This window comes from Streptomyces sp. CB01373, assembly GCF_002803075.1.
Lineage (GTDB): Bacteria > Actinomycetota > Actinomycetes > Streptomycetales > Streptomycetaceae > Streptomyces.
The window spans coordinates 113809-228676 of sequence record NZ_NNBK01000001.1; the positions used below are offsets into that span (position 1 = coordinate 113809).

The window sequence follows — 114868 nt, forward strand, 5'->3', positions numbered from 1 at the left end:
GTAGCGGCCCTGGATCGTGGTCGTTCCGTAGGCGTCGCAGATCTGGGTGTCGGCGTGCGCCGCCGGAGCGGCCGCCAGGAAGGCGGCGACCAGGGCGAGAGCGGTGAGCAGCGCGCACAGCACGCCGCGCGCGGTATCGAGTCGATGGGGCAGCAGTCGCATAGGGGGGCCTCTTCGAGGGGCGACGTCATAGGGGAGGAGGAGTGCTCCCGTTCGCGCTTCTGTGGGAGCGCTCCCATCGTTTAGAACCGGACTATAGAAGCGATACATGTCCCTGACAAGGCTGTGGGCGAGACAAAAAGAGGGTGCGGGAGCGGGCTGTTTCAGCCCTCCACGCCTGTGCGGCCGGCCCCCAGCGCCTCCGCGAGGCGACCCGCGAACGCCTCGGGGCTGCTATTTCCTTGGTCGGATGGCTGGCCCTCTTCTGCGAGCCCGACATCGAGGGCCTGCGTCGAGCGCCAGGCTGACCGTGTGCGCCGGCTCGCTGAGCCGTCACCAGATGGCGCGCCGGGCGGCCCATGCCTTGGCCGCTCTGCTGCGTCAGCCCCTGATCGACATGCCCGGCAACCACGTGGCCGCAAGCGCGGAGCCGGCAGAGTTCGCTCGCGCTCTCGTACCGCTACTCGCCCCCTGAGCACACGTCCCCGCACGACCAGTCGGTCGTCCTGCACTCGAACGAGCGGTGCAGGTGCCGGTCCAGCAGTGCAGCAGGTCCTGGAGTGTGTCCAGGACCTGGTGGAGGGGCAGACCGGCGTGTGAGCTTTTGGGCCTCCTTGCCCGACGGCCGCCCTCCGGGGAAATGGACGGCAGAGTCCCAAGTCCCCTTGGTACGGTGCTCCGATGTCAGCGATCAAGAAGTTCCAAGTCACCTTTGACTGCGCAGAACCTGAGCGTCTCGCTCGTTTCTGGTGCGAGGTGTTGGGGTATGTCGTACCGCCGCCGCCAGAGGGGTTTGCCACTTGGGATGATTTCAAGGGTTCGCAACCACCTGAGCAGCGGGATTCATGGTTCGCCTGCATAGATCCCTCAGGTGTGGGCCCGCGACTGTACTTCCAGCGCGTCCCCGAAGGCAAGATCGTTAAGAATCGGGTGCATCTCGACGTCCGGGTCGGCACCGGTCTCGTCGGGGACGAGCGCCTCGCTACGCTCGAAGCTGAGTGCGCACGACTGGTTGCGCTCGGTGCGACCCACGTGCAAACGCTGTACGCCGATGAGGAGAACGAGTCGTGCATCCCGATGCTGGACATCGAGGGCAACGAGTTCTGTATCGACTGAGCGTATGGGGCGGCAGTCATCCCGTGAGGGCGAGGTTGTGCAGCCGGGCGATGCCGAGCAGGCCGGTACCCCGGCAGCCGCCGTCCGCCTCTTCGAGGAAGACGAGCAGCACGGGCCCGCTGCCGGACACGTCGCAGCAGAGGTCACTCATGCGCGGCGAAGCCTATGAACTCCGACCAGACGGTGGGGGAGAGGGCGAGCTGAGGGCCGCTGGTGTTCTTGGAGTCACGGACGTGGATGGCGGAGGCGCAGGTGGCCACCTCGACGCAGTCGCCTGAACTGTCACCGCTGTACGTGGACTTGCTCCAGGCGAGGGCTACTTCGACACAGTCGTCGCCGTCGGTCCCGCTGTAACTGCTCTTGAACCAGGCGAGCGCCACCTCGACGCAGTCGCCGTCGGTGCCGCTGCTGTAGCTGCTCTTGAACCAGGCCAGTTCATCGGTGCTCATAGCGCTCCTCGCATCTGCTCCAGCAGGCTCCGGGAATCCTCCGGAGTGAGGGCCTGCGAACGCAGTTTCGCATAGCGCATGTGGAGAACACTGATCGTTTTCGGATCGACGGCGAACCGGCCTCCCCGTTGCGCCTCGCAGTATGCGAACCACTCGTTCTCGGGACTTTCCGCGAGACGGATGGGTCCGTCGAGGCAGGCGTGAGCGCCGTGGCTCATCGGCATCACTTGGAATTCCAGGTTGCGCGGTGCGGTGGCTTCCAGGATGTGGTCGATCTGCTGGCGCATCACCCGTCCTCCGCCGGCTGCCCGCCGAAGGACGTGCTCCTCCACGATGAAGCTGAACACCGTGTTGGGCCGCTCGGCGAACAATGACTGTCGCTCCAGGCGGGCTGTGGTCATCGCTTCGATCTCCGGGTCGGCGAGCACGGGCAGCCGTACGCTGAACAACCCGCGTGCGTACGCCTCTGTCTGCAGAAGCCCTGGTACGACCCGGTTCTCGAAGGTGTACAAGCTGATCGCCTGCTCCTCCAGCTCCGCCCACTGGCGGAACCAGGACGCCAGCCCCTTCTCCCGGCCGACGTGCTTGTACACGCCCTTCAGCGCGCCGAAGGCGTCCAGGACCTCCTCCGCGCGCTCGACGAAGACGCGGGGTGGGAAGCGTCGGCCCTGTTCGATCGACGCCACGGTTCCCGGCTGGTAGCCGACGAGCGGGGCGTAGTCCTCCAGGGTGTAGCCCGCTCGTTTACGGAAGGCCTTGTGCGCCGCGCCGAACGCCTTCATGCTGTCCGACGGTTCGGGCTCGCCGGTGGTCGTGGTCGTGGCCGTGTTGGTGCTGGTGGTTTCGGTCATGGCAGGTACCCCCCGAGTCCGCTGAAGTTTCCAACCTCGCGAGGGCTCCCAGGGTCACGCCCCGTGACGCTCACAGTCCATGCCGTGAACTCCTACAGTGCGCAGCGTACGAGCGCCGTGACTGGTTCGGCCCGGGTGACCTGCGGAACCTTTCGGGCCATGCACGTAGACCCCCGGCTCCAGGAGCCCGTCACCGTACGTATGTTCAGCCAGTTGTTCAGCTGCACCCCGCGAGGTGCCCGGCTCGCGCGGCGGCTCGTGGCGCATCGGATGGACGCCTGGGGATTCCCGTACGGAAGCGAGGCGGGCGAGAACGTGACCCTGGTGGTCGCCGAACTCGCCGCCAACGCCGTCCGGCACGGCCGCGTCGCCGGGCGGGACTTCCGCGTGCGGCTGCTGTGGGAGGGCGCGGTCGTCCGGGTGGAGGTGGCCGACGCGCGGACCGAACGGCTCCCGGTGGTGCGGGAGCCGGACGGCGAGGGCGGGCGCGGGCTTGTGCTGGTGGCCGCCGTCTCCGAGCGGTGGGGCGTGGAGCAACGGGCGGGCCGTGCCGACAAAGTGGTGTGGGCGGAGGTACGGGTCAGGGAGCCAGGAGGTCCGCGAGGAAGGCGTTCGTGAACTTTCCGGCGGGGTCCAACTCCCGGGCCAGCGCGCGGAAGTCGTCCAGGCGCGGGTACCGGTCGCGCAGGACGGCCGACGGAGTGGTGAACACCTTGCCCCAGTGCGGGCGGGGGTCGAGGCCGGCCAGCGCCTCCTCGAGGCGGCGTACCACCGGCAGCACCGTGGCCGTGTCCTCGATCCAGGTGAAGTGCGCGGCGACGGTGTCCCGGCCGTAGGAGGGGCTCAGCCACTGCTCGTCGGCGGCGACGGTGCGGATCTCGCACGTCTGGAGCACCGGGGCGACCGTCTCCCGGATCCCGTCGAGCGCGTGCAGGAGGTCGAGGGCGTACCGGCGCGGCAGCAGGTACTCCGACTGCAGCTCGGCGCCGCTGCTCGGGGTGAACTCGGCGCGGAAGTGCGGCAGTCGCTCGTGCCAGGGGCCGGGCACGCCGAACTGCTGCGTGCAGTTCTCCGCCGGCATGCCCGGCACCGGGTGCAGTGCGACCTTGGCCGGTACCGCCCAGGGGAAGGCGGGCAGCGGCTGGTCGGTGCGCCGCTTGAGCCACACCTGGCGGAAGCCCGGGTCGCGCCAGTCGGTGAACAGGCTGACGCTGTACGCGGCGGCGGCCACCGTCTCGTAGTCCAGCCCCTCCAGCGGGAGTTCGGTGAACAGGTGCTGTTCGACCTCGTAGGCGGGCTCCAGGTCGAGGGTGAGGGCGGTGACCACGCCGAGCGCGCCGAGGGAGGTGACGGCCCCGCCGAACCGCGGGTCGCCGCGGCCGATGACAGCCGTCGAGCCGTCCGCGGTGACGATCTCCACCTCCCGCACGGGGGCGGCCAGCGGTCCGTTGCCCACGCCGGAGCCGTGGGTGCCGGTCGCCACCGAGCCGGCCACCGAGATGTGCGGCAGGGAGGCCATGTTGGGCAGGGCGAGGCCGTGCGCGTGCACCCGGCGGGCGAGTTCCGCGTACCGGAGGCCGCCGGCCACCCGGACCGTGCGGGCCGCCGTGTCGACGTCGGCCTCGACGGGCATCGCCTCCAGGGAGAGCAGGGTGCCCCCGGCGCCCGGGTCGGCGATCTCGTTGAAGGAGTGCCCGCTGCCCAGCACCCGCACCCGCGCACTGCGGGCGACCAGCTCCCGCACCGCGTCGAGCGAGCCCGGCCGGTCCACCTCCGCGGCGCTGTAGGTGATGTTCCCCGCCCAGTTGGTCACGGTCGTCCCGGTCATCCCGTTGTTCCTCGCCCTCACACCACGGCCCACAAGGTCACGGGGGAACGTACCCGACGTCCACCGAAGGGCGGTTCACGGCCTCCGTGCGGGGGACCCGGCACGACCTGCGCGCGAGCGTAGGCATACCGTGAGAAGTCGTACACGCGAGTCGGGAGGAGACAACGGGATGGGCAGCCGTACCGAGCTGGTCGAGGATCTGATGGAGCGCTTCCCGCATGTGCCGCGGGAGGCCGTCTTCAAGGAGGATCTGCTCCGCGGCGGCGTGGCCTTCGACCCGTCCGCGCTCAGTGACAACGAGAGCGGTGAGGTCAAGCCGAAGTCGTACTTCATCTTCTCCTTCGACCACGGCACGCTGCCCGAGCTGGGGGAGGCCGCGCTGCGGCGGCCGCCGGAGGAGATCATCCTCACCGGCGGACCGTACGACCTGCGGCGGACCGTCGTCTCCGTACGGGTGAATCCCGCCTCGCCCTACCGCGTCGCCGCCGACGACGAGGGGCTGCTCGGGCTCTACCTGGACGGGAAGCGGATCGCCGACGTCGGTGTGCCGCCCATGCCCGAGTACTACCGGCACACGCTGTCCAACGGGAAGTCCGTGATGGAGGTCGCCCCGACCATCCAGTGGGGCTACCTGATCTACCTCACCGTCTTCCGGGTCTGCCAGTACTTCGGCGCCAAGGAGGAGTGCCAGTACTGCGACATCAACCACAACTGGCGCCAGCACAAGGCGGCCGGCCGGCCCTATACCGGCGTCAAGGACGTCGAGGAGGTCCTGGAGGCGCTGGAGATCATCGACCGGTACGACACCCAGAAGGCGTCCACCGCCTACACCCTTACCGGTGGCGCCGTCACCTCCAAGGTGGCGGGCCGCGACGAGGCCGACTTCTACGGCCACTACGCCAAGGCCATCGAGGAGCGCTTCCCCGGCCGCTGGATCGGCAAGGTCGTCGCGCAGGCGCTGCCGAAGCCGGACGTGCAGCGGTTCAAGGACTACGGCGTGCAGATCTACCACCCCAACTTCGAGGTGTGGGACCGCCGTCTGTTCGAGCTGTACTGCCCGGGCAAGGAGCGCTACGTCGGCCGCGACGAGTGGCACCGCCGCATCCTGGACTCCGCCGAGGTGTTCGGCGCGCGCAACGTGATCCCCAACTTCGTCGCGGGCGTGGAGATGGCCGAGCCGTTCGGCTTCACGACCGTCGACGAGGCCATCGCGTCCACCACCGAGGGCCTGCGCTTCTTCATGTCGCACGGCATCACGCCCCGCTTCACCACGTGGTGCCCGGAGCCCACCACCCCGCTCGGCAAGGCCAACCCGCAGGGCGCGCCGCTGGAGTACCACATCCGGCTCCTGGAGGCCTACCGCGCCACGATGGACGACTTCGGTCTCTCCTCGCCCCCCGGCTACGGGCCGCCCGGCCCCGGCCACGCGGTGTTCTCGGTCAGCTCCTTCATGGACAGCCTGCCGGCGGCGGAGGAGACGCCCCAGGAGACCGAGGGGGCGGCGAAGTAGCCGTCAGCCACGCGTTTTCGGGTCCCGTGAGTCGATTGGGGGCTTCGGTCCGTACTACGGAGCGGAGTTGAGGACCACGGGATCCGTCACGACAATTGCATACGTGGCTTGTCAGTTGTGTCAAAGGCGTGAAAAGCTCGTGCTCTACCCCGAGGTGCCCCCCAACTTCTCCCTGAGCGCAGAGAGTTGACCTCGCCCGTGGATGCAGGAGACCCATGCCCGACCTGCCGAGCTCCAAGGACGCGACCGAGGCCGCGCTGCTTGCCGAGTGCTGGGACGCCGTGCTCTCCTACGCCGACCTGTGCACGGCCGGCTCCGGCGAGGCCGGGCAACTCGCCGCGGAGGCCTTCGCGGCGGGCCTGCGCGAGGTCCGGGCCGCCGAGGCCGACGAGTCCCGGGGCCGCCGTACGCCCCGGCTGCCCGCGATCCCGCTGACGCTGGCCGCCGTGCGCACCACCGCCGCGTCCTGGGAGGCCGACGGACTCGGCGACCGGCTCGTTCCGGACCTGCGCCTGTGGCTCAACTCCGACCAGGCCGCCCGCTGGACCGGCCCGCCGCCGCGTCGCCCGCTCGCCCTGCGCACCCTGCGGGACCTCCAGGAGCCGGACGCCAGGCTCCTGTGGCTGGCCGAGGTGGAGGCGCTGCCGTCGACCGTGGTGGCCCGCCGGCTGGGCCTGGACCCCGCGCGGGTGTCCGAGGAACTCGACCAGGTGCGGACCCTGTTCCGGGACCGCTGCCGCCGCAACCACCTCGACACCCCGATGGACGCGGAGTGCCGCGGCTACGCCGGGCTGCTGGACGCGGTCACCCGCCCCGCGGCCGCCGCCGGGACCCCCGAGGACCTCTCCCGGCACCTCGCCACCTGCGAGGGGTGCGCGCAGGCCGCCGCCTGTCTGCGGCCGCACGGCGGCCAACTGCCCGCCGCGCTGGCCGGCGGAGTCATCGGCTGGGGCGGCCTCGCCTACCTGGAGCGCCGCCGCCGGGCCGCCGAGGTGCGCCTCGGCGCCCGCCGCCCCGCGGCGGCGGACAACGGCGGGGAGCCGCAGCAGGGCGCCGCGCGGGCGCGGATCGTGCGCGGCGGCCTGCTCGCCGCCGCGGTCGCCCTGTCCGGGCTGGCGCTGGCCGTGTCGATGATGCCGTTCGGCGGCTCCGCGAACGACGACGCACACGACGACAACGCCCGCAGGCCGGTCACCGACGGCCGTCCGGCCCTCGACCCGGACGCCGGCCCGCCCGCCGCCGAGCCCCTGCCGTCCGCCTCCGCCTCCGTCGCGGCCTCGGCGTCCGCGGCCCACGAGTCGTCCGCGAGCGGCGCGGCGACCCGGTCAGGACGTGAGAACCCCGACCCGGAACCGCAGGGCACCGCCTCGGCCACCGCCGACGGGGGCGACTCGCCCGACCCGGGGTCCGACGCCTCCGGTACGGGCGGTACGGGCTCCGGCGGTACCGGGTCCGGCGGCACGGGAACCGGCGGGCCGGACAGCGGCGGGACAGGGGTCTGCCGGGTCGACTACGACCAGACGTACCAGTGGACCGACGGCTTCCAGGCCAAGGTCACCGTCACCACCGCACGCTCCCTGGACGCCTGGCGCGTCGCCTGGTCCTTCGCCGACGGGCAGCGGGTCGGCCAGATGTGGGACGCGACCGTCGCCCAGAGCGGCTCCCGCGTCACGGCCACCGCCGCCGAGTACAACAAGTCCGTCCCCGCGAACGGCACCCTGTCCTTCGGCTTCCTCGGCACCTGGCAGGGGCGCAACTCCGCGCCGTACGACTTCACGCTCAACGGGCACAGCTGCGCGACGGGCTGACCCGGGGCCCGCGAACGGCCCGGCGGCCCGGCGCCCGGCGACCTGGCTCGTGGAGTGACCCGAACGGCCCTGTCGGGCACCCGGGAGGGACATGGAGGGTGGGACCGTGTGCCACCGGCACGCGGTATCCCCACCCGCACGCGGTACCCCGACCGCTGTCCCGCCCCGGAAGGAAACCCGATGTCCGTCGAGACGCAGCAGGCAGCCGCCGGACTCACGGACGAGGAGCTCGCCACGCTGGACGCCCACTGGCGTGCCGCGAACTACCTCTCCGTCGGCCAGATCTACCTCATGGGCAACCCGCTGCTGGCCGAACCGCTGCGCCCGGAACACATCAAGCCGCGCCTGCTCGGCCACTGGGGCACCTCGCCCGGCCTCAACCTGGTCCACACCCACCTCAACCGCGTCATCAAGGCCCGCGACCTGAACGCCCTGTGCGTCTGGGGCCCCGGCCACGGCGGGCCCGCCGTACTGGCCAACTCCTGGCTGGAGGGCTCGTACACCGAGACCTACCCGGACATCACCCGGGACGCCTCCGGCATGGCGCGGCTGTTCAAGCAGTTCTCCTTCCCCGGCGGGGTGCCCAGCCACGTCGCCCCCGAGACGCCGGGCTCCATCCACGAGGGCGGCGAACTCGGCTACTCCCTCTCCCACGCCTACGGCGCCGCGCTCGACAACCCGGATCTGGTCGTCGCCTGCGTCGTCGGCGACGGCGAGGCGGAGACCGGCCCGCTGGCCGCGTCCTGGCACTCCAACAAGTTCCTCGACCCGGTCCACGACGGAGCGGTCCTGCCGGTCCTGCACCTCAACGGCTACAAGATCGCCAACCCGACCGTCCTGGCCCGCCTCCCCGAGGCGGAACTCGACGAACTGCTCCGCGGCTACGGCCACGACCCGGTCCACGTCACCGGCGACGACCCGGCCGCCGTGCACCGCGCCATGGCCGCGGCCATGGACGCCGCCCTCGACCGCATCGCCGCCCTCCAGCGCGCCGCCCGTACCGACGGCGCCACCGAGCGGCCCCGCTGGCCCATGATCGTGCTGCGCACCCCCAAGGGCTGGACCGGACCCGCCGAGGTCGACGGGGTGCCCGTGGAGGGCACCTGGCGCGCCCACCAGGTCCCGCTGGCCGGCGTCCGGGACAACCCCGAGCACCTGCGGCAGCTGGAGCGGTGGCTGCGCTCGTACCGCCCCGAGGAGCTGTTCGACGAGCACGGCGCCCCGCGCCCCGCCGTGCTGGACTGCGTCCCGCACGGCACCCGCCGCCTCGGCGCCACCCCGCACGCCAACGGCGGCCTCCTGCTGCGCGAACTGCCGCTGCCCCCGCTGGAGAAGTACGCCGTCGAGGTCGACAAGCCCGGCGCCACCCTGCACGAGCCCACCCGCGTCCTCGGCGACCTGCTCGAGGACGTCATGGCCGCCACCACCGACCGGCGCGACTTCCGGCTCGTCGGCCCCGACGAGACCGCCTCCAACCGCCTGCAGGCCGTCTACGGCGCCAGCGGCAAGGCCTGGCAGGCCCTGACCCTGCCCGTGGACGAGCACCTCGACCCGCACGGCCGGGTGATGGAGATCCTGTCCGAGCACACCTGCCAGGGCTGGCTGGAGGGCTACCTCCTCACCGGCCGGCACGGACTGTTCTCCTGCTACGAGGCCTTCGTGCACATCGTCGACTCGATGGTCAACCAGCACATCAAATGGCTGCGCACCACCCGCCGGCTGCCCTGGCGGGCCCCCATCGCCTCGTTCAACTACCTGCTGACCTCGCACGTGTGGCGCCAGGACCACAACGGCTTCTCCCACCAGGACCCCGGCTTCGTCGACCACATCCTGAACAAGAGCCCCGAAGCGGTCCGGGTCTACTTCCCGCCGGACGCCAACACCCTGCTCTCCGTGGCCGACCACACGTTGCGCAGCCGCGACTACGTCAACGTGATCGTCGCCGGCAAGCAGCCCTGCTTCGACTGGCTCTCCATGGAGCAGGCCACGGTGCACTGCGCGCGCGGCGCCGGCATCTGGGACTGGGCCGGCACCGAGGACGGCACCCGCGAACCGGACGTCGTGCTGGCCTGCGCGGGCGACGTGCCGACCCAGGAGGTGCTGGCCGCCGCCCAGCTGCTGCGCCGGCACCTGCCCGACCTGGCCGTGCGCGTGGTCAACGTCGTCGACATCGCCCGGCTGCTGCCCAGCGAGGAGCACCCGCACGGGATGACCGACTTCGAGTACGACGGCCTGTTCACCCCGGACAAGCCGGTGATCTTCGCCTACCACGGCTACCCGTGGCTGATCCATCGCCTGGCCTACCGGCGGGCAGGCCACTCCCACCTGCACGTACGCGGCTACAAGGAGATCGGCACCACGACCACGCCGTTCGACATGGTGGTCAGCAACGACCTGGACCGCTACCGCCTGGTCATGGACGTCATCGACCGCGTCCCCGGCCTCGCGGTGCGCGCCGCCGCCGTCCGCCAGCGCATGGAGGACACCCGGCTGCGCCACCACGCCTGGATCCGGGAGCACGGCGTGGACCTGCCCGAGGTGGCGGACTGGTCCTGGGACGGCTGACCGGGGACGTTCCCGCCTCCGGCGCGCGGGGCGGCGGACAGGATCCCATCACGGGCGTGCGCGGACCAGGGCCGACCGGCCCTGGTCCGCGCACGTGCTTCGGGGAAGGATTCTTGAGGCAAGCCGACACATCACAAGGAGCGACCGATGGCGGACCGTGAGCAGGCCGGACCGGACACCCCGATCCGGGTCTTCCTCCTCGACGACCACGAGGTGGTACGGCGCGGGGTGCACGACCTGCTGAACGACGAACCGGACATCACGGTGGTGGGCGAGGCCGCCACCGCCGACCAGGCCCTGGTGCGCGTACCCGCCCTGCGCCCGGACGTGGCGGTGCTCGACGTGCGCCTGCCGGACGGCGACGGCGTGACCGTCTGCCGCGAGCTGCGCTCCCGCCTGCCGGAACTGGCCTGTCTGATGCTGACCTCGTTCGACGACGAGGAGGCACTGCTGGACTCGATCATGGCGGGCGCCTCCGGCTATGTGCTGAAGCAGATCCGGGGCTCGGACCTGGTCTCGGCGGTGCGCACCGTGGCGAGCGGCCAGTCGCTGCTCGACCCCAGCGCCACCACGAAGCTGATGGCCCGGCTGCGCGGCGGACAGCAGCCGCGGGAGGAGCCGGACACGCTGCCCGGACTGACCGACCGGGAACGGGAGATCCTGGCCCTGATCGGCGAGGGCCTGACCAACCGCCAGATCGGCCAGCGCCTCTACCTGGCCGAGAAGACGGTGAAGAACCACATCTCCCGCCTGCTCGCCAAGCTCGGCGTGGAGCGGCGCATCCAGGCCGCCGTCATCGCCACCCAGGCCAAGGACCGGCTGCGCGGAACCTCCTGACCTGGGGGAGGAGGACGGGCAGACCCCCGGTCGGCGGCCCGGCCACCCGAATGGACTGGCGCGGCGGCTGCCAGGAGCGGCGCACACCCCCGGCCGGGGCGCGGCGGACAGAAATGGACGGGAAGGACAATCCACTTCTCGCGGATCCTGATTGCGCGGTGCGCGGTTTTTCACCGCTTCCCCGCGTCTTCCGGTCCTTCCCGTCACTCCCATGACACCACACGGGCCGTCGCCGCACCAGGGCCGTCCGGCCCCGGCGGCCGGCCCCGGCCCAGGTCGGGACCTGCGGGCCCTGCCGAGGGCCCGCTGAGCCCTTCCGGCCCGGCCGGCCGGCGACGGAGGGTGGGCGGGGAAGCGACCAGGGAGCCCACGGGAGGAGCCGTCATGCGGACACCGGTAGTCGACGCGACCACCCTGGAGAGCCTGCTGTACTCGGCCGTGGCGGCTCCGTCGATCCACAACACCCAGCCCTGGCGGTTCGGCCTGGACGCCGGCACCCGGTCCATCCACGTCCGCGCGGATCCACGGTCCCTGCCGCTGACCGATCCGGTGCGGCGCGCCCAGCACCTCTCCGTGGGCGCGGCCGTCCTCAACCTGCGGGTCGCCGCGGCCCACCTCGGCTGGGACCCCCTCGTGACGCTCCTGCCCGACCCGGGCGACCCCGGCCTGCTGGCCACCGTCCGGCTGTTCGTGGCGGCACCGGACGCGCAGCCGTCGTACCGCGGCCTGTACGACGCGATCGCGCGCCGGCACACCAGCCGGATGCCGTTCACCGGGCGGCCGGTGCCGGAGCACATCGTGCTGGAGATGGCCAAGGCGGCCCGGATCGAGGGGGCCCACCTGGACGTACCCGACTTCGCCGGCACCCGGCGGCTGCTGAGCCTGACCGCGCAGGCCGAGGCGCGCAACGCCGCCGACCCGGCCCGTACCGCCGAGACCAGGGCCTGGGTCAACGCGCCGGACACCCCCTTCCCGCACGGCATTCCGCTCACCTCGCTGGGCCCGCGGGACACGGCCGGGCGGATGCCCGTGCGGGACTTCACCGGCCCGCTGCCGGGACTGCGTCCGCCCGCGCTGCGTTTCGAACGGCACGCGCAGGTGGCCCTCCTGTGGACCCCGCACGACCGGCGGGAGGACTGGCTGCGCGCGGGGCAGGCGATGGAGCGGGCCCTGCTGGTGGCCACCCGGTACGGGGTGCGCACCTCGATGCTGCACCAGGCGATGGAGTGGCCCGACCTGCGGGCGGCGACGGCCGCCCCGAGGCTCCGCTGCCGCCCCCACCTGCTGATCCGCTTCGGCTACGGCCCGGACGGCGGCCGCACCCCGCGCGCGGCCGGCGCGTGGGCCGAAGGGACAGGATGAACGCATACGACGGGCGGGCCGGGCGGCGTGCGGAACGCCTTCCCCGGCCCGCCAGGGTCGTCGAACCGTCGTCGTGCGACCGCTCAGCCCGGGACGCGCAGATCCGTGAGTTCCCGGCCGGTGACCATGGTGGCCTCGATGCGGACGAAGACGTCCTCGTCGATCGGCATCCAGGAACGCGGCCCGGTGCGCAGGAGACGCTCGTGCTCGACCGGATCGGTGACCACGGTGGCCCGGCCGGTGACGACCACGCTCCAGCCCGACCGGCTCTCCACGTCGAAGGCGTCCGCCTCGAAGGCGACCACGACCCCGTCGACGGCGCGCACGAGGTCCGACCCGGCGGAGGTGCGCAGCAGCACGGACGCGTCCGCCGCCAGGGCGAAGTTGACGGGCAGCACCGCGGGCAGCGCCTGCCGCGTGTAGACGACACGGCCCACCGGTACCTCGGCCATCAGGCGCAGGCACTCCCGCCGGTCCATCGAGCGAAAGCCATCGTTGTCGGACACCCTCCCATGGTCGCCACGCACCCGGCCTGCCGTTAGGGCCTGTTGGCCCACATCTTCGGCGGGTTCCGCCGGGCGTACGTGCCGGGCATGTTCCTGACCGCGGCCGACCTCGGCGGGGAACCGGCCGCCGCCGAGCACGCGGAGTTCCGCACGGTCCTGCTGGACGGCGATGGCAGTCCGGTCGTCCCCGGCGGCACCGTGGGCGACCGGGTCGGCGAGAGCGGGGCCGGACGGTGGAACCTTGACCTGGGAGAGACCGACCCGCTGCTGTCGGCCGAGGGCGGCGGCGAGGCCCCGGTGGCGGTCGAACTGCCGTGCTTCGAAGCCCCCGACGGCGGCGCGGGCGTACTGCGGTGCGGCGTCCCGGTGCGGCGAAGCATCGGAGCTTCGCATTCCGCGCTGCGGCACCTTGGCGCCATGCATCTGAGCGGAGCCATACTCCTGCTCACGTTCTTGGTGCCGCCGTTGTGGATGCTGGACGCCGGCTACGCGACCCCGCCAGGCAATCCCACCGCGGATTCTCCCTTCGTTCTTCTCCTCGCTGTGCCACTGGCATGCGCGAGCTTCCATGTGACGGTGCAGATCCCGGCTGGGCTTTTGGGAGCCTGGCTGGGCAGAAGCCGCACGACACTGGTCAAGTACGGAAGCGCGGTCATGGTGGCGAGCGCCCTGAGTCTGCTCGTGTTCTGGAGCCTGGGGTGGAACGCCTGGGGCAGCATCCTGCCCGTGTGGGCTGACGCCATGGTGCGCGGATGGCTGAGCCTGTCCGTGTGCGCGGATCGCCGACCGGGGTTCCTCGGAGTCACTCTCGGACGCCGGGGCGGGCGACGATGCACCGGAACGAAAATCGGTGGCGCCGCTTCACGACGCTCCCCTACCGTGAGGCGCGCGACCAGCGGAGGGCCATGGCCGTCGCTGCTGGTCGGATTCGGTGTGCTGAGCTCTTGTGAGTTCTTGTTGAGGAAGAGGAGGTGTGACCCATGGCTGTCTCGGTGATGGGCGCTGCCCGCAATCCCAGGATCATCCACTCCACCTCCGCGGCCACCGGCTGACACCACCTGCCACGCCCGCGCACACCCGCGCGGGCCGTCGGGGCCGCCCTCGTGAAGGGTTCCCCCTTGCGTTCCTCCGCTTCATCCGTTTCTTCCCTTCCTTCTTCCGTCTCACCGCACCCTCTCGCCCCCTACGGCTGGGACGAGGGCTGGGAGACGGTCTTCACCCCGTACACCGCCGAAGGCCTGCTGCCGGGCCGGGTGATCCGCGTCGACCGGGGACAGTGCGACGTCGTCACCGCCGGCGGTGTGCTGCGCGCGGACACCGCGTTCGTCACCCCGCACGACCCGATGCGGGTGGTGTGCACCGGTGACTGGGTCGCCGTCGAGCCCGGCGGCAACCCGCGTTACGTCCGTACGACGCTGCCGCGCCGCACCGCCTTCGTGCGCTCCACCTCCTCCAAGCGGTCCGAGGGGCAGATCCTCGCCGCAAACGTCGACCACGCGATCATCGCGGTGTCCCTCGCGGTCGAACTCGACCTCGGCCGTATCGAGCGCTACCTGGCGCTGGCCTGGGAATCGGGCGCGCAGCCGCTGATCGTGCTGACCAAGGCCGACCTCGTGCCCGACGCGACGGGGCTGGGGTACCTCGTCCAGGACGTGGAGACGAGCGCGCCCGGCGTGCCCGTGCTGCCCGTCAGCGCCCTGACCGGGGACGGGCTCGACGTCCTCCTCGCCGTCGTGTCCTCGGGCACGTCCGTGCTGCTCGGCTCGTCCGGAGCGGGCAAGTCCACGCTCGCGAACGTGCTGATCGGCGACGACGTCATGGTCGTACAGGCCGCGCGGGACGTCGACGGCAAGGGCAGGCACACGACCACCACCCGCAACCTCCTCGCGCTGCCCGGCGGCGGGGTGCTGATCGACACCCCGGGGCTGCGCGGAGTGGGCCTGTGGGACGCCGAGAGCGGGGTCGGACAGGTGTTCTCGGAGATCGAGGAGCTGGCCGGGCGGTGCCGGTTCCAGGACTGCGCCCACGACAGCGAGCCCGGGTGCGCGGTGCTGGCCGCCGTCGACGCCGGTGAGCTGCCCCAGCGGCGGCTGGAGAGCTACCGCAAGCTCCTTCGCGAGAACCAGTGGATCGTCGCCAAGACCGACGCGCGGCTGCGCTCGGAGATCCGACGGGACTGGAAGCGCAAGGGCGCCGAGGGCCGGGCGGCGATGGAGGCCAAGCGGGGGCGATGGCGCTAGTGCTGTGACCGGAAAGGTTCACCGGCTCGCGACGCCCGGCACGGCACCTCGCCGCGTTGTCGCATCACCCGAGTACATCCAGTACACGGGCGATGCTCCGCCTTGCGATGCTCCCCCACTGCCCGAAGGGCGTGGGAGGTGCCCCCAGCACCGGACGCCGCGAGCTTTCCGGCAAACCTTTCCGGCCACAGCACTAGGCAGAGTCTTTCCGAACGTCCGATCGTTGCCGCCGCCCGCGGGGCGTGCCCGGGGGCGGTGGCGGGATCACCGCCAGGTGCTGGAAGGCATCGCGTCCGCGTTGTCAGCTGCCCGCCGGAGGGCGACTCGGGTCGATGACGCGGAGGGGCGGGGGGACACGCCGGGGATGGACGGCGTGTCCCAGGTCGTGGCCTGGACGGGGGATGAGGGTGCGGCGGATGGCGATGAGGGCGACGTCGTCGGCGAGGCCGCCGCCGGTGTAGTCGATCAGGTCGCGCTGGATCTTGTGCAGCAGTGCTTCGGGGTTGTGGTCGGTCCACTGGGCGACGCGTTCCGCGAAGGGGTAGAACGCGCCGTGCCGGTCGCGGGCCTCGATGACACCGTCGGTGTACAGGAGCAGGGTGTCGCCCGGGCCGAAGGGCAGGACGTCCAGGTCGTGGTCGTCGGGGTCCGTCAGGCCGACACCGAGTGGCGGCGCGGGGCTGAGGCTGGGCACGGTCACGCCGTTGTCCGGTCCGAACAGTAGGGGTGCCGGGTGGCCGCAGCTGGTGATCCGGATGACGGGCTCGTCGTCGGGGATCTCCAGCAGGAAAGCGGTGACGAAGCGTTCCCCCGTCTCGCCGTCGTGCTCGAAGTCGGCGAGGTAGCGGGCGATGCTGCGCTCCAGGGCGGCGGCGAGCTGGGGCAGGGAGGCGTGCTGGTGAGCGGCCTCCCGGAAGGCGCCGAGCAGGAGGGCGGCCTCACCGACGGCGGGCAGGCCCTTGCCGCGCACGTCACCGATCATCACGCGGGCCGCGCCGTCGGTGCGGGCGGCGGCATAGAGGTCCCCGCCGATCTCGGCCTCCTCCTCGGCGGCCAGATAGAGGCAGGCGAGCTGCAGCGGACCCAGCCGGGTGGGAAGCGGCCACAGCAGGACGTGCTGGGCGGCCTCGGCCACCGTTCTCACCCGGGCCAGCTGACGCCTGTGCCGGTCACGCGCCACGCAGAAGGAGACCACCACCGTCGACAGCACCGCCAGAGCGGCCATCTCGACCAGCACGTTCCGGGACAGCAGCCGGCCGTCACGCCAGCCTACGAACCCCTGGACCATGACCGTCAGGGCCCCGATGCCACTGGTCATCCAGGGGCCTGCGAACCACGCGGTGAGTGCGGGCGCGATCACCAGCATGGGGCCGAGGACGATGTCGGCCGGGGTCACGATGTCCGAGACCGTGATGACCACGATGAGCGCAACCGGTATCAGCAGCAACACGTGGCTCGACTGCCACGGCTGCCGCAGGCCGACGACACGCTGATTCCTCGCGCCCATGACCTCCCCAGTGTGCAACTGCGTGCGCCGGTGTGACGAGTGCCCCCCCACGGCATCGCCGATGATCTTGAGCGGGAGTCGGCGGCCCGGGCGGCAGAGGCTCCGGCACCGACCGGCGCGTGTCAGCGCGCCGGACCGCGGTGCCGCACGGTGCGGCCGATCAGGCGACGGAGTGGGTGACGGTGCCGACGTAGAGGCCGACGGGGGCGTTGGCGGGCACGGTGATGACCACGGTCGGGTTCCAGCTGCAGCTCTCGTTGCCGTTCGACCCCGAGTAGGAGAACGCCGTGCGCGCCGCGTTCAGCGTGACCTGGCTGCCGGCACCGCTCTGTCCTGGACTGCACGTTCCGGGGGACGATTCGGCGGTGGCGGGTCCGGACCAGTACGCGATGTCGCCGGTGGGGATCGTGCCGCCCGTGGTGGTCAGCGCCGTGGCGGTCACGGTGACCGTCCACTCCGGCTCCTGCTGGCCGGTGACGGTGACGGTGCCCAGTTGGGCGCTGTGCGTGCTGCCGGCCGAGGCCGCGCCCAGATTGGCGGTGGCCGGCACGCTGATCGTGAGGTCCGCGGCCGCCAGAGCACGGGTGGGGGGCGGCTCCGCGTCCCGCGAGGACGGGACCGCGTCCGGGGACCTCCGCGCGTGGGTCATGGCGGAGGTTCCCTGCCCCGTCTCTGCCGCGTTCGGCGTGCCGGAGCCTTCCACGGGCGTGATCGGCGCGGAGGCCGAGGGCGACGGGGAAGGCTGGATGACCGCAGTGAGCAGGGCGGTGGTGAGCAGGATGCGAGTGTGCACAAATGTCCATCAGTGCCGTGGTGTGTGGTCAGGACGAGGTGTTCCGGCCGCGTCTGCGTACGGCGAGTACGGCCAGACCGAGGGCCGCGAGGGCGGCGCCACCTGTCGCCCAGAGGCGGCGGTGGGAACCGACGGAGGCGATCATCGCCTGTACCGGCCGCCCGTCTCCGGCGTCGGGGAAGGAGAGGCGCCCGGTGGCGGTGTGCTCGACGAGTCCACTGCGCAGGGTGACGTCCGCCGTCCAGGGCCCGTTGGGAATGCGGCTGCCGAGAGCGAAGGTGATCTCGCCGGTGTCGCCGGGTGCGAGCGTGGGTCCCTGACTGCCGGCGAAGGGCCCTGCCGCCAGACCGTCCGGGCCGTTCCTCAGCATCAGCCTGCCGCTGAGGTCCACGGCCCGCGCCCCGGTGTTGCGCACCCGGGCCCGCAGCCGGGGCAGGCCGCCGTGGTCGCGAGCGGGGACGAGGCCGGTGATCCGGAAGTCGGAGGCCGGTTCGCCGCCGGGACCGATGTCGAGATAGACGCGGACGCCGACCCGCTGGACCATGGCGATGTTGGCGTCCCCGTGCGGGGCCGAGCGGTGCTGGGCCCAGATCACGCCGTAGCGTTCGCCTTCCGAGGCCCTGCGGGGCACGCGGATGGTGGCCCGCACCCGTGCCGTGCTGTGCGGGTGCAGTTCGAGGCGGGCGGGCTCCAGGGAGATCCAGTGGGCGAGTTCGTTGCGCCTGCCGTCCGGGGGGTAGACGAACCGGCCCTTGTGGATGCCCGCCTTCCCGGCGTACATGCCCAACCTGAGCGGTTCGGAACTGTCGTTGACGACCTCGAGTCTTCGGCGGATCGTACTGCCGGGCGCCAGGTGGTCGATGATGTAACTGGAGGCACGCGGGTCGTCCCTGCGCTCGACGGGGGCTTCGAGCAGCTTGATGCCCAGGGTGATCCGGGGGACGTCCGGCGCCGGGTGTGCCGTGGCGGCGGCGGGCAGGATGAACAGCCCGGCCGCCGCCAGGATTGCCAGAACTCGCTTCATGGTGCTGTCAGGCCACCGAGTGTGTGATCGTGCCGGTGTACGCGCCGGAGGCGACGGTGCTGGGGACGTTCACGATCACCGTCGGGTCCCAGGAGGCGCTGTTGGCGCCGCCGCCCGCGGTGTGCGCGAACGCCGTCTGCGCGGAGGAGAGTGCGACGGCCGCGGCGGCGGTGGGCTGGCCCGGAGTGAAGGTCCCACTGCCGTTGGTGCTGGTGGCGGGCCCCGACCAGTACTCGACGTCGCTGTCGGGGATGGACTGGTTGGCACCGCCGGCGCCGGTGGTGAAGGCCGTGGACGTCACCGTCGCCGTCCACGGAGCGGGCACAACACCGCGCAGGTCGTTGACCGTTACCGCGCCGAGCTGGCCGGTCGCCGTCCCACCGAAGGTGGTGTTCGACAACGCCGCGGACGCCGGTGTGCTCACGGCCAGGGCCCCACCCTGCACGGTGAACGTGACCGCTGTGTCCTGGGCTTGAGCCGAAGGCGTCACCGCGGCCAGCACGAGTACGGCGGCTCCGACAGCCACCGCGGGCAAAGTTCTCATCTGCGTTCTCCCAAAGATCAGTTGGCCCACAGAGGTACCAGTGCGGCCGCCGCGGCGCCCGTAGGCTCCGACAGGACGCGTACACGGACACCCGCATGGACCAATCCCGCACCGGCGTGGCGCCGGGCGCGGTGTCCGATTTCCGCCAGCGGCACCCCCGCGCGGAGGCGGACACTGGACGGCGTGATGGACGAGGACAGCAGGTACGAGGCCGTACGCAGCCGGGACGGCCGGTTCGACGGGGAGTTCTTCTTCGCCGTCGAGACGACCGGCATCTACTGCCGTCCCAGCTGCCCGGCCGTCACCCCCAAACGGCACCACGTGCGGTTCTACGCCACGGCAGCCGCCGCGCAGGGCGAGGGCTTCCGCGCCTGCCGGCGCTGCCGGCCGGACGCGGTGCCCGGCTCCGCCGACTGGAACGTCCGGGCCGACGCCGTCGGGCGGGCCATGCGGCTGATCGGCGACGGCGTGATCGACCGGGAGGGCGTCGCCGGACTCGCCGCGCGGCTCGGCTACAGCGAGCGGCAGGTGCGCCGGCAGCTCACCGCCGAGCTGGGCGCCGGACCCGTCGCGCTCGCCCGTACCCAGCGGGCACACAGCGCGCGCGTCCTGCTCCAGACCACGGACCTGCCGGTCACCCGGATCGCGTTCGCGGCCGGGTTCGCCAGCGTGCGGCAGTTCAACGACACGATGCGGTCCGTCTACGCGGCGACCCCCAGCGAGCTGCGCGACACCGCCCGCAGCGCCCGTGGCCGCCGCCCCGCGGCACCCACCGCGGGCATCCCGCTGCGGCTCGCCCACCGGGGCCCCTACCAGTCCGGGCCCGTCTTCGACCTGCTGGAACGCGAGGCCGTGCCCGGCATCGAGGAGATCGGCGGCACGCCCGGCCGGCGGACCTACCGGCGCACCCTGCGCCTGCCGAACGGCACCGGAACCGTCGCCGTGGACGAGCGCTCCGGCGCGCCGCGGGCCGGGTCCGGCGCCCATCCCGGCGGCTGGCTGGAGGCCCGGCTCCACCTGACCGACCCGCGCGATCTGACCACGGCCGTGCAGCGGCTGCGCCGGCTCTTCGACCTGGACGCCGACCCGTACGCCGTCGACGAGCGGCTCGGCGTGGACCCGCGGCTGGCCCCGCTGGTCGCCGCCCGGCCAGGACTGCGCTCGCCGGGCTCGGCGGACCCGCCGGAGACGGCGATCCGCGCGCTGGTGGGTCCGACGGCCGCCGCGGAGCTGGTACAGCGCCACGGCAAGGCCCTGGACGCGCCCAGCGGCACGCTGACCCACCTCTTCCCCGAGCCGGACGTCCTCGCCGGGGCCGAGCCGGACGGCCCCCTGGGCGCCCTGGCCGCCGCCCTCGCCGGCGGCACGGTACGGCTCGACCCCGGCGCCGACCGCGACGACACGCACCGGGCGCTGCTCGACCTGCCCGGCCTGGATCCGGCCACGGCCGCCGCCATCCGCACCCGCGCCCTCGGCGACCCCGACGTGGCCCCGCCCGGCGCGGACACCCCCGAAAGCTGGCGCCCCTGGCGCTCGTACGCCCTGCGGCACCTGTGTGCCGCCGGAGAGCTGGAGACGACCCCATGACCACGCACACCGCCCTTACCGGTACGACGTACTGGACCACCCTCGACAGCCCGCTGTGCCCGCTGCTGCTGACCGCCGACGCCTCCGGCGCGCTGACCTCGCTGTCCGTGCCCGGCCAGAAGGGCGGTCGCGAGGTCCAGTCCGCCTGGCGGCAGGACGCCGGGCCCTTCCGCGAGGCGGAGGAACAGCTGGAGGCCTACTTCGCCGGTGAACTCAAGGAGTTCCGGCTGCCGTTGCGCACCTCCGGCACCGCGTTCCGGGAGCGGGTGTGGGCCGCCCTCGACGACGTTCCGTATGGCTCGACGGCCACGTACGGCGAGATCGCCGCGCGGATCGGCGCTCCCCGCGCCGCTGTTCGGGCCGTCGGCGGAGCCATCGGCGCCAACCCGCTTCTGCTGCTGCGCCCCTGCCACCGCGTGATCGGCGCGGACGGTTCCCTGACCGGGTACGCGGGCGGCCTGGAACGGAAGGTGTGGCTGCTCACCCTGGAGGGCGTGCTGCAATCGCGTCAGCCGTGGCGCTCGCGGGCCACCCAGCCCCGTTCGTAGGCGTGCCAGCCCAGTTGGAGCCGGGTGCTCACCCCGGTCAGCTCCATCAGCCGCTTCACCCGGCGCTGCACGGTCCGCAGGCCCAGGTCGAGCTGCTTGGCGACGCTCGCGTCGGTCAGCCCGGCCAGCAGCAGCGACAGAACCTCCAGGTCGATGGCGTCGGGGCCGTCCGGTCCCTCCTCGGTCACACCCGACTCCCCGAGCCGCAGCGGCAGCGCCTGCCGCCACACCGACTCGAACAGCCCGTACAGCAGCTCCAGCAGGCCGCTGGCGTGCACGACCAGCGCGGTGGGCTCCGGGGTGTGCGCGGTGAGGGGCACCATGGCGAGCGTGCCGTCGGCGATGACCAGTTTGGTCGGCACGGTCTCGACGACCCGCACCTGTTCGTCGCGGCTGAGCGCGGCGGTCAGCTCCGCGACGCCGTTCGGCCGGTCCAGCACGGCGCGTTCAAGGACCACCCGGTAGCGGACCCCGCGGGCGACCGCCTGCTCCTCGGCGTGGTTCTCCAGCGAGGAGACGGCGATCGGGTTGCCCGTGACCAGCGCGCACACCTCCTCGCTCGCCCCGAGCTGGAGCTGGAGGAAGCGCTGCGCGACCGCGGGGGCGCCGGTGACCACCTCGACCAGGTCGTGCACGGCGGGCTCGGAGGCCGCGGCGCGGAACTCCTCGGCGAGCAGCGCGGCGGCCAGTTCCGCCTTCTCCAGCTCGTGGCGGTGCTGGGTGAGCAGTGCGCCCAGTGCCACCCCGGGCGGCGCGGCCACCCAGCGGCCTGGCCGGGCCGGGGACTGGGCCGCGAGTCCGTGCCGTTCCAGGCGGCGCAGGGCGTGCTCGGTGTCCCGCTCGCCGAGCGTCAGCCGGCGCGCGAGATCGGGGACCTCGGCGGCGCCCACGGACACCAGGGCCCGGTACGCCGCCTCGTGTGTCTCGTCCAGGCCTATCGCTGCCAGCATCAGCTGCTGTCCCTCCCCTTTCGGATCCCGGCATCACGTTCCGCGGCGCGTCGGCGGTGGCGGGAAACAGCCACGGCGCAAACCCGCCGCGGCACATCATCGCTGTACCACCGGTCACTCTGACAAGGTGGCGCCACCGAAGCACCGACGGGTGCCCGGTGTCCGGCCACCGGCGTGGCCTGCGCGGATACGCGCCAGGTGCGGTGGCTGGGCTGTTTGGCGGCCCTGCCCGCGGTGCCCGGTCCGGACACGGCGGGCCGCGTCGGGGGTGCTCCGGACGGCGGGGTTTCGGCCGACCGGGCCATGATGCCGCCGGGCGGTTCATCCGTGGGGGGTGGAACCGCCCGGCGACTTCGTCCGGATTTCCCGATGCCCCGTTCCCACAGGGCCCGTGCGGTGGACAATTGGCGGCATGAGCCAGCAGGGGGGAAGTCCCACCGGTCAAGAGGACGACTGGTGGGGCCAGTTGTACAACGACTCCGCCGGGGACACCGGCCCCGCGTCCGAGGCCGACACCCTGGACGACCGCTTCGCCTCAGCGACCGGAACACTGGGCGCCCCCTCCCGGGGCACACCACCACCCACGCCGGACAACGCCCCGGCCCCGGAACGGGACTGGTGGCGCGACACCCCCGACACCGTCCCGGAGGCCCCGCCCCCGGGAACGGGCCGGCCCTCCGCCCCGGCCGACGGCCCGGCTCCGGGGGCTGCCTGGGGGTCCGGGACTGTGACGGCCGGACGGGCGCCGGGCGACGGGGCGGATTCGGGGGTGGCCGGGGACGACGGGCGCGTGGCGCCGGAGTGGGCGGCTCGACCGCCCGCTTCCGCCGAGGGGGTGGACGAGAGCCAGTCGCCGGACTCCGCCGAGTCGACGTCCTGGGGCGTCACCGGCTTTGGTGCGGGCGGCTCCTCGCCCAGGAACGCCGCCGACCCGGCCGGCCCCGCCGCGAGGCGGCCTCCGTCCTCGTCCCCTCCTCCGTCCGCGCCTCCGTGGCCGTCTTCGCTCCCTCCGTCGTCGCCTCCGCCCACGCCCGCTTCTCCGTCCGCGCCGGCTGCTCCGCCTCCGTCCTCGCCTCCGCGCGGGTCCGTGCCCTCGCCCGCTTCTCCGCCTCCGCCCACGCCCGCTTCTCCGTCCGCGCCGGCTGCTCCGCCTCCGTCCTCGCCTGCGCGCGGGTCCGTGCCCTCGCCCGCTTCTCCGCCTCCGTCCGCGCTTGCTTCTCCGTCCGAGCCCGCTTCTCCGCCACCGTCCTCGCCTCCGCGGGCGTCCGTGCCCTCGCCTGCGTCTCCGCCTCCGTACGCGCCCTCCGTCCCGCCCGCTCGTTCGTCCTCGCCCCCTGCCTCGCCCCCTGCCTCACCTCCGCCCTCACCTCCGTCCGCCCGGTCGTTTCCGTCCGCTTCTCCGTCCTCCGCCGTGCCCCCGCCGCCCGCCACGCTTCCCTCGCCGCCGGAACCTCCGGCCGTCGGGGCCGTGGGCGGCTCCGGGCGTGAGGCCCGTGGGGCGGTGGACGCCGCACCGGGTGCCCGGGGCGCCGACCTCACCGTCCGTCATGTCGGAGCCCGGCCGCCCACCTACGCGGCCGAGCCCACCGCGTTGCCGATGGCCGATCCGGAGGGACTGGACGACGTGGTGCCGGACACCGTGCTGGACGGAGCCGCGTACGGGAGCTGCACGTTGCGGGCCGTGTCGGTGCGGGGCGACTCCGCCAGGTTTCGGGGCGAGTCGCGGCGCGACGCGATGCTCACCGCGCGCTTCGGCGCGGGGGACCAGGCACTCGTGCTGGTCGCGATGGCCACCGGCGCCCGCGCCACCCCGGGGGCGCACCGCGCGGCCGCCGAGGTGTGCCGGTGGATCGCCGAGTCCGTGGGCCGCAGCCACGCACGGCTGACCGAGGACATCCGCGCCGCCCGGCGCGGCGACCTGAAGTCCGGCCTGCACCGCCTCACAGACCGCAGCCTCGGCAGACTCCGCGCGGACGCCGCCGAACAGGGCGTCGATCCGGGGCAGTACTCGGCCGGCCTGCGCTGCCTGCTCCTGCCCGCCGACCCCGAATGCCGCGTGCGGGTGTTCTTCGGCGTCGGTCCCGGCGGCCTGTTCCGGCTGCGCGAGGGCGAGTGGCAGGACATCGAACCCGGCGTCGCCGAGACGCCCGGTCACCCCGTGGTCGGCTTCGGCTCGCCGCCGTCCGAGACCCCGGACGGCGACCGGCTCACCATCGACCTCGGCATCACCACCCCGCCGAACCCGTACGACCCGGCCCCCGAACCGCCCCGCGAACCCTTCCGCTTCCGCGCCTCCGTGGCCCAACCGGGTGACACGCTGCTGATGTGCACCGCCGGTCTGGCCGACCCGCTCCGCGGCGAGCCCGAGCTGTGCGCCCACCTCGCCCGACGGTGGTCCGACCCCGCCCCGCCGGGCCTCGCCGCGTTCCTGGCGGACGCCCAGGCGCGGGTCAAGGGATACGCGGACGACCGTACGGCCGCCGCCGTGTGGGAGGCGTGAGCGCCTGGGCTGTGCCTTCATGGAGGCGGAGGATCCGCGGCAGACCGAAGGGGTGCCCGAGAGCCATGGCCAAGCAGAGCGTCGCAGAGCAGTTCGTCGACATCCTCGTCCGCGCCGGAGTCAAACGCCTGTACGGCGTGGTCGGGGACAGCCTGAACCCGGTCGTCGACGCGGTCCGCCGCAACGCCGCCATCGACTGGATCCACGTCCGCCACGAGGAGACCGCCGCCTTCGCGGCCGGCGCCGAGGCCCAGATCACGGGACATCTGACGGCCTGCGCCGGCTCCTGCGGGCCCGGCAACCTGCACCTGATCAACGGCCTGTACGACGCCCACCGCTCCATGGCCCCGGTCCTCGCCCTCGCCTCGCACATCCCCTCCGGCGAGATCGGCCTCGGCTACTTCCAGGAGACCCACCCCGACCGGCTGTTCGCCGATTGCAGCCACTACAGCGAACTGATCTCCAACCCCAAGCAGATGCCCCGGCTGCTCCAGACGGCCATCCAGAACGCGGTGGGACGCCGCGGCGTCAGCGTGGTGGCCCTGCCCGGCGACATCGCCGCCGAGCCCGCGCCCGAACGGGCCGCCGAGACCGCCATCGTCACCTCCCGGCCCACCGTCCGGCCCGGCGACGCCGAGATCGACCGGCTCGTCGAGATGATCGACGAGGCCGACCGGATCACCCTCTTCTGCGGCAGCGGCACGGCGGGCGCTCACGCCGAGGTGATGGAGTTCGCCGAGCGCATCAAGTCCCCGGTCGGGCACGCGCTGCGCGGCAAGGAGTTCATCCAGTACGACAACCCGTACGACGTCGGCATGAGCGGACTGCTCGGCTACGGCGCCGCCTACGAGGCCACCCACGAGTGCGACCTGCTGATCCTGCTCGGCACGGACTTCCCGTACAACGCCTTCCTGCCCACCGATGTGAAGATCGCCCAGGTCGACGTCCGGCCGGAGAACCTCGGCCGCCGTTCCCGCCTCGACCTCGCGGTGTGGGGCGATGTGAAGGAGACCCTGCGCTGCCTCGTGCCGAGGGTGCGGGTCAAGGCCGACCGGCGTTTTCTGGACCGGATGCTGAAGAAGCACGCGGACGCGCTGGAGGGGGTCGTCAAGGCGTACACGAGGAAGGTGGACAAGCACGTCCCGATCCACCCCGAGTACGTGGCCGCCGTCCTGGACGAAGTGGCCGACGACGACGCCGTGTTCACCATCGACACCGGCATGTGCAATGTCTGGGGCGCCCGCTACATCTCGCCCAACGGGCGCCGCCGCGTCATCGGTTCCTTCTCGCACGGCTCGATGGCCAACGCGCTGCCGATGGCGATCGGCGCGCAGTTCACCGACCGCCGCCGCCAGGTCGTGTCCATGTCCGGGGACGGCGGATTCGCCATGCTGATGGGCGACTTCCTGACCCTGGTGCAGTACGACCTGCCCGTGAAGGTCGTCCTGTTCAACAACTCCTCCTTGGGCATGGTGGAGTTGGAGATGATGGTGGCGGGCCTGCCCTCCTACGGGACGGCCATGAAAAACCCCGACTTCGCCGCCGTCGCCCGCGCCTGCGGTGCCCACGGCGTCCGGGTGGAGAAGCCGAAGCATCTCGCGGGCGCCCTGAAGGAGGCATTCAGCCACAAGGGCCCCGCCCTCGTGGACGTCGTCACCGACCCCAACGCGCTGTCGATCCCGCCGAAGATCAGGGCCGAGATGGTGACCGGGTTCGCACTGTCGGCCTCGAAGATGGTTCTGGACGGAGGCGTCGGCCGCATGGTGCAGATGGCCCGCTCCAATCTGCGCAACATGCCCCGGCCATAGTGAGCTGCCGCGTCGCGCCGGCCACCGCACTGACCCGAGGCGCCGTACGAAAGCGTCGTACTTCGGCCAAGTTCCACTGGGGTTGTCCGAACGCCCGGGCATCGAGCATTCGGCATGACTGACGTGTGCTCCATGGGGCATGGATCTCCGTGAACGTGTTCGAACCGGAGGGGAACCGACATCGGCACGCGGACGGGGGACATGGAGACGCAGGCGCGAGGGGGCGGTCCCGCCATGGTCGGGGCCTCCTCGGCTCGGACGGCGGAGGAACAGACGGAAAGAGCGGCGGGCGGCTTACCCGGTCGGCCCGCGCCGCCCCAGCTCAGGTGCAGGCTGGGACGGGCCGATCTCAAGGCGGTGCCCGAGGCGCGACGGGCGCTGCGCGCACTGCTGCGCCACTGGGGCGGGCCGGGCACGTCGGACGTCGCGGAACTGCTCACCAGCGAGCTGGTCACCAACGCGCTCGTCCACACCGACGCCGACGCGGTCCTGACGGCCACCGTGTCCACGCACGGACTGCGCGTGGAGGTACGGGACTTCGTCGCCCGACGGCCCCGGCCCCGGGCCCAGGGGACGGGCGAGAGCACCGGCGGGCGTGGCCTGGTCCTGGTGCAGTCCCTCGCGGACACCTGGGGCGTGTGCATGCACGGCGTCGGAAAGTCCGTCTGGTTCGAACTGGGCGCCCAGGCCGCGTGAAACGGGTGGGGCGCGGCCCGCACGGCCGCGCCCCACCCGTCACCGGTCGGATCGACCGGCTCCTAGCCGAACTGCTGCTCCAGGTCCTTGAGCTTGCGCTCCAGGGAGTCGAGACGCGGCAAAGCCATTGTGTCGTCCTCCGCGGTGAGGTCGAAGGCGCCGCTCTCGGAACCCTTGCGGACGGGCTGCAGGGACGGACGCGTGAGCGCCGGAAGCTCCGCCGCCGCTATGGCAGGCTCCGTGGTGACCTGGCTGGAGCCGCGCTCCAGGGCCTGCTGCTCCGTCTGCCGGCCGCCGCGCCCGACGAAGCCGCGGTGACCCCGGCTGAGCGCCTTCAGCTGCGCCCGCTCCATGCGCTCCTGGTCGCGCCGCAGTCGCCGGTTCTCCGTCTTCTGGCGCTCGTCCTCACGCACCTCTTCGACCGCCTCGTCCAGGCTGCGCACGCCCTCCAGGAGCATCAGCGACCAGGCCTTGTAGGTCTCACGCGGCGCCCGCAGCCAGCGCACTATGCGGATCTGCGGCAGCGGGCGCGGCACCAGACCCTGCTCGCGCAGGGCGGCCCGGCGGGTCTGCTTCAGCGCGCGGTCGAACAGGACCGCGGCCGAGAGAGACATGCCCGCGAAGAAGTGCGGCGCCCCCGCGTGGTCGAGGCCCCTGGGCGCGTGCACCCAGTTGAACCAGGCCGCGGCGGCGGCGAACATCCACACGAGTATCCGGGAGCCGAGCGCCGCGTCACCGTGGCTGGCCTCGCGCACCGCGAGCACGGAACAGAACATCGCCGCGCCGTCCAGGCCGAACGGCACGAGGTACTGCCAGCCGTCGCTCAGGCCGAGGTTCTGCTCGCCGAAGCCGACCAGGCCGTGGAAGGAGAGCGCGGCGGCCACCGCCGCGCAGCAGAACAGCAGTACGTAGGAGGCCGTGCCGTAGACGGCCTCCTTGCGCCTGCGGCGCTCCTCGCTGCGCTCCCACGAGTCGTCCGCGCTCGCGTTCTCCCCGGAGGAGCGCTTGCCGCGCACGAGCACCGCAACCGCCGTCAGCACGCCCAGGAGCAGCACGGCGCCCGGAAGCAGCCAGTTCAGCGATATGTCGGTCAGTCTCATCTGGGGTCCCTTGCATTGGGATAGGGCGTAACGCCCGCTATAGTGACCCAATCCCATCGGCCCTCAGGGGTTTTCGGGGCAAGAGGCCGCCAAGGAGGTGCAAGGGGATGCCCGGGGCGGCGTTCTGCTCGAACTGCCGCTTGAGGGGCGGGAGTTGAGTTCGAATAAGACTACCCATACGGATGGTTCCGCGGATAGTTCCCGCGGCAGGTGAGGATTTTGTGAATCACCTGTGACCTTGTGGGTGTCCCAGTCGCAGGTGATCCTACGCGATCGCGGTGGGTCCTTCGGACCGCAGGGGCCGGTTCGTCCCGGTGTGACGGGGGTTCAACCCGCGGCGGCGGCCGTCAGTTTGGCGATCCGGTCCGCGTCGCGGGTGCGCGGGCAGGTGACACAGAGGTCCTCGGGGCGCACGGTGTAGAACATGCAGCAGCTCGCCCGGTCGCGGGTGGGCAGCGACTCGCCGCCCGGCCCGGTCAGCTCCCGGAAGGCGGCGGAGCCGACGTACGGCCGGGTCGCTCCCGGCAGCAGCAGTTCCAGTTCGCGCATCGCCCGCCGCTGCTCGCCGAGCAGATGGGCGACGTACCAGAGACCCTCGACGATCTCGTCGGTCGCCATGCCCCACAGGGCGCGCCCGCGCCGGCGCATACGGGGGCCGAACCCGGTCAGCACGGGCTCCAGGTGCTCGGCGACGGCCGCGCGCAGTTCGGCCCGCAGCGCCTCCTCGTCGGGCACGACGCGCGCGCCGGGCAGTGCGGCCGCCGGGTCGCCCGGCAGGCAGGCGAAGGCGGTGGGACGTACGGCCATGCGGCCGGCGGTCCGGTCGTAGGAGACGTGGGTCACGGGGATGCGGGGCACCCGGCGGTGCAGGAACCACGGCACGGTGAACAGCAGGCAGGCGGGCCAGGCGTAGCGGTGCAGTCCGAAGCTCGCCACGACGTCCGGGCGCGCGGGTGTGCCGTAGTCGCGCAGCACCTGGGCGTCGTCCCAGGCCAGGAAGGCGTCCAGGCCTGTCCCGCCCGCCGCGAGGGAGGCGGCCAGGGTCCAGCCGCCGCCGTCCGGGACGGGCTCGCCGGGGCCGGGCTCCGTCACCGTGAGGCCGGGGAAGACCTCGGTGAGGCGGGCGTAGGCGTCCGCCACGGCCGAAGGGGGCACAGGCATGCCGGATCCACCGTTTTCACATCGACTGTAAGTAAGGCTTACCTTACTTCACTCAATCGAAATGTGAAGCCTTGGCCTACAGTGCCTAAGGTGCTTGACGGCTGGTCGACAACCCGCCGTAATGACCACAAGCACCTCAAGCACCCCAAGCCCGGAGGAGAACCGTGAAGCAGGGCGCGCAGGACTCCACCGGCATCCGGACCCCCGGGGCCGGCGGGGGCGCCGTGCCGCGTGTGCCGTGCCAGCCGCAGACCGGGGACCTGCGGCGCGAGCGGGGAGCCGCTGATCCGTGGCGAAAGCAGGAGGCCACGGCCGCCGCGGACCGCCCGGCGGAGGGCGTCCGCGGCGAGCACACGCACGGCGAACCGCCCGTGCCGAGCCCCCGGCCCCTGGTGCGGCGCTCCTCCGTGCGCGGTCAGATCCTGCAGGCCCTGCGCACCGCCCTGGTGGCGGGGGAGCTGAAACCCGGCGAGGTCTACTCGGCGCCCGCGCTCGGCGAGCGGTTCGGGGTGTCCGCGACCCCCGTGCGCGAGGCGATGCAGCAACTCACGCTGGAGGGCGCCGTCGAGGTCGTGCCCAACCGCGGCTTCCGGGTGGTCGAGCGAGGCGGCCGCGAGCTCGCCGAACTGGCCGAGGTGCGGGCCCTGCTGGAGGTGCCGGTGATGCTGCGGCTGGCCCGCCGCGTGCCCGTCGAGCGCTGGGCCGAGCTGCGGCCGCTCGCCGAGGCCACCGTGCGGGCCGCGTCCTCCGGCTGCCGGGCGACCTACGCCGAGGCCGACCGCGCCTTCCACCGCGCGGTGCTGTCCCTCTCCGGGAACGAGCAGCTCGTCCAGATCGCCGAGGACCTGCACCGCCGCGCGCAGTGGCCGCTCGTCGGCGGCGCCGTCCGCCCGGCCCGCGCCGACCTGCTCGCCGACGCGGCCGAACACACCGCCCTCCTCGACGCCCTCGTCGCCCGCGACGTGGAAGTGGTCCGCAGCCTGGCCACCGAGCACTTCGCAGGAGCGGACTAGCGGACCAGCGGACGCGCGGACCGAAGGGTGCGGGCCGTGCGCGGCCCGCTTCCCGCTCAGACCGTCGCCGCCCCCGGTGCCGGTGGGGCCGGTGCCAGTTGGTGGGCCAGCCAGGTCGGTACGCCGCCGAGGAGGCGGAACAGGCGGCGGGCCTCCTCACGCAGGCGGGACGCCTCCGGTTCGGTTTCCGTGTCGGACAGGGAGACCAGGGCCGGCGCGGTGCCGACGAGGTAGCCCAGTTCCTCGCTGAGGCGGAGCGACTCGGCGAAGCCGTTCCGGGCCTCGGCCAACTCGCCGTCCCGCAGCGCCAGTCCGGCCAGATGGCGCCAGGTGAAGGAGAGCAGCAGCGGATCGCCGTGCGCGATCGCGCCCGCGTGCGCGCGCCGGAAGGCGGCGTGCGCGGCCTGAGGGGACCGGGTGAGGTTCTCCGCGATCAGACCTCGCCGGAAGTCCAGCAGGGCCCGCCCCGGCACCCCGGGCGGCACCAGCGCCGCGGCCCGGCCGAGCGCCGACCGCGCCTCGTCCGCCCGGTCCCGTACGCCGTGCAGCGTGGCCGCGTAGGCAAGGTACCCGCGTTCACAAGCGGCCGCGCCCCGCTCCTCGTCGGTGTCGGCCAGCGCCTCCGCGGTGCGCAGCGCGTCCTCGGCTTCCTCCCAGCCCGCCTCGGTGTACAGGCAGCGTTCGACCAGCAGCGCCGTTCTCTGGAGCGCGGCGGCCGCGGTGGCCGACTGGAGCAGCGCCGCCGCGTCGGCCCAGCACGCGCGTGAGCGCAGCCGCCATACCGCGGTCTGGAGTGGATCGTCACCAGGGGTCGTTCCGTTACCAGACATGGCGGTATGCGCCACGTTGCCCTCCCCGAGCACGCCATCGAGCCTTGAGTGGTGGCGGCATCTCAGCACGAAATCCGTGGCCCGGCCAAGAGGATGGGTGAAAAATTTCACAAAGTCGTGGGACGGAGGGGGCGAAGGTGGCGCGCCCCCCTCGTCCGCCGCGGCCTCAACTCATGCGCAGCGCCAGGAAGAAGTCCAGCTTGTCCTCCAGGCGGGACAGGTCACGGCCCGTCAACTGCTCGATACGCCCGACCCGGTAGCGCAGCGTGTTGACGTGCAGGTGGAGACGGGTGGCGCAGCGGGTCCAGGAGCCGTCGCAGTCGAGGAAGGCCTCCAGGGTGGGGATCAGCTCGGCGCGGTGCCGGCGGTCGTACTCCCGCAGCGGGTCCAGCAGCCGCGCGGTGAAGGCGCGGCGCACGTCGTCCGGGACGAAGGGCAGCAGCAGTACGTGGGAGGCCAGCTCCTGGTGCCCGGCCGCGCAGACGCGCCCCGGGCGCGCCGCCGCGACCCGCCGGGCGTGCCGGGCCTCCTCCAGTGCCCCGCGCAGCCCCTCGGCCGAGTGCACGGTCGCGCTGACGCCCAGGGTGAGCCGCCCGTCGCCGTCCAGTCCGGCCGACAGCGGGTCGCGTACGGCCTCCAGCAGCGCGTCGGCGAGGATCCCGGTCTCGGAGCCGTCGTGCTCGGTAGAGACGGCAGGGAGCGGTACGAGCGCGATCGCCTCGTCGTCCGTGTGGGCGACGGCTGTCCGGGCGGAGGGCTCGGCACCGCTCCCGTGCGTCCCCCTGCCCGAAGAGCCGGGGGGAGCGTCGACGAGGATCTCCTCAAGGAGCGCCTGGGCGATCCGCCCGCCCTCGCCCCGCCCGTCGTCCCACTCGACGCTCGCCACGATCACCTGCCAGTGCGGCGCCGCCCCGATACCGGGCAGCAGCACCGGCGCGGCCACCCTCAGCCGCGCGGCGACCTCCGCGGGCGGCGCGCCGGTCTGCACCAGCTCCAGCACCTCCTGGGCCAGGCGCCTGCGCACCGTGCGGGCCGCGTCGCGGCGGTCCCGTTCGACCGCGATGAGCTGGGTGACACCCTGGAGCAGGTCCAGCCGCTCGTCGGGCCACTCGCCCGCGTCCGCCTCCACGGCCAGCAGCCAGTCCGACAGCACCGTCTCGCGCACGTCCGGAGCGGCCTGCGGTGAGCGGCCACCGCCGCGGATGGGGAACAGGGAGTACGTCGTCGGGCCCAGCGTCACCCGGTGCGGGCCGCGCCGGCCGGTGCGGGCGGCCGACAGGTGCTCGGCGGCGAGCCGGGCGCACACGTCGGGGGCCAGCGCCGGACCGGGCACCCTGGGCCCGGCGATGAGCCGGCCGGTGGGGGAGAGCAGCCAGGCCCGCAGGTCCAGGTCGGAGCCCAGCAGGTCGAGCACCACGTCCGGGCCGCCGCCCGCCGGGCCGGCCGTCATCATCCTGCGGTGCCGCTCCACCACGGCCGCGAGGTCACCGGCGCGCTCGCCGGACACCTGCCGCACGACGTGCTCGGTGATCGTCGCGAACGCCACCGACTCGTTCACCGCGAACAGCGGCAGCCCGTGCCGGGCGCAGGCCGCCACGAGGTCCTCGGGCACCGGCCCCAGCTCCGCCTCGCCCGCCGCCAGGGCGGCCACCCCGGCCCGTACCAGGATCCGTACGAACGGCTCGGAGTCGGCGGCGTCCCGGCGCCAGGCGAGCCCCGACAGCACCAGCTCACCGCCGGAGAGGTAGCGGCTGGGATCGCGCAGGTCGGTGGTCATGACACCCCGGACGGTACGGTCCAGCTCCTCCTCCCCGCCGAGCAGCTTCAGGCCCAGCGCATCGGTGTCCAGCAGTGCGCGCAGCCGCATTCTCGTCGCCGCCGTTCTGTGTCTCGAAAAGTACGATGGATCATGTGGCGGGGGCCCGTCCGCGTGGCCGGGCGACAGCTCCGCCAGGAGGTGAGACCGCGTCCCCCCGGCCACCGCTGTTTCCAGGGGGAACGGAAGAGGTTTCTGAAGGCCTCGTTTCATACGAATCTACAAGATGCCCGCGCTGGCCAGCCAAACCCTTCATGGTTTCCGTGACTCACGGGCCGGAGCGGTGAACTGTGTACTGGTCCTGCTCCGCGTAAAAGGGACAGGAACGAGCCGGGCCCGCCGCACACGGATTGGCTCAATCCGTACTCACGACGACTTGCGACGACTCAAGAGACGAAGAAGAGAGCCGGTCATGGACTTCCTTCGCCCCGCCAGCTGGGAGGAGGCGCTCGCCGCGAAGGCCGAGCACCCCGCCGCCGTGCCGATCGCGGGCGGCACCGACGTGATGGTCGAGATCAACTTCGACCACCGCCGGCCCGAGTACCTCCTCGACCTGAACCGGGTCGCCGACCTCCAGGAGTGGGAGGTCGGCGAGGACGCCGTGCGGCTCGGCGCCTCCGTTCCGTACACGAAGATCATGGAGAACCTGCGGGCCGAGCTGCCGGGCCTGGCCCTCGCCTCGCACACGGTCGCCTCCCCGCAGATCCGCAACCGCGGCGGGGTCGGCGGCAACCTCGGCACCGCCTCCCCGGCGGGCGACGCCCACCCCGCCCTGCTGGCGGCCGGCGCCGAGGTCGAGGTGGAGTCGGTCCGCGGCTCCCGCCGGATCCCGATCGACGACTTCTACACCGGCGTCAAGCGCAACGCCCTGCAGCCCGACGAGCTGATCCGCGCCGTCCACGTCCGGAGGGCCGACGGACCGCAGCAGTTCTCCAAGGTCGGTACCCGCAACGCCATGGTCATCGCCGTGTGCGCCTTCGGTCTCGCCCTGCACCCGGAGACCCGGACGGTGCGCACCGGCATCGGCTCCGCCGCGCCCACGCCCGTCCGGGCGAAGACCGCCGAGGAGTTCCTGAACGCGGCGCTCGACGAGGGCGGCTTCTGGGACAGCGGGGAGATCATCACCCCGTCGGTCGCCCGGCAGTTCGCGCAGCTCTGCTCCGCCGCCTGCAACCCGATCGACGACGTCCGGGGCACCGCGAGCTACCGCCGCCACGCGGTGGGCGTCATGGCCCGCCGGACGCTCACCTGGACCTGGGAGTCGTACCGCGGCGCACGAGGCACCGCCTGTCAGAAGGGGGGCGCTGCGTGATGCGCGTCAACTTCATCGTCAACGGACGACCGCAGCAGGCCGACGACGTCTGGGAGGGGGAGTCCCTGCTGTACGTCCTGCGCGAGCGACTGGGGCTGCCCGGCTCCAAGAACGCCTGCGAGCAGGGCGAGTGCGGCTCGTGCACGGTGCGCCTTGACGGCGTGCCGGTGTGCTCCTGCCTGGTCGCCGCCGGGCAGGCCGAGGGCCGCGAGGTCGTGACCGTCGAGGGCCTGGCGGACTTCGCCGAGCAGCGGTCCGGCGGCACTCGGGCCCGCGGTACGACGCTGGAGGACGCCCAGCGGTGGCAGGCGCGGGGCGCGCAGCCCGGCGTGGGCGGTGAACTCTCGCCGATCCAGCAGGCGTTCATCGACGCGGGCGCCGTCCAGTGCGGGTTCTGCACCCCGGGCCTGCTGGTCGCCGCCGACGAGATGCTGGAACGCAACCCCGACCCGACCGACGCGGACATCCGCGAGGCACTGTCGGGCAACCTGTGCCGCTGCACGGGCTACGAGAAGATCATGGACGCGGTCCGCCTGGCGGCCGCCCGGCAGTCCGAGGGGGTCTGAGATGGCTTCCTCCGAGACCTCCACCACGTCCGGCCGGGGCGGTGGCCCCGCCGGCGTGCCCACCAAGGTCACCCAGGGCTCCCGGACCGGGGGCGGCATCGGCGAGTCCACGCTCCGCCCGGACGGCATCCTCAAGGTCACCGGCGAGTTCGCGTACTCCTCCGACATGTGGCACGAGGACATGCTCTGGGGCCAGATCCTGCGCTCCACGGTCGCGCACGCCGAGATCGTCTCGATCGACACCGCCGAGGCCCTCGCCATGCCGGGCGTGTACGCCGTGATGACGTACGACGACCTGCCCACCGAGGTGAGGAACTACGGCCTGGAGATCCAGGACACCCCGGTCCTGGCCCACGGCAAGGTCCGCCACCACGGCGAGCCCGTGGCCGTCGTCGCCGCCGACCACCCGGAGACCGCCCGCCGCGCCGCCGCCAAGATCAAGGTGGAGTACCGGGAGCTGCCGGTGATCACCGACGAGGCCTCCGCGACCGCGCCGGACGCCGTCCTCGTCCACGAGAACCGCACCGACCACCACATGGCCCACGTCTCCCACCCCAACATCGTCCACCGCCAGCCGATCGTCCGCGGCGACGCCGAACAGGCCGCGAGGAGAGCCGACTTCGTCGTCAAGGGCGAGTACCACTTCGGCATGCAGGACCAGGCCTTCCTCGGCCCCGAGTCCGGGCTCGCCGTGCCCGAGGAGGACGGCGGCGTCCATCTCTACATCGCCACCCAGTGGCTGCACAGCGACCTGCGCCAGATCGCCCCGGTGCTCGGACTGCCGCCGGAGAAGGTCCGCATGACGCTGGCCGGCGTCGGCGGCGCCTTCGGCGGGCGCGAGGACCTGTCGATGCAGATCCACGCCTGCCTGCTCGCACTGCGCACCGGCAAGCCCGTCAAGATCGTCTACAACCGGTTCGAGTCCTTCTTCGGGCACGTCCACCGCCACCCGGCCAAGCTGTACTACGAGCACGGGGCCACCAAGGACGGGAGGCTCACCCACGTCAAGTGCCGGATCGTGCTGGACGGCGGCGCGTACGCCTCCGCCTCCCCGGCGGTGGTCGGCAACGCCTCCTCGCTCGGCATCGGCCCCTACGAGGTCGACGACGTCGACATCGAGGCCATCGCCCTCTACACCAACAACCCGCCCTGCGGCGCGATGCGCGGCTTCGGCGCGGTCCAGGCGTGCTTCGCCTACGAGGCGCAGATGGACAGGCTCGCCGACGCCGTCGGCATGGACCGGGTGGAGTTCCGGCAGCTCAACGCCATGTCCCAGGGCACGATCATGCCGACCGGGCAGCCGGTCGACTCCCCGGCCCCGGTCGCCGAACTCCTGCGCCGCGTCAAGGCGATGCCGATGCCGCCGGAGCGCCAGTGGGAGAGCTCCGAGGGCGCCGACGTCCGGCAGCTCCCCGGTGGCCTGTCCAACACCACGCACGGCGAAGGCGTCGTCCGCGGGGTGGGCTACGCGGTCGGCATCAAGAACGTCGGCTTCTCCGAGGGCTTCGACGACTACTCCACCGCGAAGGTCCGCATGGAGGTCGTCGGCGGTCAGCCGGTCGCCACCGTGCACACCGCGATGGCGGAGGTCGGCCAGGGCGGCGTCACCGTCCACGCGCAGATCGCCCGCACCGAACTGGGCGTCACCCAGGTGACCATCCACCCGGCCGACACCCGGGTCGGCAGCGCCGGTTCGACGTCCGCTTCCCGGCAGACGTACGTCACCGGCGGCGCCGTCAAGAACGCCTGCGAGCTGGTGCGCGAGAAGGTCCTGGAGATCGGGCGCCGCAAGTTCGGCTCCTTCCACCCCGCCTGGGCCACCGCCGAACTCCTGCTGGAGGGCGGCAAGGTGGTCACCGACGGCGGCGAGACCCTCGCCGACCTGGCGGACGTCCTGGAGGACGAGGCCGTCGAGGTGGAGGAGGAGTGGCGGCACCGGCCGACCGAACCCTTCGACCTGCGCACCGGTCAGGGCAACGGCCATGTGCAGTACTCCTTCGCAGCGCACCGCGCAGTCGTCGAGGTCGACACCGAACTCGGCCTGGTGAAGGTGATCGAGCTGGCCTGCGCCCAGGACGTCGGCAAGGCGCTCAACCCGCTGTCCGTCGTCGGGCAGATCCAGGGCGGCACCACCCAGGGCCTGGGCGTGGCGGTCATGGAGGAGATCGTCGTCGACCCGAAGACGGCGAAGGTGCGCAACCCGTCCTTCACGGACTACCTCATCCCCACCATCCTCGACACGCCGACCATCCCCGTCGACGTGCTCGAACTCGCCGACGACCACGCGCCGTACGGGCTGCGCGGCATCGGCGAGGCCCCCACCCTGTCGTCGACACCCGCCGTCCTGGCGGCGATCCGCAACGCGACGGGACTGGAGCTGAACCGTACGCCGGTCCGGCCGGAACACCTCACCGGCATGTGAGCCCACGGCGTCCGAACCGTCGAACCCCCGGGGGGAGTTCGCCCCCCGGGGACCCCAACTGTTCGGGCGACGGCCCCATGACCCGGCAGCCGGTGGGCCCGAGGGCCGCTCGCCGCAGGTGCGCTCTCCGCACGACCGTCGCAAGGAGACCGACAGAGATGCTGGACATCGCCGAGGAACTTCACCGGTGGGTCGCGCAGGGACGCGACTTCGCCGTGGCCACCGTGGTGGCCGTCGGCGGCAGCGCACCGCGCCGGCCGGGTGCCGCCCTCGCGGTGGACGCCGAGGGCACGGCCATCGGCTCCGTCTCCGGTGGCTGTGTGGAGGGCGCCGTGTACGAGCTGTGCCGGCAGGCGCTGCAGGACGGCGAGACGGTCCTGGAGCGCTTCGGCTACAGCGACGAGGACGCCTTCGCCGTCGGCCTGACCTGCGGCGGCGTCATCGACATCCTCGTCACACCGCTCCGGGCCGCCGATCCCGCCCGTACGGTGACCGCGTCCGCGCTGGCCGCCGCCGCGCGCGGGGAGGCGGCGGCCCTGGCGCGGATCGTTTCCGGTCCGGCGGGGATGCCGGGCCGGGCCCTGCTGGTCCGACCGGACGGTTCCCGGGAGGGCTGCCTCGGCGGTCACCCGGAACTGGACCGCACGGTCGCCGGCGAGGCGTCCGCCTTCCTGGACGCCGGGCGCACCGGCACCCTGGAGATCGGCGAGCGGGGCTCGCGCTGCGGCGCCCCGCTCACGGTCCTCGTCGAGTCCGCCGTGCCGCCGCCCCGGATGATCGTCTTCGGGGCGATCGACTTCGCCTCGGCGCTGGTGCGCATCGGCCGGTTCCTCGGCTTCCACGTCACCGTGTGCGACGCCCGGCCCGTCTTCGCCACCCGGGCGCGCTTCCCGGAGGCCGACGAGATCGTCGTCGAGTGGCCGCACGAGTACCTCGCCCGCACCGGCGTCGACGCCCGTACGGTGCTGTGCGTCCTGACCCACGACGCCAAGTTCGACATCCCGCTGCTCGAGCTGGCGCTGCGCCTGCCGGTGGCCTACGTCGGCGCCATGGGCTCCCGCCGCACCCACCTCGACCGCAACCGCCGCCTGCGCGAAGTCGGCGTGACGGAACTGGAGCTGGCGCGGCTGCGGTCCCCGATCGGCCTCGACCTCGGCGCCCGTACGCCCGAGGAGACGGCCCTGTCGATCGCCTCCGAGATCGTCGCGGCCCGGCGCGGCGGCAGCGGGGTGTCCCTCACCGGAGCGCACACCCCGATCCACCACGACGGCGTGCCGACGGCCAACGGACGGATCGGCTCGGTCGCCTGACGTCACATCAGCTCTGTGAGGGCTGCCTGAGCAGCCGGTTCAGCGCCCGCCCGAACACCGCACGGGCCGCGCCGCGCAGGGGCTCGTCGAACAGACCCGGCAGGAAGCGGACCCGCAGCTCCTCCCGCCACACCACCCGCGTACGGCCCCCGGGACCGGGCCGGACCTCGAACTCGGCCCAGCCCAGCACCACCCGGCCCCGCTTCTCCACCCGGCACAGCCCCGGCTCACCGTCGGCCGGCGGACGCCAGACGGTGACCTCCATCGGATCGTCGAAGCCGAGCGGGCCGACCCCCGAACGGGCCACGAACACCGTGCCCTCGCGGGTCGGCGCGGGCGTGACCACGTTGATGCGGGTCAGCGGCACCGTGTCGGCATGCCGCGACCACCGCGTGATCCGCCGCCACGCCTCGTCGAGGGGGAGCGGCGCGGTGCGTTCGAGCGAGAAGTTCACCACGGCACGATCGTAGGCAATCGGGGACGCCCCACCGCACGTTCGCCGCCCGCTCACACGGTTGGCCGAGCGCCCGGGCGCACCGCGGACCGGCCGCCGTGCGAAAGGTGAGGGACCGCGGCTACCGCCGGTAGACCCTGCCCGGCTCCGCCCTGCCCGGCGCCGGCAACTGCGGCACGGTGACGAAGACGTACCCGCGCTCCTTCAGCGCGTCGATGATGCCGGGCACCGCGGGCACCGTGCCCGCGTAGATGTCGTGCAGCAGGATGATCCGGTCCCGGGAGGACTGGTCGAGGACGCGCCGGGTGATCAGCGCGGAGTCGGTCGTGGTGTAGTCCTTGGCGGTCACGCTCCACAGGACCTCGGACATGCCCAGTTCCTTGCGGATCCGGTGCACGGTGTCGTCGGTGCGCCCCTGCGGCGGGCGCATCAGGGTCGGCTTGCGCCCGGTCAGCCGCTCCATCTCCTCGTTCGGGCGCTGTATCTCCTCGCGTACGCGGTCCGCCGGTGTCCGGGTCAGGATCTGGTGGTCCCAGGTGTGGTTCGCGACCTCGTGGCCCTCGGCGGCCATGCGCACGACCAGCTCCGGGTACTTCTCGATGTGCCGGGCGCCGAGCAGGAAGAAGGTCGCCGGTACCTGTTTCTCCTTGAGGATGTCCAGCAGCCGGGCCGAGTTCTCGCTCGGCCCCGCGTCGAAGGTCAGCGCGATGCACTTGGCGTGCCGGCAGTCCACCGTGCCGAACCCGGCCGGCGCCCGCCGCGGGGCGCGCCCGGGCGTCGCTGGGCGCCGTGCTGCCGTCGGCGCAGCCGGTGAGTGTCATGCAGGCGGCCGCCAGTGCCGTCAAAGCCGCCATTGCCCGGAACCGGGCCCCGTCTTCTTCGTCTTCCTGGTCGCACAAGGCATGCCGGGACTATACGCCGCGGGTATAGACGCAGTTCATAGCGGGGTCGAATAAGCATTCGAATTGGCGGGTTGCGCCGGCCGAGGCGTCTCCACGGCGGTGACCGGGCCCGCCGGGCAGTGCGTCAGGACTCCGCCCGGCGGCACAGCAGCCGCAGCGCGCAGAACAGCGTCACCGGCCACACCGCCGCGAACGCCCAGATCACGCCCGGCTCCGAGCTGACGGCCCCGGCCGTCAGGAGGGCGAGCGAGACCGCCGTCAGCAGCATCACGGCCCACAGCGGAGGGGCGTAGGACGCCACCCGGCAGAGGACCGGCCGCTTGCGCCCGGACCGCAGCCGCCGGACCAGACGGCGGTCACGGCTGAGGGCGCGTTCTATCTCGTTCAAAATCCGCTGTTCGCGGTCGGGGAGTCGGCCTGTCGACACTGTTGCTCCTACGGGGAACCGGTCTGCCGTGAATCCTCTCCGACTGCCCCTCCCACCCCGGACTAACCGGCGCGCCGGTCCGCGCCCGCGGGATGTGGCCGGAAGGGTGCCCCGGGGTACCCGCACACAGGGCGGAAGGAGTGACGCCCATGAGGTTCGAGGACCGCGCGCAGGCCGGCCGGCGATTGGCCGAACGGCTACGCCCCCGGTACGAGGCGGGCGCACTGCCCGACCCCGTCGTGCTGGCGCTGCCCCGCGGCGGTGTCGTGGTGGCCCGGGAGGTCGCGCGGGCGCTGGACGCCCCGCTGGACGTGGTCGTGGTCCGCAAGATCGGCGCCCCCTCGCAGGAGGAGTACGGCCTCGGCGCGATCGCCGGGGACGACCCGCCGCTGTTCGACAAGACGGCCCTGCACCTGCTCGGCCTCACCGAGGGGGACCTCGCCCCGGTGGTCGAGCGCGAACGCGCCGAGCTGCGCCGCCGCACCCGCCGCTACCGCCACGGCCGCCCCGCCCCCGACCTGCGCGGACGCACCGCGATCGTCGTCGACGACGGCCTGGCCACCGGCTCCACCGCCCGCGCCGCGCTGCGGCACGTGCGGCGCGGCGCGCCCGCGCACACCGTCCTCGCCGTCCCCGTCGGCGCACCCGAGGCCGTACGGGCGCTGAGCGGCGAGGCCGACGAGCTGATCTGTCTCCACCAGCCGTCCTGCTTCACCGCCGTGGGCGTCTGGTACCGCGATTTCGGGCAGCTGACGGACGAGGAGGTGCTGCGGGCCCTGACGGACGGCTGAGAGGAGGCACGCCCGTGCCCCGCATGGACCCCGGCGAGGCGCGCCGCCGGTTCCTCGCCGCCCGGGTGGCGAGGCTGGCCACCGTGGACGCGGCAGGGCGCCCGCACCTGGTGCCCACGGTGTTCGCCGCCCTCGGCGACGACGGACTCGTGACGGCCGTCGACCGCAAGCCGAAGACCACGACCCGGCTCGCCCGCCTGCGCCACATCGAGGCCACCGGGTCCGTGTCCCTGCTGGCGGACGACTACGACGAGGACTGGGACCGCCTGTGGTGGGCCCGCGCCGACGGCGACGCCCGGATCGTGCCGCCCGACGCGGAGGACGAGCGGACCGTGGTGGTGTACGGGACGGCGCTCGCCCGGCTGCTGCGCAAGTACCCGCAGTACCGCGAGGTCCCGCCGCACGGACCGGTGATCGCGATCACCGTCCGCCACTGGACGGGCTGGTACGCCACCGGACCTCCTCCCGCCGCCGGGGACCGCGGCGCTGACGAAGGACCGCCAAGTCCCTGACGAAAGAGGACAGATGCTGTCCTCGATGGCCGCTACCGTGCGGACATGACGAAGACGACGACCACCGCGTCGGCCCCCGTGCTCGGTGTGCGCGCACTCAACCGGGCGACCCTCGACCGGCAGTTGCTGCTCCGCCGCGCGCCCCTGACGGCCGGGGCCGCCGTGGAGCACCTGGTGGGCCTCCAGGCGCAGAACGTCAGGCCGCCGTACTACGCCCTCGCCGCCCGCCTCGACGGTTTCGCACCGGAGCGGCTGTCGGAGCCGATGGCCGCCCGCGAGGTGGTCCGCATCGTCACCCTGCGCTCGACCATCCACACCCACACCGCCGACGACTGCCTCACCCTGCGACCGCTCGTGCAGGGCGCCCGTGAGCGCGAACTCCACCTGTTCCGCAAGGGCCTGCACGGCGTCGACCTCGACCGGCTCACCGCACTCGCCCGCGACCTCGTGGAGGCCGAGCCGCGCACGATGACCCAGCTGCGCACCGCGCTCGGTGCCCGGTGGCCCGACGCCGACCCCCAGGCCCTCGGCGTCGCCGCCCGCTGCCTGCTCCCGCTGGTGCAGGTCACCCCGCGCGGGCTGTGGGACAGGAGCGGGCAGGTCGCCCTCACCACCGCCGAGCACTGGCTGGGCCGCCCCGCGGTCCCCTCCCCCCGGGAAGGGGACCACACCGCTCTCGAAGCCGCCGTCCTGCGCTACCTCGCCGCCTTCGGTCCGGCCTCCGTCCGGGACATGCAGACCTGGGCGGGCCTGACCCGGCTGCGCCCCGTCTTCGAACGGCTCCGCCCCCGGCTCGTCACGTTCCAAGACGACGGCGGCACCGAGCTGTTCGACCTTCCCGACGCTCCCCGGCCCGACCCGGACACCCCGGCACCGCCCCGCTTCCTGCCCGAGTACGACAACCTGCTCCTCTCCCACGCAGACCGCTCCCGCGTGGTGCCCGCGCGGTACCGGGGCCGCAACGCGCAGGGCAACCAGGCCCATCGCACCCTGCTCGTCGACGGCTTCCTGGCGGGGCTGTGGAAACCCGAGGGCGACACCCTGGTGGTCGAGCCCTTCGACCCGCTGACCCGGGCGCAGCGGCAGGACGTGACCGCGGAGGCCGAGCGCATGCTCGCCGCCCTGCATCCGGGAGCGTCGTACGACATACGGTTCGGGACCGGCTCAGGAGGGTGAGGCCCCGGAGGCCGGGGTGGGGACGTGGAGAGGGGGCGTTGCGGGCCGCTCGTGGTGGCTCGCAACGCCCCCTGGCTTTCACCGGGGCCGGCTCAGGTCAGAACCTGCTCGGTCACGAGGCTGGAGAAGGAGGCCAGCCGGGTGTAGACACCCGGCCGGCCCGCCTCGGCACAGCCGTCGCCCCAGGAAGTGATCCCTGCCAGGACGCCCCCGATGAGCAGGGGACCGCCGCTGTCGCCCTGGCAGGTGTCGACGCCGCCGGATGTGTATCCGGCGCAAACCATGTCGCTCGCGACGAAGTCGGAGCCGTAGGAGTCGCGGCAGTCGCTGTCGGACACGACGGGCACCGCCGCCGTCCGCAACTCGTCGGAGGAGCCGCCGTTCTCGCGGGTGGTGCCCCAGCCCAGGACACGGGCGGTCATGCCGGGCGCGTACACACCGGTGCCGGCGGGGGAGACGTACGACGCCGTGGCGTACGGCATCGGCGACTTCAGGGTGAGCACGGCCACGTCGCCGCCGCCGGCGGCGTCCGTGTATTTCGGGTCGAACCAGACCCCGCTGACCTCGCCCACCGTGCCGTCGGTACCGTCGAGACGGGTGCGTCCGCCCACCACCCGCATGTTGTCCGCGATCTCGCCGACCACGCAGTGCGCGGCGGTGACCACCTTCGTGGGCGCGACCAGGGTGCCGCCGCAGAACTGTGCGCCGACCGCGTCCGTGATCTGCATGACGAACGGGTACTCCGCCGTCGTGGTCGCCGTGCCGCCGACGACCGGCCGGGGAGCGGCGGCCGCGGAGGGTGCGGTGAGCGCGGCCGCGGCAGCGCCGACCGTGACCGCGGCGGCGGTCCGTCTGGCGCGGGTGAGGCCGAACATGCGTCTCCTCGGGGCAGGCCGGTGGGGGATCGCGAGGGCGGGGGAGCACGGGGGTCGTGGGGTCCGTGCTCGGCTTCCGTGTGCCCGGGCGAGCGGCACGACCCTTACGCTAGGACCGGGCCCACCCTCCTCCAATGAGGGAACTCCCTAGGGGAGCCGGGCAGGGAAATCCCTCGGTCCCGCCCCGGTGACCGCCGGTGGGCCCCGGCGGTCCGCTCCCGTCCCGCGGCGCGCTCCGGTGCCGGTCCTCACTGCGTCCACACGGTCGTCCACGCGGTCAGTCAACCGGCGCCGCGCTCACTTCGCGCGCCGGCCTGCCGCCAATCGGACGATGTCGACGCGCGAGCGGATCCCCAGCTTGCGGTAGACCCGGGTCAGGGTCGCCTCCACCGTCTTGACGCTGATGAACAGCCGCGCGGCGATCTCCCGGTTGGTCGCGCCCTCCATGACCAGCGACGCCACCTGACGCTCCATCGCCGCCAGTCCGTCCAGCGCCGCCGGGGCCACCTCCGGCTGCCGCGCGGGCCTGGCGGCCGCGGCCTCCTCCACCCGGCGCAGCCACGGCAGCGCGCGGCAGCGCCGGAACAGCCGCGCCGCCTCGTCGTACGTAGTCGGCCCCGGCACGGGAGCCGTTCCGCCCGGGCCGGCTCCCAGGGCCGGGGCGAGGGTGCGCAGCCGGGCCAGCGCGAACGCGGCGCGGGCCTCCTCCAGGCCGTTGCCGAGTTTGGCCAGCCGGTCCTGTGCGGACGTCAACTGGTCCATCGCCGCGTCCCGTTCGCCGCGGGCGGCGCGCACCTGCGCCTCGGAGCGGTCGAGGACGGCCAGCACGCTCTCGCGGCCGAGCCGCAGCGCGTGCTCGCGGGCCGCGTCGATGACGTGCTGGGCCTCGGTGAGCTCCCCGGTCCGCACCAGGGCCTCCGCGAGGTCGCCGTGCCAGCGGCCGCGTGCCGGATCGGTGATGCCGAGCCCCAGTTCCAGCTCCCGCACCCGGCACAGCGCCGTCACGGCGGCCTGGTCGTCCCCGGCCACCAACTGGGCGTGCCCCAGGGCGGTGAGGGCGCGCGAGAGGTACATCTGGTCGCCGTCCTCCTCGGCGTGCCCCACCGCCTCCCGGGCCAGCGCCAGTGCCCGGTCGGTGCTGCCGCCGGAGGCCTCGGCGAGGGAGGCGAGGGTGGCCGAGGCGCTCTCGCCGATGCCGGTGTCCCGGGCCATCCGCAGGCTCTCACGGGCCAGGTCCAGGGCCCGGCCGCAGTGGCCGGAGCGCAGTTCGGTCTCGCCGAGCAGACGCAGGAAGTGCACCTCGCTCTCGACCATGCCGCGCCGCCGCACCTCGCGCAGCAGCGCGGTGATGGTCGCCCGGGCCTCGGGCAGCCGGTCGCTCATCAGCAGCCAGCGGTAGCGGGCGGAGCCGACGCCGTTGTGATGGCAGGCCACGTACGGGTCCTGAGGCTCCCTCAGCGCCCGCTTGATGGTGACCGGGGCGTTCGGATGCCCCATCAGGGTCTCGGTGGAGGCCTGGAAGGCGAGCGCCATCAGCTCGACGCGCCGGTCCCGGCCGCGCTCCGCCAGTTCGGCGGCGTGCGCGGCCTCCTGGCGGGCCTCGGCGAAGTCGCCCTCCACGACCAGTCCGCGCCAGGCGAGCTGGTAGTGGACCAGGGCGAGCAGCCGGGGGTCGTCGCCCGCGTCGGTCAGCGCCTGCGGGAAGACCCCGTCCACGTCCCCGAGGGCCTGGCCGGCCGACTCGATCACCACCATCCAGGCCCGCACGCGTTCGGCGGGCACGGTGGCCCGGGTCAGCACCTCACGGGCGATGTCCCGGGCGAGGTCCACCTCGCCGGCCGTGATGGCGTCCTCGGCGGCCTGCAACCGCCGGCCGTCGGGGCCCGGCCCGCTGCCGGGCGGGGTGTGGCGGGCGGCGAGCAGGCCCAGCGAGGCGGCCACCGAGGGCGCCCCGCGGTCCCGGGCCAGCGCGGCGGCCTCGGCGAGCCGGGAGGCCACCTCCGGGTCGGTGCCGGTGGTGGCCAGGGCCAGGTGCCGGGCCCGTTCGATGGGGTCGGGGGCGGCGGTGGCCAGGGCGGCGTGGGCGGCCCGCCGCTCCTGGGTGGGCGCCTCCGCGTACAGGGCGGCCGATATCAGCGGGTGCGCGAACCGTACGGCGGGGCCCTCCGGCTCAGTGGCCAGCAGGCCGAGTTCGGCGGCCTGCGCGCACTCGGCCTCGGCGTTGCCGCGGCCGGCGGCGTGCAGCAGGGCGGGGGTGGGGCGGGCGCCGGCGCTTGCCACCAGCAGGGTGCGGCGGGCCTCGTCCGAGAGCATCTCGAGGCGGCTCAGTACGAGGGCGCGCAGTGAGGTCGGCACCGGCAGCGGCTCGCCGGGCCGGGGCGGGGTGGGGCTCTCGGCCAGGGCGCGGCCCAGCTCCAGCGCGAACAGGGGGTTGCCGCCGCTGGTGCGGTGGATGTCGCGGACGGTGGAGCGGGGCAGGTTGGAGTAGCCGCGGTTGCCGAGCAGGGCGGAGACCTGGGTACGGGTCAGCGGACCCAGCCGGACCGAGAGGGTGTCCGGCGGGCAGGCGCGCAGATGGCGGTCGTACTCCTCCTCCTCGGTCCGCACCGCGCACAGCATCTGCACCGGCGTATCGCCGAGGCGCCGGGCGGCGAAGCCGAGCAGTTCGGCGCTGGCCGAGTCCAGCCACTGGAGGTCGTCGGCGACGATCAGGACCGGGCCCTTCGTGGCGAGCGCGCGCAGCGTGGAGAGCACGGCCAGGCGCAGGGCGAGTCCGTCGCGCTGGAGGGTGGACTCGCCGCGGCCGGTGAGTGCCGACTCCAGCGCGGTGTGCTGGGCGGCGGGCAGCTTGCCGGACACCTCGTCCAGGACCAGGCCGAAGAGGTCGGCCAGGGCGAGGAAGGGCAGGTGGGATTCGGACTCGGTGGCGGAGCAGCGCAACACGGTGCGGGCGCTCGTGGCGTATTCCGCGGCCAATGCCCGCAGCACCGTCGACTTTCCTATTCCGGCGGGCCCGTGCAGCAGCACACTCCCACCGCGCGCGAGCTGCTCCCGCGCCGCCGCGGACGGCTCCTGCTGGCCGATGACCAGCTCGGAACGGCAGTTCGCAGGGCCCTTGAAGTCCCGTCGCACGGTCACCGCTCCCCTCGAGTGTCGTGTTCGGGCCAAATTCTAGGCAACCTGCCCGTGAATTTCGGACAGCCGGGGAGGTGAGCGAAATAACAGTGCGCGAAGCATGGCCATATTCAAAGCACCGTTGAATGAATACGACCCCCGCACGAAGGGCCCTTCGAAGGTACCCCCGCCCCGCCGCCGCCGACACTCCCTCGCACCGGCCTCCCGGCCACCGGGCCCGCCGCTGCCCCGGCAGCGGGACCCGCGCGATCCACCGGGACCCGCGCGGACACACCGACGCGGCCGCTCCCGCCACCCGGGGCTCCCGCGCGCTCGCACGGTCGGGCATCGCTCCTGCCCGACCCCCTACGGCAGTACCCCTGCCCGGCGGGCCGAGGCCACCGCCTCGCCCCTGGTGTGGGCGCCGAGTTTGCGCATGGCCGAGCGGAGGTAGCTCTTGACGGTTTCCGGGCTCAGCCCCAGGCGGGACGCCGCGGTGGCGTTGGTCGCGCCGGCGGCCACGCAGGTCAGTACGTCGATCTCGCGGGGGGCCAGGCCGACGCCCGGCAACGGGGTGGCCGCCGTGGTCAACAGGCCGCAGGCGTCGAGGAGTTCGGCGCGCAGAGCAGGGTCGGAGATCCGCGGGGCCAGGGCGCGCAGGGCCGCGTGGGCCTCGCGGACCTGCTCCCAGGCCGCCCCGTCCGCCGGGTCCGGGGCGGGCGCCGTGCGGGACGCCACCAGCAGGTCCCGCGCCCGCTCCTGAGCCACCAGCGACTGCTCCACGTCCCGCGCCGCCTCCACGGCCGCGCCCAGCGTCCGGTCACCCAGCGGCTGGGCCGTGCGCAGCGCGCCGTACAGCACGCCGCGCACCCGGCGCCCCACGACCACCGGCACGGCCAGCACCGAGCGCAGCCCCTCCGCGGCGACCGGGACGTCGTACTCGTGGCTGATCCGCGGCGACAGCGAATAGTCCGTGACCGCGCACGGGCGGCCCAGCGCCACCGCCTTGCCGCCGAGCCCGTTGCCGGAGCTCACCGCGAGCGCCCGGAGCGCGCACGTCGTCGTACCGGTCAGCTCGCTGATCCGCACCCGCGGCCGGCCCGGCTCGACCAGACCGCCGAAGGCGACCGGAAGGCCCGTCGCACGCCGCAGCCGCACCAGCGCACCACGGATCTCCGCCGTCCCGGCCGCGTCCGCCCTCACCTGCTCGCCCCTTCGCCGTGGACCGTCTGGACCTGCCCGCGCACCACACCCCCGTTCGGGGGTAGTGAGACGCACATCACGGATTACACGATGGCAGAGAGCCGCCCGGCAATGGTCCGGAACCAAGGAGGACAGATGACGACGGCGACGGAGCACTTCCGCAGGGCGCGGGACTTCCTGCTGGAACACCGTGAGGACTACGCCACCGCCTACGCCGGCTTCGAGTGGCCCCGCCCCACCCACTTCAACTGGGCGCTGGACTGGTTCGACGCCGTCGCCGAGGGGAACGACCGCACCGCCCTGCACATCGTCGAGGAGGACGGCACCGAGACCCGCCTCTCCTTCGCCGAGATGTCCGAGCGTTCCAGCCGCGCCGCGAACCGGCTGCGCGACCGCGGCGTCGGCGCCGAGGACCGCATCCTCGTCATGCTCGGCAACCAGGCCGAGCTGTGGGAGACTGCGCTCGCCGCGATGAAGCTGCGCGCGGTCGTCATCCCCGCCACCCCCCTGCTCGGCACGGCCGACCTGACCGACCGCGTCGAACGCGGCCGGGTCAAGCACGTGATCGCGCGCGCCGCCGACACCGCCAAGTTCGCCGACGTCCCCGGCACCTACACCCGCATCTGTGTCGGCGGCCTTCCGGAGGAGGGCTGGGAGCCCTACGAGGACGTCTACGCCGCCCCCGCCGAGTTCGTCCCGGACGGGCCCACCCTCGCCGACGACCCGCTGATGCTGTACTTCACCTCGGGCACCACGGCCCGCCCCAAGCTGGTGGAGCACACCCACGTCTCGTACCCCGTCGGGCATCTGGCCACCATGTACTGGATCGGCCTGAAGCCGGGGGACGTGCACCTCAACATCTCCTCGCCCGGCTGGGCCAAGCACGCCTGGTCGAACCTGTTCGCGCCGTGGAACGCCGAGGCGACCGTCTTCATCCACAACTACACCCGCTTCGACGCCGCCCGCCTGATGGCCGAGATGGACCGCGCGGGCGTCACCACCTTCTGCGCCCCGCCGACCGTGTGGCGCATGCTGATCCAGGCCGACCTCTCGCAACTGCGCACCCCGCCCCGCGCGGCGGTGGCCGCGGGCGAACCCCTCAACCCGGAGGTCATCGAGCAGGTCCGGCGGGCCTGGGGCGTGACCATCCGGGACGGCTTCGGGCAGACCGAGACCGCCGTGCAGGTCTCCAACAGCCCCGGCCAGCTGCTGAAGACCGGCTCCATGGGCCGGCCCAGCCCCGGCTACCGCGTCGAACTGCTCGACCCGGTCTCCGGCGCGCCCGGCGCCGCCGAGGGCGAGATCGCGCTCGACCTGTCCGCGCGCCCGGTCGGCCTGATGACCGGCTACCACGGCGACCCGGAGCGCACCGCCGAGGCGATGGCCGGCGGCTACTACCGGACAGGGGACGTCGCCTCCAGGGACGAAGAGGGATATCTGACGTATGTCGGACGCTCCGACGATGTCTTCAAGGCGTCCGACTACAAGATCAGTCCGTTCGAGCTGGAGAGCGCGCTGCTGGAGCACGAGGCGGTGGCCGAGGCGGCGGTCGTGCCCGCGCCGGACCCGCTGCGGCTCGCGGTGCCGAAGGCGTACGTCGTCCTCGCCGAGGGCTGGGAGCCGGACACCGGCACCGCGAAGGCCCTCTTCGAGCACTCCCGGGAGGTGCTCGCCCCCTACAAGCGCATCCGCCGGCTGGAGTTCGGCGAGCTGCCCAAGACCGTCTCCGGCAAGATCCGCCGGATCGAGCTGCGCGAGGCCACGGCCGCGGGCTCGGCGAACGAGTACCGCGAGGAGGACTTCCGGTGAGCGAACGTCCGGTGAGCGAGCCGTCCTACGCCCACGGAACCAGCGGCACACCGCTGCTGAGCGACACCATCGGCGCCAACCTCGACCGGGCGGTCGCCGCCTTCGCCGACCGCGAGGCGCTCGTCGACGTGCCCTCCGGACGCCGCTGGACCTACGCCGAGTTCGGCGCCGCCGTCGACGAGGTGGCCCGCGGACTGCTCGCCAAGGGCGTGGCCAGGGGCGACCGGGTCGGGATCTGGGCGGTCAACTGCCCCGAGTGGGTTCTCGTCCAGTACGCCACCGCGCGCATCGGCGTGATCATGGTGAACATCAACCCGGCCTACCGGGCCCACGAGGTGGAGTACGTGCTCCGGCAGGCCGGCATCTCGCTGCTGGTCGCCTCGCGGGCCCACCGGGGCACCGACTACCGGGAGCTGGTCGAGCAGGTCCGCGGCAAGTGCCCCGACCTGCGCGAGACGATCTACATCGGCGACCCGTCGTGGGACGCGCTGACGGCGGCCGCGACGGAGGTGCCGGTGGACCGACCGGCCGCCATCCAGGCGGAGTTGAGCTGCGACGACCCGGTCAACATCCAGTACACCTCGGGCACCACGGGCTTCCCCAAGGGGGCCACGCTCTCCCACCACAACATCCTCAACAACGGCTACTGGGTGGGCCGTACGGTCGGCTACACCGAACAGGACAGGATCTGCATCCCCGTCCCGTACTACCACTGTTTTGGCATGGTCATGGGCAATCTGGCGGCCACCTCGCACGGCGCGTGCATGGTGATCCCGGCGCCGTCCTTCGAGCCGAAGGCCACCCTGGAGGCGGTCCAGCGGGAACGCTGCACCTCGCTGTACGGGGTGCCGACGATGTTCATCGCGGAGCTGAACCTCCCCGGCTTCGCGTCGTACGACCTGTCGTCCCTGCGCACCGGCATCATGGCGGGCTCGCCCTGCCCGGTGGAGGTGATGAAGCGGGTGGTCGCCGAGATGCACATGGAGGAGGTCTCCATCTGCTACGGCATGACCGAGACCTCACCGGTCTCCCTCCAGACCCGGATGGACGACGACCTCGAACACCGCACCGGCACGGTCGGCCGCGTACTGCCGCACCTGGAGGTCAAGGTCGTCGACCCGGCCACCGGGGTCACCCGGCCCCGTGGCACGTCGGGCGAGCTGTGCACCCGCGGCTACAGCGTGATGCTCGGCTACTGGAACGAGCCGGAGAAGACCGCGCAGGCGGTGGACGCGGGCCGCTGGATGCACACCGGGGACCTCGCGGTGATGCGCGAGGACGGGTACGTCGAGATCGTCGGCCGCATCAAGGACATGATCATCCGCGGCGGCGAGAACATCTACCCACGCGAGATCGAGGAGTTCCTCTACGGCCACCCGAAGATCCGTGACGTCCAGGTGGTCGGCGTGCCGCACGAGAAGTACGGCGAGGAGGTGCTGGCCTGCGTCATCCCGCTGGACGCGGCCGACCCGCCGGCCCTGGAGGACCTGCGGGTCTTCTGCGAGGGCCGGCTGGCCCACTACAAGATCCCGAGCCTGCTGCGGATCCTGGACTCCTTCCCGATGACCGTCTCCGGAAAGGTGCGCAAGGTCGAACTCCGCGAGAAGTACGCCCGGTGAGCACGCGGCCGGCGTCACGGGCACCCGTGGTGCCCGGAACGACGCCGGCCCCCTGAAACACCTCTCGCCTCCCGACCGCCCCCGGCACTTCCGCCGGGGGCGGTTTCCGTCGTGGGGTGCCCGCTCTTGACGGCCTTCGCGGGCCCCACTTACATTGCTTCCAGATAGTAGAAAGTAGTTTCCGCTATACGGAATAGCTGCGACCGCGGGGCGCGACGGGCGTGCGAATCCGACAGCCGAAGACAGCCGAAGCAGGAGAACTCGATGGCTCGTATGACCGCTGCCCGCGCGGCAGTTGAGATCCTCAAGCGCGAGGGCGTCACCGCCGCGTTCGGTGTGCCGGGCGCAGCGATCAACCCCTTCTACGCGGCGCTCAAGGCGTCCGGCGGAATCAACCACACCCTCGCCCGCCATGTGGAGGGCGCCTCGCACATGGCCGAGGGCTACACGAGGACCCACGCGGGCAACATCGGCGTCTGCATCGGCACGTCCGGCCCCGCCGGCACCGACATGATCACCGGCCTGTACTCGGCCACCGGCGACTCCATCCCGATCCTGTGCATCACGGGCCAGGCCCCCACCGCCGTGATCCACAAGGAGGACTTCCAGGCCGTCGACATCGCCTCGATCGCCAAGCCGGTGACCAAGATGGCCGTCACCGTCCTGGAGGCCGCGCAGGTCCCCGGCGTCTTCCAGCAGGCCTTCCACCTGATGCGCTCCGGCCGTCCCGGCCCGGTCCTGATCGACCTGCCGATCGACGTCCAGCTCACCGAGATCGAGTTCGACCCGGAGACGTACGAGCCGCTGCCCGTCTACAAGCCGGCTGCGACCCGCGCCCAGATCGAGAAGGCGGTCACGCTGCTCAACGAGTCCGAGCGGCCCCTGATCGTCGCGGGCGGCGGTGTCATCAACGCCGACGCGTCCGAACTCCTCGTGGAGTTCGCCGAGCTGACGGGCGTTCCGGTCGTCCCGACCCTGATGGGCTGGGGCGTCCTGCCCGACGACCACGAGCTGAACGCGGGCATGGTCGGCCTCCAGACCTCGCACCGCTACGGCAACGCGACCTTCCTGGAGTCCGACTTCGTCCTCGGCATCGGCAACCGCTGGGCCAACCGCCACACCGGGAAGCTGGACGTCTACACGGCCGGCCGGAAGTTCGTCCACGTCGACATCGAGCCCACCCAGATCGGCAGGATCTTCGCCCCGGACTACGGCATCGCCTCCGACGCGAAGGCCGCGCTGGAGCTGTTCGTCCAGGTGGCCCGCGAGCTCAAGGCGGCCGGCCGGCTGCCCGACCGCTCCGCCTGGGCAGCCGCCGCGCAGGAGAAGCGCGCGAAGCTCCAGCGGCGTACGCACTTCGACAACGTCCCGATCAAGCCGCAGCGCGTCTACGAGGAGATGAACAAGGCCTTCGGCCCGGAGACCCGGTACGTCTCCACCATCGGCCTCTCGCAGATCGCCGGCGCCCAGATGCTGCACGTCTTCAGGCCGCGGCACTGGATCAACTGCGGCCAGGCCGGACCGCTCGGCTGGACCGTCCCGGCCGCGCTCGGTGTCGCCAAGGCCGACCCGGAGGCGTCCGTCGTCGCCCTCTCCGGCGACTACGACTTCCAGTTCATGATCGAGGAACTGGCGGTCGGCGCGCAGCACAAGATCCCGTACGTGCACGTGCTGGTCAACAACTCCTACCTGGGCCTGATCCGCCAGGCGCAGCGCGCCTTCGACATCGACTTCCAGGTCAACCTGGAGTTCGAGAACATCAACTCGCCCGAGCTGGGCGTCTACGGCGTCGACCATGTCAAGGTCGCCGAGGGCCTGGGCTGCAAGGCGATCCGGGTGACCGACCCCGATGAGCTCGGCGCTGCCCTCGAGCAGGCCAAGAAGCTCGCCGCCGAGCACCGCGTGCCGGTCGTCGTCGAGGCGATCCTGGAGCGGGTCACCAACATCTCGATGTCGGGCACCAACGACATCGGCAACGTCGTCGAGTTCGAGGACGTCGCCACCGAGCCCGGCCACGCCCCGACCGCCGTCAGGGCCCTGAAGGTCTGACGCGCACACCGATCGAAGGGGGCGGCCCGCCGGCAGGGGGCCGCCCCCTTCGCGTTGTTCCGGTGGACCTTGACGGCGCTGTCACACGGAGGCGCAGCTGAAGCCGCCCGAGCCGCCGCCCCAGGAGTGCGGCAGCTCCTCCTCGGTCGACCCGCCCCGCCCGAGGAGCCCCGCCTCCCGCGCGAAGCGCGGCATGAGCCGGGTCAGCGCCCGGTCCCCGTACAGGGCCACGGCCAGCAGCCGGTCGTCGGCCGACAGGCCCTTTCCGGTCGTGGGCAGCGGATGCCGGTCCCGCAGGTCCCTCAGGGCCCGCCGGCCGGCCCGGGTGCGCCCGGGCGGGAAGTCGCGCAGCAGCCCGGCGTCGGTGAGCTCGTGGCGCAGGTCGGTCAGCGCGCGGGCGACGGGCTCCCGGTCCAGCAACTGCCGCATGCCCGCGGGGCGGTAGAGAGAGGCGTGCACGGTCTTCGTCAGGTGGGGGAGGGCGGGGAGGTCCGTCCCCGCGCCGCGGGCCGGCCCCGTGGTGTGCATCGTGCCGCCGCGTCCGGGACCGACGGCGCCCCGCGCCCGCAGAGCGAGCACGGCGACGGTGACGGCGGCGCGGCGGCCGCCCCGCAGAAACGCGATCTCGTGCGGCGCGAGCCGGTTCGTCTCGGCACTGTCCATGGCACCCCCAGCGGCCGGAGTGCGGGGCCCGCCACCCCCGTACCGGCGGGCCCCGTCGAGGGGAATGTGCCCACTCCCGGGGGTGCCCGACGCCTGCCGGCCCTGCTTCAGAGCATGATTTGAGCATGCCGTAGCCGCGCTACGCCCGCTGCGGTAGACGTCCCGGCCGCTTCGTTCCCCGCCAGCGCCGTGGCCCCGTCGCTCGGGCCTCTTCGTCGTCCGGCACGTTCAGATGTCGTCGTGCTCCGGCAGGCCCGGCCAGTCGTCCGGGCCGCCGCCCTGCCACTCGATGAGGTCGCTCTCCTCCACCTCGACGCGGTCCAGGTCGGCCAGCCGGAGGATCTCGATCACGTCGTCCAGGTGGGAGGCGAGCCCGAGGGTCACGTCGCCCTCGGTCACCCGCCGGGAGCCGTCCAGGGCCGGCGCGTGCACCACGATGTGCGGATGCTGCGTGGGGTAGTCCATGTCCTCAAGCCTCCTGATCCTCAGCCTCCTGCCGCGGCTCCCGGTCCGCACGCCGAGAAGCGCCGGACCCGGGTGACGACCCGGGTCCGGCGCTCCTCCCGCCATCCGCTTGGTTGCCGTCCGACGGCGCGAGACTGGGCGCGACAGGACATTCGCGCCGCCGGACGGGATCAGGGGCCTCGCGACACGGCCGCGAGGCGGAGGGCCGGGACCGCGGCGGGTGCGACGGCTCCGGGACGGCCTCCCTCAGGTCGGCAGGACGGTCCCGTCGCTTTCACCACCGCACTGGCTCGCACGCCGCCGCGGTCCCTGGTCCCTGCCCGCACGGCCGTCGGACGGCTACCCCTCATCCGGGTCGCCCGACGGCCCGGGCGGGCCGTACGCGTACGGGGTCCGGGGCATGACCTCCCGGTGGACCCCGTACGCGGCTCTGTGTCAGTCCTCGCGCAGGGTGCGCACCGCCTCCTCCACGCGCCTGCCGTAGTCCGGGTCGGCGGCGTGGAAGTGCGCGAGGTTCTTCCTGATCACGTCGTCGCGGGAGACCTGCGCGAGGCCGCCGGCGATGTTCGCGACCAGACGCCGCTTCTCCTCCTCGGACATCAGCCGGTACAGCTCGCCGGCCTGGAAGAAGTCGTCGTCCTTGGTGTGCGCGGGCGCCGCGTGGGTGCCCGTGTGGCCGGTCACCGCGAGCGGGGCCGACAGCGGACGGCCGGTCTCGACGGGGCCGTCGTAGGAGTTCGGTTCGTAGTTCCTGGCGTGCCGGCCCTGGGAGTTGGACGCCATGAAGCCGTCGCGGCCGTAGTTGTCCGCGCCGCCGGGCACCGCCTTCGGGGCGTTCACCGCGAGCTGGGTGTGGTTGACGCCCAGGCGGTAGCGGTGGGCGTCGGCGTAGGCGAACAGCCGGCCCTGGAGCATCTTGTCCGGCGACGGGCCGATGCCCGGCACGAAGTTGTTCGGGGAGAACGCGGCCTGCTCGACCTCGGCGAACACGTTGTCCGGGTTGCGGTCCAGGACCAGCCGGCCCACCCGTCGCAGGGGGTGGTCCCGGTGCGGCCAGACCTTGGTGAGGTCGAAGGGGTTGAAGCGGTAGCCGGCCGCCTCGGTCGCCGTCATGATCTGGACGTACAGCGTCCAGGACGGGCGCACCCCGCGCTCGATCGCCTGGAGCAGGTCCGTCTGGTGGGAGGCCGGGTCCGTGCCCGCGATCTCCTGGCCCTGCTCGGTGGACAGGCAGCGGATGCCCTGGTCCGTCTTGAAGTGGTACTTGACGAAGAAGGCCTCGCCGTCGGCGTTCGTCCACTGGTAGGTGTGCGAGCCGTAGCCGTTCATGTGGCGGTACGACGCCGGGATGCCGCGGTCACCCATCAGCCACGTCACCTGGTGCGTGGCCTCGGGGGAGTGCGCCCAGAAGTCCCAGACGTTGTCCGGCTCCTGACGTCCCGTGAACGGGTCGCGCTTCTGCGAGTGGATGAAGTCCGGGAACTTGATCGGGTCCTTGATGAAGAAGACCGGCGTGTTGTTGCCGACGAGGTCGTAGTTGCCCTCCTCGGTGTAGAACTTCACCGCGAATCCGCGCGGGTCGCGCACCGCGTCCGCGCCGCCGAGGGAGTCCGCCACGGTGGAGAAGCGCGCGAACACCTCGGTGCGCTTGCCGACCGTGCCCAGGAAGTCGGCGTGGGTGTAGCCGGTGACGTCGTCGGTCACCTCGAAGTACCCGTGGGCGCCGGAGCCGCGGGCGTGCACCACGCGCTCCGGGATGCGCTCGCGGTTGAAGCGCGCCAGCTTCTCCAGCAGGTGCTGGTCCTGGAGGAGGAGAGGGCCGCCGATGCCGGCGGAGGCGGAGTTCTGGTTGTCGGCGACCGGGGCGCCGGACTCGGTCGTGAGCACGCGCTTCGACATCAGGGACCTTCCGTGCAGAGTGCATGCGGAAATGTGTTTCCGCTTCGTGGAGTTTCCGCTGGCGTGGAGCCTAGGAGCGGCGCGATGGGCTCGTCAACAGTTTGTTGAACGAAGGGCGGTGGAGATCCGGACGGCGCCGCCGCCTGGGCGCGACACGACAGATGTCGGCGGCGGCGCCGTCCGGAGGTCTGGGGGTCCGGTCAGACCTGGGCGCCGGAGAGGCGCTCCACGGCCCGCAGCAGGGCCGAGTGGTCCAGGCCGCCGTCGCCCTGCGCGCGCAGGGAGGCCACCAGCTGGGCCACCACGGCGCCGACGGGCAGGGCGGCGCCCACGGTGCGGGCCGCGTCCGTCACGATGCCCATGTCCTTGTGGTGCAGATCGATACGGAAGCCCGGCTTGAAGTCGCGCTGGAGGAAGTTGTCCTTCTTCCGCGTCAGCACGGTCGAGCCCGCCAGGCCACCGTTCAGGACGTCCAGCGCCGCCTTCAGGTCCACGCCCGACTTCTCCAGGAAGACCACGGCCTCGGCGCACGCCTGGATGTTGACGGCGACGATGAGCTGGTTGGCGGCCTTCACGGTCTGGCCGGAGCCGTGCGGACCGCACAGCACGATCGTCCTGCCCAGCGCGTCGAAGAGCGGCTTGGCCGTATCGAAGTCGGCCTGCTCGCCGCCGACCATGATCGACAGCACCGCCTCGACGGCGCCCGCCTCGCCGCCGGAGACAGGGGCGTCCAGGACCCGGATGCCCTTGTCCCTGGCGGCGGCGGCCAGGTCGATCGAGGTCTGCGGGGTGATCGAGGACATGTCGATCAGCAGCGCGCCGGAGCGCGCGTTCTCCAGGATGCCGTCCGGGCCGTATGCGATGGCCTCGACCTGCGGCGACGCGGGCACCATTGTGACGATCACATCGGCGTCCCGGACCGCCTCGGCGATCGAGCCCGCCGTGTTGCCGCCCGCGGCGGCCAGCCGGTCCAGCTTCGCCTGCTCCAGCGTGTGGCCGGTGACGTCGTAGCCCGCCTTGATCAGGTTCTCGGACATGGGGGAGCCCATGATGCCGAGGCCGATCCAGGCAACCTTGGGAAGGGTGGTGGTCATGTGCGGGTGCCTTTCTGACTTCTGTGCTGCGTCTGGGAGTCGGGGCCCGGTGAGAGGGGTCCGGGCGGGTCAGCGGGCCGCTCGGGCCCCGGCCGGCAGCCACCCGAAGGCCTCGGCGCTCGGCCGGTCGCCCGGCTTGTACTCCAGGCCGACCCAGCCGTCGTAACCGGCCTTCCCCAGCTGGTCGAGGAGGTCCTCCAGCGGGAGCGAGCCCGTACCGGGCGCGCCGCGGCCGGGGTTGTCCGCGATCTGGACGTGGCCGGTCCGTGCGGCGTACCGCTCGATCACCGACGGCAGGTCCTCGCCGTTCATGGACAGGTGGTACAGGTCCATCAGGAACCTGGCGTTGCCGAGGCCCGACGCCGCGTTCACCTTGTCCACCACCTCGACGGCGGCGGGCGCGCTCACCAGCGGGTACAGCGGCGACTCCGGCTTGTTGAGTGCCTCGACCAGCAGGATCGCGCCGATACGGTCGGCGGCCCGGGCCGCGAGGACCAGGTTGTCCAGCGCGAGCGCGTCCTGCTCGGCCGGGTCCACGCCCTCGACCCGGTTGCCGTACAGGGCGTTGAGAGCCGTGCAGCCGAGGGACTGGGCGAGCTCCGCGGCCACGTCGATGTTGGCGCGGAACCGCTCCGACTCCTCACCGGGCACGGACAGTGCGCCGCGGTCGGGGCCCGGGAGCTTTCCGGCGTAGAAGTTCAGGCCGGTGAGCTGTACGCCCGCGTCCTCGATCGCCTGCTTCAGGGCGTCGGTCGCGGAACGCTCCGGGGTGGGGGAGTCGATCCACGGCCACCACAGCTCGACCGCGGTGAAGCCGGCCGCGGCGGCGGCCGCCGGCCGCTCCAGGAGCGGGAGTTCCGTGAAGAGGATCGACAGGTTGACGTTGAAGCGCTGGTCTGTGAATCCCATCAGGGCCGCGCTCCCTTCCGTTGTCGCCGTATTCCGTATTGCGGAAGTTTGTTTCTGCTTAATGGAAGACTGCCGGGGGGTGTCGCGGCTTGTCAAGAGGGTGCGGGCTCCGGCGTGGATCCCGGCCCCGGGGGGCTGCCCGGAAACCGGCCCGCGCGTTAGGTTGTGCGCGTGCGATTGAGAGTGGAGTTCACGACCGAGCCCTTCGATCTGGACGAGGCCCCCGAGCACGCGCTGGTGGCACGGGAGGTCGTCGAGGCGGCCGAGCTGGACGCCGTGGACGTCGGCCCGTTCGGCAACACGGCCGAGGGAGGTGCCGACGTCGTCCTGGACGCCGTGGACGCCCTGCTGCGCAGGACCCTCGGGGCCGGCGCCACCCGGATCTCCCTTCAGGTCACTGTGATCGGGGAGGACGGGAGGTGATCGGGGAGGAGTCCTTCATCGCGGCCCTGAAGCCGCTGGTCGACGCCATCGGCGGCCGGATGCTCCCGCCCGACGAGGCCGGCCCCGACGACGTCGTGCTCTTCTGGGAGGGTGACGTCGCCGTCGCCGTGCGCCTGCCGCAGCTCGCCGACTCGCTGGACCACATCCTGGCCGCGATGGAGCGCAAGAAGGGCATGCCGCTCGCGGATCTGGACCGCAAGGCCAAGCAGGAGGTCGTGCGGGTACTGGAGGCGCGTGGCGCCTTCTCCGTCCGGCACGGGGTGGAGACCGTGGCGAGCGCGCTGGGCGTCAGCCGCTTCACCGTCTACAACTACCTCAACCGCGACAAGCAGAGCTGAGCCACCGCCGGGCAGGGCGTCCCGGAATTTTCAACAAACTGTTGACGCGGTGTTCGTCAGGGCGTTAGCTATCCGCAGCCCGTCCCACGCGAAGGCCGTCAACAGCCCACGGAGGCTCCCGTGACTTCGACCTCAACGCCACCGGGCCTCGCCCGATTCAACGTTCTCCCCGAAGACGCGGCCCGAGCCGCCCTTCTGGAGGCGTGCGCCAGCACGGCGTGGGCCGACCGGCTGCTGGCGGCCCGCCCCTGCGACACCCCCGACGACCTCGAAGCCGCGAGCGACGCCGCCATGGCGGAGCTGACCCCCGCGGACCTCGAGGAGGCGATGGCCGGCCACCCGCCGATCGGCCGTCCCAAGCCCGGCGACCCGGCCTCGGCCCGCGAACAGCGCGGAATGGCCGGCGCCTCCGAGGAACTCAAGGCCGAGATGCTGGACCTCAACCTGGCCTACCAGGACAAGTTCGGCCACGTCTTCCTCATCTGCGCCACCGGCCGGACCGGCGAGCAGATGCGCGACGCGCTCAAGGAGCGGATCGGCAACGCGCCGGAGCAGGAACGCGAGATCGTCCGCAGCGAACTGGGGAAGATCAACCGCATCCGGCTCGCCCGGCTGCTCGAAGACGCCTGAGAAGACGCCCGAAGAGGAAACCATGAGCACCGAGACCACCGCCTCCGTGTCCACGCACATCCTGGACACCTCCGCCGGCCGCCCCGCCGGGGGCGTCGCCGTCCGCCTTCTGGCCCGCTCGGGCCGGGAAGCCGGCTGGCAGGCGCTCGGCGGCTCCTCGACCGACGCCGACGGGCGGTGCAAGGACCTTCCGGCACCGCCGGAGGGCACCACCCACGTACGGCTCGAGTTCGACACCGAGACGTACTTCGCCAAGAAACAAGCCGCGGCCCAGCAGGACGCCCCCGCGCTCCGGGACAGCGAGAACGGCCGGCCCGTGTTCTTCCCCGAGGTCACCATCGCCTTCGCGGTGGTGCCCGGCGAGCACTACCACGTTCCGCTGCTGCTCAACCCGTTCGGCTACTCCGTTTACCGAGGGAGCTGACCGACACCATGACCCGTTTCGTCCTGGGACAGAACCAGTACGGCAAGGCCGAGAACCGAGTCGTCAAGATCACGCGTGACGGCGACACGCACCGCATCAAGGACCTGAACGTCTCCGTCGCCCTCTCCGGCGACATGGAGGAGGTCCACCGCAGCGGCTCCAACGCGAACGTCCTGCCGACCGACACCACCAAGAACACGGTGTTCGCCTTCGCCAAGGAGCACGGGATCCAGAGCGCCGAGGACTTCGGCGTCAGGCTCGCCCGCCACTTCGTGGACAACACCGAGCCCATCCACCAGGCCCGCATCCGCGTCGAGGAGTACGCCTGGGAGCGGATCGAGACCTCGCAGTCCGGCGCGCGCTTCGTCGGCTCGGAAGAGATCGCCCACTCCTTCGTCCGCAAGGGCCAGGAGACCCGCGTCGCGCAGATCACCTACGACGGCCACGGAATCCAGGTGCTCTCCGGGTTCAAGGACCTGACCGTACTGAACTCGACCAACTCCGAGTTCTTCGGCTTCCTCAAGGACAAGTACACCTCCCTTCAGGAGGACCACGACCGCATCCTCGCCACCACCGTCTCCACCTGGTGGCGGCACAACTGGAACGGCATCGACTCGCACGCCCCCGACTGGGAGCGCTCGTACAACGGGGTACGCAAGCACGCGCTGCAGGCGTTCGCCGAGACCTACTCGTACTCGCTCCAGCAGACCCTCTTCGAGATGGGTGTGCGGGTGCTGAACTCCCGCGACGAGGTCGACGAGATCCGCTTCTCGATGCCCAACAAGCACCACTTCCGCTCGGACCTGTCGCCCTTCGGGATCGACAACCAGGCCAAGGACGGCGCCGTCTACTACGCCGCCGACCGCCCCTACGGCCTGATCGAGGCCACCATCCTGCGGGACGGCGCCGAGCAGCTCATCCCGGTCGACATGACAAACCTCTGACGCGGGACGCGCGCCACCGGACCCGCTCCGGACCGGTGGCGCGCCACACCGGAGGGAACGAAATGGCACTGCCTGCTCAAGGGTCCGTAGAAGGCCCGTGTTCCACCCCGCCGGTGCACACCGAGGACGCCGTCACGTCCGTGCACCCGGTGGACGAGAGACTCCACCCCTCGCGGCTCGTCCCCGCCGCGCTCCAGCACATCGCCGCCATGTACGCGGGCGTTGTCACCCCTCCGCTCATCATCGGCCAGGCCTGCGGACTCGACATCGCGGCCCGCACCCGGCTCATCGCCGCCAGCCTGCTGATCGCCGGCGTCGCGACGATCCTCCAGACCATCGGCGTCAGGCAACTCGTGGGCAACCGCCTGCCGTTCGTGAACGCCGCTTCCTCGGCCGGCATCGCCCCGATCCTCGCCATCGCGGAGACCAACGCCAAGGGCCACCAACTCCCCGCGATCTACGGCGCGGTGATGGTCGCCGGCGTCTTCTGCCTGGCCGTCGGCCCGTTCTTCGGCAGGCTGCTGAAATACTTCCCGCCGCTCGTCACCGGCGTGGTGATCACCCTCATCGGGGTCACGCTGATGCCCGTGCCCGTCGGCTGGGCGCAGGGCGGCGACAAGACCGCCGCGGGCTTCGGCTCCATGAAGAACCTCGCCCTCGCCGCGTTCACCCTCGTCGTCATCCTGCTGATCCAGCGCTTCGGCAAGGGCTTCGTCAAACAGGTCGCCCTGCTGTTCGGACTGCTCATCGGCACCCTGGCCGCCCTCCCGTTCGGCATGGCCGACTTCCGGGGCATCGCCTCCGCCCCCATCGCCGCGCTGCCCACCCCCTTCGCGTTCGGCGCTCCCGTCTTCCAGCCCGCGGCCATCCTGTCGCTGTGCATCGTGATGCTGGTGCTGATGACCGAGTCCAGCGCCGGGATGCTCGCCCTCGGCGAGATCTGCGACCGCCGCGCCGACGCCCGGACCATCACCCGCGGTCTGCGCACCGACGGCATCGCCACCCTGCTCGGCCCCGTCTTCGGCGGCTTCCCCACCTCCGCCTTCGCCCAGAACGTCGGCGTCGTCTCGCTGACCCGGGTGCGCAGCCGCTACGTCGTCGCCGTCGCCGGCTCCGTCCTGCTGGTCCTCGGCGCCTTCCCGGTCCTCGGCGCGGTCGTCTCCCTGGTGCCCATGCCGGTCCTCGGCGGCGCCGGCATCGTACTGTTCGGCTCGATCGCCGTCAGCGGCATCCGCACCCTGTCCGAGGCCGGACTGGACGACAGCTCCAACATCATCCTGGTCGCCGTGGCCCTCGGCGCCGGCATCATCCCGCTGGCCGCCCCGACCTTCTACACCCAGTTCCCGGCCTGGGCCCAGACCGTCCTCGGCTCCGGGATCAGCGCCGGCGCCATCGTCGCCGTCCTGCTCAACCTGTTCTTCCACCACCTCGGCACCCGGAGCGGCACGGCTCCGGCACTCAAATCCTCCTAGGGTCCTGCCGTGCCCTCCCCGTGGACGCCCCCCGCGACCACGGGCCGCCACCAAAGACAAGGAAGCGCAATGGCACCATCGGCAGCCCAGCGCATTGTCATCGAGAACTGCGCGATCGCGACCGTGGACGCGGACGACACCGAGTACGCCTCGGGACACCTCGTCCTCGCCGGCAACCGGATCGAGTCGGTCGGCGCGGGCAAGGCCCCCGAGGGGCTGAAGGACGTGGCGCGCCGGATCGACGCGAGCGGCCATCTGGCCACGCCCGGTCTGGTCAACACCCACCACCACTTCTACCAGTGGATCACCCGGGGCCTGGCCACCGACCACAACCTGTTCGACTGGCTCGTCGCGCTCTACCCGACCTGGGCGCGCATCGACGAGGAGATGGTCTCCGCGGCGGCCCGGGGCTCACTGGCGATGATGGCCCGCGGCGGCGTCACCACCGCCATGGACCACCACTACGTCTTCCCGCGGGGCTCCGGAGACCTGTCCGGCGCGATCATCCGGGCGGCGCGCGAGACGGGCGTCCGGTTCACCCTGGCCCGCGGTTCGATGGACCGCGGCGAGAAGGACGGCGGACTGCCGCCGGACTTCGCCGTGGAGACGCTTCAGGACGCGCTCGCCGCCACCGAGGAGACCGTGGCACGCCACCACGACGCCTCCTTCGACGCCATGACGCAGGTCGCCGTCGCCCCCTGCTCGCCCTTCTCCGTCTCCACCGAACTGCTGCGGCAGGCCGCGGAGCTGGCCCGCCGGCTCGGCGTACGGCTGCACACCCACGGCTCGGAGACGGTCGAGGAGGAGAAGTTCTGCCACGAGCTGTTCGGCATGGGGCCCACCGACTACTTCGCGTCCACGGGCTGGCTGGGCGAGGACGTGTGGATGGCGCACTGCGTCCACATGAACGACTCCGACATCGCCGCCTTCGCCCGCACGAAGACCGGCGTGGCGCACTGCCCCTCCTCCAACGCCCGCCTGGCGGCCGGAATCGCGCGCGTCCCCGACATGCTGGCAGCCGGCGTCCCGGTCGGCCTCGGCGTCGACGGCACCGCCTCCAACGAGTCCGGCGAACTCCACACCGAACTGCGCAACGCCCTGCTGATCAACCGGCTCGGCGCACACCGCGAGGCGGCCCTGAACGCCCGCCAGGCCCTGCGCCTGGGCACCTACGGCGGCGCCCAGGTGCTCGGCCGGGCCGGCCAGATCGGCTCACTGGAGCCGGGCAAGCTGGCCGACCTGGTGCTGTGGAAGATGGACACGCTGGCCCACGCCTCGATCGCCGACCCGGTGGCCGCCCTGGTCCTCGGCGCGGCGGCACCGGTCACCGCCTCCTTCGTGGACGGGCGGCAGATCGTCGAGGACGGCCGGCTGCTGACCGCCGACGAGGACGCCATCGCCCGCGCCACGCGGGCCGAGGCACAGCGGCTGGCGCGGATCACCGCGCGAAGCTGACCGATTCAAGGAACTCCGGGCGGGAGGGACGGCTCCCGACCGGTAGCCGTGGACCCGAACGGGGTCCGCGGCGGGCCGGCTCCGGGGCGCGCTTGGACACGCGCCCCGGAACGGTCCTCCGTCGCCCACCGCGGGCCCTGGTGCCCCGGCAGGCAACGTTCGCCCCGTGCGAGCAAACGTTGCCTGCCGCGGCACTGGAAAGCCCGCCCCCGGTCCCGCACGACCACACATGCACCACCTCCTTGACACCCACGTCCAAACGACGTGTCAACCGACCGGAGGAGCAGCCGTGGCCGCTCACCCCACTTCCCGCGACGAGGCAGGACAGCCAGCCGAGTCCACCACCCACCCCGTGGACGAGAAACTCCCCGTCCTGAAGATGGCGACCAGCGGCCTCCAGCATGTCGCCGCCATGTACGCGGGCGTCGTCGCCCCGCCCCTGATCGTCGGCGCGGCCGTCGGCCTGTCCGGCACCGAGCTGACCTTCCTCACCGGGGCCTGCCTGTTCACCGCCGGTCTCGCCACGTTCCTCCAGACCCTCGGCATCTGGAAGATCGGCGCCCGGCTCCCCTTCGTCAACGGCGTCACCTTCGCCGGTGTCGCCCCCATGACGGCGATCGTCGCCTCCACCAAGGACAAGTCCGACGCCCTGCCGATCATCTTCGGCGCGGTCATCGTGGCGGGTGTCCTCGGCTTCCTGGCCGCGCCGATCTTCTGCAAGGCGATCCGGTTCTTCCCGCCGGTGGTCACCGGCACCGTGATCACCCTCATCGGCGTCTCCCTGCTGCCCGTCTCCTTCGGCTGGGCCCAGGGCCCCAATCCGGCCGCGCACGACTACGGCTCGGCGACCAACCTCACCCTGGCCGGCATCACCCTGGTCATCGTGCTGCTGCTGCGCCGCTTCACCCGCGGCTTCGTCAAGCAGATCGCGGTCCTGCTCGGGCTGATCGCCGGCACGATCATCGCGATCCCGTTCGGGGTCACGGACTTCGGCCCGGTGGCGGACGCGCGGGTGGTCGGCTTCCCGACCCCGTTCCACTTCGGCGCACCGCAGTTCCAGGTCGCCGCGATCCTGTCCATGTGCGTGGTGATGGTGGTCTCGATGACCGAGTCCACCGCCGACATGCTGGCTCTCGGCGAGATCGTCGAACGCCCGGCCAACGAGAAGACGATCGCCGCCGGCCTGCGCGCCGACACCCTCGGCTCCGCCCTCAGCCCCCTGTTCAACGGCTTCATGTGCAGCGCCTTCGCGCAGAACATCGGCCTGGTGGCCATGACCCGGATCCGCAGCCGCTTCGTGGTGGCCTTCGGCGGCGGCTTCCTGGTCCTGATGGGCCTGTGCCCGATGGCCGCCTCGCTGATCGCCGTCGTACCGCGTCCGGTGCTCGGCGGCGCGGGCGTGGTCCTGTTCGGCTCGGTCGCCGCCAGCGGTATCCAGACCCTGGCCAGGGCCGGCCTCGACAAGGACAACAACGTCCTGATCGTCGCCGTCTCGATCGCCGTCGGCATCATCCCGATCACGGCGCCGAACTTCTACCACGCCTTCCCGGAGACCGCCCGGATCGTCCTCGACTCCGGCATCTCCACCGGTTGCGTCACGGCCGTCCTGCTCAACCTCGTCTTCAACCACCTGGGCAGGCCCGGGTCCGTGGGCGCCCAGGACGTCACTCACCCGATGGAGGCGGGGGAGGAGATAGCGGTGGTGCGCTGATCACCGGAAGGGGCACGGCGGCTTCGCCGTGCCCCTGCCTCCGCACACGTGTCCCTCTCACACCCTGCGCGGCGAGGCCAGCAGGTACCGGGCCCTCGTACGGGGCTCGGTGTACTCCCCGGCCTGCCACCCCGCCCGGTCCAGCGCGGCCGCGCACGCCCGCAGCGCCGCGCCGTCGGGACCGTACACCGCGACCGCCTCCGGCTGCGGGGTCGCCCGCACCCGGTAACCGTCGGCGTCCGGCCCCGCGGGCCGCTGCCCCGCCGCCTCCAGGGCGAGCGCGGCGGCCCGCACCAGATGCGCGCGCTCCCAGCCGCAGGGCCGCTCGACGGCACCGTCCGGATTGGTCATCCGGCGCAGCTCCAGCAGCCCCTGCCAGGCGCTGTGCACCTCGCGCATCCGCGCGGGACCGTCGTACGGCTCCTCTTCACCACCGACGCGGGCGGAGAACACACCGGTACCGGCGGCCGCTTCCCCGGCAGGGGGCGACTTCTCCTCCTCCGCCTCTTCTTCCTCGCGTATTCGATGCCCGGCCGGAGTGAGGAAGTGGTCGTGCGGCGGCCGCGGGTGCCGGAACGCGAGCCCGCGCTTCACCAGCGCCGCGAGCTGCGCCTCCGTACCCCTGAGCCGACCGGTCACGGGGTCGGCGGCGTCGATGACGCGGCGCTGCGCGGCGGTGGGCGGTCCAGTCACGGCGTGGCCTCCCCGAGGCGTCGAACGGTCGTCGATCAGATGCTTCGTCGTCGATCAGATGCTTCGAAGAGTAGGACCCGGGACTGACAACGCCGCGAGGTGCGGTGCCAGGGCCCGCGAGCCCGGCATGATCCAAACGAGAGGCACTAAGGGGCCGCCTGGATGTTCCAGCCCGCGATCACCGGCCGCGCGTGTTCCGTGCCCAGCCGGCACACCGTGCCCGTGGCGAGCTGGAACAGCGCGCCCGCCGACGGCGGCAGCCCGAGCCGCCGGGCGGTGAGCACCCGCAGGAAGTGCCCGTGTGCCACCAGCACGACGGCCCCCTCGGTGCCGGCGAGCGCGGCGTCCACCTTGCCCAGCATCCGGTCGGCCCGCTCCCCGACCTGTTCCACGCTCTCCCCGGGATGCTCCGGAGGTCCCGGGGCGACCCCGTCCGTGAACAGGAACCAGCCGGGACGCGTCCGCTGGATCTCGTCGGTCGTGATGCCCTCGTAGCCGCCGTAGTCCCACTCCCGCAGATCTGCGTCGACCCGCGTGTCGTGGACCCCGATCAGCTCGGCCGTCTCCCGCGCCCGCTGCGAGGGGCTGACGAACGCCGCTCCGATCCGGTACGAGCGGATCAACGGCACCAGCCGCCGCGCCTCCTCCCGCCCGTGTTCGGTGAGCGGCACGTCCGTCCACCCGGTATGGCGCCCGGACCGCGACCACTCGGTCTCCCCGTGCCGTACGAGAAAGAGATCACCCATGCGTCCCAGGCTACGAGCCCGCGCCCCCGCACCCGCGGACGCACGCACCCACGGCGGGGCATCGCGGCCCGGGCACTTTCGGAGCACGGATCAGCAACGCGGCGTCACCACTGCGCCGCAGGCGTGGAACGTGTCGGCATGTTGACCGAGCAAGGCGACGGTCATTTGTCACCGCAGGGATGCGGCGACGGCCGAGGCGAACCGCCCTTGCGCCGGGCTGCCGGGCCCGCGATCAGAAGTTGCGTGACATCTTCCGGAGGCCTCGTGGCCGACCTGAACGGCGACGGCACGGCCGACCATGTCTCGCCCCCTCCCTCACCGGCGCCGACCTGATCGTCACCTTCGGAGCCGAGGACGGACGGGGCACGAAGGTGAGGCCCCGGCACCTCGTCGGGGATCGCAGTGAGCGCGCGAAGGATGTGCTGGCCGTCGTGGCCAACTTCGACCAGGACGGCTGAAACGACCTTTCGTCGCCGCCACCGTCGCATACAGGGGCGACGACCCGCTGGAGCTGGACGTCTCTGAGCAGCGGGGGCGCGGCAGGGCGGGCCCTTCGTCGCTTCCGAGAGGGGGCGTTTCCGCTGAAGATTGCGTACGCGGATGGCTGCTGAGCTGCGGGTTGGCCCACCTGCGACTGCGGCGGTTGGCTACCCAGCTTGGTCTTCTACCGAGATTCAACGCGTGATGTTGCGGGACCGTACGCCTTGAACTGCGAAGACGGGTGTCGGCCGCGCGACGTCACGCGGAGATCACTCGCAACCTGGCTACGCGGTCGGCAGCGTGAACTCGCTCACCGTGCGCCACGAACCTGGTGTGTCACTCCCAGCGATCAAGCGGACGCGGTCGATTCGGGCCTGGATCGGCAGCTCCGCTTCCAGTTCCGTGGCTGCCTGCTGCATGGAGGGGAGATCAGCCAGATGTGTGCTCCCAACAGTCAGGTGCGGCGTCGGGTCTGGATGTGCTCCCTGGTACGGCGGACACTCGGGGAACTGACGCACCCCGGCTTCAGTGAGCGTGCGGAACGGCGCATCGGGGTCTGGCGCCAGCCACATGACGTCCTGTCCGAACCACGCGACCCGAGAGAAGGTACAAGTGAAGGCGGGCACCGTCGCCAAGCATGCTCGCAGATCGTCGATCACGCTCTTGGTGATGCGGTAAGGCATGAGGAACGGATAGAGGACCGTGATGTGCGCCGGAACGGGCCAGGATGCCGTGTGGTCCAAGACGTGCCGGAAGGGCCCCACAACCGCCTCCGCCTCAGGTATGGGAGCGATGATTGCCGTCTTCGTTGCGCCTGCGAGATTGTCCACACCTGCACTCAACACCATCCGTGACGAGCCAACGGGGTTACCTTGTCGACCGAACGTGCAGTCGAGTGGGTCACTCGGTGTGGTGGAGGGTCGGGGACGCGTGATGGTCGCTCGCACGGGAGTCTACGCTCGGTGACCGTGAAGCTGGTGGTGCAGGTGAGGCTGCTGCCTACGCCCGTGCAGGCGGCGGCACTCGAGGCGAGCCTGCGCGCCTGTAATGAGGCGGCGACCTGGGCGAGCGTCGTCGCGTTCGACAAGGACGTGAAGAAGAACTTCGCGCTGCGTGAGCACGCCTACCATAAGATCAAATCGCGGTGGGGGCTGGGTGCACAGGCTGCCCAGCATGTGATCAAGAAGACCTGCGACGCCTATGCCACCCTGCGAGCGAACCTGAAGGCCGGGAATCTGGGCAGGCCGGGTTCCAGGCGCTACCGCAGGGCCGCCGAGAAGCCGATCGCCTTCCGGGCGGAGAGCGCGCAGCCCTACGACGACCGAATGCTGTCCTGGCAGATCCCCGAGCGGCGGATCTCGATCTGGACGACGGCCGGGCGGGTGAAGGACGTGGCGTTCACCGCCTCTGTCGAGCAGCTGGCCACCCTGGCCCGTTACCGCCGGGGCGAGTCGGACCTGCTGGTGCGGGACGGCATGTGGTTCCTGAACGCCACCTGCGATGTCCCCGAGCAGCCGCCGAACACCGAACCGGTGGACTTCCTCGGCGTCGACCTGGGCATCGTGAACATCGCCACCACGTCCGACGGCGAGATCATGGCCGGACGGCAGCTGAACCGCACCCGGGTCCGGGAACGCAAGCTGCGGGCGAAGCTGCAGAAGAAGGACACCCCGTCTGCCGAGCGCCGCCTGAAGAAGCGGCGGCGCAAGGAGGCGCGGCGGGCGAAGGACATCAACCACAAGATCGCGAAGCACGTCGTGGCCGAGGCAGAACGCACCGCTCGCGGGATCGCCCTGGAGCATCTGACGGGCATCCGCGAGCGGGTACGGCTCCACAAGCCCCAACGGGCCACCCTGCACTCCTGGGCGTTCCACCAGCTCGGGCAGTTCATCGCGTACAAGGCCCGTAAGGCCGGGGTACCGGTGGTGTACGTCAATCCGGCGTACACCTCCCGCACCTGCGCCGAGTGCGGGCACATCGACAGGGCGAACCGGGTGAGTCAGGCCCGTTTCGCGTGCCGGTCCTGCGGATTCGTTGATCACGCGGACCGGAACGGCTCCCGCAACATCCGCGCTCGCGCGTGGGAGTTGTGGCGACGCGGGGCTGCGTCAACGGCCCCTGTCCCAGCACCGGAGCACACGCGCCGGGCCGGGGCTGGACGCAAACGCAGCGTCACACCCAGTGACGCCCGTTGTGCAAACACGTCACCTCAGTGACGGGTAGTTGACAGGCAGATTCCGGAAGTCGCACCGAAGTCCCGCGGCCGGCCTCGGGACCGTAACACAGCGCAGGTCGCGGGCTCGAAGGAGATTCCGCGCGGCGCCGGACTCTACTGCCGGTACCCGCCGAGGAACCGGCCGATCCTGCTGATCGCCGTGTCCAGCACGTCCGCGTGGGGGAGCGTGAGGATGCGGAAGTGGTCGGGGGCGGGCCAGTTGAAGCCCGTTCCCTGCACCACCTGGATCTTCTCGCGCAGCAGGAGGTCCAGGACGAACCTCTCGTCGTCGTGGATCGGATGGACCTTGGGGTCCAGGCGGGCGAACGCGTACAGCGCGCCCCTGGGCTTCACGCACGTCACGCCCGGGATCTCGTTCAGCTTCTGCCAGGCCACGTCCCGCTGTTCGCGCAGCCGGCCGCCCGGCGCGGTCAGCTCGCGGATGGACTGGCGGCCGCCGAGAGCGGCCTGGATGGCGTACTGGGCGGGGGCGTTGGCGCACAGGCGCATGGAGGCCAGCATGGTCAGGCCCTCCAGGTAGTCCTTCGCGTGCTGCCTGGGGCCGGAGACCACCAGCCAGCCGGAACGGAAGCCCGCCACGCGGTACGTCTTGGACAGGCCGCAGAAGGTGAGGACGACCAGGTCGGGGGCGAGCGCCGCGGTGGAGTGGTGGACGGCGTCGTCGTAGAGGATTTGGTCGTAGATCTCGTCGGCGAAGACCATCAGGCCGTGGCGGCGGGCGAGGTCGAGGATGCCTTCGAGGATCTCCTTCGGGTAGACCGCGCCCGTCGGGTTGTTGGGGTTGATGATCACGACGGCCTTGGTGCGGTCGGTGATCTTCGCGGCCATGTCGTCCAGGTCCGGGTACCAGTCGGCCTGTTCGTCGCACAGGTAGTGGACCGCCTTGCCGCCCGCCAGGGTCGTCACCGCCGTCCACAGGGGGAAGTCCGGTGCGGGGATGAGGATCTCGTCGCCGTCCTCGATCAGCGCCTGGACGGCCATCGAGACCAGTTCCGAGACGCCGTTGCCCAGGAAGACGTCGTCGACGTCCACCTCCAGGCCGAGGGTCTGATAGCGCTGGGCGACGGCCCTGCGGGCGGAGAGTACGCCGCGCGAGTCGGTGTACCCGTGCGCCCGCGGCAGCATCCGGATCATGTCCTGGAGGATCTCCTCCGGCGCCTCGAAACCGAAGAGCGCCGGGTTGCCGGTGTTCAGCCGCAGCACGCTGTGGCCGGCCTCCTCCAGTGCGTCCGCGTGCTCGATCACCGGGCCGCGGATCTCGTAACAGACCTCGCTGAGCTTGCTCGACTGCCGGAACTCCATGCGCCGCATCCCTCCGGTGACTGATCCTGCTTGGTTTTACCAAGCGGGAGCTTGGAAAGTCCAACAACGCGTCTACACTGCCTCGCATGTCGCCTCGCCGTAGCTACGACCAGTTCTGCTCCGCCGCCCGCGCGCTCGATGCCGTCGGCGACCGCTGGACCCTGCTGATCGTCCGGGAGCTGCTGGCCGGCCCGCGCCGCTACACCGATCTGCACGCCGACCTGCCGGGCGTGAGCACGGACATGCTCGCCTCACGGCTGAAGGACATGGAACGGGACGGGCTGACGGCCCGGCGCCGGCTCCCGCCGCCCGGAGCTGCCCACGTCTACGAACTCACCCCGCGGGGGCGGGAATTGCTGCCGGTGCTGCGAGCGCTCGGGGAGTGGGGGCAGGACGGGCTGGGGGAGCGGCGGCCCACCGACGCACTGCGCGCGCACTGGTTCGCACTGCCCCTGCTGCGGGCCCTGGAAGAGGCCGGGGTCGAGGCGGGCGTCGTCGAAGTCGGGCTGGACGAAGGCGACTTCCATCTGTACATGGGTGCCGAACAGGGCCCGCTCTACGGGTACGGACCCGCGCCGGAGGAGCCGGACGCCCGGCTGGCTCTGGACTCCTCCACGTGTACGGCCGTCAGCCGCGCGGAGCTGGGCCTGGCGGAGGCGGTACGGGACGGACGCGTCGAGGTGACCGGAGACGGCGCCGCCGCGAAGGCCCTGCGCGAGAACGGGACATGAGCGAAGGCCCGCCCCCCGAGGGGAGCGGGCCTTCACGGACGGTGTCGGGCGAGGGTGTCTGTCAGACCCCCGGCGGCACCCGCGAGGGGCGCCCCGATCCGCGCGTCAGCGCGTACCCGCCGATGCCCGCGAGCGCGGCCAGCACGCCGCCGATACCGGTCCACACCCAGCGGTCGGACCACCAGCCGGAGGACCAGCCGCCGTCGGGCTCGATGCTCGACAGCACGGCCGGCTTCTTCTTGCCGCCGTCGTCATTCGAACCGCCGTCGGCCTGCTCGGACTTGACCGCGATGCCCGGGGTCAACGGCTGTGCGAGCGAGCCGTCGACCGCGGCCGCGCCGCCGATGTCCTTGGAGTCGGCCCGCACCTCGGCGTTGACCGGCAGACCCAGGTCGGAGGCCGGCAGGCCGACGGCCATCAGCCGGACGTAGTACGTGCCCGGCAGCGGGTCGTTGGCCCACGGCTCGGCCCAGGCCCGCACCGTGCGCAGCACGCAGGCGAGTTCGACCGACCCGGTGCCCTGGGCGGCGGTGCGGGTCTGGGCGCCGTACTGGCAGGACTGGCGGCGTCGCAGACCGTCGTAGACGTCGATCTGCCACGTTTGCGAGGCGTGCGAGTCGGGCAGCTTCACCGTCGCCTTGACGGTGGGGCGCTGCCCGGCGTCCGCGGCGAACGACCAGTACATGTAGTCGCCCGTGGAGCCGCCGGCGGTCGCCTGCTGCCCCTGCTCGATCTCGGTCGCGGTACGGAACGAGGTGCCGGCCTGGGTGGGCGCCCCGCTGTCGCCGGACGGGTCCGCCGAGGGCGACGAGTCGGCGGCCGCGGGGCCCGCGGCCAGCCCGAGCGCCAGCAGTGCGGCGCCCAGTACACGGGTGATACGCATCAGTTCGTCCTCCAGATCGCGACGCGCCAACGCGACACCCAGCCCCACAGCAGGCCCGCGACGAAGCCGGTCAGCACCAGCGCGCCGAGCAGCCACCAGCCGCGGCCGAGACCGAAGGAGGCCACATCACTCGACTTGCCCGGACCGTCCACCACGTCCACGGTCAGCTCCAGCGGCATGCCCGGCGCGGTCTTCACCCCGGAGGCCGCCGAGAAGGCGTTGGTGATCTGCAGGCACACGGTCTCGGCCGGGGCGCTCTCGTCGTCGCTCTCCGGCTTCGGGTAGCGCAGACCCGTGGAGATCACGTCCGTACGGCCGTTGCCCGCCGCCTCACCGCGTACGATCTCCCGTCCGCGCTCCGTCACGGCGCGCACCAGCAGGCCGTAGTCCGGGTCGACGGCACGGTCGGCGGCGACGCTCACCGAGGCGCGCAGCTCCTGCCCGGGGTTGACGTCCACCCGGTACCAGCGCTGCTTCCCGAACTCCTCACGGTCGGTGTAGAGGCCGGACTTGAGCGTCGGTGCCTTCGCGCACTCGGTGGCACCCTCCGCGGCCACCGGCGTCACCACCGGATCGGCCGCCCGGTCGACCAACTGGCCGACACGGTCACTGAGTTCCTCCTTGTGCTGTACGGAGGTGTAGGTGCCGCCGGTCGCCTCCGCGATGCAGATGAGCTGGTCGCGGGTCTTGGCGTCGGGCACCAGGCCGAGCGTGTCGATGGTCAGACCGATGCCCTTGGCCGCGATCTCGCGGGCCACCTCGCACGGGTCCAGCGGCTGGCAGGTGTCCTCGCCGTCGGTGATCAGGACGATCCGGCGCATGCCGTTGCCGCCGTCGAGGTCCGTGGCCGCCTTCAGCAGCGCCGGTCCGATCGGGGTCCAGCCGGTCGGCACCAGCGTCGCCACCGCCGTCTTGGCCTCGGTGCGGTTCAGCGGGCCCACCGGGTACAGCTGGGCGGTGTCCTTGCAGCCCGTCTGCCGGTCGTTGCCGGGGTAGTTGGCACCGAGGGTGCGGATTCCGAGCTGGACCTCCTCCGGGGTCGCGTCGAGCACCTCGTTGAACGCCTGCTTGGCCGCGGCCATCCGCGACCCGCCGTCCATGTCCCGGGTCCGCATGGACCCGCTGACATCCAGGACGAGTTCGACCTTCGGGGCGTCCTGCCCCTCCGTCTCGTCGGCTACCGCTCCGGCGGGAAAGGCCATCCCCACCGTCAGGGCGGCGAGCAGAGCACAGACTCCCGCCGCCAGCCGTTGTCTTGTGATCATCGGCGGATCTTATTGATCCGACGCGCCGGGCACCAAAACGAGCGGGTTGGGCAGCCCGGTCCACTGGTCGCCGGGCATGCCGGGAGACAACCGCATCAGCGTCAACGCCTTTGCCGGAACGGGCTGTTCGCGCAGTGCCACGACGTCCGGGGTACGCGGCAGATCCCGTACGGCCGGCTCCAGCGCGGCGCGCAGCGCCGTCACGGATCCCGCCGTTCCCGCCAGCGCGCCCGCCACCAGCGAGCCGAACAGCTTGCGGCGCAGGGCGGTCGGGTCGTCGGTGAGGTTCCGGGCCGGCAACTCCGGTACGGCGATGCCGTGCTGGGAGAGCCGGGCGGGACTGATCCGGATGTCGGCGAGGTCGCGGTAGACCAGCCGCAGCGGGGCGCCGGACCCGGACAGCACCACGAGCAGGTTCTGGCCGTGCGCCTCCAGGGCCACCCCCGACTCCAGCAGGCGCAAGCCGACGGTCAGCGCCAGACGCGTGAACTCCTCCGTCCAGGCAGGCGAGTCGGGCAGGCCCGTGGTGGGCAGCGCCGCCACCGGCACGACATGCTCCCCGGGCGCCGCGTACGTCCGCGGCGACTCCCGCAACAGGGCGGCCAGTTCGGGGGAGCCCGCGGTGGCCGCGCCCAGGGTGCGGGTGATGTGCAGCAGGCCGTCCGTGCGGGCCGCCAGGTCCACGGCGAAGGCCGACAGGGCGGCTGAGGCGGTCACCGAGCCGACCGAGATGTCCCGGACGGAGGACGTCAGCCGGGCGCTGAGCGAGGTCTTGACATGCGGTCCGCCGGGCACGGCGAGCGTCCGCAGCGACATCAGCGGATGCGCCGCGAGGACGCGCTCCCCACGGGGCTGCTTGAGCACGTGCGCCGCCTGCCAGGGGTGCACGGGGATCAGCAGTCGCCCGCCGTCCCGCAGATCCTCCGGCCACGCCCCGCTCACCAGGCACTCCCGCTCCGGGACCGGCAGCAGCCCCAGCTCGACCGCAGGCCGGTGCTCGGGTCCGTACGCGAGCTGCTCGGCGACCGAGAAACCCGGCCGGGAACGGCAGTTGGGGTGGAAGGGGTGACCGTCGACCACCCGCTGCTCCCACTGCCAGTCCGTCACCGGCCACTCCCGCGAGGCAGCTTCGTCCTCGGGCGGCTGATCGGCCCGCGACAGTGCCAGCGAGGCGACACTGTGCCCCAGTTCGGCGGCGAGGGAGTCGCCGTGCGGTACGGCGAGGTCACGCATCAACCGCGCTGGGTCCTCGTGGACCGTCCCGGCCAGACGTACGGCCGTGACGTACCCGGAGGTGGCGTACGGGTCCGACGGCGGCCCCTCCAGTCGGCGGCCGTCGCGCAGCCGCAGGACGAGCGCGTCCCGTGTGCGTTCCCGGCCCGCGACCCACGGCAGCGGCTCATGGGCGAGCGCCCGCCACAGCCGGGTCAGCACGGCGGCCCGCGCGCCGGGCAGCCGCGCCGCGTACCGTGGGGCCAGGTCGGGCCGCACGGCGGCCAGCTCCTCGGCGACCTCGGTCTCGGTGGCTGGGGGACGGTGCACGGTCGGACTCCTCCGATACGGGCGGGCGTCAGGTCGGCGCGCGCCGGGCAGACATACTGATCACCTTCGTACCGCGTGGACTTATGGACCGAACGGACCGAGTAAAGCGCATGGAGCTCCCGCCCCCCACCGGCGACGTCGCGCCCGCCACCGCGGGCATCGCGGAGCGCGCCGACGCGTACGCGGCCGCGCCCCTGCTGAACTGCCTGCTCCGCGAGGTCGCGCGGCCGTGCCCGGACCCGGGCGGGTTCCGCACGTACCGGCTGCCGGGCGGGGGCCGGCTGCTGCGGGTGCGCGACGGGCGGCGGCCCACCGCGCCGGAGGTGTACGCGGGGGACGGCTGGCAGCGGATCGGCCACCCGGAACTGGTCAAACTCGTGTCCGAGGAGCTGCGCCGGTACACGGGCCTGTCCAACGACGAGCTGCCCGCCGAGATGATCGACAGCCGGGAGGCGGTGGCGGCGCTGCTCACCGCCCGCGACCGCGCGCCGGTGCCCGAGGACCCGTACGTCCGCTCCGAGCAGGCGCTCGTCACCGGCCACCCGTACCACCCGGCGCCCAAGGCGCGAGGGGGCGGCCCGGTCGCCTCCTGGCTGCCGTACGCGCCCGAGGCGCACGCCTGCTTCCCGCTGGTGCTGCTCGGGGTGCGCGAGGACGTGGCCGTCGAGGAGGGCGACACCTCGGCGCTCGACGCGCTGGGCCAGGCCCCGCCCGGCTACCGGCTGTTGCCCGCCCACCCCTGGCAGCTCGACCTGGTCGGCCGCGACCTGGCCGGGGCCTTCGCCGACGGGCGGCTGCTGCGGCTGGGCACGACGGCCCGCGCGGTGTGGCCCACGGCGGCGGTCCGCACCGTCCACGTCCCCGACGCGGACCTCTTCCTGAAGTTCAGCCTGGACGTGCGGATCACCAACGACGTACGGCGGCTGTGGCGGCACGACCTGCGCGAACTGCGCCGCACCGACACGGCCGTCGCGACCGCGTTCGGCCGGCTGCCGGGCCGGGCGGCCTGGCTGTCCGACCGCGGCTACCGCACCGCCGCCTTCGCCTTCGAGGAACTCGCCGTCGTCGTCCGCGACGGACTCGGCGAACATCTGGTGCCCGGCGCGACCCCGCTGCTCGCCGCCGCCCTGGCCGAGGGCTTCGACGGCAACCCGCTGGACGGCCCGGCGGACCCGGCACTGTGGTGGGAGGCGTATCTGCGCCAGGTCGTACCCCCTGCCCTCGGGGCCTTCGCCCGGTACGGCGTCGTCCTGGAGGCCCATCTGCAGAACTCGCTGATCGCCGTGGACGCCGGTGGTATGCCCGTGCAGGCGCTCTTCCGGGACGCGGAGGGCGTCAAGCTGCTGCCGGACGTCTCCCGGGCCGCCGGATGGGAGCGGCTGGTGTACTGCCTGGTCGTCAACCATCTCGGTGAGATCGCCGCCGCCCTCGCCGAACGCCACCCGGGCCTCGACCCCTGGCCCGCCGCCCGTCGTGAACTCGCCCGCCACGACCTGCCGGAGGCCGCCGCCCTGCTCACCTCGCCCACCGTGCCCGGCAAGACGAACCTGCTGCTGCGCTGGACCGGAGCCGACGGCGCGGCGGCCCGTTACCAGCCGCTGCCGAACCCGCTGGTGACCACCCGGATCCCGCGCTGACCCCGGCGGGTGCGAGGACCGCCCGCAGTACGCCGGCGGGTGTGCCGCGTGACGTGACCGCTGTCCGTCCCCGTCCCGCCACCCCTGGCTGCCGTCGGTGGGTCAAGGCGTGCTGTGCCGCGTAACCCTGACGCCCTTTCATGCCGCTGTCCCGGTTTTGGGGAGATCGAGACAATCAGTTCACCCAACGTTCGGACAACGGCCGGGAGTCCCGGTTTTACTCGCTTCGCCTTGGTCGGTCGTACTCGGGTTCCAGCTGCCCGTGCCGCCGTTCTCCAATTTCAGGAGCGACTTCATGTCTCGTCCTCTCCCGAGGAACTCCCGGTCCCGCCGGACTCTGGTCCGGACCACCGGCATCGTGCTTGCCGTGACCGGTCTGAGCAGCTTCCTCGCCGGACCTGCCAACGCCAACCCGGCCGGTACCGGACTGGTGATCAACGAGGTGTACGGCGGGGGCGGCAACTCCGGCTCCACCTACACCAATGACTACATCGAGCTCTTCAACCCGACCGACACGGCCGTCAGCGTGAGCGGCTGGTCGGTGTCGTACTTCAGCGCCAAGGGCAACCTCGGCGGGACGACGGCCCTGTCGGGCAGCGTGCCGGCCCACGGCTACTACCTCGTCCAGGAGGCGAAGGGCACCGGCGGCACCACGCCGCTGCCCACCCCCGACACGAGCGGTCAGCTGGCGATGTCGGCGACCGACGGCTCGGTGACGCTGAACGACGCGACCAGCGCCGTCATCGACACGGTCGGCTTCGGCACCGGCTCGGTCTTCGAGGGCGCGGCCGCTCCCGCGCCGAGCAACACCACGGCCGTCACTCGCGTGACCCCCGGTGTGGACACGGACAACAACAGCGTCGACTTCACCACTCGCCAGCCCGCCCCCAAGAACTCGGGCAATGAGCCCGGTGACGGCGACGGTGGCTCGGGCGGTGACGCCGGCAAGGTGACGATCGCCGAGATCCAGGGCACCAACACGGACACCTCGCCGTTGGCGGGCAAGACGGTCACCACCGAGGGTGTCGTCACGGCCGTGTACGCGACCGGCGGGTTCAACGGCTTCTACATCGAGACGGGAGGCGCCGGCGGCACCGTCGCCGACGACAAGACCCCCGGAGCCTCGGACGCCGTGTTCGTCTACGGGTCGCAGTCGGCCGGCACCGTGACCATCGGCGAGAGCGTCGAGGTGCGCGGCACGGTCCAGGAGTTCGCCGGCACCACCGAGATCACCTTCCCGACCGTCACGAAGCTGTCCACCCCGCTGCCGCCCGTCACCCCCCTCAGGATCGCGTGGAGCGACCTGGAGACCGACGCCCAGAAGAGAGCGCACGAGGGCGAACTCATCGCTCCCCAGGGCGACTTCACGGTGACGGACAACTACAACACCAACTTCTACGGCCAGATCGGGCTGGCCGCCGGCGACAAGATGCTGCGCCAGCCGACGGACGCGGGCCCCGCCGGCAGCGACGTCGCACAGCGGACCGCCGACTACAACGCCTCCCACGCCATCACGCTCGATGACGGGGCCGGTGTCAGCTACACCGCCACCGGCGCCGCCGCCAACGACCCGCTGCCCTGGCTCACCGCCGACAACCCGGTCAGCGTGGGTGCCAAGGTGACCTTCCACAGGCCCGTTGTCCTGGAGTACCGCAACTCGCTGTGGAACTTCCAGCCCACCAGCCAGGTCAACGGCGCGGGAACGGACATCGTCTCGTTCTCCGACATGCGCGCCCAGAAGGCGAAGCCGGCGGCCGTGGGCGGCAAGGTCCGCCTCGCGACCTTCAACGTGCAGAACTACTTCCCGATGACGGGCGACCAGTACATCGCCAAGGGCCTGGGGAAGTGCTCCTTCTACAACGACCGCCAGGGCAACCACATCGGGGTCAACGACTGCGGGGCCAACGGCCCGCGCGGCGCTGCCGACGAGGTCAGCTTCCAGCGCCAGCAGAGCAAGATCGTCACCGGCATCAACGGCCTCGGCGCGAGCGTGGTCTCGCTGGAGGAGGTCGAGAACTCGGCCAAGTTCGGGGAGGACCGCGACAAGGCGCTCGCGGGCCTGGTCGACGCCCTCAACGCCAAGGCGGGCGCCGGCACCTGGGCGTTCGCGCCGTCGCCGGCGGCTGCGGACCGGCCGGCGGTGACCGCCGAGGACGTCATCCGGACCGCGTTCATCTACAAGCCGGCCGACGTCTCCCCGGTGGGTGCCTCGCACATCCTGAAGGACCTCTCCGGTCCCGGTCAGGACTTCTCCATCGCCCGCGAGCCGCTGGCCCAGGGCTTCAAGGCCGTCGGCACCAATGACTCGGACGCCTTCCTGGTCGTGGCCAACCACCTGAAGTCGAAGGGCGGAACCGGCGCCGGTCTCTACCCCGGCGACAAGGAGGACACCCGCCCCGCCTACAACCAGGGCGCCTACAACGAGACCCGCACGCACCAGGCGCACGCCATGCTCGGTTTCGCGCAGGAGCAGGCGCTGGCGCTGAAGACGGACAAGGTGTTCCTCGTCGGCGACTTCAACGCCTACAACCACGAGGACCCGATGGAGTACCTGTACAGCCAGGGCTACAGCGACCTCGGGTCGACGTACGACCCGGACCACTACTCCTACGCCTTCCACGGCCTCCAGGGCACCCTCGACCACATCGTCGCCAGCCCGGCCGCGCAGTCGATGGTCACCGGCGCGACGGTCTGGCAGATCAACGCCCAGGAGTCGGTCGCCTACAACTACAGCCGCTACAACTACAACGTCACCCAGCTCTTCAACGCCGAAGACCCCTTCTCGGCCTCCGACCACGACCCCGTCGTCGTCGGCCTCAACACAGGGTCGGAGTCCGCGAAGGCCGCTTCCAAGGTCGACCTCAAGGTCACCCCGAACAAGGTCGTGGTGAACAAGACCGAGGTCATGGCGCATGTGACGGTCACGGCCAACGGTGCCAAGCCGACCGGCACCGTCACGGTGACCGTCGACGGCCAGACCTGCGGCGCCAAGCTCAGCGGCGGCGTGGCGAACGTCAAGCTGCCGGTGTTCCACAAGGCGGGCACGCACACCGTGACCGTGAACTACTCCGGGGACGCCAAGGTGCTCGCCGGGACGGCTGAAACGTCGGTGACGGTCACCACCAAGTAGGCCAAGAAGGCGCGCACGCACGGACGCGCGGCATGTACGACGGGAGCCTGCCCTTCGGGGCGGGCTCCCGTTCTCAGTACTCTCCCTTGATCACAAAGAAGGAGCCGCGGATCACTCCGGCCAGCTTTGATTTCTGGCGCGCGAACTTGAAACGTGAAGCCAGTTCCTCGGGAACTTCCATGCCTTCCGAGAGCTTGAACCCCACTGCGCGCTTCGTTCCGTCATCGATGCCGTACATCACGTTGACCGACAGGCCGGATTCGTAGAAAACGTAAGCCATCCGGAACCCGTCCACCTCGAAGGAAGCCACCTCGAGCGGACGGGCGGAGAAGACGATGTCACGCTCGTCGGAGAGGATGCGGTTCACCCAGTCGAGCACTTCCGGTGCCTCGCTCGCGGCCCTGACGGTGAAAACGTGGTCGTACTTGTTCTTGTAATAGCGCGCCTCGTTGGCGCGCAGTCCTGCGAGAGCCTCCGCTACCGGGGACGATGCCAGGCCGACGGTGGACACGTTCTCGAAGTCTACGGTGTATGGCATGTGCTCTCCTTGAGGCAGCGGCCCGCCCCGCCGCGAGGTGGTGGTGTCGTATTCACGCTACGTGCCCGCGCCGCGGCCCGACTTCTCGATTCCTGCTCGATCCGAATGGCAGGTGGTCGTGCGTGCACCTGCGGGGCCGTGCGGATGGGTGTAGTCAGGAAGTGTGAGCCGGCGGCAGCGATATGCGCACTGGCATCACCCACGGCAGGCCGGTGATGTCCTGCTGGCGCTTCCGCTCAGCCTGATCGTGGCCATCGTGCTGGCCGATGTACTGACCCCGTCGCACCATCTGCCGACGGGGCCGTCGCTGTTGATCGTGGCACCCGCGCTCGCCGCGTCCTTCGCCTCGACCGTCGTCACCGGGGCGATCGCCGCTGTCGCGGTGGTGGGCATGCTGATCATCGGGCTGGAAAATCACATGCTGGGCACGATGGACTTCGAGTCGCAGATCATCGCCCTCGTGATGGTTTCGGTGCTCGTGACGGTCTTCCGTTTTCTGCGGGAGCGGCATGCCCGTGAGCTGGCGGCGGTGCGAACGGTGTCGGAGGCCGCGCAGCGGGTGGTGCTGCGGCCGCTGCCACGGCGGTTCGGCCCGCTGCGGGTGGCATCGATGTATCTGGCGGCGCAGGCACAGTCCCTGATCGGCGGCGACCTGTACGCGGCCATCCGCACGCCCACGGGCACCAGGCTGATCATCGGTGATGTGATGGGCAAGGGCCTGACCGCGATCAGTGACGCCGCCCTGCTGCTGGGCGCCTTCCGCGAGGCCGCACACCGCCAGGCCGGCCTGCCCGAGCTCGCGGCCTACCTGGACCACAGCGTGTGCTGGCACCTGGCCGAACCCACCGAGGCCGATACAGCCGGGGAGTGCTTCATCACCGCCGCCGTCCTCGACATCCCCGACGAGCACCCCATGGTGCAGATGGTCACCTGCGGGCACCCCCCACCCCTGCTGTTGCGCGACTGGCAGGCCATCACGCTGCGCGCCACCCACCCCGCCCCGCCGCTGGGTCTGGGCGAGCTGACCCGCCCCGACTACCGTGTCGACACCTTCGCCCTGGAGCCCGGGGATCTGCTGCTGCTGCACACCGACGGCGTGCTCGAGGCGCGCAACGCCCGGGGCGCCTTCTACCCACTGGCCGAACGGGCCGCGTCGTGGGCACACCACAGACCCTCGGCACTGCTCCGCCACCTGCGCGCCGACCTGCTCGCCCACGTCGGCGGACACCTGACCGACGACGCCGCCGTAGTCGCCGTCCAGCGCACCCTCCAGCCGGCACCCACCGCCGTGGCTCCCGCCCACGACAGCGCCGGTCGGCCCTCGCCCCGCCCCGCCTCCCACGGCTGACGTGCGAGCCCCGGCGGACGGAAAGGTCACCGACCCGGCCTGTCCCGCGGTCCGACAGCAGTGGGCGGCACTCGCGGTGGCGGAGGCATCCCCGGCCCCCCCCGGGAACGTCATGCCTTGTGCTGCATGCCGCGCCGTGCGGGGCTTCCTTGCTCAGCGGCCTTCGGGTCCTTCTCGTCGGCCTTGGAGCGCACGCCGTCGGCAACGCGCTTGCCGATCGTCTCGTCGATGTTCGACCAGTACGCGAAGGCCCGCTCCAGGACCGGTTCGCTGACCCCGTCGAGGAGGTGTCCGACGACGTTGTCGACCAGACGGTCCCGGGCGGCGTCGTCCAGGACCTGGCGGACCAGTGTGCCGGGCTGCCCCCAGTCGTCGTCCTCGGCATGGGAGATGTACGCGGCGCGGACGATCTCGCCGTCGGCCGTCCAGCTGGGCGGAGGGCCGAAGAGGGCGGGGTCGGCGGCAGGACCGCCCTTGGAGTTCGGGGCGTACACCGGATCAGTGGTCTTCCGGTACGCCATCGCCCCGTCCTTCGAGTAGGAGCGGACGTCGACGATGGGCGCGTTCACGGGAAGCTGCTGGTAGTTGGCGCCGATGCGGTGCCGGTGGGCGTCCGCGTAGGAGAACAGCCGGGCCAGCAGCATGCGGTCAGGGCTCGGCCCGATCCCGGGGATGAAGTTGTTGGGCTGGAATGCCGCCTGCTCGATCTCCGCGTGGTTGTCGGTCGGATTGCGGTCCAGGGTCATCCGGCCGACCGGAATGAGCGGGTAGTCGCCATGCGGCCACACTTTGGTGAGGTCGAACGGGTTGAAGCGGTAGTGCGAGGCCTCCGCGTAGGGCATGACCTGCACGTACAGGGTCCAGCTGGGGAAGTCGCCGTCACGGATGTGCTCGAAGAGATCGCGCATGTGGTAGTCCGTGTCGGCGGCGGCCATCTGGTCGCCCTCGTGCTGGGTGAAGAACTCGATCCCCTGGTCGGTCTTGAAGTGGTATTTCACCCAGAACCGATCGCCCTTGGCGTTGATCCACATGTACGTGTGGGAGGTGTAGCCGTTCATGTGGCGCCAGGTGCGGGGGATGCCGCGGTCTCCCATCAGCCAGGTCACCTGGTGCGCGGACTCCGGCGAGAGTGTCCAGAAGTCCCACTGCATGTCGTGGTCGCGCAGGTTGCTGTCCGCGCGGCGCTTCTGGGATCGGATGAAGTGCTGGAATTTCATCGGGTCCTTCACGAAGAACACCGGTGTGTTGTTGCCGACCATGTCGTAGTTGCCGTCGGTGGTGTAGAACTTCACCGCGAAGCCGCGAGGGTCACGCCAGGTGTCGGGGCTGCCCCGCTCGCCGGCGACCGTCGAGAAGCGAATGACCAGGTCGGTGCGGGTGCCCGGCTGAAAAACGGTTGCCATGGTGTAGGCGCTGACGTCCTCGGTCACCTCGAAGTGGCCGAAGGCGCCGCTCCCCTTGGCGTGAGGCTGGCGTTCGGGAATCCGCTCCCGGTTGAACTGGGCCATCTGCTCGATCAGGTAGGCGTCCTGCAGCAGGACCGGCCCGCCCGGTCCGAGGGTGAGAGAGTGCTCATCACTCTCCACCGGAGCGCCGGAGTCCGTCGTGGTGGCGGGATGGAACTCCGTCATGAGTCTGACCTTTCGTCGTGCCGGTCCTCCATGAACTTCACACTCGCGTGACCGTAAGAACCCGCACTAAACACGACACCGTCGAATGTGGTGCGAGGTTCTGTTCGATCAACGCCCGGCGGGCATCGGACACGTCATGTCGGCCGACGGTTCGGGCACTCCTCCACGGCTGTCACGCCTGGTTACTATGGTCACTTCATGCGGATTGCACCGCATCGGAGCCGGCCGTGGAATGCAAGGCAAGCAGCCCGTGGGGCATTGGAAGATGATGCGAGAGGTCACTGCAACCCGCTATGTCGCACCCCTGCGGTCCGGCGGCTCCGTGCCCGGAATCGTCGAGGCCGACGACCTGGGGACGTACGTGGTCAAGTTCACCGGCTCCGCGCAGGGCCACAAGGCGCTGATCGCCGAGGTCATCGTGGGTGAGCTGGCGCGCGCCCTCGGACTGCGCTTCCCCGAGCTGGTCCTCGTGCACTTCGACCCCGCGCTCGCCGCGCACGAACCGCACCAGGAGGTCCGCGACCTGCTCGACGCGAGCCCGGGCGTGAACCTCGGCATGGACTACCTGCCGGGCGCCGCGGACTTCACCCCCGAGGTCGCCGAGCACTTTCCGGTGGACCCCGGGGAGGCGGGCCGGATCGTCTGGCTGGACGCGCTGACCGTGAACGTGGACCGCACCGTCCACAGCTCCAACCTGATGGTGTGGCCGACCTTCGGCACCGCGCCGCCGCGCCTGTGGCTCATCGACCACGGCGCGGCCCTGGTCTTCCACCACCGCTGGGACGCCTCGGATCCGGGGAAGGCATCGGATCCGGCGAAGGCCTACGACTTCCGCCATCACGCCCTCGGCCGGTACGCGCCGGACGTGCGGGCCGCCGACGCCGAACTGGCCCCCAGGGTGACCCGCGAGCTGCTGCGGTCCGTCCTCGCCGAGGTGCCGGACGCCTGGCTCGCCGACGAGCCCGGCTTCGCCACCGCGGACAAGGCCCGGCACGCCTACGTCGACTACCTGGCCGCCCGCGTCGGGGCGTCCCCGGCCTGGCTGCCCACCGACTTCCCCACCCGCGAGGAACTGGCGGCGGAGGAGTCCCGGCGGACGGCGCGGACCCGGGCGGGCCGCCCGGACTGGCTCAAGACCGTCCCCGACCTGCACGGCAGGCCGGCCGCCGCACAGGACTGGTCCGTGCACCTGGGATGAGCCGGGGCGCGGACCTGTCCTGTGCAGTGGCCCCGGAGAGTTCCGGGGCCACCTGACGCGGTGCGGGGGTCAGCCCTTGAGCTGCTGGTACGCCGGCAGGGTCAGGAAGTCGGCGTAGTCCTCGTCGAGGGAGACCTGGAGCAGCAGGTCGTGGGCCTGCTGCCAGTGGCCGGCGGCGAATGCCTCGTCGCCGATCTCCTCGCGGATGTTCCGCAGTTCCTCGTCGGCGACCTTGCGGGCCAGTTCCGGCGTGACCTTCTCGCCGTTCTCGAACTCGACACCGGCGTTGATCCACTGCCAGATCTGCGAGCGGGAGATCTCCGCGGTGGCCGCGTCCTCCATCAGGTTGAAGATCGCCACCGCGCCCAGACCGCGCAGCCAGGCCTCGATGTAGCGGATGCCGACCTGGACGGCGTTGACCAGGCCCGCGTACGTCGGCCTGGCGTCCAGGGAGTCGATCGCGATCAGGTCGGCCGCCTCGACGTGCACGTCCTCGCGCAGCCGGTCCTTCTGGTTCGGCTTGTCGCCGAGGACCTTGTCGAAGGACTCCGTGCAGATCGGCACCAGGTCGGGGTGGGCCACCCAGGAGCCGTCGAAGCCGTCGCCGGCCTCGCGGTCCTTGTCGGCGCGGACCTTCTCGAAGGCCACCTTGTTGACCTCGGCGTCCCGGCGGGAGGGGATGAAGGCCGCCATGCCGCCGATCGCGTGCGCGCCGCGCTTGTGGCAGGTGCGCACGAGGAGTTCGGTGTAGGCGCGCATGAACGGAGCCGTCATCGTGACCGCGTTGCGGTCCGGCAGGACGAACCTGGCCCCGCCGTCACGGAAGTTCTTGACGATGGAGAACAGGTAGTCCCAGCGGCCCGCGTTCAGCCCGGCCGCGTGGTCGCGCAGTTCGTAGAGGATCTCCTCCATCTCGTACGCGGCCGTGATCGTCTCGATCAGGACGGTGGCGCGGACGGTGCCCTGCGGGATGCCGACGTAGTCCTGGGCGAAGACGAACACGTCGTTCCACAGCCGCGCCTCCAGGTGCGACTCCGTCTTCGGCAGGTAGAAGTAGGGGCCCTTGCCGAGGTCGATCAGACGCTTGGCGTTGTGGAAGAAGTACAGGCCGAAGTCGACGAGGCCGCCGGGCACCTGGGTGCCGTCCGCGTCCACGAGGTGACGCTCGTTCAGGTGCCAGCCGCGCGGGCGCATGACGACCGTGGCGAGTTCCTCGTTCGGGCGCAGCGCGTAGGACTTGCCGGAGCCGGGGTCCGTGAAGTCGATGTTCCGGGTGTAGGCGTCGATCAGGTTGAGCTGGCCGAGGACGACGTTCTCCCAGGTGGGGGCGGAGGCGTCCTCGAAGTCGGCGAGCCAGACCTTCGCGCCCGAGTTGAGCGCGTTGATGGTCATCTTGCGGTCGGTGGGGCCGGTGATCTCGACCCGGCGGTCGTTCAGGGCCGCGGGGGCGGGGGCCACCTGCCAGGAGTCGTCCGCGCGGATCGCGGCCGTCTCCGGGAGGAAGTCGAGCGTGGAGGTGCGGGCGATCTCGGCGCGGCGCTCCGTACGGCGGGCGAGGAGTTCGTCGCGGCGCGGGGTGAACCGCCGGTGCAACTCGGCCACGAAGGCGAGCGCCGCGTCGGAGAGGACCTCATCCTGCCGGGGCAGGGGCTCGGCGTCGACGATGGCCAGCGGGGACGGCGCTGGTGCGGACATGAGCTGTCACTTCCTTCGGGGGAGCTTCTTCAGCGAACCACGTTCAGTGCCACCTTGCCGTGGCACCGGGTGCCCATGGCCGTGAAAGCGGCATACCGCACCCGGGGAGCGGCGAGTGCTTCTGAAATGTGGATAGTAGTTTCCTCATGGTGGAAGTTCAAGGTGTGTTGATGTCGAGAATCTTCGGGTCGAGGGAAGGTGGCGCTCGGTGCCGCGCCGCTCACTCAAGGTGGCCCAGGTCGGCCTCGGTGTCGATGTCGTACGCCCGTGCCACGTCCCCGCACTCGACGAGGGTGATCGATCTCTCGTGCGCCCTCAGATAGGCGCGCGCCCCCCGGTCGCCGGCCGCGCTCTCCGCGACGCCGTCCCAGTGGGCCGCCCCGAGCAGCACCGGATGGCCGCGCACGCCGTCGTACGCGGCCGAGACCAGCGAGCCCTCGTCCCGGTACGCGGCCCGCACCCGGGCCACCGCCTCGGCGCTCACGCCGGGCTGGTCCACCAGCAGGACCAGGGCGGCCCGTGCCCCCGTGCCGGCGAGGGAGTCCAGTCCGGCCCGCAATGAGGAACCCATGCCCTGCTCCCAGTGCGGGTTGTCCACGAGCACGCAGCAGGGCAGCTCCGCACGCTGCCGCACCTCGGCCGACCGTGCGCCCAGGACCACGTGGACGCGCTCGCATCCGGCCGCCCGCAGGGCCGCGACCGCGTGCTCCACCAGCGGCCGGCCCCGGTGCGCGAGCAGGGCCTTGGGCCGCCCGCCGAGCCGGCGTCCGCCGCCGGCCGCCAGCACCAGTCCCGCGATCTCGTCCTCTGTGCGTGTCATGGGTCCTGCATACCGCGCACCGGCCGGCTTCGAGCCGGTGTGCGGGGGCTGAATTTCGGTCCGCGCGGTGGCGCGTCCCGGTCCGGGTGGCGTTTACTGATCTGCGTCCCCCGGCGCCCGACCCGCTCCACAGGGATGTCCGACGGGACCACGGAGGGGACGGCGCACGACGGCGTGCGAGGGGGAGGGGCTGTGTTGCGGAGCTTGGACCGGCGGCCGGCGACCGGCGGCAAAGAGGATCCCAGGGTGACGGAACTGCGGACCGCGGTGGCCCGGCTGCGCCGCGAACTCGCCTCATATCCGGCGGAGTTCACCGACCGGGTCATCGCCGAGGACGAACTGGCCGCACTCGCCGCGATGACCACCCACGGCACCCCCGAACTCCCGCGCCTGCGCCGCTCCCTGCTCCTGATCGCCGGCTCCATCGGCTCGGTCAGCGCCCTGGCGTCCGGACTGTCCCAGGTGCGCACGGCGGTGGACCTGTTCGGCGAGCAGCCGCGAGGCTGACGAACCGGCGACCGGGCGTCGTCACATCGGCGCCCGTGCCCGGAGACCCGGTCTCCGCGCGGCAGGCCCGTCCGGGTCCGTGGCCCTCACGGTCTCCGGCGCCGGATGAGGCCCCGCTCGGTCGCCGCCGCCACCGCCGCGGTGCGCGACTCCACGCCCAGCTTGGCGTAGACGTGCACCAGATGGGATTTCACCGTGGCCTGGCTCAGGAACAGGTGCTTGCTGATCTGCAGGTTCGACAGGCCGTCGCGGACCAGTTCCAGCACCTCCAGCTCGCGGCGGCTGAGCGCGGCCGCGGGCGTGCGCATGCGGTCCATCAGACGGTGGGCGACCAGGGGCGCGAGGGCCGAGCGGCCGGAGGCGGCGGTGCGTACCGCGGCGGCCAGCTCCTGCGGCGGCGCGTCCTTCAGGAGGTACCCGGCCGCGCCGGCCTCCACCGCGGCGAGGATGTCCGCGTCGGTGTCGTACGTGGTGAGCACCAGGACGCGCGGAGCGCCGGGTCGTGCGGTGATCGCCGCCGTGGCCTCCGCGCCGTGCGCTCCGCCCGGACCGAACTGCAGATCCATCAGCACCACGTCCACCCCGCCCGCCGCGGCCAGCTCCACGGCGCGTTCCGCCGTCGGCGCCTCCCCGGCGATCTCGAAGTCGGGCTCGGCGGACAGCACCGCCTTCAGGCCCGCGCGGACCACGGGATGGTCGTCCGCCAGCAGCAGCCGGATCGTCATGCGCCGCCCCCGGAGTCCGGATACGGCAGCGTGACCGCCACCGCGGTGCCCTGGCCGGGCGACGACTCCACGGTGAACGTCCCGCCCAGCGCCTCCGCCCGCGAGCGCATCGCGGGCAGCCCGAAACCGCCGTCCGCCGCCCGGCCGGACCGCGCGGCGGTGTGCTCGGCGCCGGGGTCGAAACCGGCACCGTCGTCGACGACGTCCAGCGCCACCGCCGTGTCCATGAAGCTCAGGGTGATCTCCGCGCGCTGGGCGCGGGCATGCCGCAGGGTGTTGCCGAGCGCCGACTGGGCGATCCTGAGCAGTGCCACCTCGTAGGGGGTGGGCAGCCCGGCCGGGACGCCGCTCACCGTGAAGCGGACCTCGGGCGGGGCGGCCGGGCCCGAGCACAGCCGTTCCAGCGCACCGGCCAGCGAGCCGCGTTCCAGGTCCGGAGGGGTCAGCGCGTGCACGAAGCGGCGGGCCTCGGCGAGGTTGTCCTGTGCGGTCGCGCGGGCCTGCTCGATGTGCGCGGCGGCGGGGGAGCCGTCGGGCAGCGCGTGCTGGGCGGCGCGCAGCAGCAGCTGGATGCTGGACAGGCCCTGGGCCAGCGTGTCGTGGATCTCCCGGGCCAGCCGCTCCCGTTCGGCGAGCGTGCCGGCGGTGCGCTCGGCGTCGGCCAGCTCGGCGCGGGTGGCCACCAGTTCCTCGATCAGCTCACGGCGCCGCTCGCTCTCCCGGTACAGCGCCTCGTAGCCGAGGACCGTGGCGACGGCCACTCCCGCGCCGAGCAGGGGGCCCAGGAAGGCGCCCGCGCTCAGCCGTTCTCCGTGCCCGATGAAACCGGCGATGGCCGCGCCCGCGGTCGCGGTGACCGCGGGCAGGCTCCAGCGCACGGGCAGCAGATGGAGCTGGAGGAAGTACAGCGGGAAGGCCGCCCACACCGCTTCGGGGGAGAACGAGAGCAGCACCAGCCAGGCCGCGCAGAGCGCCGCCAGCCACACCGCGGCCACGCGCTGGGAGCGGTGGGTGGCCGGGCTCAGCGCGCCCCAGGCGAACACCGCGCCGGTCCCCAGCGCGGCCGCCACGGCGGCCGGGTCGTGCGCGCGGGCGGCGGCGAGCACGAGCAGACCGGCGAACAGTGCGTACAGGCACAGGCGCAGGGTGACGACGACGGGGGAGCGGGGGCGGATGTCCATGACGGGTCCAGGGTAGGCGGGCCGGGCGGTGATCCGGTCAACCGAAAGTTCGAAAGAGGGGTGCTCCCTTCGGTCCGCGACAGCCGTGCCCCGGCGCGATGCCTGAGGGGGGCGGTGCCGCGCAAGGTGGACGGCATGTTCGTCGCATGGAGAGACCTGCGGTTCGCCAAGGGGCGGTTCGCCCTGATGGGCGCCGTGGTCACACTGATCACCCTGCTCGTGGGGCTGTTGTCCGGGCTCACCGCCGGGCTCGCCGAGGAGAACGTCTCGGCGGTAAGGGGCCTGCCCGCCGACCACCTCGCCTTCGCCGCGCCGCCCGGCGGCCGGCCGGTGTCGTTCACCGGTTCCTCGCTGCCGCCCGAGGCCGTCCGGCGGTGGGCGGAGCGCGTTCCGTACGCGGAGCCGGTCGCGATCCGCACGCTCGACGCGGCAGCCGGGAGCCGCACGGCGGCGGTGTCCGAGTTCGCCGTACGCCCGTCGGCCGGCATCGCACCGGAGGGCGTGGCGCCCGGGCGGGCCGTGCTCTCCGCCAAGGCGGCCTCCGAACTCGGCGTCGCGGCCGGGGACCGGGTCCGGCTCGGCTCCGCCACCTGGACCGTGGCGGCCGTGGCGGGCGGTGCCTCCTACAGTCACACACCCGTGGTGTGGACCGCGTGGGACGGCGGCCGGGCGACCGTGATCGCGCTGCGCGCACAGGGCGCCGACGTCCCGGCCGGGGACCGGACCGCCGGCACGAAGACCCTCGCCAAGGACGACGCGCTGACCGCGATCGGCTCCTACCAGGCCGAGAACGGCTCGCTGCAACTGATGCGCGGCTTCCTGTTCGCCATCTCCGCGCTCGTCGTCGGGGCGTTCTTCACGGTGTGGACGATCCAGCGGTCCCCCGACATCGCCGTGCTCAAGGCGCTCGGCGCCTCCACCGGCCACCTGCTGCGCGACGCGCTGGGCCAGGCCGCGGTGCTGCTCGCCGCCGGGACGCTGCTCGGCACCGGGCTCGCGGCCCTGACCGGTGCACTGGTGCGGGGCGGCGCGGTTCCCTTCGTACTCGACCCGCCGACCGTCCTGCTGCCCGCCGCGGTGATGGCCGCACTGGGTGTGCTGGGTGCCGGCCTGTCCGTCCGGCGGATCACCGCCGTCGACCCGCTGACCGCGCTGGGAGGCGTGCGATGAGCCTGTTCCTCGACGACATCACCCTGACCTACCCCGACGGCGACGGCCGGCTCACCGCCCTGGACCGGGTACGCCTGGAGGTGCCCGCGGGCACGGTCACGGCGGTGGCCGGGCCCTCCGGCTCGGGCAAGTCCAGCCTGCTCGCGGTCGCGGCCACGCTGATCACGCCGGACAGCGGACGCGTGTGCGTGGACGGTACGCCGACGGGGGAGCTGAGCGCCGGGGAGCGGGCGGTGCTGCGCCGCCGCAGCATCGGGATCGTCTTCCAGCAGCCGAACCTGCTGCCGTCCCTCACGGCGGCGGAGCAGCTGGAGGTGATGGCCCGCCTGGACGGCCGCCGGCCGGCGGCGGGCCGGGTCCGCGAACTCCTGGCCGCGGTGGGCCTCGCCGACCATGCGCACCGGCGCCCGCACCAGCTCTCCGGCGGTCAGCGCCAGCGCGTCAACATCGCGCGAGCGCTGATGAACGATCCTTCCGTTCTCCTGGTCGACGAGCCCACCAGCGCCCTCGACCACGAACGCGGCGCTGCCGTCATCGACCTGCTGGCCGGCCTCGCCCGTGCCCGCGGCACGGCGACCGTCCTCGTCACCCACGACCGCGCCCACCTGAGCGCGGCGGACGCGGTACGGGAGATGAGAGACGGCCGTCTGGAGCCGGTCGGCCGGGGGACGTGAGCCGGTCGGGCCGAGGCTCGTTTTCCCGGCCGGTCGGCCGGGGGTCAGACCGCCGGGCCCGAGCTGGCCAGGGCCTTGGAGAGGTCTTGTGCCACCTGCTGGAGGACCGGGACGATGCGTTCCGTCGCGATGTCCGTGACACGGCCCGCCGGGCCGGAGATGGAGATCGCCGCGGCCGTCGGGCTGTCGGGGACGGTGACCGCGAGGCAGCGGACGCCGATCTCCTGCTCGTTGTCGTCGACCGCGTAGCCGAGCCGTCGGACCTCCGCCAGGGCCGCCAGGAAGCCTTCCGGGGTGGTTATCGTCTTGTCCGTGGCGGCCGGCATCCCCGTGCGGGCCAGCAGCGCGCGCACCTCGTTGTCGGACGTGTGCGCGAGCAGCGCCTTGCCGACACCCGTGGAGTGCGGCAGCACCCGGCGCCCCACCTCGGTGAACATCCGCATGGAGTGCCTGGACGGCACCTGCGCCACGTAGACGATCTCGTCGCCGTCCAGCAGCGCCATGTTCGCCGTCTCACCCGTCTCGTCCACCAGCCGGGCCAGGTATGGGCGAGCCCAGGTGCCGAGCAGCCGCGCGGCGGACTCGCCGAGGCGGATGAGGCGGGGCCCGAGCGCGTACCGGCGGTTCGGCTGCTGCCGTACGTAGCCGCAGGCGACCAGGGTCCGCATCAGCCGGTGGATGGTGGGCAGCGGCAGACCGCTCGTGGCGGAGAGCTCGCTCAGACCCACCTCGCCTCCGGCGTCCGCCATCCGCTCGAGCAGATCGAAGGCGCGCTCGAGGGACTGGACCCCACCGGTGGCGGCGGGGCCGGCGGAGGCGGAGGACTTGCGCTCGTCTGACGGCGGCACGTCGCATTCCTTTCTGCGGGTGTGGCCGCATGTTACCGGCCTGGTCGGATGCCCACCCAGGCCTGTCATGGGCCGTTCCTGCCGATCAGCAAGGGTTTGTCCATATCCTCGTCTGAAATGCGGGCTGACCCTTGACGCTGCTCTCGGTGAAAACTACGTTCTGGCCACCGGAAGTTTACTTCCGTTCTGTGGAAAACACCGAATGTTCCCCACCTTCCCCTCCCCGGGAGCCCGTATGCCTCCTGCTGTGGATGACCGATCATCCGTGGACACCGGCAACACCGCGAGTTCTGGCCTGTACACGTACGACCTCGCCCCCACGAAGAAAGAGGGGCGCCGCTGGGGCGCCTACAACGTCTTCACGCTCTGGGCCAACGATGTGCACAGCCTCGGCAACTACGCCTTCGCGATCGGACTGTTCGCGCTCGGCCTGAACGTGTGGGGCATCCTGGCCGCCTTCGCACTCGCCTCTCTCCTGCTCTTCCTCCTGCTCACCCTGTCCGGGTTCATGGGACACAAGACGGGCGTCCCGTTCCCCGTCATGAGCCGCATCGCGTTCGGCATCAAGGGCGCGAAGATACCCGCCGGCGTCCGCGGCGGCGTCGCCATCGCCTGGTTCGGGATCCAGACCTATCTTGCCGCCTCCGTGCTGAGCGCGCTGCTCGTAGCCATGTTCCCCGGCCTGGGGAGCCTCGAGAAGCACTCCGTGCTCGGTCAGTCCCTGCTCGGCTGGATCACCTTCATGGCCCTGTGGCTGCTCCAGGTGCTCATCGTGAGCTACGGCATGCAGATGATCCGGCGCTACATGGCCTTCGCTGCGCCCACCACCCTGATCACCATGAGCGCCCTGGCCGCGTGGATGTTCTTCCGGGCGGGCGGATCGATCTCCCTGTCCGACGGCCACCCGCTCCCGGGCGGCACGATGTGGCTGCACGTCCTGCAGGCCGCCGCGCTGTGGGTGGTCATCTACGGCACGTTCGTACTCAACTTCTGCGACTTCACCCGTTCGGCCAGGAGCCGCGCCTCGATCGTCCGCGGCAACGTGATCGGCATCCCGGTGAACATGCTCTTCTTCGCCGTCATCGTGGCGGTCCTGTGCGGCGCGCAGTTCAAGCTCGACGGGCAGATCATCACCAGCCCCACGGACATCGTCCGCACCATCCCGAACATGATCCTGCTGGCCGCGGCCTCGGTCGCCCTCATCGCCCTGACCGTCGCGGTGAACCTGCTGGCCAACTTCGTGGCACCGATCTACGCGCTGGTCAACCTCTTCCCGCGGCGGCTGAACTTCCGCCGCGCCGGCCTGGTGAGCGCGTGTGTCGGCCTGGTGATCACGCCGTGGAACCTCTACAACAGCCCGATCGCGGTGGAGTACTTCCTCGGCGGCCTCGGCGCCCTGCTCGGACCGCTCTTCGGCGTGATCATGGCCGACTACTGGCTGCTGCGAAGGGCCCGGGTCAACGTCCCCGACCTCTACACCGAGGACGCGCGGGGCGAGTACCACTACCGCCGCGGCTACAACCCGCGGGCCGTCTGGGCCTTCGCGCCCTCCGCGGCCATCGCCGTCGTCCTCGCCCTGATGCCCGCCTTCCACGCCGTGGCCGGCTTCTCCTGGTTCGTCGGCGCCATCCTCGCGGCCGTCCTCTACTCGGTCATCGCCGACCGCAGCGTCCTGATCCAGGACGTGGACGGCGAGGCCATCGCGGTCGCCGCCGAATGAGCCGCGTGCGCATCGCGCACTGAACCAGCCGTCCAGCGGAATCACCCAGAAAGCCGACCATGCGCATCCTCGTCGTGAACGTCAACACCACGCAGTCCATCACCGACTCGATCGGTGAGCAGGCGGCGGCCGCGGCGTCACCAGGCACCGAGATCGTCCCACTGACCCCCTCCTTCGGAGCGGAGTCCGTGGAGGGCAACTACGAGAGCTACCTCGCCGCCATCGCCGTGATGGAGGCCGTACGCGCCTACCCCGGGCCCTTCGACGCCGTGATCCAGGCCGGCTACGGCGAGCACGGCCGCGAGGGCCTCCAGGAACTCCTCGACGTCCCCGTCGTCGACATCACCGAGGCCGCCGCGAGCACCGCCCAGTTCCTCGGCCGCACCTACTCCGTCGTCACCAGCCTGGACCGCACGGTCCCGCTGATCGAGGAGCGCCTCCACGCCGCCGGGCTGAGCGCCCGCTGTGCCTCCGTGCGCGCCAGCGGGCTCGCCGTGCTCGATCTGGAGCGGGACGAGAAGGCCGCCGTCGCGGCGATCGCCGACCAGGCCGCCCGCGCCGTGGAGGAGGACCGGGCGGAGGTGATCTGCCTCGGCTGCGGGGGCATGTCCGGGCTCACCGAGCGCGTCGCCGAACGCACCGGGGTCCCCGTCGTCGACGGCGTGACCGCCGCCGTGACGATCGCCGAGTCCCTGGTCCGGCTCGGCCTGTCCACCTCGAAGGTGCGCACATACGCCCGGCCGCGGCCCAAGCGGATGGTCAACTGGCCGCCGAGCGCGCGTTGACGCAGATCGTGCGTCGCCCGCGCAGGCCGCCGCGACGAGGTCCGCTCCGCCAGGAAGGTCTTGACTCATGAGGCTCGGCCATGAAGACTCCGTATACAGGAAACTTGTTTCCGCTCTCCGGAATTTTGCTTGTTTCGCGGGTGAGCGACAGTGAACAGAGGAACCGCACCAGAGGAGGGGCGTCCGTTGCCCGACGTACAGCTCGTACTGCGCTCCACACGCGTCGTGACCCCCGAGGGCGTGCGCCCCGCGTCCGTCACCGTCGCCGACGGCCGGATCGTGGCCGTACTGCCGCATGACGCCGAGGTGCCGGTGGGCGCGCGGCTGGAGGACGTCGGCGACGACGCTCTGCTGCCGGGACTCGTCGACACCCACGTCCATGTGAACGACCCCGGGCGCAGCGACTGGGAGGGCTTCTGGACCGCCACCCGGGCGGCGGCCGCCGGAGGCATCACCACCCTCGTCGACATGCCCCTCAACTCGCTGCCGCCGACGACCACCGTCGGCAACCTCCGCGTCAAGCAGGAGGTGGCCCGCAGCAAGGCCCACATCGACGTCGGCTTCTGGGGCGGCGCGCTCCCGGACAACGTCAAGGACCTGCGGCCCCTGCACGACGCGGGCGTCTTCGGCTTCAAGTGCTTCCTGTCCCCGTCCGGGGTCGACGAGTTCCCCGAGCTGGACCACGACCGGCTGACCGCCTCCATGGCGGAGATCGCGGGCTTCGGCGGGCTGCTCATCGTGCACGCGGAGGACCCGCACGAACTCGGGCTCGCCCCCCGGCTGAGCGGCCCGAAGTACGCCGACTTCCTGCAGACCCGCCCGCAGGTCTCCGAGGACAGCGCCATCGAGGGCCTCATCGCCCTGGCCCGCCGGCTCGGCGCGCGGGTCCACATCCTGCACCTGTCCTCCTCCGGCGCGCTGCCGCTGATCGCCGCCGCCAAGCGCGAGGGCGTCCGGCTCAGCGTCGAGACCTGTCCGCACTACCTCACGCTCACCGCCGAGGAAGTGCCCGACGGGGCCAGCGAGTTCAAGTGCTGCCCGCCGATCCGTGAGGCCGCCAACCAGGACCTGCTCTGGGCCGCGCTCGCCGACGGCACCATCGACTGCGTCGTCACCGACCACTCGCCGTCCACCGTGGACCTCAAGACGTCCGACTTCGCCACCGCCTGGGGCGGCATATCCTCGCTCCAGCTGAGCCTGTCGGCCATCTGGACGGAGGCGGCCCGGCGCGGCCATGGCATCGAGGACGTGGTCCGCTGGATGTCCGAGCGCACCGCGAACCTCGCCGGCCTCGACCGCAAGGGCGCCATCGCACCCGGCCGGGACGCGGACTTCGCGGTCCTGGCCACCGACGAGACCTTCACCGTCGACCCGGCCGCGCTCCAGCACCGCAACCGCATCACCGCGTACGCGGGCAAGACCCTGCGCGGCGTCGTGAAATCCACCTGGCTGCGCGGCGAGCGCGTCTACGACCCCGCGCTCGACGACCGCTTCACCGAACCCACCGGCCGACTTCTGGAAAGGACGAACTGATCACTGTGACGGCGACCCTGCACTTCACCGGCGACGCGAACCCCTACGGCGGCGGCGACTCCTACGCCGACTACCGTACGGCCGAATTCCCCTTCACCAGGCACGCCAACCTGGCCGACCGCCGGCTCGGCGCGGGCGTCGTCGCCGCCAACGACGAGTTCTTCGCCCAGCGCGAGAACCTGCTGGTGCCCGAGCGGGCCGACTTCGACCCCGAGGACTTCGGGCACAAGGGCAAGGTCATGGACGGCTGGGAGACCCGCCGCCGGCGCGGCGTCTCGGCCGAGCACCCCTGGCCCACCGAGGACGACCACGACTGGGCGCTGATCCGGCTCGGCGCGCCCGGCGTCGTCCGCGGCATCGTCGTGGACACCGCCCACTTCCGCGGCAACTACCCGCAGGCCGTCTCCGTCGAGGGCACCTCGGTCGACGGCGCCCCCACGCCCGAGGAACTCCTCGGCGACGACGTGAAGTGGACGACCCTCGTCCCGCGTACCGCGGTCGGCGGCCACGCGGCCAACGGTTTCGAGGTGAACGTCGAGCAGCGCTTCACGCACCTGCGTCTCAAGCAGCACCCCGACGGCGGCATCGCCCGCCTGCGGGTGTACGGCGAGGTCGTGCCCGACCCGGCGTGGCTGGCCGCGCTCGGCACCTTCGACGTGGTGGCGCTGGAGAACGGCGGCAGCGTCGAGGACGCCTCCAACCTCTTCTACTCGCCGGCCACCAACACCATCCAGCCGGGCCGTTCCCGCAAGATGGACGACGGCTGGGAGACCCGCCGCCGCCGCGACCAGGGCAACGACTGGATCAGCTACCGCCTCGCCGGGCACACCGGGATCCGCGCCCTGGAGATCGACACCGCCTACCTCAAGGGCAACAGCGCCGGCTGGGCGTCCGTCTCCGTCAAGGACGGGGAGGACGGCGAGTGGACGCGGATCCTGCCGCGCACCCGTCTCCAGCCCGACACCAACCACCGCTTCGTGCTGCCCGCGGCGGCCGTCGGCACGCACGCGCGCGTGGACATCTACCCGGACGGAGGAATCTCCCGGCTCCGCCTGTTCGGCGCGCTGACCGAGCAGGGCGCGGCCGCCCTGGCGGCCCGCCACCAGGAACTGGGCGGCTGACCCGTCCGCGCCCGCGGGGCGTTCCGTCCGCACGGACCGGCACGCCCCGCCCGCCGGGTCCGCCGGGGCCGATGAGTTTCGGGGGACGGTGGGGTCTGTACCGGTGACGGAGAACCGCACCGGAAGAACCCACCGAAGAGAAGACCCACCGAAAGAGAGGCACCCGCCATGGGCAAGCTCGTCGTCACCGGTTTCGTGAGCATGGACGGCGTCCACCAGGCGCCCGGCGGTCCCCAGGAGGACGACCGCGACGGCTTCACGCAGGGCGGCTGGAGCGTTCCGTACGGCGACGAGGACTTCGGCCGGTTCATGACCGAGGTCTTCGACCGCGCCGGAGCCTTCCTCCTCGGCCGCCGCACCTACGACATCTTCGCCGCGTACTGGCCACAGGTGACCGACCCCGCGAACCCGGTGGCCGCCCGCCTCAACGGCCTGCCGAAGTACGTGGTCTCCACCAGCCTGACCGACCCCGCCTGGCAGGGCACCACCGTGATCTCCAAGGACCTGGCCGAGGAGGTCGCCGCGGCCAAGGAGCGCACCGAGGGCGAACTCCAGGTCCACGGCAGCGGCGACCTCGTCCGCTCCCTGCTGGCGCTGGACCTCGTCGACACGGTGCACCTGCTGACGTTCCCGGTCGTACTCGGCGCCGGACACCGCCTGTTCGAGGAGGGCACTGTCCCCACCGCCTTCACGCACACCGGTGGCCGTGTCACCGGGGCGGGCGTGTCCATCCAGTCGTACGACGTCGTCGGACGCCCACGATACGGCTCCTATCAGGATTAACTTCCCGCGAATTCACCGAACTTGACGGTGAACTCCTGAACTTGTCATTGACATGCCACTATCTACGCGCGTCATGATGAGCCCATGACATTCCCCCCGCGTACCACCCGGATCGGCGCCGCGGGCGCCCTCCTGTCCGCTCTCCTCGTCGGTGGCACCGTCGCCGCCGCCCCGGCCGAAGCCGCCGCGACGGCGGTCGGCAGCATCTGCTACAGCGCGCTGCCCTCGCAGGCGTACGACACGCTCCGTCTGATCGACAAGGGCGGTCCCTTCCCGTACTCCCAGGACGGCGTCGTCTTCCAGAACCGCGAAGGCGTCCTGCCCGCGCAGGCGAGCGGGTACTACCACGAGTACACGGTCGTCACCCCGGGCTCCTCCGACCGCGGCGCCCGGCGCATAGTCACCGGCAAGAAGACGCGGGAGGACTACTACACCGCGGACCACTACGTCACGTTCAAGCTCGTCAACTTCGGCTGCTGAACAACGAGTCGACCGCATGTCCCTCGCCCCGCGGCCCCTCCACGCACACCGGCCGCGGGGCGAGTGGCTGCCGTGGCTGCGGACCCGCGTCGGCGCGGGTCAGGGGCGCGGAGCGCTCAGTGCCCACAGCGCGGTGAGCAGGGTGGCCGCGCACAGCGCCATCCCCACGGCGGCCACCAGGCTCCCGCCGATGAGCAACGCCCCCGCCACGGTGCCCAGGACGAGTCCGAACGCGGCCACCCGGGCGCCCGGCCACCACCAGGGCCGCGTGAAGCGCGCCGTGGCGTCGACCGGGGTGAAGGAGTCCCTCAGGGTCGTGCGGACCGCCGTGTGCTCGTCGAGGAGCACACGGCGTGGCGCAACCCGCCGCCGCCGCCCGAGGGGGACCAGACGGGTGCCGTCCGTCAGCCGTACCACCACCGCGCCGCGCGAGCCGGTGCCGTGATGGGCACTCACCTCGACCGGGCCCCGGAGCCCGTCGATGACGGGATGCCACATGATCCGCTGCCAGACGGCCGGCCGGTCGCTCGCGCCCGTCTCGGTGAGCCTGAGCCACAGGCTCTCCGACAGCGCATGCGGGGAGGCGGACCCGGTACCGCAGTGCACCGTCGCGGTCATCGGGCGGGACGGCCGCCGCGCCGCCCACCAGAACCGCAGACCACGTCGGGCCCACACCGAGCACAGCAGAGCGGCCGTGGCCCCGGCGAGCAGGACGGGGACGAACAGGTCGTCCTCGGCGGCGGTCTCCTCCGAGTCACCGGGGAAGCCCCGCGGGTCCGCCTCGTCCGGGTCGTAGGCGACGGGGAACCGACGGCCCTTGGTGTAGCGGTCGGTGTCGTAGATCTCGAAGCGCTGCACGTGCTCACGGCCCGTGCGGTCCTTCCAGCGCACCCGGATGTCCTCGGTGTCCCCGAGGTCGTCCTCGACGACCACGCCGGTGGCGTGGGCCGTGGCCCGGTCGCGGGCCTGGCCGTAGGCGTGCGCGTGGAAACCCAGCCAGCCCGCGAACAACGCGAATCCGGTCAGGGTGGCCGTCATGCCCAGCAGGGCGACGCGCAGGGCGGGGCCGGGGCGTCTCATGCTCTCTCCGCCTTCTCGGTCCCGGACTTGTCCAGCAGGGCGTGGACGGGCGCCGGGTCGCCGCCGTCCACGGCCGTGACGAGCACCTCGTACAGGTCGACGACCGTGCCGTCCGGCGCCGTGAGCACGGTGCTCATCCAGCGGGAGGTGCAGGACCAGCCGGCTTCCAGCAGCAGCGGCACCAGGGCCGCGCCCATGGCACTGGCGAGTACCTGGCAGCCGAGACTCCTGCGCACGGCGGCCGGCAGCCACCGCAGTTGAGGGCGCATCCGGCGGGCGAGGCCGTACCAGTCGCCGTCGGCGACGGCGTCCAGTGCCGCGCGCAGCGCCCCGGTGGGGGAGGACTGCCCGGTCGCGGCCGCCAGCGCCTCCGCGCGGTGGCCGCCGTCGGCGGGAAGGCGGAACCTGTCGGCGTCGAGCTGGAGGAGACGCACCGGCTTCAGGTCCTCGGGCCGGAGGGCACCGCCCCCGCCGCCCGCCTGGAGCGTCCCACCGGGTCCGTCCGCGCAGGCCAGATGCTGGACGCACCACTCGGCGACCACCTCGGCGTCACGCAGCACGAGCGGAGCCGAGCCGTACGCCGCACTGGTGCCGGTGCCGGTGTGCGGCAGCGCGGCCGTCCGCACGGCCGTCGGCGGATGGGTGGCCGTCGCGTAGACGTCCAGAGCCTCCTCCTCGGCATCCTCGCGGGCGGCCCGGGCCCGCACCAGCGGGTCTTGGAGGGCGAGGTCGAACGCCTCGTAGAGGTCCACCGGGTACGAGCCCTCCTCGACCAGGTCCTCCACCCAGTCCTGCGCGATCCCGTCGAATGCCGCGTCGATCACGGCGACCCACTCGACGGCCTCGCGCGCCGCGTCACCGCCCACCACCCGGGCGGCTTCCGCATCGGCTGCCAACTCCTCCTGCCAGGGCCATGGTTGGGTCGCGCGCAGCAGGGGAGCGGCCAGCGGGGCCAGTGGCCGCAGGCGCCCCTCCAGCCGTTCGGCGAGCGCGACGCGCGCCGCCAGCAGGGCACGTGTGCGACGGTCGTCGAAGTGACGCTCGTGGGCCAGCTCGTGCGCGATCACCGCGGCCAGGTGCGTGGCCGAGAGCGCCCGGACCAGTGGTAGCCCGAGCAGCAGCGCGTAGGCGTGTCCGCCCCCGATCCTCACCCGGTACGTGAGTACCGCCGGCTCCGGCACGATCCGCACCAGCAGCGGAGCGCCGAAACCGGTGCGCTCGGCCATGTCCCGCACCAGCGCCGCGAGTTCCGGCTCGTCGTCAGGCCGTACCGCCCGGCCCGGCAGGGCGTCGGGGAGGACGGCCCTCGTGTACAGGGCCGGAAGCAGCCACAGCATCGGCAGCGCGATCATCTGCCAGCCTCCCCAGACCAGCCCCCCGGCCGCGATCAGCAGAAGGAAGCCGATCAGTGGCAGCCAGGCGACGGCTGCCATGGCCGCGGTGAACGACCACGCGCGGACCGCCGAGACCTGCGGCCCCCCGGATATGCGACCGTCCATCACACTCCTGTCGTGCCATGAGGTGTCGGCGGATTCTGTCATAGCCAGGTCAAGCCTGCGGACGTTGAGCGGCGCGTACGGTGCCGGCCCGGTGGCGGCGGTCGGGCACCGCCGGCCCCTGTAGGGCGCGCCCGGCGGTGGTGGGCTGTTGGTCTTGTGGGCCTGGCGGTGAGGGCCGTCCGGTCAGCACCCGGTGGCGGTCAGTCGGCCGTCCGGGTCTGGCGGCTGGGGCTGTCCGGTCGGTTGTGCCTGACGGTGGTGGGCTGTCGGTCATGTGCGCCCGGCGGTGGGGGCCGCCCGGCCGGCGCCTGGCGGCGCGGACCTCCTTGTCGTACCCGGCCGCGGGCCGTCCGGACAAGCGCGCCGACGGGAACGGACGCGGGGACGGGGAGGTTGTGTCCGGAGCCGGGTGGGGGAGGTCCCAGCCGGAGCCGGAGCCGGAGCCGGAGCCGGAGCCGGAGCCGGAGCCGGAGCCGGAGCCGGAGCCGGAGCCGGAGCCGTGGGGCCGGAGCCCGGGGGAGGCTGTGCCACGCGCGGCCCGGCTCAGGGGCGCAGCACCACGCGTCGGCCGTGTAGTTCGCCGCGTTCCATGCGCCGGTGGACCTCCGCAGCGGCGCTGAGGGGTTGGTACTCGACCGAGCGGGGCCGCAGGCCGCCCGAGGCCAGGAGGTCGTTGACGGCGGACGCCGCCTCGGCCAGTTCCGCGGCCGTGGCGTTGGAGATGGCGAAGCCGTGCAGGGAGCCGTCCTTCATGTAGAGCGGACCGACCGGCAGGGTCGGCTCGTCGCGGGCGCCGGACAGAACGACGATGCGCCCGCGGTGGGCGAGGAGGCCGACCGCGGTCGTCAGGTCGTTGCGTCCCGAGGTGTCGACGTGGACGCCGACGCCGGACGGGGCGAGCCGCGCCAGCCGCGCCGCGAGATCGGGGGCGTGGTAGTCCACGACCTCCGCCGCGCCCAGGGAGCGGACGTGCTCGTGGTCGTGCGGGGCGGCCGTGGCGAGGACGCGTGCGTACGCCCGGTACGCGAACTCCACCAGCGCGCTGCCCACGTTGCCGGCCGCGCCGCCGACCAGCACCGTCTCTCCGGGGCGCAGCCCGCCGTGGGTGAAGAGCGCGAGACAGGCGGTCGCGGCGGGATGGAACACGGCCACCGCCTCCTCAGGGCGTACGCCCGCAGGCAGCCGGTACAGGCGGTCGGCGGGCACCACCGCCCGTTCGGCGGCCGCGCCCTGCCGGCCGTCGTGGCCCAGGCTGTTGCACCACACCGTCTCGCCGACTGCGAAACCGGACCCCGCGGACGCCACCGTGCCCACGAGGTCCCGTCCGACCACGAACGGAAACGGCAGCGGCGTCCGGAACAGCCCCGACCGGACGAAGGTGTCCACCGGGTCGACCACGGTGGCCACCACGTCCACCAGCACCTCACCGGCCCCCGGCACAGGATCGGGCAACTCGCCGAAGCGAATGACATCGGGCGACCCGAGCTGTTCGACATAGGCGGCGCGCATGACCACCGATTCTCCCACCGCAAGGCCCAGGCGGCGCGGATGACGCCTGCGGCCGGCCGGAAAGCCGTTTCGGGATTCCGGGCGGCCCGACCGCGATGGCCGCGGGCGTCGGCCCGTCAGCGGAAGACGGCCCTGTCGGCGCCCGGGATCTCCGCCAGGCTCACCGGACGGTGTTCGCGGCGGGAGACCTCGCAGGACTCGGCGATGCGCAGGGCCTGGAGGGCTTCGCGGCCGTCGCACGGGTTGGGGCGTTCACCATGCAACACCCCTACGAACGCCTCCAGTTCGGCCTCGTAGGCGGGACCGAAGCGTTCCAGGAAGTCGGGATAGGGCTTGTCCGCGGCCGGCGGGCCGGTCGGCTCGGTGGACGCGATCGGCGTTCGGTCGTCGAGGCCGACGACGATCTGGTCCAGTTCACCGGCCAGTTCCATGCGCACGTCGTACCCGGCGCCATTGAGGCGGGTCGCGGTGGCCGTGGCGAGCGTGCCGTCGTCCAGGGTGAGCAGCGCCGCACCGGTGTCGACGTCGCCCGCCGCGCGGAACATCGGGGGGCCGGCGTCGGACCCGGTCGCGTACACGCTGACGACCTCACGGCCCGTTATCCATCGCAGCATGTCGAAGTCGTGAATGAGTGCGTCCCGGAACAGCCCGCCGGACAGCGGAAGCCACTCGGGCGGTGGCGGTGCCTGGTCGGAGGTGAGCGCGCGCACCGTGTGCAGACGCCCGAGGCGACCCGAGCGCACGGCCTCGCGGGCGCCCGCGTAACCCGTGTCGAAGCGGCGCATGAACCCCATCTGAAGCACCGTGCCCGCGGCTTCGACCTCGGCGAGCGCCTGTAATGTCCCCGGCAGGTCCAGGGCGATGGGTTTCTCGCAGAACACCGGCAGTCCCGACCGTGCCGCCCGGCCGATCAGTTCGGCGTGGGCGGAAGTCGCGGTGGTGATGACCACCGCGTCGACCCCCCAGGTGAATATCTCGTCCACCCCCGGTGCCGCCGTCTCACCCAGCCGCAGGGCGAGGGCCTGTGCCCGCGCCGGATCGGCGTCCGTGAGGATCAAGGATCCGACCTCTCGATGACGGCTGAGCGTGTTCGCGTGGATGGTGCCGATGCGGCCCGTACCGATGACCCCGATGCGCATGGAAACAAAGTGAGGGCGGACCCCTGACCCTGTCAATCGGCATGTCCGGACAATCGGACTTCACTACTTCCCGTCATCCGGCCGCGGAGCTACGCTCGGCCCGTGCCGAAACCAGAAGTGGACCCCACCGTCTCACTCGAGCTCAGTGTGGACCGGAGTTCCCCGGTACCGCTGTACTTCCAGCTGTCCCAGCAGCTGGAGGCGGCGATCGAGCACGGCAGACTCACCCCCGGCAGCCTGCTGGGCAACGAGATCGAGCTGGCGGCCCGGCTCGGCCTGTCCCGGCCCACCGTCCGCCAGGCCATCCAGTCGCTGGTGGACAAGGGCCTCCTGGTGCGCCGCCGAGGTGTCGGCACCCAGGTCGTGCACAGCCGGGTCAAGCGCCCGCTGGAACTGAGCAGCCTCTACGACGATCTGGAGGCGGCCGGGCAGCGCCCGTCGACGAAGGTCCTGGTCAACACGGTGGTCCCGGCCTCCGCCGAGGTCGCCGCCGCCCTGGCGGTGGCCGAGGGCGAGGAGGTCCACCGCATCGAGCGGCTGCGCCTGGCCCACGGCGAGCCGATGGCGTACCTGACCAACTACCTGCCGTCCGGACTGCTCGACCTGGACACCGGCCAGCTGGAGGCCACCGGCCTGTACCGGCTGATGCGCGCCGCCGGGATCACCCTGCACAGCGCCCGCCAGTGCATCGGCGCCCGCGCCGCCGCCCCCGCCGAGGCCGAGCGGCTCGCCGAGGCCGAGGGCGCGCCTCTGCTCACCATGCAGCGCACCACCTTCGACGACACCGGCCGCGCGGTGGAGTACGGCACGCACACCTACCGCCCCTCCCGCTACTCCTTCGAGTTCCAGCTCCTCGTACGGTCCTGACGGCCTCGCGCGCCTCCGACCTCACGTCCCCATGTCCGGACAATATGACCGGTCATCGCTCCCCGGCTGCGGAACCGGGCATTCCGGTGTCCGATAATGGAACGTTCGGGGCCGGTGGGATCACTGTCGGCCCCTTGCGTACGTTCGGGCACAGCAAGAAGGGCACGGCCTCGTGGCACGCTTTCCAACCTGGGTAGTCATCGCGCTGACAGGGGCCCTGTCCCTGTCGCTCGCGGGGTGCAGCAGCACCGGCGGCAAGCGGGCGGAGGACGCCCGCAAGGCCGCGGCGGCCCAGGGCAGGGCCGCGGTGAACACCCCTCGCTGGACCTTCGCGATGATCACGCACTCCGGGGACGGCGACACGTTCTGGGACCTCGTGCAGAGCGGCGCCAAGCAGGCCGCCGTCAAGGACAACATCAACTTCCTGTACTCGCACGACGCCCAGGCCCAGCAGCAGGCCCAGCTCGTGGACGCCGCGGTGGACAAGAAGGTCGACGGCATCATCGTCACCCTCGCCAAGCCCGAGGCGCTCAAGGCCGCCGTGGCCCGCGCCGAGAGGGCCGGCATCCCGGTGATCACGGTCAACTCCGGATCGGCGCAGTCCAAGGCGTACGGCGCCCTCGCGCACATCGGCCAGGACGAGTCCGTCGCCGGTGAGGCCGTCGGGCAGGAGCTGGCCGAGCGCGGGAGGAAGAAGGTGCTCTGCGTCCTCCACGAACAGGGCAACGTCGGCCACGAGCAGCGCTGTGCCGGGGTGGCGAAGACCTTCTCCGGCACGGTCGAGAACCTCTACGTCAACGGCACCAACATGCCCGACGTGCAGGCCGCGATCGGCGCCCGGCTCCAGGCGGACAGGTCCGTCGACGCCGTCGTCACGCTCGGCGCCCCCTACGCGGACACCGCCGTCAAGGCGAAGGCCGACGCCGGCAGCCGCGCCGAGGTCGACACCTTCGACCTGAACGCCAAGGTCGCCGCCGAACTCAAGGACGGCACGCTCGGCTTCGCCGTCGACCAGCAGCCCTACCTCCAGGGCTACCAGGCCGTCGACCTGCTCTGGCTCTACAAGTACAACGGCGACGTCCTCGGCGGTGGCCGGCCGGTGCTCACCGGCCCGCAGATCGTCACCAAGGACCAGGCGGCCACGCTGGAGGAGTACACGAAGCGGGGCACCCGATGAGCGGCACCACCACCGACCGGCCCGATGCCGCCGCCGGGACCTCCGCCGCTGAAACGTTTCCGCGGACCTCCGCGCTGCGCGGGCTGCTCACCCGCCCCGAGCTCGGCTCGGTCGTCGGCGCGATCGCCGTCTTCGTCTTCTTCGCCTGTGCCGCGGACGGCTTCCTGCGCGCCTCCAGCCTCAGCACCGTCCTGTACGCGTCCTCGGTGATCGGCATCATGGCGGTTCCGGTCGCGCTGCTGATGATCGGCGGCGAGTTCGACCTGTCGGCGGGCGTCATGGTGACGTCCTCCGCGCTGGTCTCCTCGATGTTCAGCTACCAGATGACCGCGAACGTCTGGGTCGGGGTCGGCGTATCACTGCTGGTCACCCTGGCGATCGGCGCCTTCAACGGCTTCATGCTGACCCGTACGGGGCTGCCCAGCTTCATCGTCACCCTGGGCACCTTCCTGATGCTGACCGGGATGAACCTGGGCCTCACCAAGCTGATCGGCGGCACTGTCTCCACCAAGACGATCGGCGACATGGAGGGCTTCCCCAGCGCCCACACGGTGTTCGCCTCGACGCTCACTCTCGGCGGCGTCGACGTCAAGGTCACCATCCTGTGGTGGCTCGGCCTGGTCGCCGTCGCCTCCTGGATCCTGCTGCGCACCCGCACCGGCAACTGGATCTTCGCGGTCGGCGGCAACAAGGACGCCGCCCGCGCGGTCGGCGTACCAGTCATCCGGACCAAGACCGGCCTCTACATGGGCGTGTCCCTCGGCGCCTGGATCTGCGGGCAGCACCTGCTGTTCTCCTTCGACGCGGTGCAGTCCGGCGAGGGCGTCGGCAACGAGCTGATCTACATCATCGCCGCCGTCATCGGCGGCTGCCTGATCACCGGCGGACACGGCAGCGCCATCGGCTCGGCGGTCGGGGCCCTCCTGTTCGGCATGACCAGCAAGGGCATCGTCTTCGCCGAGTGGAACCCCGACTGGTTCAAGTTCTTCCTCGGAGCGATGCTGCTCCTCGCGACCCTGCTCAACACCTGGGTCCGCAGGCGGGCGGAGGCCACCAAGTGACGCACACCGAAGCACGTACCAGCACGCGGGCCGAAGCCCGCACGGCACTCGTGGAGCTGTCCGGCGTCAGCAAGCACTACGGCGGTGTCCGCGCCCTGGAGGACGTCGGCCTGGAGGTCCACGCCGGGGAGATCACCTGCGTCCTGGGCGACAACGGCGCCGGCAAGTCGACCCTGATCAAGATCATCGCGGGGCTGCACCAGCACGACGGCGGCGTCCTCCGCGTCGAGGGCGAGGAGACCCGGCTCACCTCACCGCGCGACGCCCTGGACCGGGGCATCGCCACGGTGTACCAGGACCTGGCGGTCGTGGGCCTCATGCCGGTCTGGCGGAACTTCTTCCTCGGCTCCGAGCCGCGCAAGGGGACCGGCCCCTTCAAGCGCCTGGACGTCGGCCTCATGCGCAGGACCGCACGGGCCGAACTGCTGCGGATGGGCATCGACCTGCGCGACGTCGACCAGCCCATCGGCACCTTGTCGGGCGGCGAACGCCAGTGCGTCGCCATCGCGCGCGCGGTGTACCTCGGCGCGAAGGTGCTCGTCCTGGACGAGCCGACCGCGGCACTCGGCGTGAAGCAGTCGGGCGTGGTACTGAAGTATGTGGCGGCGGCCCGCGACCAGGGCCTGGGCGTTGTGTTGATCACCCACAACCCGCATCACGCGTACCTCGTAGGTGACCGGTTCGTCCTGCTGAGGCGGGGCGCCATGGCCGGCCACCACACTCGGGACGCGATCACCCTGGACGAGCTGACCCGGCAGATGGCCGGCGGCAGCGACCTGGACGATCTGCGCCATGAACTGCAAGGGTCCTGAGGGCCCGGGAGGTTGTGACATCATGCGGCTCCGCGGCGCGGGCGCGACGGCACCCGTGCCTCCGTACCCGGTACAAGTACCGGTACAAACCGGGCGCCGCCCCCTCGGTGCCCCGTACGGAACCCTTACCCAGCGTGCGGCAGAATCGGGCCCGATGAGCACCTACCGCGACCTCACCGCCCCCATCGGCTCCCGACGCGCCCCCGTGCTGCGCACGGTCGGTACCCGGGAGCGGCGCTCCCACCTGACCGCGCCCCGCGTCCCCACGGTGGGCATCGACATCGGCGGCACCAAGGTGATGGCGGGCGTCGTCGACGCCGACGGGAACATCCTGGAGCGGCTCCGCACGGAGACCCCGGACAAGTCCAAGAGCCCGCGGGTCGTCGAGGACACCATCGTCGAACTGGTCCTGGACCTGTCCGACCGGCACGACGTGCACGCGGTCGGCATCGGCGCGGCCGGCTGGGTCGACGCCGACCGCAACCGCGTGCTGTTCGCCCCCCACCTGTCCTGGCGCAACGAACCCCTGCGCGACCGCCTCTCCGAACGCCTGTCCGTCCCGGTCCTGGTCGACAACGACGCCAACGCCGCCGCCTGGGCCGAGTGGCGCTTCGGCGCGGGCCGCGGCGAGGACCATCTCGTCATGATCACGCTGGGTACCGGTATCGGCGGCGCGATCCTGGAGGACGGCCAGGTCAAGCGGGGCAAGTTCGGGGTCGCCGGCGAGTTCGGGCACATGCAGGTCGTGCCCGGCGGCCACCGCTGCCCGTGCGGCAACCGCGGCTGCTGGGAGCAGTACAGCTCGGGCAACGCCCTGGTGCGGGAGGCGCGTGAGCTGGCCGCGGCCGACTCCCCGGTCGCCTACGGGATCATCGAGCACGTCAAGGGGAGCATCCCCGACATCACCGGGCCGATGATCACCGAGCTGGCCCGCGAGGGCGACGCCATGTGCATCGAGCTGCTGGAGGACATCGGCCAGTGGCTCGGCGTCGGCATCGCCAACCTGGCCGCCGCCCTCGACCCGTCCTGCTTCGTCATCGGCGGCGGGGTCTCCGCGGCCGACGACCTGCTGATCGGCCCCGCGCGCGACGCGTTCCGGCGGCACCTCACCGGCCGCGGCTACCGCCCCGAGGCCCGTATCACCCGCGCCCAGCTCGGCCCCGAGGCCGGCATGGTCGGCGCCGCCGACCTCGCCCGGCTGGTCGCCCGCCGCTTCCGGCGCGCCAAGCGGCGCCGGGTCGAGCGGTACGAGCGCTACGAGCGGTACGCGCAGGCGCGGCGCGAGGCCCGGGAGGCGCTGTGACGATGTCGCTGCCCCGCCAGGCGGCGCCTCCGGACGGCCGGCCACCGCGCGTCGAGGACCGCCGGCGCCGCAACCGCCGCAGGACCCTCACCCTGCTGATCATCGTGCTGCTCATCGGTGTCCCGGCCGGCTACCTGGTGATCTCCGCCAACCAGAGCCGCGACAGCGGCAAGGACAAGGAGGCCCGGTACGCGGTGAGGGGCCTCGCGCCCGGCTACCCGTCCAAGGTCCAGCGCCGCCTCTACCAGGTCCCGATACCGCACCCGGCCGACATGGTCTCCTACTACGAGACCAACAACTGGAAGACCAGCCGCCTCTACGTCCAGTTCCGGACCACCGAACCGGGCCTCACCTCCTTCCTGGAGGCCATGGGCGTCAACCGCGACGACCTGAAGGAGGGCGCCGTCACCGTCGGCGCCCGGGACAAGACGACCACCGGCTGGACCTTCACGAGCCCCGGCCCCTGGTGGGGCCTCAGCCACAGCCAGAAGAACCCCGCCCCCACGCAGGACGTGGTCGTGAACCTGTCCAACCCGGTCCTGCCGATGGTCTACGTCGTCTCCCGCACCGTCCCCTGACGCCGGCTGCCACCGACCGCGGCCCGTCCCAGGCCGCCGGAGCCGATTGTCAGACCCCGCCCGTAGAGTCGAAGACGACTGGACCGGACGGCGAGCGGGAGGTGACAGAACGTATGAGCGACACGGCGGCCGGCGTGACGGCCCACGCGACGAACACGGCCCCCCTGTCCCCCCGCCTCGCCGCGCTCTTCCTCCCGGCCCCTCTTCCCCGCGACAGCCGCATCGCCTTCTGGGACCCGACCGGAGACGTATGGCCGGGGAACGGAGCCGCCGATCCCGCCGCCGACCCGGCGCATACGGAGCTCACGGTCGTGCGGCGGCACGGGCAGGGGGCCCGGCGCAGGAGCGCGCCCGCGTTGACGCTGCCGATCGAGGACGCGCTGCCGCACCTCGTCCGGGCACGGCACGATCCGGCGGCGCACCCCGCCACGGCGTGCTGGGGGGCCGCCGCCCTGCACGCGCTGCGGCTCGTCGCCCGTGGACGGCTGCTGCCCGGCCTGACCGCCACCGGGCACGACGCCTGGCGCGCGGGCCCCCTCGACCCGGACGACATCGCCCACCTGCGCGCGATCGCCGCCGCCCTGCCCCACGAGGGCCACGCCGTCCCTCTGCCCGGTCCGGGCCCACTGCGCCTGCCCGAACCGGAGGCGCTGCTGCGCGCCTTCCTCGACGCGGTGGCCGACACCCTGCCCCGCACCCCGGCCGCGCCCCACACCTGCGGGAAGCCCTTCGCCGCCCGCGGCCCGCAGCGCCTGCCGCACGCCCACGACTGGGCGGCCGAGGTCGCCGCAGGCATGGACGCGGGCGTACGCGTCTCGCTCCGCCTGGACCTGTCCGCGCACGACCTGTTCGACGGCGCCGACGACGGGGCCGCCCGGGGCGCCGGCGCGGCGATCGTCCAGGTGCACAGCCTCGCCGACCCCACCCTCGTCACCGACGCGGCGGCCCTGTGGGCGGGCGAGGCGGACCCGGCCTTCGGCCCACGCGCACGCGTGGACGCCGCCCTCGCGGTACGGCGCGCGGCCCGCGTCTGGACCCCGCTGGACCGGCTCTCCGAGCAGGAGGTGCCCGACGTCCTCGCCCTCTCCGAAGCCGAGGTGAGCGAGCTGCTCGGCGTGGCCGCGACGCGGCTCGCCGCGGCCGGCGTCGCTGTGCACTGGCCGCGCGACCTGGCCCAGGACCTCACGGCGACCGCGGTGGTGCGCCCCGCGCCGGGCTCCGCCAAGGACGGCACCGGCTTCTTCGAGAGCGAGGAACTGCTCCAGTTCCGCTGGCAGCTGGCGCTCGGCGGCGATCCGCTCAGCGACGCCGAGATGGACGCGCTCGCCGAGGCCCACCGCCCGGTGGTGCGGCTGCGGGACCGCTGGGTGCTCGTGGACCCGGCCCTCGTCCGCAAGGCCCGCAGGCGCGACCTCGGCCTGCTCGACCCGGTCGACGCGCTGTCCGTCGCCCTCACCGGCACCGCGGACGTGGACGGCGAGACGGTCGAGGCGGTGCCCGTCGGCGCGCTGGCGGCCCTGCGGGACCGGCTCATGGCCGGCGTACGGCCCGCCGAACCGCCGCCGGGCCTCGACGCCACCCTGCGCGACTACCAGCTGCGTGGCCTGGGCTGGCTGGACCTCATGACCTCCCTCGGTCTCGGCGGCTGCCTCGCGGACGACATGGGCCTCGGCAAGACGGTCACCGTCATCGCCCTGCACCTCAAGCGGGCGCACCACGAACCCACCCTGGTGGTGTGCCCGGCCTCCCTGCTGGGGAACTGGCAGCGGGAGATCACCCGGTTCGCGCCCGGCGTCCCCGTCCGCCGCTTCCACGGCCCGGACCGCTCCCTGGACGGCCTCGGCGGCGGCTTCGTGCTCACCACGTACGGCACGATGCGTTCAGCGGCACCCCTGCTGGCCGGGCAGCCCTGGGGCATGGTCGTCGCCGACGAGGCCCAGCACGTCAAGAACCCGTACTCGGCGACCGCGAAGGCGCTGCGAACGATCCCGTCCCCCGCGCGCGTGGCCCTCACAGGCACCCCCGTGGAGAACAACCTCTCCGAACTGTGGGCCCTGCTCGACTGGACCACCCCGGGGCTCCTCGGCCCGCTGAAGTCCTTCCGTGCCCGGCACGCCCGCGCGGTGGAGAGCGGCGGGGCCGAGGACAACGGCGAGGCCGTGCGGCGCCTGGGCCGCCTGGTACGCCCCTTCCTGCTGCGCCGCAGGAAGTCCGACCCCGGAATCGTCCCCGAGCTCCCGCCCAAGACGGAGACGGACCACCCCGTCCCGCTCACCCGCGAGCAAGCCGCACTGTACGAGGCCGTGGTGCGCGAGTCGATGCTCGCCATCGAAACCGCCGAGGGCATGGCCCGGCGCGGACTGGTCCTGAAACTGCTGACCTCGCTCAAGCAGATCTGCGACCACCCGGCGCTCTACCTCAAGGACGAGCACGCCCGCGGCGGCGACCGGCCGGCGGCGCGCTCCGGAAAACTGGCGCTCCTGGACGAGCTGCTGGACACCCTGCTCGCCGAGGACGGTTCGGCGCTGGTCTTCACCCAGTACGTCGGCATGGCCCGCCTGATCACCTCGCACCTCACCAGCCGCGCGGTCCCCGTGGACCTGCTTCACGGCGGTACGCCGGTCCCGGAGCGCGAGCGCATGGTGGACCGCTTCCAGAGCGGCGAGACCCCGGTCCTCGTACTGTCCCTGAAAGCGGCGGGCACGGGCCTGAACCTCACTCGCGCGGGCCACGTCGTCCACTTCGACCGCTGGTGGAACCCGGCGGTCGAAGAGCAGGCCACCGACCGCGCCTACCGCATCGGCCAGACCCAGCCGGTGCAGGTGCACCGCCTGATCACCGAAGGCACCGTGGAGGACCGCATCGCCGAGATGCTCGCCGTGAAGCGCGCCCTGGCCGACGCGATCCTCGGCGGGGGCGAGTCGGCGCTCACGGAACTGACCGACCGCGAGCTGTCCGACCTGGTCTCGCTGCGCAGGGAGGCCTGATGGACGAGCGCCCCGCCGACGTGGCACGCCGGGCCCTGCGCGCCGCCCGGGAACAGCGTTCCCGGACACCCGACGAACCGGCGGACCGGCGCACGCCCGCGCCGGACGACCCGGCCGGTTCGGTGAGCCGACCCGGGGACGCCGCCCGGGACGCCCTGCGGCGCGCGGTGTCCGCCCGGCACGGCGACAGCACCGCGCACGACGGGGCCGGGCACGGGCCGTCGACGGCCGTGGAGGTCGCGGAGGGTACGGAGGCCGCGGAGGCCGCAGAGGGCAGGGAGGTCGCGGAGGGCACGGAGGAGTCGGCACCCCGGTCGGCGGCGCCCTCCGGCGCCCGGGCGGATGACGCCCCCGCGGACGACGCCCCACCATCGCCGCCCGCGGGGGCGCGTCCCTCGGAGGCCGCGCGCGAGGCACTGCGCGGCGCCCTGGCCCGGCGTGCGGCCCGTGCGGAGCGGTCCCGCGAGGACGCCGCGCAGGCGGGGACCAGGGCCGCTCGCGGTCCGACCCCGCCTCCGCGCCGGGCACCCCGGCCGACGCCCGCCGACCCCCCGGCCGGAACCACCGTCGAATACGGCGGCGCGGACACCCACGCCCACGCGCCCACCGGCGCCTTCCGGATGCCCCCGGCAAAGCCCGACCACGCCCCGGATCCCGGCGACGACGGCCCTGTCGCCTCCGGCGCGGACGCGTCGCCCACCCCGTCCGCCGACCCTCCGCACCACACGCCACAGGAGGCCATCCCCGGCGTCCCCTCCGGGATGCCACGCACCATGGCCTCCCCTCGCCGGGACAGCGAACTTCGGCGTACGTTCCCGGCGTTTCCGGCGCGGGAGGGGGAAGGGGAGCGTTTCGCCGAGACCTGGTGGGGCGATGCGTGGATCGACGCGCTGGAGGAGGGCGCGCTGGACGCGGCGCGGCTGGCGCGCGGGCGCGGGTACGCGCAGACGGGGCACGTGGACGCCGTCACGGTCACCCCGGGGCTGGTCCTCGCGTACGTGCAGGGGAGCCGGCCGCGCCCGTACCGGGTCCAGGTGCGACTGCGGACGCTGGACGACACCGACTGGGACCGGTTCCTGGACGCCGTCGCCGAACGCCCCGGGCACATCGCCGCACTCCTCGACAAGGAGATGCCCCAGTCACTCACCGACTGCGGGGTCCCGCTGCTCCCCGGCCCGGGCGACCTGGAGCCGCACTGCAGCTGCCCGGACCGCGGTCACCCCTGCAAACACGCCGCCGCCCTCTGCTATCAGACCGCACGCCTGCTGGACGCGGACCCCTTCGTCCTGCTGCTGCTGCGCGGCCGGGGCGAGCGCGAACTGCTCGACGCCCTGTCCCGGCTGAACGCCACCCGCGC

General features: G+C 72.2%; 100 protein-coding genes (2 of these 100 running past the window's edge). 56 read left to right on the forward strand and 44 right to left on the reverse strand.

Annotation, left to right across the window (positions count from 1 at the left end; genetic code table 11):
* Positions 1-162: the 5' portion of a GH12 family glycosyl hydrolase domain-containing protein gene (locus tag CG719_RS00555; RefSeq protein ID WP_100566437.1), read on the reverse strand. The gene continues 999 nt to the left of window position 1, outside the view; 162 of the gene's 1161 nt are visible here — the first part of the coding sequence; the start codon lies at positions 160-162; its stop codon lies off the left edge, out of view.
* Positions 163-840: 678 nt separating this feature from the next.
* On the opposite strand from CG719_RS00555, the gene CG719_RS00565 reads away from it, so the two are divergent.
* The gene (locus CG719_RS00565) at positions 841-1275 is read left to right on the forward strand and encodes a VOC family protein (protein ID WP_100566438.1); all 435 of its coding nucleotides are present in this window, start codon (positions 841-843) and stop codon (positions 1273-1275) included.
* A gap of 16 nt (positions 1276-1291) precedes the next feature.
* Here CG719_RS00565 and CG719_RS37040 read toward each other — a convergent pair whose 3' ends face one another.
* From CG719_RS37040 to CG719_RS00575, 3 genes are read right to left on the reverse strand one after another with little or no spacing between them, the layout of a single operon-like run.
* A complete protein-coding gene (locus CG719_RS37040; RefSeq protein WP_267895308.1) occupies positions 1292-1426 on the reverse strand; it encodes a hypothetical protein in 135 nt (44 codons plus the stop codon).
* Positions 1419-1724 carry a DUF397 domain-containing protein gene (locus tag CG719_RS00570; RefSeq protein WP_100566439.1) on the reverse strand — a complete coding sequence of 102 codons (306 nt, stop codon included), beginning with the start codon at positions 1722-1724 and terminating at the stop codon, positions 1419-1421. The genes CG719_RS37040 and CG719_RS00570 overlap by 8 nt, the downstream gene beginning before the upstream one ends.
* Positions 1721-2575 carry a helix-turn-helix domain-containing protein gene (locus CG719_RS00575; RefSeq protein ID WP_100566440.1) on the reverse strand — a complete coding sequence of 285 codons (855 nt, stop codon included), beginning with the start codon at positions 2573-2575 and terminating at the stop codon, positions 1721-1723. The genes CG719_RS00570 and CG719_RS00575 overlap by 4 nt, the downstream gene beginning before the upstream one ends.
* Before the next feature lie 159 nt (positions 2576-2734).
* Here CG719_RS00575 and CG719_RS00580 point away from each other — a divergent pair, with 159 nt between their 5' ends.
* The gene (locus CG719_RS00580; protein WP_100566441.1) at positions 2735-3193 is read left to right on the forward strand and encodes an ATP-binding protein; all 459 of its coding nucleotides are present in this window, start codon (positions 2735-2737) and stop codon (positions 3191-3193) included.
* On the opposite strand, the gene CG719_RS00585 is transcribed toward CG719_RS00580, so the two are convergent.
* On the reverse strand, positions 3156-4403 hold the full coding sequence (locus CG719_RS00585; protein WP_100566442.1) for an FAD-binding protein: 1248 nt from the start codon (positions 4401-4403) through the stop codon (positions 3156-3158). The genes CG719_RS00580 and CG719_RS00585 overlap by 38 nt on opposite strands.
* A gap of 169 nt (positions 4404-4572) precedes the next feature.
* Here CG719_RS00585 and CG719_RS00590 point away from each other — a divergent pair, with 169 nt between their 5' ends.
* From CG719_RS00590 to CG719_RS00610, 5 genes are all read left to right on the forward strand, one after another.
* Entirely contained in the window at positions 4573-5913 is a 1341-nt protein-coding gene (locus tag CG719_RS00590; RefSeq protein ID WP_100566443.1) for a radical SAM protein, read from the forward strand.
* 215 nt (positions 5914-6128) lie between these two features.
* Complete coding sequence (locus CG719_RS00595) at positions 6129-7721, forward strand: cellulose-binding domain-containing protein (protein ID WP_100566444.1); 1593 nt, start codon at positions 6129-6131, stop codon at positions 7719-7721.
* 180 nt (positions 7722-7901) lie between these two features.
* A complete protein-coding gene (locus CG719_RS00600; protein WP_100566445.1) occupies positions 7902-10286 on the forward strand; it encodes a phosphoketolase family protein in 2385 nt (794 codons plus the stop codon).
* A gap of 147 nt (positions 10287-10433) precedes the next feature.
* Entirely contained in the window at positions 10434-11123 is a 690-nt protein-coding gene (locus CG719_RS00605) for a response regulator (protein ID WP_100566446.1), read from the forward strand.
* Positions 11124-11507: 384 nt separating this feature from the next.
* Positions 11508-12485: an Acg family FMN-binding oxidoreductase gene (locus CG719_RS00610; RefSeq protein WP_100566447.1), complete on the forward strand. Its 978-nt coding sequence runs from the start codon at positions 11508-11510 to the stop codon at positions 12483-12485.
* An 83-nt stretch (positions 12486-12568) separates the two neighbouring features.
* Here CG719_RS00610 and CG719_RS00615 read toward each other — a convergent pair whose 3' ends face one another.
* Positions 12569-12991, reverse strand: coding sequence for a pyridoxamine 5'-phosphate oxidase family protein (locus tag CG719_RS00615; protein ID WP_100566448.1), 423 nt, complete (start codon positions 12989-12991; stop codon positions 12569-12571).
* A 42-nt stretch (positions 12992-13033) separates the two neighbouring features.
* On the opposite strand from CG719_RS00615, the gene CG719_RS36075 reads away from it, so the two are divergent.
* Complete coding sequence (locus CG719_RS36075) at positions 13034-13987, forward strand: hypothetical protein (protein WP_234375359.1); 954 nt, start codon at positions 13034-13036, stop codon at positions 13985-13987.
* A gap of 122 nt (positions 13988-14109) precedes the next feature.
* The gene (rsgA, locus tag CG719_RS00625) at positions 14110-15231 is read left to right on the forward strand and encodes a ribosome small subunit-dependent GTPase A (RefSeq protein WP_234375360.1); all 1122 of its coding nucleotides are present in this window, start codon (positions 14110-14112) and stop codon (positions 15229-15231) included.
* A 301-nt stretch (positions 15232-15532) separates the two neighbouring features.
* Here rsgA and CG719_RS00630 read toward each other — a convergent pair whose 3' ends face one another.
* The 4 genes from CG719_RS00630 to CG719_RS00645 all read right to left on the reverse strand — a co-directional run bounded on the left by CG719_RS00630 (position 15533) and on the right by CG719_RS00645 (position 19081).
* Positions 15533-16738: a PP2C family protein-serine/threonine phosphatase gene (locus tag CG719_RS00630; protein ID WP_100566450.1), complete on the reverse strand. Its 1206-nt coding sequence runs from the start codon at positions 16736-16738 to the stop codon at positions 15533-15535.
* Positions 16739-16898: 160 nt separating this feature from the next.
* On the reverse strand, positions 16899-17531 hold the full coding sequence (locus CG719_RS00635; RefSeq protein ID WP_100566451.1) for a hypothetical protein: 633 nt from the start codon (positions 17529-17531) through the stop codon (positions 16899-16901).
* Positions 17532-17559: 28 nt separating this feature from the next.
* Positions 17560-18555: a COG1470 family protein gene (locus CG719_RS00640; RefSeq protein ID WP_100566452.1), complete on the reverse strand. Its 996-nt coding sequence runs from the start codon at positions 18553-18555 to the stop codon at positions 17560-17562.
* Between the two features lie 7 nt (positions 18556-18562).
* Positions 18563-19081: a hypothetical protein gene (locus tag CG719_RS00645; protein WP_199836453.1), complete on the reverse strand. Its 519-nt coding sequence runs from the start codon at positions 19079-19081 to the stop codon at positions 18563-18565.
* A 204-nt stretch (positions 19082-19285) separates the two neighbouring features.
* On the opposite strand from CG719_RS00645, the gene CG719_RS00650 reads away from it, so the two are divergent.
* Both CG719_RS00650 and CG719_RS00655 read left to right on the forward strand, forming a co-directional pair.
* Positions 19286-20686, forward strand: a complete 1401-nt coding sequence (locus CG719_RS00650) for an AlkA N-terminal domain-containing protein (RefSeq protein ID WP_199836470.1) — start codon at positions 19286-19288, stop codon at positions 20684-20686.
* Positions 20683-21234: a methylated-DNA--[protein]-cysteine S-methyltransferase gene (locus CG719_RS00655; protein ID WP_100566455.1), complete on the forward strand. Its 552-nt coding sequence runs from the start codon at positions 20683-20685 to the stop codon at positions 21232-21234. Before CG719_RS00650 ends, CG719_RS00655 begins: the two co-directional genes overlap by 4 nt.
* Here CG719_RS00655 and CG719_RS00660 read toward each other — a convergent pair.
* A complete protein-coding gene (locus CG719_RS00660; RefSeq protein ID WP_100566456.1) occupies positions 21195-22184 on the reverse strand; it encodes a helix-turn-helix transcriptional regulator in 990 nt (329 codons plus the stop codon). The genes CG719_RS00655 and CG719_RS00660 overlap by 40 nt on opposite strands.
* A 412-nt stretch (positions 22185-22596) precedes the next feature.
* Here CG719_RS00660 and CG719_RS00665 point away from each other — a divergent pair, with 412 nt between their 5' ends.
* From CG719_RS00665 to CG719_RS00675, 3 genes are all read left to right on the forward strand, one after another.
* A complete protein-coding gene (locus tag CG719_RS00665) occupies positions 22597-24684 on the forward strand; it encodes a protein phosphatase 2C domain-containing protein (RefSeq protein WP_100566457.1) in 2088 nt (695 codons plus the stop codon).
* A 65-nt stretch (positions 24685-24749) separates the two neighbouring features.
* Positions 24750-26492 (forward strand): pyruvate dehydrogenase, encoded by a 1743-nt coding sequence (locus CG719_RS00670; protein ID WP_100566458.1) that lies wholly within the window; start codon positions 24750-24752, stop codon positions 26490-26492.
* A 201-nt stretch (positions 26493-26693) separates the two neighbouring features.
* Positions 26694-27188, forward strand: coding sequence for an ATP-binding protein (locus tag CG719_RS00675; RefSeq protein ID WP_100566459.1), 495 nt, complete (start codon positions 26694-26696; stop codon positions 27186-27188).
* A gap of 62 nt (positions 27189-27250) precedes the next feature.
* Here CG719_RS00675 and CG719_RS00680 read toward each other — a convergent pair whose 3' ends face one another.
* A complete protein-coding gene (locus CG719_RS00680; RefSeq protein ID WP_100566460.1) occupies positions 27251-28288 on the reverse strand; it encodes a DUF2637 domain-containing protein in 1038 nt (345 codons plus the stop codon).
* A gap of 327 nt (positions 28289-28615) precedes the next feature.
* Complete coding sequence (locus CG719_RS00685) at positions 28616-29449, reverse strand: (2Fe-2S)-binding protein (protein ID WP_100566461.1); 834 nt, start codon at positions 29447-29449, stop codon at positions 28616-28618.
* 164 nt (positions 29450-29613) lie between these two features.
* Here CG719_RS00685 and CG719_RS00690 point away from each other — a divergent pair, with 164 nt between their 5' ends.
* Positions 29614-30462 carry a GntR family transcriptional regulator gene (locus CG719_RS00690; RefSeq protein WP_234375361.1) on the forward strand — a complete coding sequence of 283 codons (849 nt, stop codon included), beginning with the start codon at positions 29614-29616 and terminating at the stop codon, positions 30460-30462.
* A gap of 56 nt (positions 30463-30518) precedes the next feature.
* Here the strand turns inward: CG719_RS00690 and CG719_RS00695 are convergent, their stop codons facing one another.
* Entirely contained in the window at positions 30519-31292 is a 774-nt protein-coding gene (locus tag CG719_RS00695) for a hypothetical protein (RefSeq protein ID WP_100566462.1), read from the reverse strand.
* Positions 31293-31458: 166 nt separating this feature from the next.
* Positions 31459-33159: a PucR family transcriptional regulator gene (locus CG719_RS00700; protein ID WP_100566463.1), complete on the reverse strand. Its 1701-nt coding sequence runs from the start codon at positions 33157-33159 to the stop codon at positions 31459-31461.
* A 361-nt stretch (positions 33160-33520) separates the two neighbouring features.
* Between CG719_RS00700 and CG719_RS00710 the strand changes: the two genes are divergently transcribed.
* From CG719_RS00710 to CG719_RS00725, 4 genes are all read left to right on the forward strand, one after another.
* The gene (locus tag CG719_RS00710) at positions 33521-34420 is read left to right on the forward strand and encodes an FAD binding domain-containing protein (protein WP_100566465.1); all 900 of its coding nucleotides are present in this window, start codon (positions 33521-33523) and stop codon (positions 34418-34420) included.
* On the forward strand, positions 34420-34986 hold the full coding sequence (locus CG719_RS00715; protein WP_100566466.1) for a (2Fe-2S)-binding protein: 567 nt from the start codon (positions 34420-34422) through the stop codon (positions 34984-34986). The genes CG719_RS00710 and CG719_RS00715 overlap by 1 nt, the downstream gene beginning before the upstream one ends.
* A 1-nt stretch (position 34987) precedes the next feature.
* Positions 34988-37408 carry a xanthine dehydrogenase family protein molybdopterin-binding subunit gene (locus tag CG719_RS00720; RefSeq protein ID WP_100566467.1) on the forward strand — a complete coding sequence of 807 codons (2421 nt, stop codon included), beginning with the start codon at positions 34988-34990 and terminating at the stop codon, positions 37406-37408.
* A gap of 158 nt (positions 37409-37566) precedes the next feature.
* Positions 37567-38718, forward strand: a complete 1152-nt coding sequence (locus CG719_RS00725; RefSeq protein WP_100566468.1) for an XdhC family protein — start codon at positions 37567-37569, stop codon at positions 38716-38718.
* Between the two features lie 7 nt (positions 38719-38725).
* Here CG719_RS00725 and CG719_RS00730 read toward each other — a convergent pair whose 3' ends face one another.
* The 3 genes from CG719_RS00730 to CG719_RS00740 form a co-directional block, all read right to left on the reverse strand.
* A complete protein-coding gene (locus CG719_RS00730) occupies positions 38726-39175 on the reverse strand; it encodes an SRPBCC family protein (protein WP_100566469.1) in 450 nt (149 codons plus the stop codon).
* Positions 39176-39293: 118 nt separating this feature from the next.
* Complete coding sequence (locus CG719_RS00735; protein ID WP_442802690.1) at positions 39294-39905, reverse strand: polysaccharide deacetylase family protein; 612 nt, start codon at positions 39903-39905, stop codon at positions 39294-39296.
* 293 nt (positions 39906-40198) lie between these two features.
* Positions 40199-40501, reverse strand: coding sequence for a DUF3040 domain-containing protein (locus CG719_RS00740; RefSeq protein ID WP_100566470.1), 303 nt, complete (start codon positions 40499-40501; stop codon positions 40199-40201).
* 149 nt (positions 40502-40650) lie between these two features.
* On the opposite strand from CG719_RS00740, the gene CG719_RS00745 reads away from it, so the two are divergent.
* From CG719_RS00745 to CG719_RS00755, 3 genes are read left to right on the forward strand one after another with little or no spacing between them, the layout of a single operon-like run.
* Positions 40651-41292: a phosphoribosyltransferase gene (locus CG719_RS00745; RefSeq protein WP_100566471.1), complete on the forward strand. Its 642-nt coding sequence runs from the start codon at positions 40651-40653 to the stop codon at positions 41290-41292.
* A 14-nt stretch (positions 41293-41306) separates the two neighbouring features.
* Positions 41307-41804, forward strand: a complete 498-nt coding sequence (locus CG719_RS00750; RefSeq protein ID WP_100566472.1) for a TIGR03668 family PPOX class F420-dependent oxidoreductase — start codon at positions 41307-41309, stop codon at positions 41802-41804.
* Positions 41805-41849: 45 nt separating this feature from the next.
* Positions 41850-42980 carry a winged helix DNA-binding domain-containing protein gene (locus CG719_RS00755; protein WP_100566473.1) on the forward strand — a complete coding sequence of 377 codons (1131 nt, stop codon included), beginning with the start codon at positions 41850-41852 and terminating at the stop codon, positions 42978-42980.
* A 92-nt stretch (positions 42981-43072) separates the two neighbouring features.
* Here CG719_RS00755 and CG719_RS00760 read toward each other — a convergent pair whose 3' ends face one another.
* The 3 genes from CG719_RS00760 to CG719_RS00770 form a co-directional block, all read right to left on the reverse strand.
* Positions 43073-43855: a S1 family peptidase gene (locus CG719_RS00760; protein WP_100566474.1), complete on the reverse strand. Its 783-nt coding sequence runs from the start codon at positions 43853-43855 to the stop codon at positions 43073-43075.
* A gap of 297 nt (positions 43856-44152) precedes the next feature.
* Entirely contained in the window at positions 44153-46993 is a 2841-nt protein-coding gene (locus tag CG719_RS00765; RefSeq protein WP_100566475.1) for a helix-turn-helix transcriptional regulator, read from the reverse strand.
* A gap of 342 nt (positions 46994-47335) precedes the next feature.
* Positions 47336-48172 (reverse strand): helix-turn-helix transcriptional regulator, encoded by an 837-nt coding sequence (locus CG719_RS00770; RefSeq protein ID WP_100566476.1) that lies wholly within the window; start codon positions 48170-48172, stop codon positions 47336-47338.
* A gap of 135 nt (positions 48173-48307) precedes the next feature.
* On the opposite strand from CG719_RS00770, the gene CG719_RS00775 reads away from it, so the two are divergent.
* From CG719_RS00775 to gcl, 3 genes are all read left to right on the forward strand, one after another.
* Complete coding sequence (locus tag CG719_RS00775; protein WP_100566477.1) at positions 48308-49981, forward strand: AMP-binding protein; 1674 nt, start codon at positions 48308-48310, stop codon at positions 49979-49981.
* Positions 49978-51600, forward strand: a complete 1623-nt coding sequence (locus CG719_RS00780; protein WP_442802691.1) for an AMP-binding protein — start codon at positions 49978-49980, stop codon at positions 51598-51600. The genes CG719_RS00775 and CG719_RS00780 overlap by 4 nt, the downstream gene beginning before the upstream one ends.
* 264 nt (positions 51601-51864) lie before the next feature.
* The gene (gene gcl, locus CG719_RS00785) at positions 51865-53649 is read left to right on the forward strand and encodes a glyoxylate carboligase (RefSeq protein ID WP_100566478.1); all 1785 of its coding nucleotides are present in this window, start codon (positions 51865-51867) and stop codon (positions 53647-53649) included.
* An 81-nt stretch (positions 53650-53730) separates the two neighbouring features.
* On the opposite strand, the gene CG719_RS00790 is transcribed toward gcl, so the two are convergent.
* From CG719_RS00790 to CG719_RS00810, 5 genes are all read right to left on the reverse strand, one after another.
* Positions 53731-54312 carry a TIGR04222 domain-containing membrane protein gene (locus CG719_RS00790; protein ID WP_100566479.1) on the reverse strand — a complete coding sequence of 194 codons (582 nt, stop codon included), beginning with the start codon at positions 54310-54312 and terminating at the stop codon, positions 53731-53733.
* 228 nt (positions 54313-54540) lie between these two features.
* Positions 54541-54777 (reverse strand): hypothetical protein, encoded by a 237-nt coding sequence (locus CG719_RS00795; protein ID WP_100566480.1) that lies wholly within the window; start codon positions 54775-54777, stop codon positions 54541-54543.
* A gap of 435 nt (positions 54778-55212) precedes the next feature.
* A complete protein-coding gene (locus CG719_RS00800; protein WP_100566481.1) occupies positions 55213-56676 on the reverse strand; it encodes a catalase in 1464 nt (487 codons plus the stop codon).
* A gap of 200 nt (positions 56677-56876) precedes the next feature.
* Positions 56877-57770: a 2-hydroxy-3-oxopropionate reductase gene (locus tag CG719_RS00805; protein WP_100566482.1), complete on the reverse strand. Its 894-nt coding sequence runs from the start codon at positions 57768-57770 to the stop codon at positions 56877-56879.
* A gap of 69 nt (positions 57771-57839) precedes the next feature.
* Positions 57840-58679: a TIM barrel protein gene (locus CG719_RS00810; protein ID WP_100566483.1), complete on the reverse strand. Its 840-nt coding sequence runs from the start codon at positions 58677-58679 to the stop codon at positions 57840-57842.
* 171 nt (positions 58680-58850) lie between these two features.
* Here CG719_RS00810 and CG719_RS00815 point away from each other — a divergent pair, with 171 nt between their 5' ends.
* From CG719_RS00815 to CG719_RS00850, 8 genes are all read left to right on the forward strand, one after another.
* Positions 58851-59102 (forward strand): hypothetical protein, encoded by a 252-nt coding sequence (locus CG719_RS00815; protein ID WP_100566753.1) that lies wholly within the window; start codon positions 58851-58853, stop codon positions 59100-59102.
* A complete protein-coding gene (locus tag CG719_RS00820) occupies positions 59099-59461 on the forward strand; it encodes a helix-turn-helix domain-containing protein (RefSeq protein WP_234375362.1) in 363 nt (120 codons plus the stop codon). Before CG719_RS00815 ends, CG719_RS00820 begins: the two co-directional genes overlap by 4 nt.
* A gap of 120 nt (positions 59462-59581) precedes the next feature.
* Positions 59582-60091, forward strand: coding sequence for a 2-oxo-4-hydroxy-4-carboxy-5-ureidoimidazoline decarboxylase (gene uraD, locus CG719_RS00825; RefSeq protein ID WP_100566484.1), 510 nt, complete (start codon positions 59582-59584; stop codon positions 60089-60091).
* Between the two features lie 22 nt (positions 60092-60113).
* The gene (gene uraH / locus CG719_RS00830; protein ID WP_100566485.1) at positions 60114-60515 is read left to right on the forward strand and encodes a hydroxyisourate hydrolase; all 402 of its coding nucleotides are present in this window, start codon (positions 60114-60116) and stop codon (positions 60513-60515) included.
* Between the two features lie 8 nt (positions 60516-60523).
* A complete protein-coding gene (gene pucL / locus CG719_RS00835) occupies positions 60524-61459 on the forward strand; it encodes a factor-independent urate hydroxylase (RefSeq protein WP_100566486.1) in 936 nt (311 codons plus the stop codon).
* Between the two features lie 62 nt (positions 61460-61521).
* Entirely contained in the window at positions 61522-62931 is a 1410-nt protein-coding gene (locus CG719_RS00840) for a nucleobase:cation symporter-2 family protein (RefSeq protein ID WP_100566487.1), read from the forward strand.
* Between the two features lie 69 nt (positions 62932-63000).
* The gene (locus tag CG719_RS00845; protein WP_100566488.1) at positions 63001-64386 is read left to right on the forward strand and encodes an 8-oxoguanine deaminase; all 1386 of its coding nucleotides are present in this window, start codon (positions 63001-63003) and stop codon (positions 64384-64386) included.
* A gap of 379 nt (positions 64387-64765) precedes the next feature.
* Entirely contained in the window at positions 64766-66097 is a 1332-nt protein-coding gene (locus CG719_RS00850; protein ID WP_100566755.1) for a nucleobase:cation symporter-2 family protein, read from the forward strand.
* Between the two features lie 57 nt (positions 66098-66154).
* Here CG719_RS00850 and CG719_RS00855 read toward each other — a convergent pair whose 3' ends face one another.
* The 3 genes from CG719_RS00855 to CG719_RS00865 form a co-directional block, all read right to left on the reverse strand.
* The gene (locus CG719_RS00855) at positions 66155-66790 is read right to left on the reverse strand and encodes a hypothetical protein (RefSeq protein WP_100566489.1); all 636 of its coding nucleotides are present in this window, start codon (positions 66788-66790) and stop codon (positions 66155-66157) included.
* A gap of 146 nt (positions 66791-66936) precedes the next feature.
* Entirely contained in the window at positions 66937-67536 is a 600-nt protein-coding gene (locus CG719_RS00860) for a histidine phosphatase family protein (protein ID WP_100566490.1), read from the reverse strand.
* Positions 67537-68300: 764 nt separating this feature from the next.
* Positions 68301-68846: a 2'-5' RNA ligase family protein gene (locus CG719_RS00865; RefSeq protein WP_199836454.1), complete on the reverse strand. Its 546-nt coding sequence runs from the start codon at positions 68844-68846 to the stop codon at positions 68301-68303.
* 138 nt (positions 68847-68984) lie between these two features.
* Here CG719_RS00865 and CG719_RS00870 point away from each other — a divergent pair, with 138 nt between their 5' ends.
* The gene (locus CG719_RS00870) at positions 68985-70232 is read left to right on the forward strand and encodes an RNA-guided endonuclease InsQ/TnpB family protein (RefSeq protein ID WP_100566756.1); all 1248 of its coding nucleotides are present in this window, start codon (positions 68985-68987) and stop codon (positions 70230-70232) included.
* 113 nt (positions 70233-70345) lie between these two features.
* Here CG719_RS00870 and CG719_RS00875 read toward each other — a convergent pair whose 3' ends face one another.
* On the reverse strand, positions 70346-71554 hold the full coding sequence (locus tag CG719_RS00875; RefSeq protein ID WP_100566757.1) for a pyridoxal phosphate-dependent aminotransferase: 1209 nt from the start codon (positions 71552-71554) through the stop codon (positions 70346-70348).
* 86 nt (positions 71555-71640) lie between these two features.
* Between CG719_RS00875 and CG719_RS00880 the strand changes: the two genes are divergently transcribed.
* The gene (locus tag CG719_RS00880; RefSeq protein ID WP_100566492.1) at positions 71641-72285 is read left to right on the forward strand and encodes a winged helix-turn-helix transcriptional regulator; all 645 of its coding nucleotides are present in this window, start codon (positions 71641-71643) and stop codon (positions 72283-72285) included.
* A gap of 61 nt (positions 72286-72346) precedes the next feature.
* Here CG719_RS00880 and CG719_RS00885 read toward each other — a convergent pair whose 3' ends face one another.
* From CG719_RS00885 to CG719_RS00895, 3 genes are read right to left on the reverse strand one after another with little or no spacing between them, the layout of a single operon-like run.
* Positions 72347-73168: a hypothetical protein gene (locus CG719_RS00885; RefSeq protein WP_100566493.1), complete on the reverse strand. Its 822-nt coding sequence runs from the start codon at positions 73166-73168 to the stop codon at positions 72347-72349.
* The gene (locus CG719_RS00890; RefSeq protein WP_100566494.1) at positions 73168-74433 is read right to left on the reverse strand and encodes a VWA domain-containing protein; all 1266 of its coding nucleotides are present in this window, start codon (positions 74431-74433) and stop codon (positions 73168-73170) included. The genes CG719_RS00885 and CG719_RS00890 overlap by 1 nt, the downstream gene beginning before the upstream one ends.
* A gap of 9 nt (positions 74434-74442) precedes the next feature.
* On the reverse strand, positions 74443-75975 hold the full coding sequence (locus CG719_RS00895; protein ID WP_100566495.1) for an IucA/IucC family protein: 1533 nt from the start codon (positions 75973-75975) through the stop codon (positions 74443-74445).
* A gap of 110 nt (positions 75976-76085) precedes the next feature.
* Here CG719_RS00895 and CG719_RS00900 point away from each other — a divergent pair, with 110 nt between their 5' ends.
* Entirely contained in the window at positions 76086-77612 is a 1527-nt protein-coding gene (locus tag CG719_RS00900; protein WP_100566496.1) for an IucA/IucC family protein, read from the forward strand.
* A 295-nt stretch (positions 77613-77907) separates the two neighbouring features.
* Complete coding sequence (locus tag CG719_RS00905) at positions 77908-80742, forward strand: ExeM/NucH family extracellular endonuclease (protein WP_100566497.1); 2835 nt, start codon at positions 77908-77910, stop codon at positions 80740-80742.
* A gap of 73 nt (positions 80743-80815) precedes the next feature.
* Here the strand turns inward: CG719_RS00905 and CG719_RS00910 are convergent, their stop codons facing one another.
* Positions 80816-81280 carry a phage tail protein gene (locus CG719_RS00910; RefSeq protein ID WP_100566498.1) on the reverse strand — a complete coding sequence of 155 codons (465 nt, stop codon included), beginning with the start codon at positions 81278-81280 and terminating at the stop codon, positions 80816-80818.
* A gap of 163 nt (positions 81281-81443) precedes the next feature.
* On the opposite strand from CG719_RS00910, the gene CG719_RS00915 reads away from it, so the two are divergent.
* Complete coding sequence (locus CG719_RS00915; RefSeq protein WP_100566499.1) at positions 81444-82628, forward strand: PP2C family protein-serine/threonine phosphatase; 1185 nt, start codon at positions 81444-81446, stop codon at positions 82626-82628.
* A 110-nt stretch (positions 82629-82738) separates the two neighbouring features.
* Here the strand turns inward: CG719_RS00915 and CG719_RS00920 are convergent, their stop codons facing one another.
* Positions 82739-84259 carry a catalase gene (locus CG719_RS00920; protein WP_100566500.1) on the reverse strand — a complete coding sequence of 507 codons (1521 nt, stop codon included), beginning with the start codon at positions 84257-84259 and terminating at the stop codon, positions 82739-82741.
* A 265-nt stretch (positions 84260-84524) separates the two neighbouring features.
* Here CG719_RS00920 and CG719_RS00925 point away from each other — a divergent pair, with 265 nt between their 5' ends.
* Positions 84525-85457: a HipA family kinase gene (locus tag CG719_RS00925; RefSeq protein WP_100566501.1), complete on the forward strand. Its 933-nt coding sequence runs from the start codon at positions 84525-84527 to the stop codon at positions 85455-85457.
* 69 nt (positions 85458-85526) lie between these two features.
* Here CG719_RS00925 and aceB read toward each other — a convergent pair whose 3' ends face one another.
* Both aceB and CG719_RS00935 read right to left on the reverse strand, forming a co-directional pair.
* Positions 85527-87152 carry a malate synthase A gene (aceB, locus tag CG719_RS00930; protein ID WP_100566502.1) on the reverse strand — a complete coding sequence of 542 codons (1626 nt, stop codon included), beginning with the start codon at positions 87150-87152 and terminating at the stop codon, positions 85527-85529.
* A 220-nt stretch (positions 87153-87372) separates the two neighbouring features.
* Positions 87373-87972, reverse strand: a complete 600-nt coding sequence (locus tag CG719_RS00935; protein WP_100566503.1) for a nucleotidyltransferase family protein — start codon at positions 87970-87972, stop codon at positions 87373-87375.
* 192 nt (positions 87973-88164) lie between these two features.
* Between CG719_RS00935 and CG719_RS00940 the strand changes: the two genes are divergently transcribed.
* On the forward strand, positions 88165-88479 hold the full coding sequence (locus CG719_RS00940) for a DUF5955 family protein (RefSeq protein WP_100566504.1): 315 nt from the start codon (positions 88165-88167) through the stop codon (positions 88477-88479).
* 86 nt (positions 88480-88565) lie between these two features.
* Here the strand turns inward: CG719_RS00940 and CG719_RS00945 are convergent, their stop codons facing one another.
* Positions 88566-89204 (reverse strand): response regulator, encoded by a 639-nt coding sequence (locus CG719_RS00945; protein WP_100566505.1) that lies wholly within the window; start codon positions 89202-89204, stop codon positions 88566-88568.
* Positions 89201-90385: a sensor histidine kinase gene (locus tag CG719_RS00950; protein ID WP_100566506.1), complete on the reverse strand. Its 1185-nt coding sequence runs from the start codon at positions 90383-90385 to the stop codon at positions 89201-89203. The genes CG719_RS00945 and CG719_RS00950 overlap by 4 nt, the downstream gene beginning before the upstream one ends.
* Positions 90386-90520: 135 nt before the next feature.
* On the opposite strand from CG719_RS00950, the gene CG719_RS00955 reads away from it, so the two are divergent.
* On the forward strand, positions 90521-91555 hold the full coding sequence (locus tag CG719_RS00955) for an ABC transporter permease (protein ID WP_100566758.1): 1035 nt from the start codon (positions 90521-90523) through the stop codon (positions 91553-91555).
* Positions 91552-92229, forward strand: a complete 678-nt coding sequence (locus CG719_RS00960; protein ID WP_100566507.1) for an ABC transporter ATP-binding protein — start codon at positions 91552-91554, stop codon at positions 92227-92229. The genes CG719_RS00955 and CG719_RS00960 overlap by 4 nt, the downstream gene beginning before the upstream one ends.
* Before the next feature lie 44 nt (positions 92230-92273).
* Here CG719_RS00960 and CG719_RS00965 read toward each other — a convergent pair whose 3' ends face one another.
* Positions 92274-93077, reverse strand: coding sequence for an IclR family transcriptional regulator (locus tag CG719_RS00965; protein ID WP_100566508.1), 804 nt, complete (start codon positions 93075-93077; stop codon positions 92274-92276).
* A gap of 235 nt (positions 93078-93312) precedes the next feature.
* Here CG719_RS00965 and CG719_RS00970 point away from each other — a divergent pair, with 235 nt between their 5' ends.
* From CG719_RS00970 to CG719_RS00995, 6 genes are all read left to right on the forward strand, one after another.
* Positions 93313-94797, forward strand: a complete 1485-nt coding sequence (locus tag CG719_RS00970; RefSeq protein WP_100566509.1) for an NCS1 family nucleobase:cation symporter-1 — start codon at positions 93313-93315, stop codon at positions 94795-94797.
* Positions 94798-94856: 59 nt separating this feature from the next.
* A complete protein-coding gene (locus CG719_RS00975) occupies positions 94857-95582 on the forward strand; it encodes an aspartate/glutamate racemase family protein (protein ID WP_100566510.1) in 726 nt (241 codons plus the stop codon).
* 186 nt (positions 95583-95768) lie between these two features.
* Positions 95769-97115, forward strand: a complete 1347-nt coding sequence (gene allB / locus CG719_RS00980) for an allantoinase AllB (protein WP_100566511.1) — start codon at positions 95769-95771, stop codon at positions 97113-97115.
* A 5-nt stretch (positions 97116-97120) separates the two neighbouring features.
* On the forward strand, positions 97121-98236 hold the full coding sequence (gene alc, locus CG719_RS00985) for an allantoicase (RefSeq protein WP_100566512.1): 1116 nt from the start codon (positions 97121-97123) through the stop codon (positions 98234-98236).
* A gap of 168 nt (positions 98237-98404) precedes the next feature.
* Positions 98405-99019 (forward strand): dihydrofolate reductase family protein, encoded by a 615-nt coding sequence (locus CG719_RS00990; protein WP_100566513.1) that lies wholly within the window; start codon positions 98405-98407, stop codon positions 99017-99019.
* A gap of 84 nt (positions 99020-99103) precedes the next feature.
* Complete coding sequence (locus tag CG719_RS00995; RefSeq protein ID WP_100566514.1) at positions 99104-99499, forward strand: ribonuclease domain-containing protein; 396 nt, start codon at positions 99104-99106, stop codon at positions 99497-99499.
* A gap of 99 nt (positions 99500-99598) precedes the next feature.
* Here CG719_RS00995 and CG719_RS01000 read toward each other — a convergent pair whose 3' ends face one another.
* From CG719_RS01000 to CG719_RS01020, 4 genes are all read right to left on the reverse strand, one after another.
* Positions 99599-100579 carry a hypothetical protein gene (locus CG719_RS01000; RefSeq protein WP_100566515.1) on the reverse strand — a complete coding sequence of 327 codons (981 nt, stop codon included), beginning with the start codon at positions 100577-100579 and terminating at the stop codon, positions 99599-99601.
* Entirely contained in the window at positions 100576-102078 is a 1503-nt protein-coding gene (locus tag CG719_RS01005) for a M48 family metallopeptidase (protein ID WP_159024798.1), read from the reverse strand. Before CG719_RS01005 ends, CG719_RS01000 begins: the two co-directional genes overlap by 4 nt.
* Positions 102079-102621: 543 nt before the next feature.
* Positions 102622-103587 (reverse strand): NADPH:quinone reductase, encoded by a 966-nt coding sequence (locus CG719_RS01015; RefSeq protein WP_100566759.1) that lies wholly within the window; start codon positions 103585-103587, stop codon positions 102622-102624.
* Positions 103588-103703: 116 nt separating this feature from the next.
* Entirely contained in the window at positions 103704-104726 is a 1023-nt protein-coding gene (locus CG719_RS01020; RefSeq protein WP_100566518.1) for a Gfo/Idh/MocA family protein, read from the reverse strand.
* A 117-nt stretch (positions 104727-104843) separates the two neighbouring features.
* Between CG719_RS01020 and CG719_RS01025 the strand changes: the two genes are divergently transcribed.
* The 8 genes from CG719_RS01025 to CG719_RS01060 form a co-directional block, all read left to right on the forward strand.
* Complete coding sequence (locus CG719_RS01025) at positions 104844-105593, forward strand: GntR family transcriptional regulator (RefSeq protein WP_100566519.1); 750 nt, start codon at positions 104844-104846, stop codon at positions 105591-105593.
* Between the two features lie 172 nt (positions 105594-105765).
* The gene (locus CG719_RS01030) at positions 105766-106770 is read left to right on the forward strand and encodes a sugar ABC transporter substrate-binding protein (protein ID WP_100566520.1); all 1005 of its coding nucleotides are present in this window, start codon (positions 105766-105768) and stop codon (positions 106768-106770) included.
* Positions 106767-107831 carry an ABC transporter permease gene (locus CG719_RS01035; RefSeq protein ID WP_100566521.1) on the forward strand — a complete coding sequence of 355 codons (1065 nt, stop codon included), beginning with the start codon at positions 106767-106769 and terminating at the stop codon, positions 107829-107831. Before CG719_RS01030 ends, CG719_RS01035 begins: the two co-directional genes overlap by 4 nt.
* Positions 107828-108643, forward strand: a complete 816-nt coding sequence (locus tag CG719_RS01040; RefSeq protein WP_100566522.1) for an ATP-binding cassette domain-containing protein — start codon at positions 107828-107830, stop codon at positions 108641-108643. The genes CG719_RS01035 and CG719_RS01040 overlap by 4 nt, the downstream gene beginning before the upstream one ends.
* A 154-nt stretch (positions 108644-108797) precedes the next feature.
* A complete protein-coding gene (locus CG719_RS01045) occupies positions 108798-109946 on the forward strand; it encodes an ROK family glucokinase (protein ID WP_100566523.1) in 1149 nt (382 codons plus the stop codon).
* Entirely contained in the window at positions 109943-110524 is a 582-nt protein-coding gene (locus CG719_RS01050) for a sugar kinase (RefSeq protein ID WP_100566524.1), read from the forward strand. Before CG719_RS01045 ends, CG719_RS01050 begins: the two co-directional genes overlap by 4 nt.
* 113 nt (positions 110525-110637) lie before the next feature.
* The gene (locus CG719_RS01055) at positions 110638-113511 is read left to right on the forward strand and encodes a DEAD/DEAH box helicase (RefSeq protein ID WP_100566525.1); all 2874 of its coding nucleotides are present in this window, start codon (positions 110638-110640) and stop codon (positions 113509-113511) included.
* Positions 113511-114868 carry the 5' portion of an SWIM zinc finger family protein gene (locus CG719_RS01060; RefSeq protein WP_100566526.1) on the forward strand. It continues 679 nt past the right edge of the window, so 1358 of the gene's 2037 nt are visible here — the first part of the coding sequence; it begins with the start codon at positions 113511-113513; the stop codon falls past the right edge of the window. Before CG719_RS01055 ends, CG719_RS01060 begins: the two co-directional genes overlap by 1 nt.

Excerpts from the sequence above, each read along its gene's own strand:
- CG719_RS00565 (WP_100566438.1), top strand. The coding sequence starts at position 841 with ATGTCAGCGATCAAGAAGTTCCAAGTCACCTTTGACTGCGCAGAACCT.
- CG719_RS37040 (WP_267895308.1), bottom strand. The coding sequence starts at position 1,426 with ATGAGTGACCTCTGCTGCGACGTGTCCGGCAGCGGGCCCGTGCTGCTC.
- CG719_RS00570 (WP_100566439.1), bottom strand. The coding sequence starts at position 1,724 with ATGAGCACCGATGAACTGGCCTGGTTCAAGAGCAGCTACAGCAGCGGC.
- CG719_RS00575 (WP_100566440.1), bottom strand. The coding sequence starts at position 2,575 with ATGACCGAAACCACCAGCACCAACACGGCCACGACCACGACCACCGGC.
- CG719_RS00580 (WP_100566441.1), top strand. The coding sequence starts at position 2,735 with ATGCACGTAGACCCCCGGCTCCAGGAGCCCGTCACCGTACGTATGTTC.
- CG719_RS00585 (WP_100566442.1), bottom strand. The coding sequence starts at position 4,403 with ATGACCGGGACGACCGTGACCAACTGGGCGGGGAACATCACCTACAGC.
- CG719_RS00590 (WP_100566443.1), top strand. The coding sequence starts at position 4,573 with ATGGGCAGCCGTACCGAGCTGGTCGAGGATCTGATGGAGCGCTTCCCG.
- CG719_RS00595 (WP_100566444.1), top strand. The coding sequence starts at position 6,129 with ATGCCCGACCTGCCGAGCTCCAAGGACGCGACCGAGGCCGCGCTGCTT.
- CG719_RS00600 (WP_100566445.1), top strand. The coding sequence starts at position 7,902 with ATGTCCGTCGAGACGCAGCAGGCAGCCGCCGGACTCACGGACGAGGAG.
- CG719_RS00605 (WP_100566446.1), top strand. The coding sequence starts at position 10,434 with ATGGCGGACCGTGAGCAGGCCGGACCGGACACCCCGATCCGGGTCTTC.
- CG719_RS00610 (WP_100566447.1), top strand. The coding sequence starts at position 11,508 with ATGCGGACACCGGTAGTCGACGCGACCACCCTGGAGAGCCTGCTGTAC.
- CG719_RS00630 (WP_100566450.1), bottom strand. The coding sequence starts at position 16,738 with ATGGGCGCGAGGAATCAGCGTGTCGTCGGCCTGCGGCAGCCGTGGCAG.
- CG719_RS00640 (WP_100566452.1), bottom strand. The coding sequence starts at position 18,555 with ATGAAGCGAGTTCTGGCAATCCTGGCGGCGGCCGGGCTGTTCATCCTG.
- CG719_RS00650 (WP_199836470.1), top strand. The coding sequence starts at position 19,286 with ATGGACGAGGACAGCAGGTACGAGGCCGTACGCAGCCGGGACGGCCGG.
- CG719_RS00655 (WP_100566455.1), top strand. The coding sequence starts at position 20,683 with ATGACCACGCACACCGCCCTTACCGGTACGACGTACTGGACCACCCTC.
- CG719_RS00660 (WP_100566456.1), bottom strand. The coding sequence starts at position 22,184 with ATGCTGGCAGCGATAGGCCTGGACGAGACACACGAGGCGGCGTACCGG.
- CG719_RS00665 (WP_100566457.1), top strand. The coding sequence starts at position 22,597 with ATGAGCCAGCAGGGGGGAAGTCCCACCGGTCAAGAGGACGACTGGTGG.
- CG719_RS00670 (WP_100566458.1), top strand. The coding sequence starts at position 24,750 with ATGGCCAAGCAGAGCGTCGCAGAGCAGTTCGTCGACATCCTCGTCCGC.
- CG719_RS00675 (WP_100566459.1), top strand. The coding sequence starts at position 26,694 with ATGGAGACGCAGGCGCGAGGGGGCGGTCCCGCCATGGTCGGGGCCTCC.
- CG719_RS00680 (WP_100566460.1), bottom strand. The coding sequence starts at position 28,288 with ATGAGACTGACCGACATATCGCTGAACTGGCTGCTTCCGGGCGCCGTG.
- CG719_RS00685 (WP_100566461.1), bottom strand. The coding sequence starts at position 29,449 with ATGCCTGTGCCCCCTTCGGCCGTGGCGGACGCCTACGCCCGCCTCACC.
- CG719_RS00695 (WP_100566462.1), bottom strand. The coding sequence starts at position 31,292 with ATGTCTGGTAACGGAACGACCCCTGGTGACGATCCACTCCAGACCGCG.
- CG719_RS00700 (WP_100566463.1), bottom strand. The coding sequence starts at position 33,159 with ATGCGGCTGCGCGCACTGCTGGACACCGATGCGCTGGGCCTGAAGCTG.
- CG719_RS00710 (WP_100566465.1), top strand. The coding sequence starts at position 33,521 with ATGGACTTCCTTCGCCCCGCCAGCTGGGAGGAGGCGCTCGCCGCGAAG.
- CG719_RS00715 (WP_100566466.1), top strand. The coding sequence starts at position 34,420 with ATGCGCGTCAACTTCATCGTCAACGGACGACCGCAGCAGGCCGACGAC.
- CG719_RS00720 (WP_100566467.1), top strand. The coding sequence starts at position 34,988 with ATGGCTTCCTCCGAGACCTCCACCACGTCCGGCCGGGGCGGTGGCCCC.
- CG719_RS00725 (WP_100566468.1), top strand. The coding sequence starts at position 37,567 with ATGCTGGACATCGCCGAGGAACTTCACCGGTGGGTCGCGCAGGGACGC.
- CG719_RS00745 (WP_100566471.1), top strand. The coding sequence starts at position 40,651 with ATGAGGTTCGAGGACCGCGCGCAGGCCGGCCGGCGATTGGCCGAACGG.
- CG719_RS00755 (WP_100566473.1), top strand. The coding sequence starts at position 41,850 with ATGACGAAGACGACGACCACCGCGTCGGCCCCCGTGCTCGGTGTGCGC.
- CG719_RS00760 (WP_100566474.1), bottom strand. The coding sequence starts at position 43,855 with ATGTTCGGCCTCACCCGCGCCAGACGGACCGCCGCCGCGGTCACGGTC.
- CG719_RS00775 (WP_100566477.1), top strand. The coding sequence starts at position 48,308 with ATGACGACGGCGACGGAGCACTTCCGCAGGGCGCGGGACTTCCTGCTG.
- gcl (WP_100566478.1), top strand. The coding sequence starts at position 51,865 with ATGGCTCGTATGACCGCTGCCCGCGCGGCAGTTGAGATCCTCAAGCGC.
- CG719_RS00790 (WP_100566479.1), bottom strand. The coding sequence starts at position 54,312 with ATGGACAGTGCCGAGACGAACCGGCTCGCGCCGCACGAGATCGCGTTT.
- CG719_RS00795 (WP_100566480.1), bottom strand. The coding sequence starts at position 54,777 with ATGGACTACCCCACGCAGCATCCGCACATCGTGGTGCACGCGCCGGCC.
- CG719_RS00800 (WP_100566481.1), bottom strand. The coding sequence starts at position 56,676 with ATGTCGAAGCGCGTGCTCACGACCGAGTCCGGCGCCCCGGTCGCCGAC.
- CG719_RS00805 (WP_100566482.1), bottom strand. The coding sequence starts at position 57,770 with ATGACCACCACCCTTCCCAAGGTTGCCTGGATCGGCCTCGGCATCATG.
- CG719_RS00810 (WP_100566483.1), bottom strand. The coding sequence starts at position 58,679 with ATGGGATTCACAGACCAGCGCTTCAACGTCAACCTGTCGATCCTCTTC.
- uraH (WP_100566485.1), top strand. The coding sequence starts at position 60,114 with ATGAGCACCGAGACCACCGCCTCCGTGTCCACGCACATCCTGGACACC.
- pucL (WP_100566486.1), top strand. The coding sequence starts at position 60,524 with ATGACCCGTTTCGTCCTGGGACAGAACCAGTACGGCAAGGCCGAGAAC.
- CG719_RS00840 (WP_100566487.1), top strand. The coding sequence starts at position 61,522 with ATGGCACTGCCTGCTCAAGGGTCCGTAGAAGGCCCGTGTTCCACCCCG.
- CG719_RS00845 (WP_100566488.1), top strand. The coding sequence starts at position 63,001 with ATGGCACCATCGGCAGCCCAGCGCATTGTCATCGAGAACTGCGCGATC.
- CG719_RS00850 (WP_100566755.1), top strand. The coding sequence starts at position 64,766 with ATGGCGACCAGCGGCCTCCAGCATGTCGCCGCCATGTACGCGGGCGTC.
- CG719_RS00860 (WP_100566490.1), bottom strand. The coding sequence starts at position 67,536 with ATGGGTGATCTCTTTCTCGTACGGCACGGGGAGACCGAGTGGTCGCGG.
- CG719_RS00875 (WP_100566757.1), bottom strand. The coding sequence starts at position 71,554 with ATGGAGTTCCGGCAGTCGAGCAAGCTCAGCGAGGTCTGTTACGAGATC.
- CG719_RS00880 (WP_100566492.1), top strand. The coding sequence starts at position 71,641 with ATGTCGCCTCGCCGTAGCTACGACCAGTTCTGCTCCGCCGCCCGCGCG.
- CG719_RS00885 (WP_100566493.1), bottom strand. The coding sequence starts at position 73,168 with ATGCGTATCACCCGTGTACTGGGCGCCGCACTGCTGGCGCTCGGGCTG.
- CG719_RS00890 (WP_100566494.1), bottom strand. The coding sequence starts at position 74,433 with ATGATCACAAGACAACGGCTGGCGGCGGGAGTCTGTGCTCTGCTCGCC.
- CG719_RS00900 (WP_100566496.1), top strand. The coding sequence starts at position 76,086 with ATGGAGCTCCCGCCCCCCACCGGCGACGTCGCGCCCGCCACCGCGGGC.
- CG719_RS00905 (WP_100566497.1), top strand. The coding sequence starts at position 77,908 with ATGTCTCGTCCTCTCCCGAGGAACTCCCGGTCCCGCCGGACTCTGGTC.
- CG719_RS00910 (WP_100566498.1), bottom strand. The coding sequence starts at position 81,280 with ATGCCATACACCGTAGACTTCGAGAACGTGTCCACCGTCGGCCTGGCA.
- CG719_RS00920 (WP_100566500.1), bottom strand. The coding sequence starts at position 84,259 with ATGACGGAGTTCCATCCCGCCACCACGACGGACTCCGGCGCTCCGGTG.
- CG719_RS00925 (WP_100566501.1), top strand. The coding sequence starts at position 84,525 with ATGATGCGAGAGGTCACTGCAACCCGCTATGTCGCACCCCTGCGGTCC.
- aceB (WP_100566502.1), bottom strand. The coding sequence starts at position 87,152 with ATGTCCGCACCAGCGCCGTCCCCGCTGGCCATCGTCGACGCCGAGCCC.
- CG719_RS00935 (WP_100566503.1), bottom strand. The coding sequence starts at position 87,972 with ATGACACGCACAGAGGACGAGATCGCGGGACTGGTGCTGGCGGCCGGC.
- CG719_RS00945 (WP_100566505.1), bottom strand. The coding sequence starts at position 89,204 with ATGACGATCCGGCTGCTGCTGGCGGACGACCATCCCGTGGTCCGCGCG.
- CG719_RS00950 (WP_100566506.1), bottom strand. The coding sequence starts at position 90,385 with ATGGACATCCGCCCCCGCTCCCCCGTCGTCGTCACCCTGCGCCTGTGC.
- CG719_RS00955 (WP_100566758.1), top strand. The coding sequence starts at position 90,521 with ATGTTCGTCGCATGGAGAGACCTGCGGTTCGCCAAGGGGCGGTTCGCC.
- CG719_RS00960 (WP_100566507.1), top strand. The coding sequence starts at position 91,552 with ATGAGCCTGTTCCTCGACGACATCACCCTGACCTACCCCGACGGCGAC.
- CG719_RS00970 (WP_100566509.1), top strand. The coding sequence starts at position 93,313 with ATGCCTCCTGCTGTGGATGACCGATCATCCGTGGACACCGGCAACACC.
- CG719_RS00975 (WP_100566510.1), top strand. The coding sequence starts at position 94,857 with ATGCGCATCCTCGTCGTGAACGTCAACACCACGCAGTCCATCACCGAC.
- CG719_RS00990 (WP_100566513.1), top strand. The coding sequence starts at position 98,405 with ATGGGCAAGCTCGTCGTCACCGGTTTCGTGAGCATGGACGGCGTCCAC.
- CG719_RS00995 (WP_100566514.1), top strand. The coding sequence starts at position 99,104 with ATGACATTCCCCCCGCGTACCACCCGGATCGGCGCCGCGGGCGCCCTC.
- CG719_RS01000 (WP_100566515.1), bottom strand. The coding sequence starts at position 100,579 with ATGAGACGCCCCGGCCCCGCCCTGCGCGTCGCCCTGCTGGGCATGACG.
- CG719_RS01005 (WP_159024798.1), bottom strand. The coding sequence starts at position 102,078 with ATGGACGGTCGCATATCCGGGGGGCCGCAGGTCTCGGCGGTCCGCGCG.
- CG719_RS01015 (WP_100566759.1), bottom strand. The coding sequence starts at position 103,587 with ATGCGCGCCGCCTATGTCGAACAGCTCGGGTCGCCCGATGTCATTCGC.
- CG719_RS01020 (WP_100566518.1), bottom strand. The coding sequence starts at position 104,726 with ATGCGCATCGGGGTCATCGGTACGGGCCGCATCGGCACCATCCACGCG.
- CG719_RS01035 (WP_100566521.1), top strand. The coding sequence starts at position 106,767 with ATGAGCGGCACCACCACCGACCGGCCCGATGCCGCCGCCGGGACCTCC.
- CG719_RS01045 (WP_100566523.1), top strand. The coding sequence starts at position 108,798 with ATGAGCACCTACCGCGACCTCACCGCCCCCATCGGCTCCCGACGCGCC.
- CG719_RS01055 (WP_100566525.1), top strand. The coding sequence starts at position 110,638 with ATGAGCGACACGGCGGCCGGCGTGACGGCCCACGCGACGAACACGGCC.